Source organism: Streptococcus sp. HMSC10A01 (assembly GCF_001807785.1).
GTDB lineage: Bacteria > Bacillota > Bacilli > Lactobacillales > Streptococcaceae > Streptococcus > Streptococcus gordonii.
In genome coordinates this window covers 178,852-265,174 of the sequence record NZ_KV790967.1, presented here as the reverse complement: position 1 = coordinate 265,174, position 86,323 = coordinate 178,852, and the positions used below count along the sequence as shown (strand labels likewise).

Sequence of the window (86,323 nt, the reverse complement as noted above, 5' to 3'; positions counted from 1 at the left end):
ATCTCCTCTCCCTTCTTTTTAATCTAAACGAGGATTAAAATCCCTTAAGTGGTAAGACAAATCTTTGAGCATTGCCTTACGTCCTTTGAACCTTTCATCTGCCATCAGACGCTCATATTGTTTTGATTCTTCTGGGCTGAGACGGCTTCTATACTCTGACATGGCACTTCTAAAGGCTACCAGTTCATCTAGATAAAGCTCCTTCATTCTTAAACGATGGCCTATCTCGCTGACCTCTTCATAGGGTTGCCTGTCCAATTTGCGTTTTTGACTCTCTTGTCGGCGAATCAAATCATGAATTCTGTTCCGAAACTTGGTCTTGAAGTAACGGTACAGTCGTGGTTGATCTTCCAGTAGATTAGGATGGCTCTTTATCAATTCGTACAAAACCATCATCCCTTCCTGCCTCCAATCTGCATACTCCCATAAGTGCAGATAATAATCTTTATAACATCGCTTGACTATCCCTTCAACTTGTTTGTATACGTCCTCAAACTTCATTGACTAGTCCTTTCTTTTGATTTTAGAGGTTTTATCCTCATCTATTAATCTATCAAAGATCCTGGTGTTCTTGGACGTTGTTCGGTATTTGTCACTAATTTATTTTTATAATGAATTTAAAATTGCTTTTCACATACTCTTTGGTGAATTTTTTTGCAAAAAAACAAATCATCCTCAAGAATGATTTGTTATTAGATATTAGAGTTCTTTTTTATAGTTCTCTAATTCAGTTTTGTTAGCCCAAACAAAGTGGCCAGATTTAATTTCAACCATTTCAGGTTTTTCAACTGAATAGTCATGTTGATCTGGATCGTAGACTTTAAGGACTTTTTTACGCTCCAAGATTGGATCTGGAATTGGAACGGCCGATAATAACGATTTGGTATAAGGATGAATTGGATTGTTAAAGAGCTCTTCTGTTTCAGCAACTTCAACAATAACACCTTTATAGATTACTGCGATACGATCCGAAATGAAGCGTACCACTGACAAATCGTGAGCGATGAATAGGTAGGTCAACCCCAACTCTTTTTGGAATTTCTTTAGAAGGTTTAGGACTTGAGCACGAACGGATACATCCAAAGCAGAAATTGGTTCATCAGCAATAACGAAATCTGGTTGCATGACTAAAGCCCGCGCTATCCCAATACGTTGGCGTTGCCCTCCTGAAAATTCATGCGGATAACGTGTCAAATGTTCGGAAAGCAATCCAACTTCATGAATAATATTCTTAACCTTTTGTATTCTTTCTTCTTCATTTTCAAACAAATGATAGTTGTACAAGCCCTCAGAAATGATATAGTCAACTGTTGCACGCTCATTTAAGCTTGCCGCAGGATCCTGGAAAATCATTTGAATCTTACGAATAATCTCCGCAGATTCTTTTCTAGACTTCTTCCCATTAATCTGCTTTCCATCAAAGAAGATTTCACCTTTACTCGTTTCGTTCAAACCAATGATTGCACGACCAATTGTAGTTTTCCCTGAACCAGATTCACCTACGAGCGAGAAAGTTTCACCTCTATTAATAAAGAAATTTGCATTTTTAACAGCGACAAATTTCTTCTTCCCTTCACCAAAGGAAATCTCCAAATCTTTAACTTCTACTAATTTTTCAGACATTTCCTTCCTCCTAGCCTTCTAAATGAGCAAAGCCCATATTCAAGCGAATTTTATCATGTAAATTTTCAATAATTTCAGGCTTGTGAACCTTTGGTGCATCTTCATGAAGCAACCAAGTTTTAGCCCAGTGAGTTTCTGTGACTTGGAATTGTGGTGCTTTTTCTTCGAAATCAATTTGCATAGCGTAATCCGAACGAAGAGCAAAGGCATCACCTTTCAACTCGGTATAAAGAGACGGAGGAGTTCCTGGGATAGAGAAGAGTTCACCATGATCATTGGCCAACTGTGGCAAGCTAGATAACAAGCTCCATGTATAAGGATGGCGTGGATCGTAAAAAATTTCTTCAACCGTCCCGTATTCAACAATCTCACCAGCATACATAACCGCTACTTTATCGGCAATACTAGCAACAACACCCAAGTCATGAGTGATAAATATAGTTGTAAAGCGGTATTCGTTCTGCAATGATTTCAAAAGTTCGATAATTTGTGCTTGAATTGTCACATCCAAAGCTGTTGTTGGCTCATCACAAATTAGAATATCTGGACGACAGGCAAGAGCAATCGCGATAACAATACGTTGGCGCATTCCTCCAGAATATTGGAAAGGATACTCTTCAAACCGACGTTCTGCATCAGGTATTCCAACTTTTTTCATATAGTCGATTGCCATTTCTTTGGCTTCTTTTGCATCTTTGCCTTGGTGTTTGATAATAACTTCAGTAATTTGGCTTCCTATTGTATTGATTGGATCCAAACTAGTCATAGGATCTTGGAAAATCGTAGCGATCTTAGCACCACGAATTTTTTCCCAATCTTTATTTGATTTTAAAGTTGTCAAATCTTGACCACGGTAGTTAATAACACCTTGCGCAACGCGCCCATTATCTTCCAACATCCCAGTGAATGTTTTAGTCAACACAGACTTACCTGATCCTGATTCTCCTACCAAAGCTAATACTTCTCCTTCAACCAAATCAAGGGATACACCTCGAATGGCTGTCAGGACTTTATCACGAACGTCAAATTCCACGACAATATCGCGAGCAGTCAATATTACATTTTTATTTTGTATCATATTTACTCCTATCTATGTGTACGTGGATCACTAGCATCCGCCAAATTTTGTCCGACGATGAAAAGGGACAAGGATACCAAAATCAAGGTTGTCAACGGAATCCAGAAAAGGTAAGCATTGGTTGTAACGTTTTGTGAATAGTCAGAAATCAAACGCCCTAAACTTGGCACAGTTACTGGAAGCCCCAAACCAAAGAAAGAAAGGAAGGCTTCATAAGAGATAAAGCTTGGCAGCATTTGAGAGCTAGTTGTCATGATAACAGATACCAGTTGTGGCATAATGTTTCGAGCAACAATTTTAAAAGTAGACGTTCCCAAAGTACGGCTGGCAAGGTTGTACTCTAAATCACGATACCGCATGATTTGTACACGAATTAAGTAAGCAATCGAAATCCATGAAGTAATTGTCATGGCAAAGATTAGATTCCAGAATCCAGCTCCGATCGAATAAGTCAAGACAATAACAATCAATAATTGCGGAATATTTGAGATGACATTATAAACTTCCATCATAACGCGGTCAACAGATTTAGAAATCCCCCAAATACCACCAACAACAATCCCAATGATCAAGTTAATGGCTGTCGCAATAACGGAAATCAAGATAGAATTACGAGCACCAAACCATACTCCATCAAAGAGAGATTTACCATTGCTATCTGTACCAAACCAATATTTTCCATTTGGCGCAATATAACGAGCACTAAAATCATTAACTTTACTTACATCGTTATAATCAAAGTCAGACAACATTGGGTAAATAAAACTCATTAAAATAATGGTTAGCAAAATCGCCAACATAACAATGGTAGATTTCTTTTTCAGAAATTGACGAATAACAGATCTCCAGTATGAATAGGCTGGAGCATCAATTGCTTCAGAGGCAAAATCATCGCGTTTGACAAATTGGAATTTATTTTTATCAATAGAAGCCATTATTTACCTCCTTTTGTTGTTAATTTAATACGTGGGTCAAGCATTGTCATCAAAATATCACCTAAGAGTAAGGCAAAGACTGATAAACCAGTGAAAATGAAGACCAATCCGACTACCATAGAGTTATTTGAAGCTTTAACTGAGTCGATCAACATTTTACCCATACCAGGGAAGGCGAAGACAGTCTCTGTCAAGGTTGCCCCTTGAATAACTCCAATAACAGCCCCTGGAATTCCTGATACCAATGGAACCATGGCATTTTTGAAAATGTGTTTATTTGAAATTTCTTTTTCAGATAATCCTTTAGCACGAGCAAAACGTACAAAGTCTTGGGATTGCAAGTCAATCATATAGCGACGAATCCATATAGCTGTGCTTGGCGCACCCAAAAGTCCCAGAATTACTGCCGGAAGAACATATGAACGCCAGTCTCCTGCGCCAAGAACTGGGAAAGAATCTGGAAGACCAACCGAAGAACCACCTAAGCGAATAATATAAACCAAGGCAATTGTTGGCAGGGCCAAAAGGAAGGTCAAGAGACCTGTTAATGAACTATCAATCCAAGTGTTTTTGAAGCGAGCCATGTAAGACCCTAATGGGACAGCAATCAGATAAGAGATTGCAATACCAATCAAACCAATAATCGCTGAGCTAACAAGCATGGATGGATATTGATAGTTGCTCTCTGTAGCTGTATATGGATCATCTTTTCCATAGTTTGCAATATCTCGCGAATCAGCTTTACTTGGTGACTTGTAAGTTCGTGAATAGATATTAACTGATGAAATTTTCTTTCCTGTAGGGAATTGAACTTCAGCTGACTTTGTTTGTCCTTGGCCTTGTGAAATAACCTGTAACACAGGAATATTTGCATAAGTTGGGTAAGAATTTCCTAAGTTCAAGGTCACAAAATTTTGATGAACAAACGGAAATTGAGCATTAAAGTATAGTAAATATTTATGCTTAGTCCCTGATCCAACTACAGACCAACCAATAGCAGGGTCGTTTTCAATACGAATATAACGTTTAAGTTTTGGATTCGTTTCATCTTTGACAAAACCAGTATGGTCAAATTGAATCAAATTCCCGTAGAAGCCAAGAACACGTTCAAGAACTGGCACCTCACGAACAGCATAAAACTGCTTGCTTTCTTCAAATTGGTGAAGCTTCCAGCCATTACCTAATTTTTTGATATAAGCTTCGTAGATTTTTTTGTTTGCATCAGTTCCTTCAACAGTTACAGAGCTATCTTCCTTGCTAGCTTTCTCCTGTAACTCTTTCGTATCATAATAATCCACATAGCCCATACGTTCATAGATTGTGTTTTCGTAATTGGCTTTTTTATCTTTTGTGGTTGCTATCTTGTTATAGTTAGGATCCTGTTTAAAAATCAATTTTCTTGGCACCATAGTATAAATAATGGTATAGGTCAAAGCCGTTACTAAGAAAATCGACACCAGGGAGCGTAAGATACGCATAAATATATATTTCTTCATTTATCGTTTCCTTTAAAATCCCAAAAGAACTTTCTCTCCTTTTAGAGAAAGTTCTAATGTTTGGTTATTTCACGTGTTTTTCTAACTCTTCTTGTGCTTTTTTATTAGATTCTGCACGTTCTTTATTCCATTTTTCTTGAGCTTTCTGATATTCTTTGGCTGTGACAGCTTTATCTTGTAATTTCAGATATTTGTAACTTGCCATGTCACGACCTTTAGCACCAGACCAAGCAAAAGGAGCTGTAAATGGTACAATCTTAGTTAAAACTGGACGTCCAGTCCTACTTGTTGTTGGTATCAACAAGGCGCTATCTGTTAGCCATGCTTGAGCGGCTGCATATTTTTCATAGCGTTTATTTACATCTGTCTTTTCAGCGCTAGCTTCATCAACTAGCTTAGCATACTCCTTCAAACCAACTTGGTCTGCAGCTGCATTTTCTTTACCATCAAACCCTAAGAATGTCTTGGTATTTTCACCGCCAGGCTTGATAATTTCAAGATAAGTTGATGGATCTTGATAGTCAGGAGACCAACCAACATTATCAGAAATATCCCAGTCTTCTTCAGCAGCTGAAGCAGCATAATATGTGATGTTCAAAACATCATCAGTCTTCATTTGATGAATGTCAACAACCACATTGTCTGTCCCAAGCGAGCTCTCAATTGATTGTTTCAAAGATTGAACACGCTGAACTTTAGCACTAGCAGTTTGGTCTACTGGCATATCCAAATGAATAGGGAATTCTACACCTTCTTCTTGGAGAGCTTTTTTAGCTTTCGCAAATTCAGCTTTAGCTTTTTCTTTATTGTAAAGACCATCTTGAGCATCGTCGAAGTTTACATCTTTCCACTCATCTCCATAGCTAGCCACTTTTTCTTTCACAAGTTCGCCGAAGCTCTTACCATCTGCCTGAACAAAAGTAGGTGGAATGTAGAGATTGCGGAGCATTTTCGTAGCCCCTTCTTTACCGTTAACTTGTGAAGCATAAGCCGTTCTGTCGAATGCAAAACTCAAAGCTTGACGGAAATCTTTATTCATCAAAGCTTTCTTTGTTGATGATTTTTGTGCATCACTTGACTTAGCTGTGTGATTGTACGCTTGACGATCAATGTTCACCCCAACTAAATAGCTTGAAGAATCTTGAGGAGTATAAACGATATTATCTTTGGATTCTTTTTCTACTTTAGAGAAGGTAGCACTTGTAGGAGCCAGTCTAGCCGCACTTAGAGCACCTTTAGCAAATTGCTCAGCTGGTTTACCTTGATCTTGCCCGTCAAAGTATGTTAATTTAACATCGCTCACATGGACATTATCTTTATCCCAATAATTTGGATTTTTAGCAAATTCAATAGATGATTTAGATGTGATAGATTTTAGTAGGAATGGCCCGTTGTATAGAAGACTAGTTGGGTCAGCAGCTTGAGCAAACTTGTCGCCTTTAGACTTCAAGAACTCTTCATTGACTGGATAAAGGATACCCATTGTTGTTTTAGAGTTCCAGAAACTTTCTGGCTCATTTAAAGTATATTGAACTGTGTGGTCATCAACTGCTTTAACACCAACTGATGAGAAATCCTTTGTTTTACCATTAACGTAGTCATCCAAGCCCTTGATAGAACTTTGAACAAGATAAAGAGTTTCAGACTTGTTGTCAGCAGCGTACTTTAGACCTGCCACAAAGTCTTGTGCCTTGACATCAGCATATTCTTCACCATCAGAAGTATACCATTTAGCATCCTTACGAAGTTTATAAGTATAAGTCAAGCCATCCTTAGACACTGTCCAATCTTCAGCCATCGATGGAACCAAGTTTCCATAGTTGTCATTTTCCAAAAGACCATCAATCAAGTTAGCTGTAAGGTCAGTTGTTGCTGCTTTACTAGAGATCAAATAATTCAAGTTTTCTGGATCAACTTCGTAGATATAGTTAAAAGCTTGATCTGCGCCAGAGCTTGATGTGTTTGATGTGTTTGATGTAGAATTTGAGCACGCTGCAAGAACGCCAGTAGCCAAGAGAGCAACTCCCGCAAGTGCAAGGATTTTACCTTTCTTCATCGTATATTCTCCATTTCAATTTCAAATTTAGTTTTGTCTAAGATTATATCACATAATAATTTAAATGTAAACCAGAATTGTCAGAATATTTTGTGATATTGACCTACATAGCCCACAAATACAATGGTTCCTATAGGATATTCAACTTGTGAAATATTGGCGATTTCAAAAAAACGGGTCTTATTATCCTCTTTTCGTTCTAAAAAAACAACTATCCTTCTTCTCACTTAATTACTAAAACACCCCTATCTCTCATTGAGATAGGGGGAATTATGGATTATTTTATATGCTTCTCAAGTTCTTCTTGAGCTTTTTTGTTAGATTCTTCTTTTTCTTTAATCCATTTCTTCTCAGCTTCTTGATACTCTTTCTTCGTCACTGGTTTATCTTGAAGCTTGATGTATTTGTAGAGGAAGGCACCATCTGATTTGTTACCTGTCCAACCAAAAGCAGCAGTGAATGGCACAACCCTAGTTACACCAGCTCCTCCACCATTTGAAGTGCTTGGAATCAAGATCGAACTATCTGTCAACCAAGCTTGAGCAGCTGCATATTTTTCATAGCGTTTTGTTGTATCTGTCTTTTCAGCAGCAGCTTCATCCAACAATTTTCCAAATTCATCCATGCCGATTTGTTTAGCAGCAGCATTTCCACTACCAGCTTCAAATCCAAGGAAAGACTTCGTGTTATCACCTGTTTCTGGGTGTAGAATCTCTAAGTAGGATGACGGATCTTGGAAGTCAGGAGTCCAGCCAAGTTGGTCTGTGATATCCCAATCCAAAGCAGCTGCATTTGGAGCGTAGTAAGTGATGTTCTGAACATCTTCTTGGGATAACATTTGAATATCAACCACAACATTGTCTGTTCCTAAACTCTTTTCAATAGACTGTTTCAAAGATTGAGCCCGTTTTACAATAAGAGTATTGGTCTGGATTGTTGGTATGTCCAGATGAATTGGGAATTCCACGCCTTCTGCTTGAAGAGCTTCTTTTGCTTTGGCGAATTCTGCTTTTGCTTTCTCTGGATTGTAGAGACCGTTAGTCGCATCTGAGAAATCAACATCTTTCCACTCATCGCCGTATTTGACAACATCTTCTTTTACGACATCTCCAAAATTCTTGTCACCAACTTGAACAAATGTTGGTGGGACATAGAGGTTACGAACAGATTTAAGGGCTCCTTCTTCACCGTTCACTTGGTCAGAATAGGCCTTACGGTCATAAGCAAAGTTCAAAGCCTGACGGAAGTCTTTGTTTAAGATAGCTTTTTTGGTAGATGTTTTTTGTGTATCTGTCGTTTTAGAAGTATGATTATAACTTTGGCGATCAATGTTTGTGAAAACAGTGAAAGTAGATGAACCTTGAGGACTAAAGATAATATTGTCTTTATATTCTTTCTCTACAGACGCATAGTTTGAACTACGAGGATAAACACGTGCCTTACTATAAGAGCCGTCTTTAAAGCCACGAATTAAGGATTCTTGGTCTTGCCCATCATAGAAAGCTAATTTAACATTGTCAACATGGACATTATCCTTATCCCAATAGTTCTGATTTTTCGCAAACTCGATAGAGGACTTCGAAGTTATACCTTTCAACAAGAAAGGACCATTATAAAGGATACTTGTCGGGTCAGTAGCTTGACCAAATTTGTCTCCTTTAGATTTCAAGAACTCTTCATTAACAGGGAATAGGACACCCATTGTTAATTTAGAATTCCAGAAGCTTTCTGGGTGTTCCAAAGTGAACTGCAAGGTATGATCATCGACAGCTTTAATCCCTACTGTTGAGAAGTCCTTTGTTTCCCCTTTGATATAGGCATCCAATCCTTTGATGGAATTTTCCACCATATAAAGAGCTTCTGACTTTTTATCTACAGCATGTTTCAAACCTGTCACAAAATCCTTAGCAGTTACATCTGCATATTCTTCGCCATCGGATGTATACCATTTAACTCCCTTACGCAATTTGTAGGTGTAAGTCAGGCCGTCCTTAGATACACTCCAGTCTTCTGCAAGAGATGGAACAAGATTACCATATTGGTCATTTTCAAGCAAACCATCAATGACATTAGATGTGATTTCATGGGTAGAGGTCTTATTTGATAAGGTATAGTCCAAAGTTTCTGGGTCTGTTTGATAAACATAAGTAAAATTAGTATTTGTGTTTGATGATCCAGACTTAGAACTAGAGCAGGCAGCCAAGACACCAGCAGCAAGTAAAGTAACACCTGCCATGGCTAAAACATTGCGTTTCTTCATAACATTCTCCTATTTAGGTTAGATTTATCTTAGATTATAACACTTCTCAAATAGAAATGAAAACCTTTTTATCAAAAAAAATCTATATTGTTATAATTATTTTTTATAGCTGGTTATAGCATATTGGGACGTGCCTGTGAAATCATCCAAAAGAGACGATCAAACCAAGCAAAGACACTACTTAAGGCTTGATAATCTCAAGCTTACAAAAAACGAGAAAGCTATTTAGCCTCCTCGTTAGGGTAATTGTTATTTTACATGTTTTTCTAACTCTTTTTGAGCTTTTTCATTAGATGATTCTTTTTCTTTCATCCAAGTTTTAAATGCCTTCTCATAATCCTTAGAAGTCAAGACATCGTCTTGAAGTTGCATGTATTTATAATTTGTAGCTGTCCCTTTACTTCCAATCCAAGAGTAGGCTCTAGTAAATGGAACTGATTTTTGAACCAGCGGATTAGCACCGTTTGAGATACTTGGAAGGGTCAAACCACTATCTGTCAACCAGGCTTGAGAATTTGCATATTTTTCATAACGCACACTCGTATCAGACGTTTCCTTATTTGCATCATCATTCAGAGCTTTATAATCATTTAATCCTAGAGCTGACACAACGTCTTGATTTTGACCCGGTTCAATTCCAATCGCTTGTAGCAATCCACCATTTGTCGGATCAAAAACATCTAAATATGTAGAAGGATCTTGATAATCAGGAGTCCAACCACTGGTTGAAAGATCATAATCTTTTTGAGCAGCCGAGTTGGCGAAATAACCCGTATTATTAAAGTCATCTTCGGACATCTGCTGGAGATCAACTACTACATTGTCCTTTCCAAGCGCTGACTCAACAGACTGTTTAAAGGAACTAGCTTGTTGGATTCCGGCCTTATCAGACTGACTTACTGGCAAATCTAGATGAATCGGGAAATTTACACCTTGAGCCTGCAGCGCTTCTTTAGCTTTTGCAAACTCTGCTTTAGCTTTTTCAGAATTATATAGACCGTCTTGGGCATCCTCTAACTTGACATCAGACCACTCTTGACCGTAGCTCGCTAGTTTTTCTTTCACGACATCTCCAAAATTCCGATCCCTAATCTGCACAAATGTCGGAGGTACTGCAAGATTGCGCAAGATCATTGATGCGCCGTCTTCGCCATTCGTTTGAGCTGCGTAAGCTTTTCTATCAAAGGCAAAACCGATTGCCTGACGGAAGTCTTTGTTTAAAATAGCAGCCTTGGTATCTGATTTTTGCTTGTCGTCTTTCTTAGAAGTATGATTATAAGACTGACGATTTACATTAAAGACATAGAAAAATGAAGTTCCACCTTGTTGAGAATAAGTAATATTATCCGCATATTTCTTTTTAACAGAAGCATAGTTCGAACTATTTGGGAATACACGAGCCAGGGTATAGGCACCATCGCTAAAATTACGAACTAAGGATTCTTGATCAGATCCATCATAATAAGATAGTTTTACATCTTCAATCGGAACATTTTCTTTATCCCAATAATTTTCGTTTTTCTTATATTCAATAGAAGATTTTGCCGTTAAAGACTTCAAAATATAAGGACCATTGTACAAAATACTAGACGGTTTAGCTGAGCCAAAACTATTTCCTTGGGAAGCTAAGAAATCAGCATTTATCGGGAATAAGATACCACTAGTCGTCTTCGAATTCCAGTAACTTTCTGGCTTATTCAAAGTATACTGCACTGTATAATCATCCAGTGCTTTTACACCTACAGTAGAAAAGTCTTTAGTTTCCCCTTTGATATAGGCATCCAATCCTTTGATAGAATTTTGAACAAGGTAAAGAGCTTCAGATTTGCCATCGGCTGCGTGCTTCAATCCTGTCACAAAATCTTGAGCTTTTACCTCAGCATACTCTTCGCCATCTGAGGTATACCACTTAGCATCTTTTCGAAGCTTGTAAGTATAGGTCAAACCATCCTTAGATACGGTCCAATCTTCAGCAAGAGACGGAATCAAATTCCCATACTTATCATTTTCAAGCAAACCATCAATCAGATTTCCAGTCACATCTGAAGTGGTAGCACGATTAGCAACTACATAGTCCAAAGAATCTGGATCATTACTATATACATAAGAATACACCTTTGTATTAGATGCTGTTGAACTACAAGCAGCTAAAATCACAGAAGATAAAACTGCAAGTCCAACTCCAACAAATCTTTTTTTCTTATTCATGAAATACTCCTTTCAAAATAAGAGATATTCAAATCATCCATGAGAGGTTTTCTCTGAAATATCACTCTAGTTTTTTACCATTTTGTCCATTATACCCTATTTCCCTGAAAAAATAAATCGTTTTAAGTAAAAATTGACTATTTTTTCATTTTTCATGTCAGAAAACATTACATATGAGCAAAAAACTCTACATCACAAAGATGTAGAGCCTTAGGTCTATTTAACATGATCAGCCAATTCTTCTTGAGCTTTGGCATTTGTTTTTTCTTTTTCTTTCTTCCATTTTTTCTCAGCGGCTTTGTAGTCTTTCGCCGTTACAATGTCATTTTGAACTTCTCTGTACTTAAAGACGTAAGCATCACCTTTGATACCAACCAGAGAGTAAGGTTTTGTGAACGGAACTGCCTTCATAACAAGCGGACTACCACCGTTTGATTGAATCGGAATGACCAAAGAGCTATCTGTTAACCAAGCTTGAGCTGCTGCATATTTTGTATAGCGAGCAGTTGTATCTTGTTTTTCAGAGTCTGCCTCTTCATTTAATTTTTTAAATTCGTTCAAGCCCAGTTTGTCTGCTAAATCAGCATTTTGTCCTGGTTCCAAACCGATATTTTGGAGCATATCTCCTTTATCTGGATCAAAAATATTCAAATAAGTTGATGGATCTTGGAAGTCAGGACCCCAACCAGCAATGTTGATATCGTAGTCTTTTTGAGCCGCAGTCTCCGCAAAGTACGTTACATTATTTTTATTTTCTGTAGACATTTGCTGTACATCAATAACAACATTATCTTTACCAAGGGCTTCTTCAACTGATTGTTTAAATGAATTAGCCTGCTGAACCAAGAGGTTGTTTGTTTGTTCAACAGGAAGATCTAAGTGAATCGGGAATTCAACACCTTGTGCTTGGAGAGCTTCTTTTGCTTTGGCAAATTCTGCCTTAGCTTTCTCAACATTAAAGAGTCCATCCTGAGCATCGTCCAACTTAACACCCTTCCACTCATCACCATAGCTCACCAAATCTTTTTCAACTATGTCTCCGAAGTTCTTTTCACCAATCTGAACGAATGTTGGCGGTACTAAGCTATTTCTAAGTGAGCTAGTTGCTCCCTCTTGACCGTTTTGCTGAGCTCCATAAACTGTCCGATTGAAAGCGAAGTTGATAGCCTGACGGAAATCTTTATTTAAGAGAGCAGCTGTTGTAGATGTCTTTTGAGCATCTGTTGTCTTGGCTGTAAAATTGTAGGCTTTACGGTTGTAGTTAAAGGCGTAAAAGAATGATGTTGCATCTTGAGGAGAGTATACAATATTGTCTTTGTATTGTTTTTGCACTGAAGCATAACTTGAACTATTTGGATACAAACGAGCTTGTGTGTATGTACCATCTTTAAAGTTACGAACAAGCGCCTCTTGATCAGAACCATCAAAGTAAGTCAACTTGACGTCTGAAATCTTCACATTGTTCTTATCCCAATAGTTGTCATTTTTTGTATATTCAATAGATGATTTAGATGTGAAGGACTTCAGGAAATATGGACCGTTATAGAGAATTCCTGAAGGTTTTACAGTACCGAAATCTTTACCAGATGATTTTAAAAATTCTTCGTTAATTGGGAAAAGAATACCCATTGTGGTTTTAGAATTCCAATAACTTTCTGGCTGATTGAGTGTATATTGGACTGTATAATCGTCAATCGCCTTAACTCCAACTGTTGAGAAATCCTTACTTTCACCTTTTACATAAGCATCCAAACCTTTGATAGAGCTTTGAACAATCGGCAACGCATCTGAATTATTATCTGCTGCATGCTTCAAACCAGTAACAAAGTCCTGTGCTTTGACTTCTGCATATTCTTCACCCTCAGAAGTATACCATTTAGCACCCTTCCGGAGCTTATATGTATAAGTCAAACCATCTTTTGATACCGTCCAATCTTCTGCTAGAGATGGCACAAGATTTCCGTATCTATCATTTTCTAATAGTCCATCCACTAAGTTTGCAATAACATCAGACGTAGTTTGACGATTAGAATTTGTATAATCCAAGGTATCTGGGTCTGTTGAATAGACATAAGAATAAGTCTTTGAAGCCCCTGAGTTAGAATTTCCACATGCCGCTAAAGTAAAAACAGAAGCAAGCGTAAGCCCTAAAACAGCTAATTTTTTCACTGGTTTCATTGTCGCATCTCCTTTTAATGTTATTTGTATTATTATACTCTATTATTTTATAAAAACAAGTATTTTTTAAAAAATTTTTAAGCATTATATTGTTTTTTGTTCCGCGAACGCCTACACATTCACTTTTGTTCGTCTTTTTGTTTGAAATAAAAATAATGTAAAAAGATCATTAAAAAAACGTTCATATTCACAAAGTATATTTATTCATAATGCTCATTTCACAAAGAAGCCAAACCTCTACAACAGCTATTTTTATGGTACAATAGGATTATCCCTACTCAAAGGAAGAGATATGAAAAAAATTATAGTACTTTTATTTACTTGTTTATTATGCAGCTTCTGTCCTCTTGTTTCCGCAGATGACTTTGATGTTGCCGCCAAAAATGCTATCGCTTTTGATGTAAATACTGGAAAAATTCTCTATGAAAAAGAGGCTACTAGCCCTGTACCAATCGGAAGTCTAACCAAACTGCTATCAGCCTATCTGGTCTATGACGCCATAAAAGCCGAAAAAATTACCATGGACAGCCAGGTAGAGATTTCCGAATATGCTCTAAAGCTGACAACTAATTATGATATCAGCAACCTCCCTCTAGACAAGGGAAGTTACTCTGTAGAAGAATTATTAGAAGCTTCTCTTATCGCTAATGCTAACAGCGCCACCATCGCCCTAGCTGAAAAAATTTCTGGAAGCGAAAAAAAGTTTGTCGATCTTATGAAAGCCAAACTAAAAGAATGGGGAATTTCTGATGCAAAAATTGTCAATTCAACTGGTTTAAACAACTCTCATCTCGGAGATAATATCTATCCTAATTCCAAAAAAGATGAAGAAAATCAGCTAAGCGCCTATGATATGGCCCTTATATCTTATCATCTCATTAAAGATTATCCGCAAGTTTTAAATATTACCGAAAAAACTAGCTTCAACTTTGACGGATTAGAAGTCAATAGTTCGAATTATATGTTAAAAGACATGCCTTCTTATCGCAAGGGGGTGGATGGATTAAAGATCGGAATCTCCGACCAAGGCGGCCTCTCCTTCATCGCTTCTGCTAACGAAAGAGATATGAGACTCATTACAGTCGTTTTAAATGTCGAAAATGCTGAAGAAGATTTAAAAGCTATTTTCCTAGCCACTGCCAGCATCATGGACTATATCACTAACAACTTCGTAGTGACTACACTAGCCGAAAAAGGATCACCTTACGAAGACAGTCACATTTCAGTCATTAACGGAAGCGAAGATCAAATCAAAGTTGTTGCATCAAATGATTTGAATATTATCCAGAGAATCGGGAGTGACTCAGAACCAAAAGTCACTTTCAAAAAAAATAAACAGGAGTTCAAGGCTCCTCTTGCAGCTCATACACCAATCGGAACTTTAAGCTACAAAGACACTGATTTAATTGGAAAGGGCTACTTAAAAGAACAACCCAGCATTACAATGGAAACCGGAAAGGAAGTTGCGCAAGGCTTTTTCTTGAAAGTCTGGTGGAATAACTTTGTAGAATATGTTAATAAAAAATTATAGAAACATCAGGAAGGAAAACTTCCTGATGTTTTTTTGAAGCACACACTTCATCCACACTAAAAAAGACTGAGATATTTTTATCCCAGTCTGGCTTTTTCATATTCAAAAGATACTTTAACAAAAAACCTAAATAGTCTTCTAAACCTAAGTTTCGAAACAAGAGGAACAATCTTTGTTGTAAAAATAATTTACTCTTGTTCCACAGGTTTTATCCAACCGACCCTTCCATTTCGTAGCTAATCAAGCGGTTCAGCTCAACAGCGTATTCCATAGGCAGTTCTTTGGTGAATGGCTCAACAAAGCCCATGACAATCATTTCTGTTGCTTCGGATTCGGACAAGCCACGGCTCATGAGATAGTAGAGCTGCTCTTCTGAAATCTTAGAAACTTTAGCCTCATGCTCCAGAGCCACCTGAGAGTTATGAATTTCATTAAAGGGAATAGTATCTGACGCCGAAAGATCATCCATAATAATCGTATCACACTCGATATGACTGACAGATTTCTTGGAATTTTTAGCAAAGGTTACCTGACCGCGGTAATCCACTTTACCCCCACCCTTAGCAATTGACTTAGAGACAATAGAGGAGCTAGTATGCGGAGCATTGTGAATCATCTTAGCACCTGTATCTTGGTGCTGATTGGTATTGGCAAAGGCAATGGAAAGCATGGTTCCACGCGCCCCAGGTCCATCCAGATAGACAGACGGATACTTCATAGTCGTTTTCGCACCGAGATTCCCGTCAATCCACTCAACTGTCGCATCTTTCATGGCCCGGGCTCGCTTGGTCACGAGGTTGTAGACATTATCTGACCAGTTTTGGATAGTTGTGTAGCGCATATAGGCACCATCTAGGGCAAAAATTTCGACAATCGCCGCATGCAAGCTATTGCTAGAATAAGTCGGAGCAGTACACCCTTCAACATAATGAACACTAGCACCCTCATCGACGATGATCAAAGTTCGCTCAAACTGACCAGAATTCTCATTGTTAATTCGGAAGTAGGTTTGTAGCGGAATATCCACTTTGACACCTTTTGGAACATAGATGAAGGTACCACCAGACCAGACAGCAGAGTTGAGGGCCGCCAACTTATTATCTGTTGGAGGAACCAGCTTAGCAAAATACTGCTTGAAAAGCTCAGGGTATTCCTTAAGAGCTGAGTCGGTATCCGTAAAGACAATTCCTAGCTTTTGGAACTCTTCTTTCATATTGTGGTAGACCACTTCAGACTCATACTGGGCTGCCGCACCAGCCAGATAAGCTCGCTCCGCTTCTGGAATCCCAATCTTCTCAAAGGTTTCCTTAATCTTCTCAGGCACTTCATCCCAGCTTCTAGCCGGCTTATCAGACGCCTTTTGATAGTAAATCAAGTCATCAAAATTAATTTCTGACAAATCCGGACCCCAAGTCTGCATAGGCATCTTCTTGAAAGCCTCGTAGGATTTGAGGCGGAAATCCAGCATCCATTCTGGTTCATCCTTGGCTGCAGAAAGCTCGCGAATGACAGCTTCATTCAGCCCTTTTCCTGTCGAGAGGACAGGTTCAACATCGTCATGGAAACCAAACTTGTATTCACCGAGATCAATCGGTTTTGGTTCTACTCTTTCTTCTGACATAATTTCCTTTCGCATTCTTATTTTTTATCTTCTTCAATTGCTCGCTTGAGGGCATTCCAACCCAAAGTTGAACATTTAATTCGTTGAGGGAATTTGGCCACGCCTGCCAAAAAGGCTCCATCTCCCAGCTCATCTTGACGCGGATCTACTTGACCTTGGACCATTTCTGAAAAGATTTGAGCAAGTTCTAATGCCTGCTCTTTTGTCTTGCCCAGCACCGCATCCGTCATCATGCTGGCCGAAGCCGTTGAGATGGTACAGCCAGAATTCACAAAGGCAATATCTTCAATCTGATTTTCAGCATTAAACTTCACAGACAAGCTGATAACATCACCACAGGTTGGATTATTGAGGACTACCTGCTCTGCATCTTCCAGCTTACCATGATGATGGGGGTGAGCCGAGTGGTCCGTCACAACCGCCTTGTAAAGACTGTCTAACTTAGAAAGCGCCATTGAAAAACTCCTTTGTCTTTTCCAAAGCATCTACCAGCTTGTCACAATCTGCATAGGTATTGTAGATATAAAAGCTAGCCCGCACAGTCGCTGGCACCTGCAGATAGGTGAGTAGGGGCTGGGCACAATGGTGACCCGCCCGAACAGCCACTCCTTCGTAGTCCAAAGCTGTTGCGACATCATGCGGATGGAGACCATCCAGGTTAAAGGCAATCACGCCTGAGCGCTGGGCCAAATCTTGAGAACCATAAATGGTCAAACCTTCCACTGCCTGCAGCTTAGGAAATACGTAGGCAATCAGGTCCTGCTCATGCTGGGCAATGGCATCCATACCCAAGTCTTCCAAATAATCAATAGCCGCCGCAAGACTGATTGCTCCTGCCATATTTGGAGTGCCGGCCTCAAACTTCCAAGGAAGCTCCTTCCATGTTGCTTCTTGCTCATAGACGAAATCAATCATTTCGCCGCCGAACTCAACTGGCGACATCTGCTCTAGCAATTCTTCCTTGCCATAGAGAACGCCGATACCCGTCGGACCTGCCATCTTATGCCCTGAAAAGGCGAAAAAGTCCGCATCCAAATCCTGCACATCAATCTTCATGTGCGGAATGGATTGAGCCCCATCTACCACCAAAAGCGCTCCTTGCTGATGAACCAACTGGGCAATCTCCTTGATGGGATTGATAACCCCAAGGACGTTAGAAGCATGAGCCAGAGAGACAAACTTTGTCCGCTCATTGAGCTTGGCACGGAAATCTTCCATATCCAGAGCACCATTTTTGAGATAGACATAGACCAGCTTGGCTCCAGTCTTCCTACAAGCTTCCTGCCAGGGAATGACATTGGAATGGTGCTCCATAATCGAAATCAGCACTTCATCACCAGGTTGCAGCCTTTCAGCCGCAAACCGAGCCACCCAATTGAGACTCGTCGTGGTTCCTCGTGTAAAGAGGACTTCTCTGCTAGAAGCTGCATTGATAAAAGAACGAACTCTTTCTCTGGCTGCTTCATAAGCTGTCGTCGCCCGCTCGGCCAGCGTATGCACACCACGGTGGACGTTGGCATTGTCTCTAAGATAGTAGTTCTCGATAGCCGCTAGCACCCGCGTGGGTTTCTGGGTTGTCGCCGCATTGTCCAAATAAACCAAAGGCTCATCATTGACAATTTGGTCCAAAATGGGAAAATCTTGCTTGATTGCTTCTGCATTAAATCCAGACATAAAGACTCCTATCTACTACACGGGCCAAGGCCCAGCTTTTTATCTTTTTGCGAGAATAATATCGATATTTTCAATCATTTCATCACGGACTTCCTTAACAGGGATTTCTACAATCACTGAGCCTAAGAAACCACGTACGACCAAGCGCTCTGCTGTCGCCTTATCAAGACCCCGACTCATGAGGTAATACATATCTTCTGGATCCACCTGGCCGATAGAAGCTGCGTGACCAGCCGTCACATCGTTCTCGTCAATCAAGAGAATTGGATTAGCATCTGATCGTGCTTGGTCAGACAGCATGAGAACCCGGCTTTCCTGCTGGGCGTCTGCTCCCTTAGCGCCTTTGATAATATGGCCGATACCATTGAAGGTCAGAGTCCCTTTTTCCAGGATAACCCCGTGCTGCAGGATATTTCCGATAGAGTTGCAGCCATAGTTAGTTACGCGGGTATCAATCCCTTGAACCTGCTTACCACTTGAGAGAGCCACCACCTTCATATCCGCATGACTACCCTTGCCATAGAGGTCACTATCAAAGTCCGCTACGACATTGCCTTCGTTCATAACACCGATAGCCCAGTCAATCATAGCGTCGTTGTCCAGCTTACCACGACGACTGATATAAGCCGTTACATTTTCGCCCAAACGATCAATAGCCGAAAACTTAATCTGAGCACCAGCCTGAGCAATGACTTCTACTGTGATATTAGCTGTTGCAGGAACAGATCCTTCACCGTAAGTTTCCAAGCGTTCCAAGTAGTTAACCTTAGAATGTTTGCCTGCAATAATTAAAATATGCTTGTTAAAAGGAACATCGCTTTCGCTATCCTGATAAAAAATTCCTTCAATTGGCTGGTCAATCTCAACATTGTCAGGTACATAAAGAACCGCGCCACTATTGAAATAAGCCGTATGGTAAGCCGCCAATTTGTCCTCGTCATACTTAACCGCAGACATTAAATGCTTCTCTACCAGCTCTGGAATCTCTTCCAAGGCAGAGTGGAAATCTGTAAAAACAACCCCTTGCTCTGCCAAGTCAGCTGGCAATTGCTCAAGGACTGTTTGAGTCCCCATTTGGATAAACTTGAGATTATCTCCTAGAGCAGTGAAATCTGGAACATTTGTCAATGGATCGCTCTCTGAAATACGGCCATCGCCCAGATTCCAACGGTGAAATTTAACCCGCTCAATAATGGGCAAATCCAGTTGATCAATCTTGTCAAAAGCCTTCTGACGGAGACTAGCCAACCATTCCGGCTCAGCGTGCAACTGTGAAAATTCTTGAATTAATTCTTTAGTCATGTCATTCTCCTATCTTTTATCAAAGTCAAAAGAGTGTTTGACTAAACTTCTTCCTTGTAGTTGAAGCCCAATTCTTCAGCCAACTTAGCATAACCTTCTTTTTCCAAGCGTACTGCCAATTCAGGACCGCCAGAAAGAACAACCTTACCTTCCATCATAACATGAACTTTATCTGGAGTAATGTAGTTAAGCAGACGTTGGTAGTGGGTGATAATCATAGCACCAAAACCTTCACCGCGCATAGCGTTAACCCCTTTAGACACAACCTTAAGAGCATCAATATCAAGCCCTGAGTCAATCTCATCTAAAAGCGCAAAAGTTGGCTCTAACATAAGTAACTGTAGGATTTCATTGCGTTTCTTTTCTCCACCAGAGAATCCTTCATTGAGATAGCGCTCAGCCATTTCTTCTTTCATGTTGAGCAATTCCATCTTTTCGTCTAGCTTCATGATAAAATCACGGACAGAGATTTTTTCTTCGTCTTCTTTGCCAGCATTCATAGCTGCACGGAGAAACTCGGCATTAGTAATACCTGGAATTTCACTAGGGTACTGCATTGCAAGAAAGAGACCCATACGAGCACGCTCGTCTACTTCCAATTCTAGAATATTAACTCCGTCAAAGAGGATTTCTCCTTGGGTAACTTCGTAATTGGGATTCCCCATAATAGCAGCAGAAAGAGTGGATTTACCTGTACCATTTGGTCCCATGATAGCAGCCACTTCTCCTGTTTTCAAGGTAAGGTTAACCCCCTTGAGAATTTCTTTTCCTTCAATCTCAACATGAAGATCTTTGATTTCTAATACAGACATTGCGTCCATTCCTTTCTTTATCGTATTCCACTCATTAGTATAGCAAAAAAAAGCCCAAAAGGCTTTTATTTTGATTAGAATTGTTCTTATTTATGTTCTTTATTCTTCCAACGTCGACGCACTTCTTCTCTATAAGAAGAGTTTCCAATATACCGCATAATTTTTAAAAGCGGTGTACGGTTTGGTCCTAAAATTTCAATCAATTCAGCAAGCAACTCTACTCCAAAAAGCAAACCAATAACCAGAAGTACACCACCAACTCGACTTGAAATATTGAGCAATAGAGAGATTGTGGCAAAAATCAACGAAATCCCATAAATCACCAAAACCGTTCCTCTATGAGTCAAGCCCAAAGAAAGTAAACGGTGATGCAAGTGGTTGCGGTCAGGCTGATAGAATTTTTGACCAGATAAAGTCCGGCGGACAATCGCCAAGAAAGTATCCGCAATCGGCACACCTAAAATAATCATAGGCGTCACCACAGCAACAGCTGTTGCATTTTTCAAACCTTGTAAGGACAGAACCGAAATCATAAACCCAATAAAGAGGGCCCCAGTATCTCCACCGTATATAATCGCTGGATGGTAATTATAAGGGAAGAAGCCTGCAATCGAAGCTACTAAGACAAAAATTGTCAGGGTTAAGAATAAGTTATGGTCAGGCAGGAAGAAATAAGATACAACTCCCATTGTCAGCAAGGAGATTATTGATACACCGCTAACCAAACCATCTAACCCATCCATAAGATTCACCGCATTTGTAATAGATACAATCCAAATCAAGGTTAAAATAAAGGATAACCAAGGAGGGAAAAAGAGATGAGGACCACCGAAAGGAATTTTAAAGTCATTTAAGCGAAAATCCGTCAAGAGCCAAATCAAAGAAGCAGCAACAACAATTCCAAGTAGCTTAGGTAAAGGAGACAACTCTTTTACATCGTCAATCAGACCTGTTAAGGCTACCACTCCACCTCCTAGGACAACTGGCCAAATATAATCGAAATAAGTTTCTCCACGAAAAGTGACCTGCACAATAGTTGGCATCATGATTAAACTTGTGATAGAAAAAGCTATAACGACCGCTAGGCCACCTGCACTAGGCATAGGCTTTTTATTAATTCGTCGGGCATTGGGATAGTCAACTGCATCAATTTTAAAGGCCAAAATACGAACCAAAGGCGTCAACAAGATACCGATAAAAAAGGTGCCCAGCAAGACCATAATAAATTTCAAAGGAAATGTAACCATCAGCAGTTTACCTTTTGAAGATGTTGCACAGCATCTGTTACAATCAACAAGTGACCATGCTCTTGAAGAAGGGCTCTCGTCGTATCTGTGTCCTCAGCATGTTCACGCATTGCTGCCAGAAGCCAGGCAGGATAACGACTCGGACGACCTTCAATATCCACTAGAATAGTCAAATAATAGTGCTGATCCATTTTGTATAGCTCTGATGTATCAACTGGATAGTGGATAGTCTTGGTGAAAGCGATCAGATTTTTCAAGTCAGAAAAACGCAAGATATAATAAATATAGCGATCTTGTTCTTGCCCTTCCTCTGGCTCAGATGCATCTTCCTCTTCTGCTTTTTCCAGCATTTGAACAGCATCTATATCTTCACGGCTTTTTTCAAAGATATTTTTTTCAAGCGTCTTTAGAAATTCATCCGGAGTCATTTGAGACAGTTCGTCCATATCAGGCAAGTCAGCCAAATCTTCAAAATTCAAATTTTTATCTACTTTAGATTTTGTGACAAAAACATCTAATTTGTCTGGCTTTGGAGTCACCCGAAAACTCAACATTCCACTATCTAGAAAACTTTCTGGCATTTCGAGTTCATCTAAAATGGTATAGAAAAATTCCTCCGTCTTTTCCTGAGGAACCAGAAAATCTGCCATCTCCATGCCGTGCTCTTCTAGATCTTCTAATTTAATTGTGATCTTAATTGTTGATTCACTAATTTGCTTCACTTCCATTGTTCTACCTCGTACATACTAGTCCTTCCATTATACTAAATTCCCCTATGTTTTTCAAAGGTTAAAGTCAGTCTTCTTCTTGATTTCAAAAGAAAAGAGCTGGTATCCCAACTCTTTCAGTTTATTTTGCAAATAGGGCCTTAAAAACCCAATAAACAAGCAATAAAGTGCCTAGGCCAATCCGATATTTACCAAACACGGTAAAATCATGTTTTTTAACATAATCTGTCAAGAATCGAATGACATACATACTTACCCCAAAGGCCACAATCATAGCCACCAGCAAGAGAGTCAATTGACCCAAATCAAGACTATTTCCTTTTAGGATAAACTTCAGAACCTTAATACCACTAGCCCCAAACATAACTGGGATTCCTAAGAAAAAGGTAAATTCTGTCACAACAGAACGACTAGTTCCATTTAAAAGACCACCAACAATAGTTGCTCCTGACCGACTAGTCCCTGGAAAGAGGGACAAAACTTGGAAGAAACCTATGTAGAGAGCTGTTTTGTAAGGAAGCTTCTCTATATTCGTCACAGTTGGCTCTACTTCCTGATTACGTCGTTCTATAAGAATGAAGGCAATCCCATAAATAATCAGCATAATTGCTACAGAAACAAAATTATGGAAATTCTTTTCAAACCAGTTATCAAGTGGAATTCCTATTATAACTGCTGGCAAGGAAGCCACTACTACTTTAGCCCAGAGTTGCCATGTTTTCTGAACTTGGCGGGGGGTTTTATCCGGTTTAAAAGGATTGAGCTTATCAAAATAAATGAAGACAACAGCTAAGATAGCCCCCAGCTGGATAACCACGTTGAACATTTCCATAAAAGCAGCATTTTGCTTTTGGTAATGAATAAACTCTTGAACCAGAATCAGGTGTCCAGTACTAGAAATGGGCAACCATTCTGTAATCCCTTCGATAATTCCAAAAATAACGGACTTTATAATCTCAATGAAGAACATCTTTTCTCCTAAATTTACTTTTATACTTTAAAAATTATAAAAAACATCGATAAAAAATTCAATTAAAAACTGTGTCACTGGGGAATTTCTAGAAGGAGCCTCCGCCCCCTCCGCCTCCTCCACCAGAGAAGCCACCACCATCAAAACCGCCTGAATCACTTCCACTTGATATGGAGAAAGTACTTGCTGAACTGGCGGTTTGAACATAGGAATTTAGCAGGTCAACACCACCCGCAAAATGAAGACTTTGATCCGTCAAAACAAATCTTTCTAGCTCTTCATTTTCTAGATGAATATCTTGGACTTTCATCACCTTGCTGACTCGTTTTGCATAACCAAAAAGAGTAGCGTAGACCAACAGACGATTCCAAAGGATCACACCCTCAACTTCTGTTTTATCAAATTTAGCAATATCGCGAAGCATATTGGCAAAACTCCGCCACTCCACCACTTCATCAATGTAATCCTCATTCAGGAGATTATCGCTACGTTTGGTCACAAAAGCATTCAAAGGAATTCCAATAATCAAGACCAGCAAAAATCCCAAAGAATATTGCCAAAAGAACTCCCTAAATAGGAAACCAAATCCAATTAAAGAAAACATTAGTAGCAGAAAAACCAAGAGATAGAGCAAGCAACCACGATTCCTCATTTTTTCTTCTTCCTTGTTTAGACTACGAAAATGCGGATGCAAGCCCAGTCTTTGTTCTTCTTCTTTTATATCATTTGATAATTTGCGTAAATCTTTGATAAAACGATATCTTTTATCGCTCCCTTCCTTACGAACCTCAGCCTCGTCGTCCTTATCCTTAACTCCTTTGAGAATTTTTTTGTCAATCTGATAGGCAGAAAACATCGTGTCTGGTTCAACGGAGCTCTTATCACCGAATACCATCTCCACAAAAGTCAACTCAAAACCTGCCATCCCTTCATAATCCACAATCTCTAAGCGATGAGATTGTCCCTCTGTCACATATTTGAGATTTCCTCTATCTACCAGATCAAGTAAGGTCGCCTGAATTAAGTTAGAAAATAATAGGCGCCCCTTTTTGCCTTGCACAGGCCCTACCTTTTCGATATCTACATCATAGATATTTAGAGCTACTAGCATGGGTGGAAGATCTTGTGGAACTTCATAAAGTCGAGCCTGATCTGAAAAGCTTGTTTTTTGACGAGTCACCTTAAAATACCGAATCAAATAGTATATAGAAATCACAAAAATAACTAAGAAAACCACCGGAAGTATCTTGTAAACTAGATTCTGATAAAAGACCGTTTTTCGGACAATGTCCTGCTCCTGTTTTTCAAAACTATCCCGTCTATTTGTAATACCACCGTCATTGGTTAATGATTGACTAAAAAGCGACCGATCCCAGATACCATGAAGTTCAAAATGGTGTTTAGCTCCTAAAGAATCCAAAGTTACTTCAAAACCATTTTCAATTCTCTTTACTTCTGGATCTTTTTTGAAAAAACCAGTATGAGCAACCAAGCGAGCACTAGAATCCGGCTGAGAGGTGACCACAAATGAGACATGATCCATCCCAACCTCCCAGTCAGAAATTGGAATCCAATTTAACTCAGCTACATCCGGATACAGAAAAAGAAGGTTTTTTAATTGCCAAGTAATTTTGATTTTAACTCGGTCCCCACTATTTCCAGAATTATATATCTTGAGCTTTTTCCCGTCTTCAATCGGTACTTCCTCAATACTTTGCGGTTCCTTAGTTTTGCCATTCGTCTCAATTTCTACCACAGGGTTAGATTCTATTTCAAAATTCGAGGGCACCTTTCCCGCCTGCCCTAGGGTAATGTATTGACCGTTGTAGGGATCATCATAGACATAGGTCACTTCTTCGATAAAAGTTGCTGTATTGTCTTGATGGACTTCCAATCTCCCATTGTATTGTTCAATTCGACTGTCAATTTCAGCCGCCTTACCCCTAAAAGGTATCAGTAAAGTCACCAAAAACAAGATGGATATAATGAATAGTAATCTTTTTTTCACGTATATTCTCCATTCTATTCCTTCAACATCATCACTAGCACTTCCCTCGGAAGCTTCTTCAATATACAAAAAGTAGCCTGCTAATTCTATTTTCCCTCATGCAGATTCAGGAGTTGTTATTGAAATAAAGCTAGAAATTTAGCGTTCCTACTGTTCACATTAGCATTGATCCTCCGGCTTCATTTTCATCTCATTATATCATTTTTTTCGTAGAGAGACTTTATAAGATTGAAAAGAAGGGCATTTTCTTGTACAATAGAAAGAACTTACTTTTTAATATGATAGATAGGAGAACCCATGAAAAAGATATTTTTTAGCATCTTATCTTTGATTCTGCTGACCTTTGGCGCTAGCCAGATTGTTCAGGCGGATGAATATCTTCGAATCGGAATGGAGGCGGCTTATGCCCCCTTTAACTGGACCCAAGACGATGATTCAAACGGTGCTGTCAAAATAGATGGCACCAACCAATATGCCAATGGCTACGATGTTCAAGTTGCAAAAAAAATCGCTAAGGAACTTGGAAAAAAGCCCCTTATTGTTAAAACATCTTGGAATGGATTAATTCCCGCTTTGACCTCTGGAAAGATCGATATGATTATTGCAGGTATGAGCCCAACTGAAGAGAGAAAGAAAGAAATTGCCTTTTCTAACAGTTACTATACCAGCGAACCAGTTGTTCTTGTACAAAAAAATGGAGCATATGCCCAAGCCAAAACACTGGATGATTTTAAGGGAGCTAAAATCACCTCCCAACAAGGAGTTTACCTCTACAATCTGATTTCGCAACTCAAGGGAGCTAAACAAGAAACTGCAATGGGGGATTTCGCTCAAATGCGCCAAGCCCTCGAATCTGGAGTGATAGATGGCTACATCTCTGAACGTCCAGAAGCTTTGACAGCAGAAGCAGCCAATTCATCCTTTAAGATGATTCAATTCAAAAAAGGCTTCGAGGTTGGAAAAGAAGATGCTTCCATCGCAATTGGGATGCAAAAAGACGATCAGCGGATGGCAAAAGTCAATGAAGCGATCTCTAAAATTAGCTCACAAGACCAAGTGAAGTTAATGGATGAGATGATCAAGAAACAGCCCGTAGAAAAATCATCTGCCAAAGAAAAACAAGACTTTTTTAAAGAAGTCACAAAAATTTGGCAAGAAAATTGGCCTCAATTTCTTCGAGGTGCGGGCTTAACTTTACTCATTTCTATCACAGGAACCATCACAGGTTTATTGATTGGACTTCTAATTGGAGTTTTCCGTACGGCCCCAACATCAAAAAATAAAGCTCTTGCAATTTTACAAAAACTATTTGGCTGGTTCCTAAACGTCTACATCGAAATCTTCCGTGGTACACCGATGATTGTTCAATCCATGGTCATCTACTACGGTTCTGCCCAAGCATTTGGTATTTCAATCGACAGAACAATTGCTGCTATTTTTATCGTTTCCATTAACACCGGTGCGTATATGAGTGAGATCGTACGTGGAGGAATTTTCGCCGTTGATAAAGGACAATTTGAAGCTGCTACTGCTCTTGGCATGACCCACGGACAAACCATGAGAAAAATCGTGTTACCACAAGTCATTCGCAACATTCTCCCAGCTACAGGGAATGAATTTGTCATCAATATTAAAGATACTTCCGTACTGAATGTTATTTCTGTAGTAGAGCTCTACTTCTCTGGAAATACCATAGCGACTCAAACCTACAAGTATTTCCAAACCTTCACCATCATCGCCATTATATACTTTGTTCTGACATTTACAGTAACCCGAATCCTTCGTTACGTTGAGCATCGTTTTGATACTGATAGCTACACCACCGGAGCCAATCAAATGCAGACGGGAGAATTGAAACCATGACAGAAACAATTTTAGAAATCAAACACTTGAAAAAGTCCTACGGTGAAAATCAAGTCCTAAAAGATATTTCACTCACCGTTCGCAAGGGAGAAGTTATTTCCATTATCGGAAGCTCTGGAAGTGGGAAATCAACCTTCCTTCGCTCTATCAATTTACTTGAAATACCTAGCGCTGGAGAAATCATTTACAAAGGTCAAAATGTCCTTGAACCAAATTATGATTTAACGCACTATCGTGAAAAACTAGGAATGGTTTTCCAATCTTTCAATCTATTTGAAAATCTAAATGTCTTAGAAAATACAATCGTTGCCCAAACAACTGTCCTCAAACGCGAACGATCTGAAGCGGAGAAGATTGCCAAAGAAAACCTTGAAAAAGTAGGCATGGGCGAACAATACTGGAAAGCCAAGCCTAAACAATTGTCAGGTGGTCAAAAGCAGCGTGTCGCTATCGCTCGCGCCTTATCCATGAATCCAGATGCTATTCTCTTTGATGAACCGACCTCTGCCTTGGACCCTGAAATGGTTGGCGAAGGTTTAAAGATCATGAAAGAATTGGCTCATGAAGGCCTAACCATGATCGTCGTTACCCATGAAATGGAATTTGCTCGAGATGTCTCGCATCGAATCATCTTTATGGACAAGGGAGTTATTGCTGAAGAAGGTAAACCTGAAATTATCTTCACTCAGCCAAAGGAAGAACGTACCAGAGAATTCCTTCAACGCTATCTTAAATGATCTAAAAAAATACCTAATAAGTTCTAACTTAACGACCAACTAAAAAACACAGAATGGTAGATATTCATTCTGTGTTTTTATTCATTTTTAAATCAAACTATTTAACTTTCAAATAACTTGCATTTTGAATGTCTAGTTTAAAGACAAAGCCATTCATTTTTAGACTTATTGGATAATTCCTCCAAACTTTTATCTACAAACAAACACATGCCCCTAAAAACAACTATAGAAAAATGTTTGTTATTGTGTAAATAAACAAAGGAGTAGGCTATGCCTACTCCTTATTTATCTTCATACTTATCGTGGTTTTTATCATAAAAGTCAATCAAACTAAGAGCTGTTTCAAATGAGATATTTTTAACTTGAGCACGACCTTGAGCTAGAGCAATAATAGACATTTCGCGGGCTGTTGTCTCTTTACTGATACGGTAACCTGTTAATTTTTTTTCACGAACCCAACCTACGACTGCTTCTACTTTTTCAAAACTTGTTTTTGCCATTTCGTTCTCCTATCTAATTATTATCGATATTTAATTCTAAAGCTTTTTAGTTGATTTGTCAATAAGAACAAGATAGTAAACGGAAATTAAATATTTCAGAATATTCTGAGAACTTTTACTTAGCTTTTAAGGCAGATAAAATTTGAGTCCTAATACTCTCAACTCCATCAGGATTTGCTGGCAGGAAGATTGTATTATTTCCCTGTTTATCTGCAAAATTATTCAGTGTATCAAGGTATTGGTTGGTCAACAAAATAGACATAATCTGTTCTTCCGTCAACTCTACATTAGCACCCTTCAACTCTTTAATAGAATCTGCCAAACCATCAACAATAGCCTTCCGTTGCTCAGCTATACCAACCCCGTGTAGACGATCTTTTTCAGCTTCAGCCTCAGCAGCAGTAACGATTTTGATCTTGTCTGCTTCAGCCAATTCTTGAGCAGCGACACGCTTTCTTTGAGCAGCATTGATTTCATTCATGGACTGCTTAACTTCTGCATCTGGTTCAACTTTTGTAATCAATGTTTTAACGATGATGTATCCATAAGTAGACATTTCTTCAGCCACTTGTTTTTGAACTTCAAGTGCGATTTCATCTTTCTTTTCAAAGAGCTCATCGAGGGTCAATTTAGGAACAGAAGAACGCAAAGCGTCTTCAATATATGACTTAATTTGTGACTCAGGACGCATCAGCTTGTAATAGGCATCTGTAACGTTATTTTCATTTACTCGATACTGTGTCGCAACATTCATCGTAACAAATACATTATCTTGCGTTTTTGTTTCAACGACGATATCACTTTGTAACAAACGTAATTGAACACGCGCTGCAATTTTGTCAATTCCAAAAGGAATACGGAAGTTCATACCACTTGAACTTGTCTTTTGGTAGCGACCAAAGCGTTCAATAATGGCAACGGATTGTTGTCTAACAACATAAATGGAACTTATTAGCAATAAAATAGCTAAAAAGATGACAACTAATAGAATAACAATTCCCATAATGTGTTTCTCCTTTTTGATTCAAAGGTTTTTAAACTGTCTTGAAACGGCTTGAACTCTACCTTTTAAATCATGTTTTTATAGAATGTATTATAGCATAAGGCAAAAACGAGAGCAAAGAAAAATCAACAAAAAAGAAAAATATTTTCAAAGTGATTTGGAAATTCTCTTCCTTTTTATTGTTAAAAAGAAAAGACTTTTTTCTTCAACAAAAAATCCTGTCAGCTATTCTTTGAACTTACAGGATTAGAGGATTCAACCTATTTACTTTTAGATATATGTCTATGACAAGGTTCAATATCAAAAGGCTATTCATCTGACACCTTCTTTTTTAACCGAGATCTTATAACCAACCTTTCTCTTGCCCGATTCGGACTGCTTCTGTTCGATTTTCAGCATCTAGCTTGGTCAAAATAGCCGACATATAGTTACGAACCGTTCCATTTGACAGGTAGAGTTTTTCAGCAATTTCTTTATTGGACAGGCCAGTCGCCGCAGCTTGCAGGACTAGCCTCTCCTGCTGAGAGAGAGGATTCCTACTGGTCATTAGCACCTCCATCAATTCCGGCGAATATTCCTTTTGCCCATCTAGAACGGTATGGATGGTCTTCATCAAATCCGCAATGCTGCGCTCTTTGAGCACATAGGCATCTACATCCGCCTTAACAGCTCGCTCAAAGTAGCCCGGTCGCTTGAAGGTTGTGACGATGATGACCTTGATGTTGGGGCGATTTTCCTTGACCCATTCGAGAACATCCAGTCCAGTTTTGTTGGGCATTTCCACATCCAAAACTGCTACATCAAGATTTTCTGACTTGAGACAATCGATAGCTTTCTGCCCATCCTCTGCCTGATAGACTTCTTCAACATCTGGCTGCAACTGCAAGAGCTGAGCTAGAGCATCTCTCAGCATACTTTGATCTTCTGCTAACAAAAGTTTCATGCTTCCTTCCCTCCGTATGGTAATTCTATTCGAACTTGTGTCGGGTTCTTACTGCTAAGAATCTCGACCCTTCCTGACATAGTAACTAATCGCTCTCGAATGCTATGCAACTCCTGACCAGTTAGTTTTTGAAAACCATAACCATCATCTCGAATGTCCAAAACAAGTTTGTCGTCTTTCTTCACTAAAGAAAACCAGCTCTTTTTAGCTTGGGCATGCTTAATGATATTGGTCGCCGCCTCCAGTAAGATCATACTAATCGTTGACTGCTGACTCGGTGGAATACTAGCAACATTGAGTTGATTATCTATTTCTACCTGAATACCGCTCATCTCAAGCATAGCTCGAATGGTTACTAGTTCTTCATCCAGAGTTCGCTCCTTTAGATTATTTATAATCCGTCGAACATCAGCCATAGACTTCTTACTAATCTCTTGCACTTCCTGCAGTTCTTTTGCTGCCTTATCGTAAGCTTCCATCTGTAAAAACTGTTGAGCCAGCTCCGCTTTAACACTGAGCATGGCAAAGGTGTGTCCTAGACTATCATGTAAGTCTCGACCAATCCGATTGCGCTCATTTTCTGCCAGAAAAAGATTCAGTTGGGCATTTTGCTTGACCTTTTCTTCCTTGATTCGCTCCGTCATCTGAATCCGATGGAGACCAAAGGTCAAACCATCCGAAAAGAGAAAGGTTACAACAAAGAAAAGCAACTCCGCTGGACCAACATGACCCATCAAGTAATTAGTCATCACAATAATGGGCTGCAAGGCGATAAAGGTCAGAAAGCGCCAGGATTTAAAAGAAATATCATCCAGTTCGTAGATAAGCAGATTAGATAGATAAAAAATATACCAGGTAAAACCTGTATTTAGCCAGACAGAACCATAATATATGTAAGCAACTAAGAGCCACCAAGAAAAAAACTGGATAAGGCGATGGTTGCTCAACAAGACCGCATAGTAAGCAGCAACAAAAATAGCTGTCCAAAACAAGAGGAAAAGCGGGTATTCCCCGCTAATCACTCCCGCAACTGGAAAGATGATAAAGACCAGCGCAATATGAAACATATAGTGGACTTGTTTAAGTTTTTCCCACATGGTTTTATTTTACCTCAATTCGCTTTTTAAGTTGTAACACAAGAATGCTGACCAAAACCGTATAAATCAGAACAATCAAAGCTGCCTTGCCATTAAACTGATGGTGTTCTAGATAAGAAGACACGACCTGCATCAGTTGATAACTTGGTGTCAACTTACCAATTGGCTGGAGCCATTTTGGAAACATAGTCAGAGGGAACCATAGACCTCCTAGAACAGCCAGTGCCATATAGACGATATTGCCCACTACAGACATGAGCTGAGCACTTGGCAAGAGACTGACCAATACCCCCATGGCAATAAAGACCACACTTCCTACCAGAAGGATCAAGGCAATAAGAAGCCAGTCCACCATTGGTAGATTAACCCCGCGAACAAAATGCCCAATTGAGAAAACTACAATGATAGAAAGCATAAAAGTCAACAGCGTACTGCAAAGTTTTGATATATAGTATTTTACCATAGAAATTGGAGAGTGCTGAATCATTTTTTGCCAGTTATTATTTTTATCAGACTGTAAAGTGCTTGGAATGCTAAAGAAGGCACTAGACATGATACTAAAAAGAGTCATAGAGAAGAGGTAGCCTCGAAGCACAGGTTCAGGCGTATCACTTCCAGACATCATTCCTGAGAAAATCAGGTAAAAGACGCTGGGCAGACCAATAGACAAGAGATAATAAGCTGCCTGCCGCTTCATTAAAATCAACTCAACCTTCATAAGACTTGCCATATTTTTCATGATTACTCTCCTATTCTTGTGTCGTTTCAAAAATACTATCCAAGAGGGTACGGTTACGTACTTCAATCTCTTCGATTGTACAGCCGTGTTCCTGCAGGACTTGCCATACTTGACCAGCATCTCTAGTCGCAAAAGATAAAGCCTTTTGCTTGATTTCTAAATCAGTCACATTATCCAGTTTTTCCAGCACAGACTGATAAGTCAGTGGCAAGGTAAAGTGTTTTTCCTGCTCCTCACTGCGCATGGCATAAGGCGTTGTGTCCCGAATCAACTCACCCTTGTGCAGCACCAAAATCCGATCTGCCGTATGCTCGACTTCTTCGATATAGTGAGAGGAGTAGACGATGGTCACTCCCTGCTGCTTGAGCTGATTAACAATTTCCCAGAAATGCTGACGAGTGGAGGTGTCCATAGCAGAAGTCGGTTCGTCCAAGAACAGAATCTTAGGACGGCCAATCAGACTCAGAACAAAAGAGAAGAGACGTTTTTGTCCGCCAGACAGCTTACTAGCCAACTGATTCTTTTGCTTGTCTGTAAATTGCAACAAATCATCAATTTCTTGATTGGATAAACTATTTGGATAAATTGCTTGGAAGAACGTCAAAAGTTCCTTGACCTTCAAATCCTCCACCACTGTATTTTCTTGTGGTAAAATTGCTACCGACTGCTTGAGATGATTATCAGTTGGTTTGAGTCCCTGAATCCGTGCTTCACCTGCTGTCAGAAACTTATCGCCCAGCAAACAATCCATGAGGGTCGTTTTCCCTGCTCCGTTGGGACCAATCAAGGCCACACAGTCACCTTGAGAGATTTCAAACGTAATATCCTTTAAAATCTCCTTGCCGTGAATGCTTTTTGAAAGCTTCTTTACTTCAATCAGTTCCATTTTGCTCCTCCTTTGATAACCTCATCTGCATCTTTCCTTTATTTTTCCAAAGCCGGAATAAGAATAAAGACCAAACACTTTTTGAATTTTTACAGCAACCTTTTATCATGTTGTTAACTATATTATAAGGCAAAGAGATTTTTCCTACTAGTTGATTTTGTCACTAGCTGATATGACAAATGTCATGACATAAAAAAAGACCGGAAATTTTCCGATCTTCTTTTTTTATGTATAAATTAGCAAGAAAAGTTATTCTACACTAAAGAGGTATGGATAAACCGGTTGATTTCCTTGATGGATTTCAACTTCTAAATCTTCATATTTCTCCATCAAGTCTTGAGCCAGGTTATTGGCCAAGTCTTCATCTCCTTCTTCACCAATGTAGATTGTAACAATTTCGCTGTCCTCATCTAGCATCTTTTCAAAGGTTTGAGTCAAGGTCGCAAACATATCTGGATTAGATACGACAATTTTTCCATCAACCATTCCTAGATTGTCATTTTCATGAATCTCAAGTCCATCAATCGTTGTATCACGGACAGCAGTCGTCACACTACCACTAACAACATCTGACAGAGAAGCTGTCATACGATCATGATTTTCTTCAATTGATTTACTTTCGTCAAAAGCAAGTAAGCTTGTCAAACCTTGTGGAATTGTACGCGTTTCGATGACAGCTGCTGGTTGTTCCAAGACTTCTGCAGCTGACTGGGCAGCCATGAAAATATTCTTATTATTTGGCAAGATAATGATATTGCGAGCATTGACCTGCTCAACAGCCTTGATGAAATCTTCTGTTGACGGATTCATCGTTTGACCACCAGAGATAATGTAGTCAACACCTTGCGCCTTAAAGATTTCTGCTAGTCCATCACCCGCTACGACGGCAATGATGGCATATTCTTTTTCTTGAGCTGGTTTTGCTGCATTTTCTTCTTTTTCAACTTGAGCTTCATGCTGGTTCCGCATGTTGTCCACTTTCACCTTGACTAGGCTACCATACTTAAGTCCTTCTTGCATAACAAGGCCTGGATCTTCTGTATGGACATGGACTTTTACAATTTCATCATCATTAACGACCAACAAAGAGTCTCCAAGCTCGTTTAGGTAGTTGCGGAATTCATCATAGTCAAAGTCTTTTACATAAGTTGGGCCTTGCTTCAAAGCAACCATAATTTCTGTACAATAGCCAAACTTAATGTCTTCTGTCGCAACATGACCTGCAACAGACTTGTGGTGCTCCGCATTGATCATTTCGCTCATGGTAGCAGGGGTTGCCTGAAAGTCCTCAGAAGCAATGTACTCACCAGTCAAAGCAGACAAGAAACCTTCATAAATGAAAACCAAACCTTGACCACCTGAGTCCACAACACCAACTTCTTTTAAAACTGGTAACATGTCTGGAGTTTTAGCCAAAGCGGTCTTAGCACCTTCAAGCGCTGCCTTCATAACTTCAACAGCATCATCTGATTCTTCTGCTTTTTTCTTGGCTCCGATTGCTGCACCACGAGAAACCGTCAAAATAGTTCCTTCAACTGGCTTCATGACAGCCTTATATGCAACTTCTACACCTGCCTGAAAAGCATGCGCCAAATCATGTCCGTCTAATTCCTCTTTTTCTTTCACACTTTGTGAAAAACCACGGAAGAGCTGAGAAGTAATAACCCCAGAGTTACCACGAGCACCCATCAAGAGGCCTTTGGCAAAAATACTAGCTACTTCACCCACTGAAGAAGCAGATTTACTAGAAACTTCCTTTGCACCATTTTCAATAGTCATTCCCATATTGGTCCCTGTGTCACCATCTGGAACAGGAAAGACATTTAAAGAATTCACATATTCGGCTTGTTTATTCAGACGAGTTGATGCTGCCTGCACCATTTCTTGAAATAAACTAGTTGTAATATTTGTCACGATTATTCTCCTACGACCTTGATATTTTGAATATATACATTCACTGTTTGTGCTGTGATGCCTAGTTGATTTTCTAAGCTAAATTTCACGCGCTCTTGAATGTTTTTTGAAACTTCACTAATCTTTGTTCCATAACTAAGTACTGCAAAAACATCAACTGCAATGCTTCCTTCTTCTGTGGTTCTTACAACAACACCTTTTGCGTAATTCTCTTTACCTAAAAGAGCTTGGAAGTTGTCTTTAATTGCATTTTTGCTAGCCATACCTACTACGCCAAAAATCTCAGTCGCTGCTCCGCCAACAATTGTTGCAATGACGTCATCAGTCAGCTCGATTTGGCCATCTTTTGTATTGATTTTTACAGTCATGACATGTACCTCGATAGTTTTTATAGTTTATTTTACCATATTTTAGACAGGCTGTAAAAGAGAAGGGCGGGAATAACTTAGAAAATCAACAATTAACATAGCAAAATACATCCAAACTTTTCTCTTTTACAATTCCAAAGAAAAAGAGCCTGATAGGCTCCTTTACCTTATTAATTAAACGCGTTCAACTTTACCTGATTTAAGGGCACGAGCTGAAGCCCAAACTTTTTTAGGTTTACCGTCGATCAAAACAGTAACTTTTTGAAGATTTGGTTTAACAGCGCGTTTTGTTTGGTTCATCGCGTGAGAGCGGTTGTTTCCTGATACAGTCTTACGACCAGTAAAGTAACATACTTTAGCCATTATCGTGTTTCCTCCTATTAGATCTAATATTACGGATGTGCTAGCACCACATACCTTCCTATATTACCAAAAAACTTGACGTTTGACAAGTACATTTCTCCAAACTTTCGAAATTAATCCGTTTTCTTAAATATATATAATCTTTAAAGAACCAAAAGCAACGTCTCCTCTGACATATAAAGTCTTTTCTTTCTCGTTGACATTGCGAGGATTAGTAACAGAACCAAAGGCGTTATCCACCTCAATTTCTACTCGCCACTTACTTGGAACATACAGAGTCACGTTACCAAAAGATAAGTCTACCTCGAAGGTTGCAGACTCTCCCAAAATAGTCGCATTATCAAAGTATACGGAAGCACTGCCAAAAGAACAATCTATTTTTTCATATGTGAAATTCTCTGAATGAATATAGCGTGTCCCAGTTCCAAATGCTATTTCACCTTCTTTAGTAGACAATGCTTTTTCCTTCCAAAAACGACTAGACGGCCAAATCGTCTTAGGTTTTAGAATCAAGCTTAAACCAATACAAGCTAAAATACTAGCAGCAAACAAGGTCCCACTCGAAATTTGCAAGAAGTGATAGTGACTATTTGCGATGACTAAAGCAATGTAACCAAATATAAAACCAGCAGCCATATTTCGCTTCACAAAATTCTCAATTGAAAAATAAGCAAAGCCGGCAATCACTGCAAGAGTCCAAATATTAATATTCAAATAAGGAAATCCAAACTGCCCTTGGAATAAAACCAATGCTGCTAGTCCAAGGAAGAGAATTCCAATCAATGTTTTTTTCATGAAAATTACCTCGTTTCGTTTAACTTTTCTTTTAAAATTTGATAATAGTGTCGGGAAACGTGCACTTGTTTATGTGTGTCATAAAATTGGATAGTACTGGTTCCCGAAAATGATTTATCCAAAGCGTAAATAGCCTTGGTATTGGCAATAGTAGACTTTGAAATGCGACAGAAATATACCGGAAGTCTATCTTCTAATTCGTATAGCTTCAATTTGACTTCATAAGCATCATCCCTGCTATGAGCATAAATTTTGGTAGCATCCGTTTCAAAAAATAAAATATTCTTTAAATTGACAAAATATTCACTTGTATCCTTATAGAAAGCTATCGGCTGACGGTTGGCTTGTTCAAGAGCTGCTTGAATCCGAGCCACCTCTTCACCATATTGAGCCGTTCGGATAACGACTTCAGTTTCTGCCATATCTGTATCAAGCTCAATCCTAATCTTCATAGCCACTCCTTTCCTTGCTTCTGACTTCATTATAACAATTTTCAAAAAAGAAACAAGGCATCTTCAGTAAGTGGTTATTTTTGATAACTAAGTGGTTGCTTACCCTTCTCAAAAGATGTTAAGCAAATTTGATTTCTCATCCTAGACTCTCCAATAGATTCGTTTAGTATAAAAGCACGACTTACACATATTGAATATCTGTCTTATTTTATGATCAAAAGAATTTGAAAACTTTTTTCCTTCTGATATAATAGTGCTTCAGGAGGTACTATATGTCTAAACAAAAAATTAATCGCTTTGTCGGATCTATTGGAGCTTTTATTGGGATTCTTGTCTTTATTGCATATATTCCACAAATTATCGCTAACTTGCAAGGAGAAAAAGCTCAACCATTCCAACCACTATTCGCAGCAGTTTCTTGTTTAATTTGGGTAATCTATGGTTGGACCAAAGAACCTAAAAAAGACTGGATCCTTATCATTCCCAATGCGGCGGGAGTGATATTAGGCGGTCTAACTTTTCTTACTTCTTTATAAAAATTATATAAACAAAACCAGCAACCCATGAAAAAGTTGCTGGTTTTCTTTCTGCCGATTGCAGGGATCGAACCTGTGACCTACGCGTTACGAGTGCGTTGCTCTACCAACTGAGCTAAATCGGCGTCTTTTCCCCTTTATTTTAGCATCTTGAGTTTTTTTGTCAAGTTAGAATTTCATAATTTCTTAACCCAAATCAAACAAGGGTTGCTTTTATCCCAAAGTTCAGGAAAAATTTCTAACTTTTTAAAGCCCTGAGCCTGATAAAAAGCGTTAGTTCTGTCATAGGTAGGATAATAACCTGGTGCTACCGTTTTTACTTGCAGATAGGATGCTTTTTGACGAGCAGATTTTTCTAAAACTTCTAGAAGTTGACTACCAATTCCCGCTCTATGATAGAATTTCTTAACAGCTAAGCAGTCAATCTCTGCACAATCTTCACTAGAATAAGATAAGCTTACAAAGCCAGCCAATTTACTCTCCTGATAAGCAACCCAAACTTGTAAATCCCTAGCTCCTTCAATGTAAGCTTGTGTACTTTCAGGTATTCCAAACCATTCTGGTAGATCCTTTAAAACTTCACTGACTGCTATCATCTTTTGTTTTTCTTCCTTCACTTCTTCAATCGCTACCATCTTTAAATCCTTTCATGTTTTAAGCTTTAGGACTAAACATATTTTCCATCTTACGAGCCCGCACTTTCGTAGGCATCCAATCCCCTATCCCAGAGTTTGAGCGAAATGAAAAAGAAAACAAGGGAAATCAGAATCAAACCACCAATGTTAAAGAGCCCATTTTTGTCCTGCAAGAAATAGCTAGCAGGATAGTAGGCTGTAAAAGCAAAAGGAACGATAAAACTAATCAACCAACGAAGAAGCGAATTATAAATCGAAATCGGGTACTTAGCAAAATCATTGAACATATAGAAAATGTAAATCATGGCGCCTGACTGCTTGGTCCAAAAAGCGATACTGGCTGTCGCGATTTTCAAAGAAGTATAAATCAAGGTTGCAAAAGGAATGCAGACTAGAAAAATCAGGAATTTCGGTAGAGTCCAAGCAATGCTAGAGACCGTTGTCGCTAGTAAAATTCCACCAACCAAAAGTTCGCCCAAGGCATCAATCTGAAAGGTCTCAACGAGGATGTGGAAGAGAGGATTGATAGGACGAGTCAGATACTTATCAAACTCTCCCTTTCTCACCAATCGTTGCCCCAGTGCCCAGAGATTGTCAAAAAAGAGATGGTCCAGTCCCTTGGGAATCAAGGAAAATCCATAGATAAAAGCGATTTCTTGGAAAGTCCAACCTTCTAGCGAGGGGATGTGTTGAAAGATGACATTGAGAAACAAGAGGTTCAAACCTTGGGTCAGAAAAACTCCTAGCACACCAACCACAAAATCGACCTTGTATTCCATGATTTGCTTGATATATTGTCTGATAAAAATCAGATGCATGCGTTGATATTTTTTCATACTAACCTCCTTGAATGGTGATGAAAGACTGGACTCGTTTCCAAATCAACTGAGACAGACCCACCATCACTAAGAGCCAGAAAAACTGGAGCAAAAGCGCTTGAAGAATCTGACTAGCATCGTATTTCCCAACAATGATCATGACCGGAGTATAGATCAAAGATGAAAAAGGCAAGAAGGACAGAATATCTGAAACAACCTTAGGAAAGAATGCCAAGGGAATCAAACTTCCAGACATAAAGGCCACTATGGAAGTCTTGAGTAAATTGGAACCCCATAGATTTTTAAACACAAAGGCTGAAAAACCAAAGCAGATATTAAAGAAAAAGTTAATCAGGTAGGCCAACATTAAGCTAAAGAGATAAAGGACAGTTAATCCCAGCACTTCTACAATCCCTTGACCCGATAAGACTTTCATCAAGACAATCACACTCAAGAAAGGAAGTCCGACACTGACAAAAATCAACCACTTGGAACCAAGCTCGGTAAAGAGGTAGGAGGCCGCAAAATGCACTGGTCGCAACAAACGCATGATAATGGAGCCATCCTTGACCTCCTCCCCAATCATAAAGGAAGAATCCGACTTGGTCAAAAGATTGGTCACAAAACTCATGATGATGTAGAGGGTGATATCCGCCATGCTGAAACCCTGAATCAAGGACTCTTGCGAGGAATCAAAGACTGCCTTCCAGAGATAAAAGGCCACAAAAGCGCCCATAACATCGCCAATCCGATAAAGAAGAAAGTTGACTCGATAGGAGATCAACTCCTGAATCCCTGCATTGATAAAGGGTTTATAACGTCTCCACAATTTGACCATCTTAGAGCTCCTTTCGGTAGAAGCGACGGATGATATCCTCAATATCCGTATCCTCCATCTTCAAATCACGGACTTCAAAATCAGACAGGGTTTGCTTGATAATATCAGCCGATTGGTAGCGGGAACTATCAAACTCAATATTGAGGCTATTTCCTTGTCTATCAATGGTCATATCTGGCAGGCCTTCATAGTGAGAAACTAGATGACTTTGACCTGGTAACAGTTCAAAGGAAAGAGTCTTCATCTTGCCAAAGGTTTCCTTGAGCTGGCTGACCGTTCCATCAAAAATCTCCTGCCCCTTATCAATCATAAAAATCCGATCACAGAGTTGCTCAATATCACTCAGGTCATGAGTGGTCAAGAGAATGGTTGTTTCTTCCTCCTGATTGATCTGGGTGATGGCGCGACGAATGTTGTCCTTAACTGCCACATCCAAACCAATGGTCGGCTCATCTAAAAAGAGAACCTTAGGATTGTGGAGCAAGGAAGCTGCAATATCCGCCCGCATCCGTTGCCCCAGTGAAAGAGTGCGTACTGGATCCTTGATAAAGTCCTTCAAATCTAAGACTTCATTCAAAAAGTCCATCCGCTTATGAAAGAGCGTGTCTGGCACATCGTAAATCTCCTTCAAGACCGTGTAAGTCTCTTGCAGAGCCAAATCCCACCACAGCTGGGTTCGTTGCCCAAAGACAACCCCAATATCCTTGACATAGTCTTGACGATTGTCCTGCGGAATCTTGCCGTTAATCCGACAAAAACCAGATGTCGGTTTTAAAATCCCTGTCAGCATCTTAATAGTTGTCGACTTCCCAGCACCATTGGCCCCGATAAAGCCTAAAATCTGCCCTTTGGGAACCTCAAAGGTCAAATCTTTGACCGCTTCAAAGATCTGCTTTTGAGGATGAATAAAGGAGCGCAAAGCTCCTTTCAACCCCGGTTCTTTTACCGTCTTCACAAAATTTTTCTGAAGATGTTCCACTTCTATCATTGTCATATCTATCTCCCCTATCGTAAGGTATAGAAAATCGTATTTTCAAACACAAGTATTCTAAATCCTTACTTTCTGCACCTTCTACATTTTATTATTACAGAAAGCTCTATACCAACCTATTATAGTCCAAGAAAAAATAGAATGCAAGCGTTTGCCTATAGAGCATGAAATTGAAAATTTCTCTCTTAAAATAATACTTTTAATACAAACTTCTGGTTTAATAGTTTCCTTAAAACACCAAAAAACCTACCCTTACGGGCAGGTTTCTGTTTTGTAATGTTCAGCTAGATTAAGCTTTACCTTCTGAACCAAATACGTCAATACGTTCTTCAACAGCTGCTGTAATAGCTTCGAAACCTGGTTTCAAGAATTTACGTGGGTCGAAGAGTTTCTTCTTGTCGTATTCTGCTTCGTTTGCATCGTACTCACGTACAAATTGACGAGTTGCGTTTGCAAATGCGATTTGGCATTCAGTATTTACGTTAACTTTTGCAACACCAAGTTTGATAGCTGCTTGGATTTGATCGTCAGGAATACCTGAACCACCGTGCAATACGATTGGGAAACCTGGAAGAGCTTCTGTCAATTTCTTCAAGTGGTCAAGGTCAAGACCTTCCCAGTTTGCTGGGTATGGTCCGTGGATGTTACCAATACCTGCAGCCAAGAAGTCGATTCCAGTAGCAACCATTGCTTTAGCATCTTCGATTGGAGCCAATTCACCTTTACCGATGATTCCATCTTCTTCACCACCGATAGTACCAACTTCAGCTTCTACTGAGATACCTTTAGCGTGTGCTTTTTCAACAACTTCTTTAGCTAATTTAAGGTTTTCTTCTACTGGAAGGTGTGAACCGTCAAACATGATAGAAGTGTAACCTACTTCGATACACTCAAGTGCATCTTCGTAGTGACCATGGTCCAAGTGAATCGCAACTGGTACAGTGATACCCATTGACTCAACAAGGTTTTCGATAAGGGCTTTACATACTTTGTAACCACCCATGTATTTAGCAGCACCCATTGAAGTTTGGATCAAAACTGGAGCTTTTTTAGCTTCTGCTGCACGCAAAATAGCTTGAGTCCATTCAAGGTTGTTTGTGTTAAATCCACCAACTGCATAACCATTGTCACGAGCTGCTTGGACAAATTTTTCTGCTGAAACGATTGCCATTATAATCGGCCTCCTCTTATTTTTTGTGGTTAAACCACTTACATTGTTTATTTTATCACTTTTTCACTAAAATTGCTAGTTTTTCCTGAAATTTTAAAGAATTGCAGGGAAACCCTTAGCCTTTTTAAGCGTCTCTATTGCAAAAAGAAAAAGCTGGCAAAAGCCAGCTTACTTGATGCGGAGAGAGGGACTTGAACCCTCACGACCTAAAGCGGTCACAGGATCCTTAGTCCTGCGCGTCTGCCAATTCCGCCATCCCCGCGATTGAGTACTTTACTAGTATAACAGGACAGCTAAGGCTTGTCAAGAAAATTTTTGACTTTATTTCAAAAAATCAACCTTCTACTCAATCAACAAGGCTAGGAAATCTAAGCGAAAATGAAGCTAATGCAGGAACACAGAAAACTTAGGGCTGCTGAGTCGCAACAAAGACAGCCACAGTTTGGTCGGGATCGTATTTTTCAAAGTCAAAAGTGTAGCCTCGATGAAGCTCGCCTGTTTCTTCTGCCTGCCAAATCCTCTGCCAAGCATGAAGAATCGCTTGCGGATCCTCCTTATCAGCCTCAAATACTTGATAGGTCTGCTCGGATGTATCAAAATCATAGACGTCCCCATCTGTCAAACGACAGATAGAGAGACTGTAGTCTCCTTTGTAATCACTGGCATAGTCATGATAGACGGCATAGACTGGTTCCCCTTGGGCAAAAGCTTCTTTCACAGCTCCCTCTTGTTCCTGCCAGAGAGTTTGGATTTTTTCTATACAATGCTCATCTTGAAAATTATTAGTACGAATACTAGCTAAAATGTTTAGAAACATCTTCTTCCCTCCTTTTGCTTTCATTATAACATTTCTCTAGAAAAGTCGCTTAGGTCAGACAAAGCTAGTCTATCTCTCCGAGCTCTTTTCTACCGCTGCAGTGATAAAAGCCGTATAAAGGCCTTCAGGTCGGTTCGGACGGCTAGAAAGCTCTGGGTGGTATTGACAGGCCACAAAGAATTTGTTTTCTGGGATTTCCACTATTTCAACCAAGCGATTGTCTGGTGAAACTCCAGAAAATACAAATCCGGCCGCCTCAAACTGCTCGCGAAAATCATTGTTAAACTCATAACGATGACGGTGACGGCGCTGCACGACTTCTTGATGATCGTAAGCTGCTGCTGCCTTAGATCCATGTTTAAGCTTAGAAGGATAGAGCCCCAACCTCAGCGTTCCACCCAAGTCTTCGACATCAATCTGATCACGCATGAGGTCAATGATTGGATACGGTGTGTCTGGATTGAGCTCCGCTGAGTTGGCATCTGCCAGCTCAAGGACGTGACGGGCGAATTCAACACAGGTCAGCTGCATACCCAAGCAAATCCCCAACATAGGCACATCTTGCTCACGCGCATAGCGGATTGCCTGAATCTTACCCTCAGTTCCTCTTTGACCAAAGCCACCCGGAACGATAATTCCATCCGCACTTCCAAGAAGCTCTGCTACATTTTCAGCAGTTACCCGATTCGCATCAATCCAGTCAATCTTTACCTCCGCATCATTGGCATAGCCGGCATGCTTGAGCGCTTCGACAACTGAAATATAGGCATCTGGTAACTCAACATACTTACCGACCAGAGCAATATGGACCTGCTTTTTCAAGTTCATCACTTTTTCTACCATAGCTGACCACTCCGTCATATCCGCTGCCGGCACATCCAGCTTCAGATGGTCGCAAACGATTTGGTCCATTTTTTGGGCCTGCAAATTGAGAGGAATTTGGTAGAGATGCTCTACATCCAGCGACTCAATGACCGCCTCAGGCGCTACATCACAGAATTGAGCTAGTTTATTTTTGATGTTTTGTCCAACTGGTTGCTCTGTCCGAATAACCAGCATATTGGGCTGAATTCCCAGACCTCGCAATTCCTTGACTGAATGCTGAGTCGGCTTGGTCTTCATTTCGCCGGCTGCCTTGAGATATGGGAGAAGGGTTGTATGGATATACATGACATTGTCTGCTCCGACATCTGCCTTCATCTGACGCAAAGCCTCTAAGAAAGGAAGAGACTCAATGTCTCCAACTGTACCTCCGACCTCTGTGATAATCACATCCGAGTCCGTCGTCCTTGCTGCCCGCTTGATCTTGTCCTTGAGAGCATCTGTAATATGCGGAATGACTTGGACCGTCGCTCCCAGATACTCGCCCTTACGCTCCTTGCGAAGGACTTCGCTATAGATTTTACCAGTGGTGACATTGGAGTATTTATTGAGATTGATGTCAATAAAACGCTCATAATGCCCCAGATCCAGATCCGTCTCGGCTCCATCATCTGTGACAAACACTTCCCCATGCTGGTAAGGGCTCATGGTGCCGGGATCAATATTGATATAAGGGTCAAATTTCTGAATCGTAACCTTGAGACCGCGATTCTTTAAAAGCCGACCCAGACTGGCTGCTACAATCCCTTTCCCGATAGAAGAAACCACACCGCCGGTGACAAAAATATATTTAGTTGACATACATGCTCCTTTTCATAAAACAATTCGTTCCAGCAGCATCGCAGTTGCTGGAATCTTACCTATAGGAGGATTTTCCATAATCTATCTGAAAAAGAAAAATAGCTCCCTGAAAACAGGAAGCTCTGACCTCTAAAAGAGGTGCCCGAACAGTATGATATCGCAAACCTAAAAAATTGTCAAATATTTTCAGTCGGTTTTCATCCATTTTCACCAATACTACTGACATTCATTTTAAGCGCTACATCGGATATAGATTCTGCTAAATAGGGCTTGATCATTCTGATTTTTTTAATATTTTTGTAGCATTGATTCACGAGATCGCGAGTGGCAGCCACAGCTACTTCTTGTTCCTGCCAGAGAGCAATGATTGACTTGAAAATTATTAGTCCTCGTACTGCTTAGACTTTTCAAAAACATGAGCGCTCCCTATCTTAGCTTGATTTATGGATGGCTAACAATCATTTCTAGATCGTGACCTTCTAACTTCCAGCTAGCCACATCGCTCGGTAGGATAAAATGGTCTCCCTTATGAATTGGATAGACTTGACCATCTACTGTTAATTGGCCTTGTCCATTTAATACGCTGTTGAGCGTATAGTCAGCTGTTTTAGTGAAATCAGCCTGACCAGTCAGTTCCCACTTGTAGACAGCAAAGAAATCATTGGCAACCAGTAAAGTTGAAGACAGATTATCCACTTGTAAATTGACTGGGCGGCTATTTGCGGGTTCTCCAATATTTAAAACATCAATAGATTTTTCCAGGTGCAATTCACGGAGATTTCCTGCATCAGCCTTGCGGTCAAAGTCGTACACACGGTAAGTTGTATCACTAGACTGTTGAGTTTCTAAAATCAAGATACCTGAACCAATAGCATGCATGGTTCCACTTGGTACATAAAAGAAGTCACCTGCTTTGACTTTTATCTTCGTCAAGAGCTGATCCCAGTTCTTGGATTCGATTTGTTCGCGAAGTTCTTCTTTACTCTTGGCATTGTGGCCATAGATAATCTCTGCACCTTCATCTGCAGCAATAATATACCAACATTCAGTTTTCCCTAGCTCACCCTCGTGCTTCAGGCCATATGCATCATCTGGATGGACTTGAACACTAAGCCAGTCATTAGCATCCAAAATCTTGGTCAAGAGAGGAAAGACCGGCTCAGAACGGTCCCCGAAAAGTTCCCTGTGTTCAGCATAAAGAGTGTCTAATTTTTGACCAGCAAAACGGCCATTTTTCACAGTGGATACACCATTTGGATGGGCTGAAATCGCCCAATATTCACCGACCTTATCACTAGGAATCTCATAGCCAAACTCATCTCTCAGCTTAGTTCCACCCCAAATTTTTTCGTGCATGACTGATTGTAGAAATAATGGTTCTGACATGTCTTACCCCCAAAAAGTACTTTTTCTCTATTATATCAAAAAATGGATAAGCTAAAATAATCTCCCTTCACCTTTCTATATCAAAAATTACAGTAAATTTAGTAATTACTCTTATTTCTAGGACAAATTCAAAAAGCACTGCAATTGCAGTGCTTTCTTCTTTATTCTTGATCTTCTTCAACAAACTGACTGTTGTAAAGATCGGCGTAGAAGCCTCCCAGCTCCATCAGTTGATCGTGATTTCCTTGTTCGATGATATTTCCATCACGCATAACTAAGATCAGATCAGCATTGCGAATAGTGGATAGGCGGTGAGCAATGACAAAGGAAGTCCTGCCTTCCATCAGCTTGTCCATCGCTTTTTGAATCAATTCCTCTGTCCGTGTATCGACTGAGGAAGTCGCCTCATCTAAGATAAGGAGTGGTGCATCTTTGAGCAGAGCCCTTGCAATAGTCAGTAGCTGCTTTTGACCAACAGAAAGGCTGACTGTGTCATCCAGAACTGTATCATAGCCGTCCGATAAGGTCATGATAAAGTGGTGGACACCAACCGCTTTTGCAGCTTCAACAACTGCTTGGTCCGTGATATCTTTCTGATTATAGATCAAGTTTTCTTTAATAGTCCCTTCAAAAAGCCATGTATCTTGTAGAACCATAGAGAAAGCATCGTGAACTTCTGAGCGTTGCATATCCTTGATATCCACACCGTCAATCATGATTTGCCCACGTTCAATATCATAGAACTTCATGAGTAGGTTGACAATTGTTGTCTTACCAGCACCAGTAGGGCCAACAATTGCAATTTTTTGTCCAGCCTTTGCTTCTGCTGAAAAATCATGAATAATAGTCTTATCAGGGTTGTACCCAAAGAAGACATCTTTAAACTGGACATGTCCTTTTACATTTGTTAATTGTTGAAGTTTGTGAGAATCATCTTCCATATCTGCTTCTGCTAGAAACTCAAAGACACGTCCCATAGCTGCACTAGCAGATTGGAGTGTTGTAGTTCCCTGGGCGATTTGGGAAAGAGGTTGAGAAAAAATTCGTACATAGACCATGAAAGCTACAATCGTACCCATGCTAATGGAGCCATTAATAGCCATTGTAGCGCCTACAATCACGACCATCACATATCCAAAATTGCCAACGAAGTTCATCAGAGGAAACATAATTCCTGAAATAAATTGGGACTTCCACATACTAGTATACAGATTTTGATTGAGGGCATTGAAGGCCAGGCGCGTCTTTTCTGCACCATTGTAACTAGTGATAACATTGTGCCCGGAGTACATTTCTTCCACATAACCATTAATAGCTGCTAGATTACTTTGCTGTTCTTGGAAATATATCTGAGATTTCGCCATCAGAACTGCTGAGAAAACAAAACCCAATAAGACCGAACCAATCGTCACAAATGAAAGTACAACATTAGTATAAAACATCATAAAGAGTACAGCAATTAAAAGTAAGACCGAAGAAATCAGAGTCCCCAAGCTCTGTGTCAACGATTGTCCGACTGTATCTACATCATTTGTCACTCGTGATAGGGTATCACCTTGAGAATGACTATCAAAGTAACTTAAGGGCAAGCGATTAATTTTTTCTGCAATCGCAGTTCTCAAGCGTTTTGAAAAGTGCTGAATCATATCCGAAATAGCATAACCCTGCGCATAATTGATAAGAGAACCTACAATATAAAGGAAAGCTAGGAACAAACCTATATTTGAGATAGCTCCCAAGTCCATCTCGCCTACTAGACCATCTGTAATTAAGTTTGTGATTTCACGCAACTTATAAGGACCAAAGACTGTAATAATACTAGAGATGACCGCACCGGTTACTGCAATGACAAAAGGAAGCTGGAAACCTTTAATATAGGGCTTCATCTGGGTAAATAAAGATATTTTTTTATTTTCCATTTTCTAGTTCCTCCTTTGATAATTGAGAATAAGCAATTTCTTGGTACACTTCATTCGTAGCCAACAACTCTTTATGGGTACCTTGTCCAACGACTTTACCATTGTCTAGAACTAGGATTTGATCGGCATCCATAATAGTGGAAATTCGTTGGGCGACAATCAGTTTTGTCATATGTTGGGTCTGTTCTGCCAATTCTTTTCGTAATATACGATCTGTCTTATAGTCCAAAGCAGAGAAAGAATCATCAAATATCAAAATTTCCGGCTTACGGGCCAATGCACGCGCAATAGCCAGACGTTGGCGTTGACCACCAGAATAGTTGGTGCCTCCTTGAGACACTTCAGACTCAAGCCCTGCCTCTTTTTCTTCTACAAATGATTTGGCTTGTGCTAGTTCAAGTGCTGCCCACATTTTCTCTTCATCTAGTGGAGTTTCCACGCTTTCTCCAAAGTCCAAATTTGAAGCAATTGTCCCTGAGAAAAGTACAGCTTTCTGCGGAATATACCCTACCTTATTACGTAGAGCTTTAAGCTCGTAGTCACGAACATCTACACCATCGACTAGAATCCTACCTTCTGTCACATCATAGAAACGAGGTATCAAATTGACAAGGGTTTATTTACCTGAGCCAGTAGATCCGATAAAGGCAACTGTTTCACCAGCTTTAGCAGTGAAACTAACATGCTCAATTACTGCTTCAGAATTTTTGGCATAACGGAAAGAAACATCTTCAAATGTCACTTGTCCTTTACTTTGGCCCTCAGTCTGTGCTTGATCTTTTTCTTTGATACTGCTATCCAGTGCTAACACTTTGTTAATCCGACCAGCCGAAACAAGGGTACGTGGTAAAACAATAAACAAAGCCCCCATCAGCAAGAAGCCAATTACAACCTGCATACCATAAGACATGAAAACAACCATATCACTGAATAGACCAAGCTTATCAGCAGATGCTGCACTATGAATCAAATAAGCTCCAATCCAATAAATAGCCAGCGTTAAACCACTTGAAATTCCGCTCATAATCGGATTGAACAAAGACATGAAGCGGTTAATAAAAATATTAAGGCTAGTTACCTCGTCGTTTGCTGCACCAAATTTTGCATCCTGGTAATCTTCTGCATTATAGGCCCGAACAACCCGAATCCCTGTCAAACTCTCACGTGTCACACTATTTAACTTATCATTCAAGGTTTGTACAATAGATTGCTTTGGAAAAGCCAAAGTCACTAAGACAATCGTCATTAATATAATGGCTGCAACCGCAACCAAAACAGCGATCAACCAAGCATCTGATTTGCCAACGACCTTTGTCATAGCCCAAATCGCCATGATGCTTCCTCGAATAACAACTTGTAATCCCATAGCGATAAACACCTGAATTTGGGTAATATCGTTGGTTGTTCTGGTCAGAAGACTTGGGATAGAGAATTTTTTAATCTCTGAATTAGAATAATCCAAGACACGATTAAAAATATCCTCGCGCAAGCGGGTAGTATAGCTAGAAGCCATCCGAGAGGACACAAAACCAGCTATTACCAAGGAGAATAAGCTGGCAAAGGATAGGCCTAGCATTTTCAAACCTGGCACCCATAGATCTCCTGTCGTTGTCCCCGGTGTCTGTAGTAAGGTTGTAATTTCCGACATATAAGTTGGCACTTCCAACTCTAGATAAACGGTCAGACAGATAAAAACAACTGTCATCAAAATCAGTCCGATTTCTTTTGACGTCAAGCGTTTAAATAATTTAAACATTGGCATCCTCGCTTTCTAATTTCTCAATATTTTGGTGGAATTTCGCCATAACCAGAGTGAAGGTTGCCAATTCTTCTTCTGAAACACCCTGGAGGAGACAGCGATCGATTTCATTAAAAAAATCATGTAACTCTTTTAATTGTTGTTTAGACTGGGCTGTTAAATGAATCATCTTGGCCCTTTTATCTGTCTCGCTTACCTCAAGAAAGATGGATCCATTTTTTTCCATCCGTTTGATTAGATTGCTGGCCACCGACTTAGAAATATCTAACTCATGCTCAATATCCCTAATAAAGGTCGAAAGCCCTCTTTTCGCTCGGTGAGATACGATATGAAGAACTTGACCTTGTGGACCTCCCATAAATTCCATCCCACAAACCTTAGCGCGTTTCTCTATGATCCGTTGAGTTTTTCTGCCAAAGCGTTTGAATTCTAATAAAGGCTTTTCCAATACATGCTCCTTTCCATTTAGTTCTCTTGAGAACAAATAAGTTTCCGTGAGAACTATTCTACCACTTCAAAAGCGAAAGTCAAGAAAAAAGTTTCCGTGAGAACTATATTTTTTTAAAAAAGAAACTGGGAACCAAAGTCCCAGTTCTATCTATTCAAAAAATCTCGCCCTTCACCTATTCTACCCCTCATCAACTCTTCTTTTAATGTTCTAAAAACGTCTATTAAATAGAAAAATGAGGTTCCCTCGTCTCATCTTTACTTTCTTCTTTTCTATGGAAATAGCCACTTAATATGAGGAGCCAATTCGGAAATCTGTTGATGGAGTTCGTTGAAACTAACATCTTTCACATGGTCCAAATTTTAAGAAATGGCACTTGCGTCTTGATCCTTAGGATAAAAATATAGAATTCGAATGTCTGGATCTGCAGACGTCCTATGAGACCGGTAAAGATCATATTCAATCATCTCAATCTCCTGCCATAAGAAGAACTTCTCGCTTTTATCAGATAGGCCTCTCAGTCTCATTCCCGATTGATCCATCTCTAGAATTGGAGGCCTATGATTGGAAATATAGCCTAAAACAAACATCAAAATAGCAATGATCCCCACTCCCCAATAGACCATCTTTAACATAACATCACTTTCTTCAGAAGTCCGACCATTTCTCTCATCCTCTTTGCTGATTGGATTACGATAAATTATTTGATTCGCATTATTCTGACTTTCTGATGCAGTAGTCTGCTTATCTAAAGAGGCAAAAGCCATAGTAAAAAAGATACCGAAGAGCAAGAGAAAGCCTATGAAATAAAAAGTTGAGCCATCGCGCTTATATACTTTCATTCTATCTCCCTATATAAGAATCCCTTCCAAATGATCCAGCTCGTGCTGACAGATTTGAGCCGGAAAGTCTTTCAGAGTTATGGTTTGTGGTTGCCAATTTCGATCTAGGTAATCGACAGTAATTTCTTGATAACGGGTTGTAGATCTGCTACCAAGAAGAGACAGGCAAGCTTCCTCTGTCTGATAAGGACCTGACTTAGCGCGCAAGACTGGGTTAAACATAATGATTGGAACCATCCCATACATGAAAATGATCACGCGCTTCTTAACCCCAATCATATTGGCCGCAAGACCGACACAGTGTTCTTGATTGGCTAGCAGAGTATCCTGCAGATCTTGAGCAAGGTAGAGATCGGATTTTACAGCTACTTCTGATTTTTGCTGTAAAAAGAGAATATCTTTGACAATAGCTTGTTGCATGTTACACCTCATATAATAAAGGCCTGATCAAGTCAGACCTTTACTCCTTTATTTTGCATGTCGTTCGCTGATTTCTTTAGCCAGTACAAAGTTACCCAACGTTGCAGAGCCATTACCAGCTACAGCTGGTGTCACAATATAATCACGAACATCTGGAACAGGAAGATAGCCATTGAGTAGCACTGTGAATTTCTCGCGAACACGGTCCAACATGTGCTGTTGCGCCATTACTCCACCACCAAATACAATCACATCTGGCCGGAAAGTTACAGTAGCTTGAATCGCAGCTTGAGCAATGTAGTAAGCTTGAATATCCCAGACAGAACTGTTCAGCTCAATATTTTCACCACGGACTCCGGTACGAGCTTCCAAGCTTGGACCAGCTGCCAAACCTTCCAAACAGCCATTGTGGAAAGGACAGACACCATTAAATTCTTTTTCTACGTCCATCGGATGCTTAGCTACATAGTAGTGACCCATTTCTGGATGACCAGCACCACCGATAAATTCTCCACGCTGAATCGCTCCAGCTCCAATTCCTGTCCCAATTGTATAATAGACCAGGTTTTCAATACGGCCACCAGCGTTGTTGCGAGCTACCACTTCTCCAAAAGCGGAGCTATTAACATCCGTAGTAAAGTAAATGGGTACATTAAGAGCACGACGAAGGACACCAACAATATCCACATTCGCCCAATGAGGTTTTGGAGTTGTCGTAATAAAACCGTAAGTTTTTGAATTTTGATCAATATCAATTGGTCCGAAAGAGCCAACAGCTAAACCAGCTAAATTATCAAAACGAGAGAAAAATTCAATCGTTTTATCTAAGGTTTCAATCGGTGTTGTAGTAGGAAACTGTGTTTTTTCAACTATTTCAAACTTCTCATCACCAACTGCACAGACAAACTTAGTTCCGCCAGCTTCCAAACTTCCGTATAATTTTGTCATAAAATTCCTCTTCTTTTATGCTATCAGATTTAAGTTAATCAGACTTCCCTGACACTTTTAATCTGATTCGCAAGTTTTTCTTTTTTGCATTCAATTTATTATAGCATATCTCTCGGAAACTATTTCACCAAACTAAACTTTTTTCATGCTTTTTTCAAGACATTTAACCAATAGCCTGCTCCTATAAAAATATCCCCCAAGTTTTCTCGGGGGATTTGTCAATTCGCTTCTTGCTCATAAATCATTGGAAGCTGACTGTATTATTTTTTATGATCATTTTTGATTCTGGTGAGATATCTGTTTGTTCTAGTGTTATAATCGTTTCACCTTTTTCATCCAAAATATGCCAAGCACCATCTTTATGTCCTAGCAAAGCAACACCATTCTCTCCGCTATCTTCATCTTTGTATGTTGTAGAAAATGCCTGATCCACACCCTCTAGCAAGCGCTCCTCTTTCGTACTAAGGGTTACCAAATAGTAAGCTCCTGCTCGAACACCTAGCGCGTACTGATTATCAATCTGAGTGTACTTTTCATAAGCTGATTTGGAAGCTAAGGCGCTACTGAGAGTTTTACTCAATTGTTTCTTCACCTCTTCACTTCTTTCCTCATCCAGAGATTGCATTGTTTTCTGTACAGCTTTGACCTTAGCAACTTCCTGCCTTTTGGCCTCTCTAGCCTGATAAATTAAGAAGGTTCTCACCAAAAATGGAGACCCCAAAACCAAGCCGACAATCATAGCAATGACATTACCTTTTTTCTTCATCCGATCCCCCATGTATCTAGTAAGTAGTATATAAGAAATGTTTCCTTATAACTTATAGCATAACAGAATATTTTTGAGAAAACAATAGGCTGGGACAAAAGTCCTAGCCTCTCAATTGTCTTTGGATTGTCGAGCAAGACGCAGTGGTTGAGTGGGCTCTACTACGCTTATTTCATCAGCTTTTACAGCCCTACTCAACTGTGCGGAGGTGGGACGACGAAATCGAATTCTAACGAATTACCGATTTCTGTCCCACTCTCTATCTTATTCGACGGTTACTGACTTAGCCAAGTTACGTGGCTTATCGACATCCAGACCACGATGCAGGGTTGCATAATAAGCAACAAGCTGGGTTGGAACAACCATAGAAATTGGTGATAGATAAGGGTGTACTTGACTGAGTACAATATCATCATTATCTTTGGCTACATTTTCTTCAGCAATGGTCAATACATTGGCACCACGAGCTGCTACTTCTTGGATATTTCCACGCGTGTGGTTGGCAAGGACAGGATCTGATAAGAGGGCCAGAACTGGTGTTCCTTCTTCAATCAAGGCAATCGTACCATGTTTTAATTCACCAGCTGCAAATCCTTCACACTGAATATAAGAAATTTCTTTAAGCTTGAGGCTGGCTTCCATGGCTACATAGTAATCTTGACCACGACCAATATAGAAGGCATTGCGAGTTGTTCCCAAGAGATTGTCAACCTTGCTCTCAATTAGCTCTTTCTCAGAAAGGGTTGATTCGATAGACTGGGCTACCAAGGATAGTTCATGAACCAGGTCAAAGGCGGCAGCTTTTTCAGAAGCATTGGCGTCTCCTACTGCTTTGGCTAAGAATGCCAAGGCAGCAATTTGTGCAGTATAGGCCTTGGTTGAAGCAACCGCGATTTCAGGACCTGCATGAAGAAGCATGGTATGGTTAGCTTCACGAGACAAGGTTGATCCTGGCACATTTGTAACTGTTAGGCTTGGAATACCCATCTCGTTGGCCTTGACCAAGACCTGACGGCTATCAGCTGTTTCGCCTGACTGACTAATAAAGATAAAGAGTGGTTTTTTACTGAGAAGTGGCATACCGTAGCCCCATTCAGATGAAATTCCTAGCTCAACTGGCGTATCTGTTAATTCCTCAAGCATCTTCTTAGAGGCAAATCCAGCATGGTAAGAAGTACCTGCTGCAAGAATGTAAATACGGTCAGCTTCTTGTACAGCCTTGACGATAGCTGGATCTACGACTACTTGGCCGTTTTCATCTGTATAGGCTTGGATGAGTTTACGCATGACAGTTGGCTGCTCATCGATTTCCTTGAGCATGTAGTAAGGATAGGTTCCTTTACCAATATCAGACAAGTCTAACTCAGCAGTATAACTTTCGCGTTTCTGAAGGTTACCGTCATAGTCCTGAACCTCTACACTGTCTTTACGAACAATAACCAACTCTTGGTCATGGATTTCCATAAATTGATTGGTTTCTCGAATCATGGCCATGGCATCTGAGCAGACCATATTATAGCCTTCTCCCAGACCGACTAGAAGTGGAGATTTATTTTTTGCAACGTAAATGACCTCAGAATCTTCTGAATCAACCAAGGCAAAGGCGTAAGATCCACGGATAATATGAAGGGCTTTTTTAAAGGCCTCTAGTACTGATAAACCGTCTTCTTCAACAAATTTCCCAATCAAATGCACTGCAATTTCAGTATCTGTTTGTCCTTTGAAGTGGTGACCATCAAGGTATTCTTCCTTGATTTCAAGGTAGTTTTCAATCACACCATTGTGAACCAGCACAAAACGTCCTGTCTCAGAGCGATGAGGGTGGGCATTGCTCTCGCTTGGTTTCCCATGAGTAGCCCAGCGAGTATGACCAATACCCGTCGAACCTGCTACATCGATTCCAATTTTAGAACGCAGGTCTGCGATACGACCGACAGATTTGACTAGGCTAGAATTTTTTCCTGTTGTTACAAAAATTCCAGCTGAGTCATAACCACGGTATTCCAATTTTTCCAAACCCTGCATCAAGATATCAGTTGCGTTGCGATTTCCGACAACTCCGACAATTCCACACATACTTACTAATCGAGTGATGTTCCAAGGACATCACTACTCTCCTTTAAAATTGGTATAGTCTGATACATTAGGTATCAAACAAGCAAGAACAGTATATAGTTTTCTTTTTCCCTTGTCAAGCTTTAAAATTGGTATAGCTAAAAAATATAAGATATACTCTCCATCTTAGCCAAGCAAAAACTCTGTTACCAAAGATAACAGAGTCCTCACTCACTCAAAACCATTGTTTTGACTTAATTCTTTAAACCAATAACCTGATTTCTTAATAATTCGTTCTTGAGTTTCCAAATTCAATTCAATCAGACCATAACGGTTTTTATAGCTATTGAGCCAAGACCAGCAATCGATAAATGTCCACATGAGGTAGCCAGTACAGTTGGCTCCGTCTTGAATGGCACGGTGGAGCTGGCGCAGATGGCCTTTGACAAAATCGATACGATAATCATCTTGGATAAAGCCATCTTCACGGAATCTTTCTTCACCTTCGACTCCCATTCCATTTTCCGTCAGCATCCATTCGATATTGCCATAATTTTCTTTGATATTTTGAGCGATATCATAAATCCCTTGCTCGTATATTTCCCAGCCACGGTGGGGATTGATTTTACGACCGGGCATGACATATGGCTCATAGAAATGCTCTGGCAGGAGTGGACTGTCTGGATGCTTGGCAAAACGCGGTGCCATAACCCGCAAAGGCTGGTAGTAATTGACTCCAAGGAAGTCCACGGTGTGCTCGCGAATGAGTTCCAACTCCTCCGCTGTACAATCTGGCAGCAAATCATGCTCAGACAAAATCTTCACTAACTCCTCTGGATAAGTCCCTAAAACAGATGGATCTAAGAAAGATTGGGCTTGGAAGAGGTCCGCAATACGCGCAGCCTTGATATCAGCAGGATGTTGGCTTCGGGGATAAGCCGGTGTCAAGTTTAGGACAATCCCAATCTTAGAGTCAGACAAGATTTCATGACAAGCCTTAACCGCAAGACTACTAGCTAGTTGTGTATGGTAAGCAACCTTAACCGCTGCTTTTGCATCTACCTTGTGGGGATAATGGGCATCATAGAAATAGCCAAACTCCACCGGAACGATGGGCTCATTGAAGGTAATCCATTGATCTACCAAGTCCCCATAGGTCTCAAAACAGAAACGAGCATAATCTTCGTAAGCCTTGATGGTTGCCTTATTTTCCCAACCATCCCCATCTTCTTGAAGGGCAAAAGGCAGGTCAAAGTGGTAGAGATTGACTAAAAGGCGGATTCCCTTAGCCTTAATGGCTTCAAAGACCTGTCTGTAGAAAGCCACTCCTTGAGGATTAACTTCGCCTCGGCCTTGTGGGAAAATCCGTGACCACTGGATAGAAGTTCGGAAGGCTGTATGACCTGTCTCGACTAGAAGATCAATATCTTGCTCCCAATGTTGATAAAAAGTAGATGTTTGTTCTGGTCCGATTTCATTGTAGTAGCGATTGGGCTCCACTTGGTACCAGTAATCCCAGAGATTGTCCCCCTTGCCGTCACCAGACACGTGTCCTTCAGTTTGCGGACCAGATGTGGAAGAACCCCAAACAAAGTCTTTTGGAAATGTAAGCATATGGTTACCTCGCTTTATAAAGTCATCTTCATTATACTCTTTCTGATGGTATAAAAATAGGACCTATTTATTCCAATTTTTCTGCTTTTTAAAGAGAAAAATTCTAAATAGATCCCTAGCTTTATCTGATTCATTAGTCTACTTGCTGGCGGTAGGCCTTTGGCGACTTGCCACAGAGTTTTCTAAATACCTTGTAGAAATATCCAACATTGCTGTAGCCCACTGCATAACAGACATCTTCAATACTGTCATTGGTTGACAAAAGCAACTGTTGGGCCGCCTTAATTCTCTGCTTATTCAGGAGTTCAGCAAAGGTCGAATTGGTCTCACGCTTAATCAACTGTCCTAGATAGACAGGATTGATAAAGAGGTCTTTACTGATATCCTTTAAAGACAGATCCTTTTGATAATCACGACCAATGACTTCTAGAACACTGGCGACATTTTCATTCATACGGTACTGAGCAAATAGATGAGTTAGCTTTTGCTTGATATAGTCTAGCAGGTCCTCAAAGGACATCATGCCTTCAATCTCCTTGATAATGCTAGTCATATCATCCGGTTTCAAATGCTCGAACAAATGATAAACATCCATCATAAACTGGATAAAGAGCTGTTTGGTAATCGATATTCTTGGTGTGTGACTCAAGACGACACCTTTTAGCAAGTCTAATTCGTCCAAAATCTGATTGATATTCCCCTGAATAATCACACGATACATGGGTTCATAGTATTGGAAAAGGGGATCTGCCTGTTGCAGGCCAACCGTCCCATAAAAAACAACTTTCTCAAGATTGGATTTGAATTGTTGCAAATTATCTTTGTAAGGAGGCACCAGCTCTATCTGGTAGAGGCTCTCTTCTTTCGTATGTGATAGGCAAAGATATAAGGTCTGACCAGATACGGAATACGAAGTAGAAGCGATACCTTGAGGTACTCGGCTAGCTCCTAGCCAAATTGTTCCTTCCTTTTCTAACAGTCTAATCAAATCCTCCTCTGATAGATCATCTTGGAAAATTGCTTCCATTTGATGGTGAGAAGATTGGTCAAATTGCTGGGAAATTTTCTCTAAAATAGCTGCAAGCTCAACCTTATTGACAGGTTTGACCAAATAATCAGCCACCTGCAAATTTAGGGCCTTTTTGACATATTCAAACTCCTGATAGCCTGACAAGATGATAAAGGCGAGTTTAGGTAGGCTTTCTTTCATCTGGGCAATCATTTCTAGACCATTCATACCTGGCATATTGACATCGGTGATGACCAAATCAACAGGATGGTTTTTAACATAGTCTAGCGCTTCTTCAGCATCATTGGCTGTTGCCACAACCTCCATATTCCATTTTTCAAAAGGGATGAGAACTTTCAGCCCCTCAGTAATCATGTATTCATCATCGACTAGTAATACTTTATGCATGGTGTTTTCTTATTCATCCTTGATTTCTATAATATAGCGAACTCCCTTATTTTCTCCCGACTCTACAGCAATGCTATAGCGGTCTCCAAAGAAAAGCAAGAAACGTTCGTGGATATTGATAATCCCAATCGAGGTTCTTTTCTCCTTATTTTCCGAATTTTCCAATTGGCGTTTGGCTAAAATTTGCTGAATTTCTGCAAGCTTGTCAGCCTTTATTCCACAGCCATTGTCTTGAACAATAATCTGAACTGCATCAGATTTTTTCAAGACTTTGACACTGATTACATTGTCCTTTCTGCGATAGTCTACGCCGTGGGCAAAATAGTTCTCCACCAAAGGCTGAATGGTAAACTTAGGAATAATCATGCCTTTAAGCTCCTCAGCAATGGTAAAGCCATAAGCAACCGAGTTTGGATGGCGCACCATACAGAGATAGCTGTATTTACGACAGAATTCCAATTCGCTTTCCAGGGTTACCTGCGTCTCATCAGAAATATTGTTTCTCAGCAAGCTGCTAAATTCATAAATAATATCCGCAAGTTCTTCTTGGCTCTTCATAACCGCATACATACGGATAAACTCCAGAGTGTTATACATAAAATGCGGATTAATTTGGGCCTGCAAAGCCCGCATATTGGCATCTTTTTGACTCAGCTGTAGCTGGTAGATGTCATGAATATTGCGGTCGAGATTATCCAACATGGTGTTGGTATTATCAGCAATCAAGAGTAATTCCTGCTCCTTGGTTGCAGTCTCAATCCGTAAGTGACTGTCTCCTTGTCCTATTGATTGGATCGTATCCACCAAATCAATAACCTGGCGCTGATAGTTGCGGAATACTCGTTGCAGAATCAGATAAAGACTGCCTGTTAGAATTGCACTAATACCCACTATGGCAATGGAATTTACTAAACTTCTCTCTAAAACATAATGTTCTGGGACAGCCACTTGAACACCATAGCCATGAGGTGTCTCCTTGACCAGCCAATTCTTACTTTCCCCTTCCCCAAAAGTCAGCATATTTTTTTGAAAGGGTGAGGTAATTTTAACCAGTACAGGGGTTGTATTTCGGATGTTATCAATCGTTTGTTCAAAAACTTGGGAATCAATCGTTAGATAAACGACCCCGATATGGTTGCTGGTGACACTGTCATAAATAGGGATTGGAAAAGCATTCTTAGCTGGCTTATATTTACTAGCTTCAACTTGCATTCCACCTTGTTTTTGACGAGTTGAAACAAAGACTGTCTTGTAATCCTGCAATGCAATATCAAAACCAGCTACAAAATCATTCTGCAGATAAATATCGGCAATATTCTCGTGTAGCGAAACTTCAACGATCCCAAGAAGGCCATTATTTAAACGCCAATAAATGTATTCAGATGGCGACATGGTGAAATAATTATAAACACCTTCCAACTTGGCCTGGTTGCCTACAAGGCTTTTAGTGATTTGAACACCACGCTGATAGTAGGATTCAACTTCGTCAACAAGTCTTGTTGAAATACGCTGAGAAGTTTCTGTTACTTCTTGAACCTTGGACTGCCAGCTGGCATAAGAGATTAACAAAGCTACAAAGCCCACAATGACAAACATGGTCATTGCATAGACTCTTAGCAAGGAATTTAGCCAAAATTTTTTCATGGTTTGTCCACTAATCTAGAAGCAATCAACTGATAGACTGGTTCTAATAAATCACTGATAAAGAAATGCCAAGCGCCCAGAAAGACAAAGAAAACCAAGGCAGGCATGTAATAAAAGATTGCCATAATCATGGCCGTTCCAAATGCAATCTTAAACATTGCTCCAATATTCAAAAACATGCCAATAAAGGAAAGCTTGATCGAATTAACATAAGATAACTCAAAATAAACTTGCAATTTCAAATAAACCGCGTAAGCTAGTGGCAATAGAAGAGCTAAAAGCAGGTTTAAAATACTGATAATCACAGTTAAAATAGACTGAGGAAGCTGGACAAGAAGATAGAGACCATACAAGAAAATTGCCTCAATTGAAAGTAGGGTATAAAAAACCTGATTAGAACGAAGAAAGTTCTCTTTAAATAAAGACCAAGCTTCTTGCCACTTATAAGCTTTATAATCATATCGGTACTGGGCAAAAAGAGTCATTAAAACCGTACTAGCAGGTGCTAGGCCAAACAAGACGCCTCCACAAAGAGTCAGGACTAAAAAAATCCCCGATGCCAGCATAGCCATATAAATTTTTTGAAAAATAAATTCAATAAATTTTCCCATATCCTACCTCTTCTATTTCATCTTCAATCTAAAGTTCATATAAACAAATTATACCATATTTTAGATCCTTACTCTTTTCAAAATTGAACAATCAAACAAGAAAAAACAAGGAGGTCGGGATCTAAATCCCAACCTCAATGTTTACCTCGGCTTATTTTTTAGCAGCCAAAAATTCATCGTATTGTTTTTGCATTTCTTTCAGTACTCTGTCGTAAGCACCTTCAGATTTAAGTTTTTCCATCAATTCTGGAATTGCTTTTTCTGGGTCTACTGTACCAGTGTTAATAGCTGTATCAAATTGTTGCATTGTATTTGTAACAGCTGTGATATCAGATTTAACTGGTTCTGTGTTGAAGATAAATCCAAGAGCTGGTGATTCTTTTGCTTCAGCCAATTCTTTCTTAGAATCTTCGATTTGTTGATCAGTTACATTTTCGTTGATGTAAAGGATCCAGTTGTTACCAGTGTTCCATCCAGACATGTGAGTGTTTCCGTTATAGCCATCCAAGACTTTTACACGGTTTTCTGAACCTTTAACTTTTTCCCAGTTTTCTCCCTCTGGTCCATAAACAAGTCCATTAAGAAGTTCTGGGTTAGTGTTCAATTCGTTCAACACTTGCATTGCTTTTTCTTTGTTCTTAGAGTTGTTTGAGATGACAAAGTTAGCAACTTGAGTTGTTTGGTTTTTCTTGATGAATTTAGTAATTGGTTTGATTTCGATCTTACGGTTTGCTACACGTGAAAGTAAGCTATTACCATAGTCAGCAGGACCTACTGTTTCTTCACGAACAAGCCATGTATCGCTGTTGTGTTCGTAAGTGGTATCACTTGTTGCTACGTCTTTAGGAATGTATCCAGCATTGTAGAATTTGTGAAGAGTCTTCAAGTGTTCTACGAAGCGAGGAACTTCATAACGGTTGACGATCTTAGTAGTGTCGCCTTCCATATCGATAACAAATGGAAGACCGTTTGCTACTGGGTAGTCAAAGTTTTCTGATGGAATGAAGTTTTTACCAATTGCAAATGGTACAACGTTTGGATCTTTTTCTTTGATTGCTTTCAAAACAGGTTCAAGTGTTTCATATGAATTCACGTTTGAAATGTCAATTCCATATTTTTCCAAAAGAGGACCGTTGAAAGCAAAGTTTTGTGATGATGCAACGTTAGCCGCTACTGGAACAGCATAGATCTTACCATTTACAGTGTTACCTTTGATGTAAGCAGGGTCGAGAGCTTTATAAAGTTCTTTTCCTTCTTTCTTATAAAGGTCTGTCAAGTCAGCATATGCACCTTTTTGAGCAGTTACAACATAGTTATCAGCAAAAGCGATATCATAGTTTTCACCAGATGAAGTAATTACAGACATCTTCTTACTGTAGTCACCCCAACCAAGGTATTGCATTTCTAATTTAGCATTAACTTTCTTTTCCAAGATCTTGTTAGCATTTTCCAACAATTTGTCCAAGTTGTCTGGTTTATCACCGATTTGGTACATCTTAATGGTTGTTGGACCATTTTCTGAACTAGATGATTTACTGCTACCGCAGGCCGCCAAAGCTGTAATCAAGAGTGCGCTGGCTGAGAAGAGTGCGACTTTTTGCCACTTTTTCATAAGAAAAACTCCTTTATTTTTATTTTTTGATAAACAATTTAATGAACTGATAAGCTCAGTTACGAAGCTGACTTCAAGGAAGTCCAAACATGACAGGCAGGTTTAGGATTTTTATTCCTTGACCCCACCAATCGTTAAACCTTTTACGAAATAACGTTGGAAGAATGGGTAGAGCATTGCAATTGGCAAGGTTGCCACAACCACCATGGCCATACGACCAGTTTCTTTAGGCAGTCCACTGGCTGCCCCAACAACTTGTGATGACAGACCTGCTGATTTTGCGATATAGTCCATATTTGATTGGATTTGCATCAGCAAGTATTGCAAAGGATAGAAATCTGGATTTTTGATATAAAGCAAGGCATTGAACCAGTCATTCCAATAAGCTAGAGCTGTGAAGAGACTGATTGTTGCAATACCTGGTAGAGCAAGTGGTAAACAAATTTGGAAGAAAATCCGTGTTTCACTTGCACCATCAATCTTAGCGGATTCAAGAATTGCTTCTGGAATCGTCCGTTTAAAGAAGGTCCGCATCAAGATGATGTTAAATGGAGAGAGCAACATTGGTATAATCAAGGCTGCAATTGTATCTCCGATTCGTAGCAACTGAGTTACCACGATGTAACCTGGAATCATACCTGCATTAAAGAGCATGGTAATCAAAGCAAATACTGTAAAGAAGCGTTTGTATTTAAATGTCCTTCTAGAAATTGCATATGCGTATGTCGTTGTCATGAAGACATTGACGCTGGTACCGACAGCTGTCACAAACAGAGTGATAAAAAGGGAGTTTAAAATTTTGTCCTTAAACTGTACTAGGAAAAGATAACCGTCAAAGCCAAATTTAGATGGCCAGAAGCTGAAACCATTCGTCGCTATTACAGACTCATTTGTAATAGAAATCATAATAACGAAGATAAATGGTAGGATACAAGATAGGGCAATAATCCCGATTAAAATACTGAAAAATAAGTTAGCTGGCTTACTGAAAGCATGGATACCAACGTTATCGATTTTTTCTTTTTTGATTTTTTCCGATTTTTTCATTGGTTCCTCCTTTCTAGAATAGCGCAGAATCTTTATCTATGCGACGAACAATCAAGTTAGATACTAAAACGAGTATTAAACCAACAACGGATTGGTACAATCCTGCGGCTGCGGCCATTGTGATGTCCCCAGTTCCTGAAAGTCCGTTGTAGACATATACGTCCAAAACGTTGGTAACGCTATAGAGAGATCCTCCTCCTCCGTTACGGGTCACTGTATAGAAGAGACCGAAATCCGCGCGGAAGATATTTCCGACTGCCAGAATGGTCAAGACCGTAATTAGAGGTGTTAGCTGAGGCAAGGTAATGTTGCGAATGCGTTGCCACTTAGTCGCACCATCCACTGTTGCTGCTTCATAGTAGGTCGGGTCAATCCCCATAATGGTTGCATAGTAGATAACACTACTATATCCAAGCCCCTTCCAAATACCCAAGAAGAGCAAAAGGGCCGGCCAAACTCCTAAAGTTGTATAGAAGTTAATCGCTTCCTTTCCAAAACCTTGAAGCAAGTGATTAATCAGCCCTTTATCAATGTTTAAGAAAGCATCTACAAAGTAACTGATAATAACCCAAGACAAGAAATAAGGAAAGAGCATCGAAGTTTGGTACACTTTCACTAACTTCTTAGATCGCATTTCACTAAAGATAATCGCAATCGCCACTGCAGCAATCAAACCTAAAATGATAAATCCAAAGTTGTAGAGCAGGGTATTACGTGTAATGATAAATGCGTCCCTCGAGCTAAATAAGAATTTGAAGTTATCCCATCCCACCCATTTACTATTTAAGATACTGGCAATGAAACCATCAGGGTGAATATGGAAATCCTGAAAGGCAACTACGTTTCCGAAAACCGGAATGTAGAAGAATAAAATCAACCAAATGACTCCTGGCAGAACCATGAGCAAGAAAACGAAATTTTCTTTTAATGTTTTTATCAACTTATTCATGCAAATCTCCCTTTCTATTTAGTTGATACCGTTTTCACATTTCTATTATATGCTTTTTTAAAAATAATTTTAAACTCCAAATTATAGAAAAAACTATACAAATTATTTATCCAATTTATAGATAAAAATGAGATGAAAAAGCCGACCCTCAAAAAGGTCGGCTTTTTGCTAAGTCGTATAAATCGTTGAGGCCGTTGCAATCAAGTGCCATTGGTTGGCCGTTGTCGCTGTCAAACCTTGGTCCTTATAGAAATCATTAAAAGGCAAGATTTCTTGTTCTAATTCTTCGACATGCTCGATTTGACCGCTAATGTATTGCTCTAGGCGTTCTTGTGCTCGCGTGATCCGCTTGAGTAAACCTCCAAAGCGAATGTCGATTGTGTCCAAACCAAAAATTTTGTTTTCTTGCTGCCATTGACGACTGAATTGCTCTGAAAAGTCTTCAACCATTTGGTAAAGCTGAGGCAAATCTTTTTCAGCCAAGCCTGCCAAACCTTCCTTATCCCCTTCACGGTAGGCTTTCTGAATGCCAGATGTTACGGAAATCTTCAAGGCTAAGAGTGCATTTAACTGGCTCTGGGTCTCAAAAAGATAGGCATAATCGCCCGCTCTTTGCCTGACTTCTTTTAACTGTTGAGCAGATGCTTCAAAATGCTGCTTGTCTTCTTCCGATCGGATATGGCGTTCCAGCAGGGGACAGAGGATGTCTTGGTAAAGGACATAGCGATTTGGATTAATACCACTGAGGTTTTCTGGTAAACCTGGTAAGAGATTGGCTAAATCCACTTTCATAAAGTCGTCAATATCAAGACCTGTGCTCACCCTAAAATGTGCTGCTAACTGATCTAAATCATTCCGATAGGCTAGCTCTGCCCAAATCTGCAGAGCAGGTAGAATAGAGAATTGAGAAGTTTCTCCACCATTATCTCCCCAGCCTGTCACAATCACTTCCTTGACTTGATTTTTCCGGCAAGCTTTATTGGCTTCGATGGCTACCAAGCGACTGAAATGGTTGTGTGGTGTAAAGCCGATCCACTTCCAAGCGCCACCAGCAAAGGCAATGTCTTGGCTGATCTTATGATGATTTTGGAAGTTACGATTGTATTTTTCCTCGCTATCCTGATAATAATCCCAATAAACCAAGGTCACTCTCTCTTTTAGACGATCCAGATAAACTCGGGTTTCTTCTGGAATTTCCACATCACGGTCGTACTGACCATCCGCTGACATAAGCTTGAAGAACATATCGCTCCACATCTGACAGTGGAAACCATACTTATCTGCAATATCTAAGACTCGCTCAAGGTGTTGGCACATAAGAAGACTGCGATTTTGGAAACCATGCTTGATCAAATAGCGTCCGAGACCGACCAAGTGGGCTTCGTCCATGCCGATATTAATCTTGCGTGTACGCAGATGGGCCATCGTCTGGAACATGCCCTCAATTAGATCATAAACTTTTTCTTCACCAATCAGCAGGATATCCTCAACATCTCGCAGTTCTTGCACTTCCTTGACACCCCATTTGACAAAAGCTGACAAGTGAGCCAAGGTCTGAATACAAGGAACAAAGCTCATATCAAAATCTGCTGCATAGTTTTCAATCTCTTGCAATTCTGCAACGGTGTAGCGTCCTCTGAAATAGCCAAAATAAGGCTGATTTTCTATCTCGTAGGTGTCTTCCATATAGAGTTCAAAGGTGGAATACCCCATCAAAGCCAAGACCTCAATCATCTGCTTAGCTGAGCTTAGGTTTAAGACGGCATTGCGGGAACAGTCAGCCATATAGGCCAAATCCTCATAGGCCGCTTCTTCCTCAATCTGCACTTCGTCTCGACCTGATCTAAGCGCAGCAGATAAAAGCGCCAAAGCTCGATAGAGCTGATGAGGTTGCTTAAAACTAACTTGATAACGCCCCTGACGTCCTTCAACCTTGATCGATCTAGCTGAATCAGTGACAAGACTGACTTCAATCTCCCCCAAGTTCAAATACTTTTCTAAACGGGAAAGAGCTTTCTCTTGTTTACTAGATAATCCTAAGAATGTGGCCATTGGCCTTCCTCCTGTAACCAGTTTACTAAAGCACCATACAAATTAGCCTCTCCTTGGTAGGTACAAGCCAGAATCTCTGGTACAACCGAATATTCTTCATAGCGATCAACATAATAAGCAATCGCTGAGCGGACACCTTGAATAAAGTCAGGATTTTGGCTGATAGAGCCACCCAAACTAATCACATCCGGATCAAATAAATATTGGATATTGAGCAGCCCCTTGGCAAGGTTTCGGTTCATCTGCTCAATTGCAGCTTGGCAAATTTTATCTCCTGCAGCCGCAGCTTCATAGATCTTCTTACCATTCCAGTCTTGCGAGCCGGTACTAGCTTGAACAGAGCGAACAAGACTACCTGTCGAAGCAAGAAGTGACCAATTCCCTAGCGTCTCAGCTGGTTCAGACAAGAGCATATAACCAAACTCTCCACCCAGATGGTGCTTGCCACGGTGCAATCTGCCATTGAGAATCATGGCGCCACCAATACCAGTGCCAACGACCACGCAGGCTGCATTTTCTAGCTCAGGGTGAGCCAAAAGCTCGCTTAAACCAACACAGTTGGCATCATTTTCTAAATGAATCGGTAAACCGTAAGAAGCCAGCTTATCATACCATGAGAAGCCATGAATATAAGGAACTGCACTAATACCACCAATGATGCCTGTTTCTCGATCAACTGCCCCAGGCACACTCATAGCAATGCCTTGGTAAGCTCGCTTAGAAAGACAAGAATCCAGCCAAGCCAGCAAGGCATCTAAATTGTCTGGCGTAGCAATGTCTTGCTTTTCCAGTATTTCTCCTTCTTTAGACATAGCCGCAAACTTGATACCTGTGCCGCCTATATCGACTGTTGCAATGACCATGTTTTTCTCCTTTACTTATTTTATTAATTCTAAGGCTGGGGCAAGACACCCCAGTCACAGTTTAATCTTATTTCAATAGTTCTGTACGAATTTCCTGAGGTCCTAAAACTCCTGACTTTTCAGGCACTACTTCTTCTAAAAGGTTAACTAGCGTTTGGGAATCAGTCGTCACTTCTTGCTCTTCTTGGGTCATATTGTAGTAACGAAGTACAATTCCTGACTCGTTTTCAGCCACTTTCAAGGCCGTTGGACAGATTTCAGGCATGTTGAGAGCTGGGTGCTCTAGGGCTTGTCCATTTGCCACAACACTTCCATCTTGTTTGGAAATTTGCAGAGCTGTAAACGGCGTTTGGAAGGCTTTAGCCCGACGATAAGCGCTAAAGCGCTCTTGCGGCTGGTGGCATTCCACAGTGTACTCGACTTGGAAGTCGCGTAGACATTGAGCTTCTGGTGTTGGGAAATAGCCCCAGTCGCCCAGTTCACCTGTTGCACGTAGAATAGTTACGGCAATCGTATCATCGCCTAAAATCTCATATTCATTTAGACCTTTATTAGCTACTGTTACTGCTTTTTGGCCATCATAAAGACTGACGAAAGCTTGCTGGTGCTGTGGATTTTCTGGATTTTCCCATGAAGCAGCTGGTTGGTTATTACGACGAACTACTTCATAAATGCTGTCTGAATCGTTGGTTTTACTGCTGTTGTGGGTTCTGAAAAGAACACGGATGCGGTGATCTTTAGCAGTATTAGTAAAGCGAGTCTTAAAGCGCAGTTGCGGACTGTCCACAAAGACTGTCAACTCAGTTGTTAAGATCATGGTTTTCAATTCTGACGAACGACCTGCTGAGCGAGTCATAAATTCTACGATACCTTTTTGCTCTTGCTCAAGCACATCATCAGCGCTTACTGGCAAGATCAATTCATGGCTCAATTCCACCTTAGCGTAGCGGGCATTGTTTTCCAGCACCTTGACATCAGCCAGTTTTGCATAGATTGGCTCTGTATTTTTTGGCTGGAAGTAGATATACTCATTTCCAATATCACCCCGATCTTCAAATCGGAGGAAGTCTTCATAGGCTTCATGGGTCGTCTTATCATAGACGGTTAAGTTTTCATCAAAACTAACAGTCACAAACGGAGTATCAATCACGCCATTGCGGTAGAGGCCTTCATGCTCTTCTTTTGCACCAGGAAGCAATTGGAAGGTTTTCCAAGACAAAGCAGCCAGGTGAACCGGTAAAGTTACGCGCAACTGACGAGCAATATAAGCCTGACGGAAACGATCTTTCGGAAGGTCATATTGGAAATTAGCTCCCAAATCTTCGATTTTTGCTTCGACAGGACGACCATCCAAATCTTTAACAATCAAGTCTGGAATTGTCAGCTCCGCCATCCTCCGGTAAGCTTCAGTCGGATGCGCTTCCTTGAAATCACAAGTCGCAAATGTCACGTCTACAGAAACAGTGTCGACCTTATCATGGAGTCCCGTATTGACAACAGTGAAGAGCAGGTCACTCTCTGCTTGACGGCTATCTAATTTTTGTTTCCATTCTTCCAGCAGGTTGCCTTTGACAAATTCTCCCACTTGATTAACTTTGGCAAAGCGGATCTCCATTTCACGGTGAACTTCGTCTACACTACAGCCACAGATGCTGTCGTGCGGAGCATTTTGCAAAAGGGTTTTCCAAGCATACGTCAGTTGGTCTTTGTGATTGTGACCACCTGTAATAACAGTTAGTGGCTCAACCACCTGCTCTAGCAAGTTGCTGTTTTCTTGGAAAGCTTGTTTTAGATAGATACGGGCTGAAGAAGTATTAGCCAGAGTGTACCAGCCGTCAGTTTCTTGACTGGTCAATTCGCCTTGAACTGTAGACAATTCTTCAGGAAGAGCTGCCTCCACAGCCTGCATATAGTCATCAAAAGAACTATGTACAAAGTTGATATCTGGATAAAGCTCATTGGCTACTCGGATAGCTTGACTGAGATTGCGCTGAACTGGCTGGTGATCACAGCCGTTCATCATCAGCCATTGGTTTGTAGAGGCGTAGCTCTTCACATCTGCTAATTTTTGCTCCCAAAAAATCTTCGCTTCCTCAGGGTCGACTGGAATTTCATTTCCATTGCTATACCAGTTGGCAAAAAGGATACCTAAAACCTTACTGCCATCGGCACCTTGCCAGTACATTTCAGAGTACTGAGAAGTGAATTGCTCATCCTCTAAGACTTGGTTGTCAAATCCGATTGGCTTCACTCCTCGACCGAAAGCAGCTACTTGAATACCAGATTGCTGCAAAAGCTGAGGCGCTTGCCCCATATTCCCAAAAGTATCTGGGAAATAACCAATCTGAGTAGACTTGCCCCACATCTTGCACTCCTGCTGACCAATCAAGGTATTGCGGACATTTGCTTCGCTGGAAATCAGATAGTCATCCTGCAAGATATAGAAAGGACCGATTTTCAGTTTGCCTTCGTCAATGTAGCGCTGCAGCTTGTCCCGGTTTTCAGGACGGATTTCTAGATAATCATCCAGGACAATGGTCTGTCCGTCTAGATGGAAACTTTTAAAGTCAGGATCGTTTTCAAAAAGATCAAAAAGGTTGTCAAATAACTCTACCAGCTGCATCCGGTGGGACTCAAAAGGGAGATACCATTCTCGATCCCAGTGGCTGTGAGAAATAATATGTACAGTAATATTTTCCATTTTATACCTCTATTTTTAAATCGTAATAGTCTAATACTAATTCGCAGAACATCATATTAGCCCAGCTGAACCATTCACGAGAATACTTAGTCGGATCATCTACATGGAAGCTTTCGTGCATGACACCTGTCCCTCCGTCACAATCTACCAAGAGGTCTAATATCCGGCGTTTTTCATCTTTATCATGCGTGGTCAAACCTTGAATTGCCAAGGCAATCGGCCAGATATAACGATAAAAGGTGTGTGAACTTCCGATTCCTGCAGCTCGCTCTCCTTCATAATAGTAAGGATTTTCAGGGCTAAGAATCGTGCGGCGTGTCGCTTGGTAGACTTCGTCATCTATCGAGCAAAAGCCCAGGTATGGCGCCGCCAATAGACTCGGTACATTGGGATCATCCATAATGCTGGCATTCCCCAAACCATCTACCTCAAAAGCGTAAATCTTTTCACCTTTGGCATTTTTGGTATAGGCGTAGTTTTCAATTCCGTCTTTGATTTCTCTTTGTAGACGCTGTGCATGCGGAATAATCACCTCAGCGCCATCCAGATTCAATTTTTCAAAGATTTCTGCCACATAGCCCAAGACGACCGTTGCAAACATATTCGAAGGTACTAAATAGCTGTAAATACAAGCGTCATCACTTGGACGAAAGGCTGACCAAGTCATACCTGTCACAGCAAATTCAGGTCCTTGCCCACTATTAACTAGTGTGTCTTCCTTGCGGTCCGTATCACGAACAAAACGATAGGAAGAGCGACTGTGATCTTGTTCTACCATCCAAACCCGAAGAATTTCTCTGACACCCGCCACAAAAGTAGCATCTAGATGACTCGTCTCACCAGTCTCTTTCCATAAGAGATAAGCCAGTTGCAGAGGATAGCAGAGTGAATCCACTTCATACTTGCGCTCCCAAATCCAACCAGACAAGTCTGTATGGTCTGTCTCATGATGCCCCTTCCAGTTATCCGCGATATTAAAAGCGTTGGCATAGGGATCTTTTAAAATCAGTGTCATCTGACGTTTGACCAGACCAGCAATTGTTTTGCGTGTTTTCGGATCTTCCTTAGCTACAAAGAGATAGGGTTTGAGCTGAGCTGTCGAATCTCGTAGCCACATAGCTGGAATATCTCCCGTCAAAACAAAGGTTGAACCATCTTCTAATATTTCTACTGTATTATCTAAAGTGTCTGTATAACAACGCTCAAAAACGGATACCCAAGCTGGATGTTCGTGGGCTAACTGGGCAACAGACTCCAGCCATTTCCCGACGATTTCTTTTGAATAAACCATTATTTTCTCCTTTTTCATAGTCCTTTACATCCTCTAGTATAGGCTAAACCGTTTTCAAAATATATACACAAACTAAAGGCCTTTCGATATTATATTTTTGCCTTATCCATTGGAATGTTTTTCATGTTATAATCTAGAAAAAACAGGCCTCATTGCAAGGAGATTTTATATGAAACCAATACTAGAAACAATTGACACCCGTTATGGAACGGACAATTCCCATAGCATTTCACATGGCAATACCCTACCCTATACAGGGGCACCATTTGGTATGAACTACTTTGTACCTCAAAGTAGCCATACAGACGGATCTTGGTTTTTTAATCCAGACTCACCTATTTTCCAAGGCATCCGTCTAACCCACCAACCCAGTCCTTGGATTGGTGACTACTCGTGGCTTCTCATAACTCCTGTCTCAGAAAAGATACAGTATTCAGATATTTACCACCGCCAGTCTTCTTATCGACCAGACGAGAGTATCTTCCAACCTTATTATTTAAAAATCAACTCCAACCGCTACCAGATCAGCACTGAGCTGACTCCTAGTCGCTACGGAGCTCGTTTCCGGCTGACCAACCAGAGAGAGCAGCCTATCAGTCTCATTCTCCATAGTGAAGCAAAGATGGTTTTCCAGCAAGTAGATGCCTACACTCTCTTAGGCAGTCTCAAGGAAGAAACCAAGCCAGCCAAGCAGCCCTTAGTCATGCATGTCTGCTTGCGCTTTGACCAGCCTATCAAAAAACAGAGTTTCTTAGACCAAGACCTTGTCCTAGACTTCGAGCAAGGCCAACTGCAATTTTCCTTAGCCACATCTTTTATATCAGAAGAACAAGCCCTGATCAATCTACCCCAGTCTTCCTTTGACAAAATCAAAGAAGAAACAAAGAAGGACTGGGAAGCCTTTCTCCATCGTTTTGATATTGTAGACCAAGGCAAAATAGACCGTCGGATGTTTGACCAAGCTCTCTACCGGCTCTTTCTCTTTCCTCAAACCTTTTATGAGCTTGATGCAGAAGGTCAAGAAATCCATTGGGATTTTACCCACCAGACTGTTCAGCCAGGGAAACTCTTTACCAATATCGGTTTTTGGGATGGATTTCGTACTAGCTTTCCTCTATTAGCCCTTATGGCTCCAGATACCTATCATGACTTTCTAGAAGGCTTTCTGAATTTCTACAAAGAAACAGGATTTTTACCAAAGTGGCTTGCTCCTGATGAACGGGGCATGATGCCAGGGACCTTGATAGATGGTGTCATTGCAGATGCTACTGCTAAAAATCTCATACCTGATTTAGAAAAAGACCTTTTCCAAGCCATGTTAGAGACGGCAGAGAAGGAAGACCCTTCTAAACGATACGGCAGGCAAGGGGCTTCGGACTATCAAACTCTAGGATACCTGCCATTTGACTACCATGAAAGCGTCAGCCATACCCTAGATTATAGCTATAGTGATTTTTGCATTGCTAGCCTTGCCAATAAACTCCAACAAGAACCAGTTGCTCAGCGATACTTACAGCAGTCTCTTAATTACCAGCATCTATTCGATCCAGAAACGGGTTGCATGAGAGCCAAAGATCGGAATGGCAAATTCAGGCCAGACTTTTCTCCATATACTTGGGGTAGAGATTATGCAGAATGCTCAGCTATTCAAAATACACTCAGCATCTTCCATGATATTGAAGGATTGAAAGATCTAATGGGAGGGCAAACAGCTTTCACTGATTATCTAACCAAGCTCTGTCAGGACCAGCCTTTCTTTGACGTAACAGGTTATGGCTATGAAATCCACGAAATGAGTGAAATGGCGACAGCGCACTTTGGTCAACTAGCCATTTCGAATCAGCCTAGCTTTCACATCCCCTATCTCTTCCGCTACAGCGACAAGCCGGAGTATACAAGTCTACTTATTAAAAGCCTGAGAGAGCAAGGTTTTCGACCTGGCTGGCAAGCTTTTCCTGGTGACGAAGACAATGGTAGCCTCTCTGCTTGGTACATCTGGAGCGCCATCGGGCTCTATCCAACCTGTCCTGGAAAACCATTTTACGACCTAGGTATTCCTCTCTTCAATCATCTACGTTTGTATCTACCACAAAGTCAAACATGGCTAGACATTTATGCTCATGACAACTATCCTCACTTCCAGTTTGTGACTAAAACCGAGTTAGATGGGCAGGCATTGCAACACATTTCCCATGAAGAACTGCTAGTTGCCAAGCGCCTAGACTTCCACTTGTCTTGGCTACCAAATTCTTCAAAAGAATAATAAACAAAAAAACGCAGAACAATAGTTCCGCGTTTTTATTCTGAACTTGGCTTGACCACGATTTTGACCCGATTTTGCCGACCGTCCTCTCGGTTAGCACAGAGATAAAAATCTAAGTCTTCTTGACCTGTAAAGGCTAAAGTCGATAGGGTGATTTCTTTCGTCTGCTCGCCAGAGTCAAATGTGATTTCCCAAACCTGATCTAGATAAGCCGTCCCATGCGTTCCAGTACCGGGCTCTGTGACTATCTGAATTTTCTCTCTATCCTCCACTTTGTCCAAACGTCTGAGACTGATTGAAGGATTTTGCCCTCCGACAAGAGGAGAGCTTATTTTTGAAAATTCTAAACCAGCAATTGTATTTTTCTTTTCCAGCACAGCCGGTGTCTTATAGACTGCAAACTTGTTCAAAAGAGGAAGAACTTGAAAATCTGTCAAGGTCAATCTTAAATAGCGAGCTTCAACCATTTGTCCTAAGAGTAGGCGCTTGTAACCAATGGTCTGACCACGAGCAAAGACAGTCCAGCCATTCTCTTGCTTCACTTCTAAGGTAAAGCCTGCGATTCGTTGACCTTTGGCAATGGGTTCTCGAATTTCAACGAGATTAAAGCTACGAGTCTGGCCCAAGTCAATTTCTAAGACATAGGCTGACTCGTCTGAAGCTGGCACCCAGAAAGTATCTTCCCGTCCATCCGTCAAATGACTAGATGGAAAGCCTTCTTTTTCATTACTACAGCTCACCTTGGCCTGGTAGGCTAGATTATCCGTATATAAATCTGAAATGACCCGGTGAAATTCCTGCAAGCGCTGGATATCTTCATCAGCCAATAGCCCTTCCTTAGTTGGCGGGACGTTGAGTAAGAGGGGTGTCCCACGCCCAACGGAATCCATATAGATATCCAGCAGATCAGCCAAAGATTTGGGTTGCTGACTAGCATGATAAAACCAGCCCGAGCGCAAGGATACATCAGCTTCTCCTAAGGAATACTGTGTCCCTTGCGGATCCCCATGGCAGAGATAGGCCGATGGAGTATTCTCACTTAGTTTTTCTGGTCGAATTTTCTGCCACAAGGGATCTCCGGCCCGACCTCTTTCATTTCCTATCCAACGCAATTCAGTCGCTTCTGTCGAAAAGATCAGAGCGTCTTTTTGGTAATGACGAATGGTCTCAAACCAAGATCCAAAATCATAGGTAAGCTTTTGTGCACCCTCACCACGCGCCCCATCCATCCAGATTTCTACAAATTTCCCTTTATTGCCATAAAGCGGATTACTCAGAATTTCTTCCAGTTGCTTCTGATAATATTCATTATAGGCTTCTTGAGTCTCGATATGATAGAGCGAACTGTGAGCATCCCAAGGAGACAAGTAAAGGCCCAGATCCATATCATACATACTAGCTGAGCGAGAAATTTCTGCTAATAGATCACCCTTGCCATCCCTCCAGGGACTAGCTGCCACCGTATAGTCTGTGTAGCGACTCGGATAAAGGACAAAACCGTCATGGTGCTTGACTACGACAACAACTCTTTTAAATCCAGACTCTTTCAAAATCCTAATCCACTGATCCGTATCTAGTTTAGACGGATTAAAAAGGCGAGGATCTTCCTGACCATTGCCCCATTCCTGCTCATAAAAAGTATTAATGCCAAAATGAATAAAAGCCGCCAACTCATCTCGATGATAAGCCAGCTGGGCTGCTGAAGGTAAGGGAGCAAAGTCCGCAATTTCGTCCATTTTTTTCATAAATATATCTATCCGCCTTATTCTTTTCTAGTAAATCTCTTTGCTAGCTCCACTATAACAAAAAAAGAAGGCGCTAACAACACCTTCCTTATAACTTCCTAAAAAGCCACTCTTTCTTCTATAATTTGTTGAAGAGGGGACCTCATTTTAATTTTTCTCTCAAATTAAATCGCAAAAATCTGTCCGACCAGATAAGTGACCGCCATGGTTAGAAGACCAATCACGAGGTTTCGAAGCATAGCATTTTTGATCGGTGCTTTGCCTAACCTAGCACTGGTATAGCCCGTTCCCAAAAGCGCCAAAGCCACAATCACAACCGTTGACCAGATACGGATATGGGCAGGGAGCAGGATAATGGTAATCATAGGAAAAAGCGCACCAACCGCAAAGGCTAAAAAGCTTGATACAGCCGCATGCCAAGGATTGGTGAACTCCTCAATCTCGATTCCATATTTTTCCTGAACCAAAGCCTCCAGCGGATCTTGGAGAAAGGCCCGGTTGGTCATAAGCTGAGCAGAAGTCTCACACTCACCATTTTGGACATAGGCAGCATAGAGAGACTGCCTTGCAATATCTGGATTCTTCTCTAAAAGCTCACGCTCTCTGGCAACAGCAGCCTCCTCTGTATCCTTTTGAGTAGAAACAGACACGTACTCCCCGCCTGCCATAGAAAAGGCACCTGCAAAGACAGCTGCCAAACCAGACAGAAAGATTATCCAGACATTGTCCGTCGCACTGGCCACCCCGATTACTACTCCTGCGATGGAAATAATACCATCATTTGCTCCTAAAACCCCAGCTCGCAAGATATTCAGCCGACCACTAAAGTTCTTATCAATTTTATGCTCTTCCATTTATATTATTCTCCCTTGCCTTTTATTTATAATCATTATAAATAAAGCTTCAAACTAATACAAGGAAAAATAGGAAAATGAGAAAAGTTCTACTATTTAATAGAAGAAAGAGATTATTAAAATATTTCTCAAAGCTAAATCTTGAACTTCATTAATACAATGCAAGCATTATCTCCACAAGCCACCTAAGATCTGTTTTTCTAATAAGTCTAAGTCTTCCTCTTTCATTTCTCCATTGTCGCTAACGATATAAAGCTGAGCGAAGTAAGCCAACAATGGACCAACACAAATACGAACCATTTGAGGAATCGTTAACTCTGGATTTACACGTGGATCTGCTAGCAATTCCTTATGAAGTACTCGAAGTTTATCTTGAATAGCATTCCAGATAAAAATCTGTTCATTTTTTAGTTTTTTATTTGAAAAACTCTCCTGCAGAATGATTTTCATCAAAGCACGATTTTTTTTGAGATAGCTCATACGATCGTGGACGAGATAACGAACCCTCTCTTCTGTCGTTTCAAAAGCTAAGAGTTCCTCAAAAAAACTACCGAAAATGCCTGGGACTACAGGATGTAAAATAGCCGTCAGTAAATCATCCTTCGTCTTAAAATACTTAAACAAAGTTGCCTGGCTTAGTCCAGCACGCTCAGCTATGTGAAGAGTTGATGTCCCATGGTAACTCCTGGTTGATATGAGATCCACTGCTGCCTGCATGATTTTTTTCTTTCCTTGAGGGTAATTCGCTTCTTCTAAGTAATCTTCAAACGATTCAAAAACAGTCTTATCCATCTAATCTTCACACCTTTTTAGCATTATTTATGTTGATTTCTAAACTTTACGATAACGACGCAATCCAACAATATTAAGAATTGTTAAAATGATCAAGAAAACCATTAAAACACTAAGATTTGACAAAATATCACCAAGATTGTGCCCGTAAAGAATAATCTGGCTTATTGCATCACCAGAATAGGTTAATGGCAAAAATTTCCCCACAGTTGGAGCCCATTCTCCCATGGATGACAATGGAATAATTCCTGAGAAAAAAAGTTGGGGCATAATCACGAGAGGAATAAATTGCATCATTTGGAATTCTGATTTTGCTAGAGTAGACAAGAGAATTCCAAATGCCAGTGCTACAAGAGCCAGTACCACATTAACTATTATAACATTTAAAATACTTCCTACAACTTCTACATCTAGTAGCCAAATTGCTGCTAAGACGACAACTGCCGTTTGAAAAATCGCAATAATACCGTAAGACAACATATAGCCATAGACGATTTCAGATCGTTTCACTGGTGTTGCTAACAAACGTTCTAGTGTTCCACTGGTGCGTTCTTTCAAAAGCGCCATACCAGAAATCAAAAAGACAAAGAAGAAGACCACAAAGCCAATTAAAATTGGAATCATACGTGCAAAGAATCCAGTATTTTTATCTCCATATTGGTAAGATTCTTTGATTTCAGGCGCCTTTGCATCTAATTTCAATTGTGGAAGAGCTTGTTTGACACGAGATAATAACTGATCGGTGCCTTCATTGACGATACTTGTTCGTAACACTTGTCGTATCATAGATGTCTTGGAGGCATCTGTGTTTGCGTAGTCGACCTGATACTCACCGTCTTTATAAGAAATCACAGCATCTACTTTTTCATTTACTAGCGCTTCTTTGGCTTGATCTAAGCCTTGATAAATCTCGACGTCCACATGATCGAGCTCATCCATTTTCGTTACCAAACCAGTTGGTAGATCTTGTGTTGCCAACTTGACATTCACGGTTGTACTAGCTGAAAACATGAGGTTCATCAACCACATGATAAAAACAGGTGCTATAAACATCAGGGCTAGAGTTCGTTTGTCACGAAGTAATTCTTTGATGACTTTTTTTGCAATCGCTATTGTTCTCATTTTACTCACCTTCTGCTTTTAAAAATACTTCTTCAATACTTGAAACTTGATAACTTTCTTTTAAGTGTTGCGGTGTATCAAAAGCAATGATTTTTCCGCCTAATAATAAACCGACCTTATCCGTCAACTCTGCTTCATCCATAACATGGGTAGTAACTAATATCCCAACCCCATTATCTCTAAGCGCGAATAATTCTTTCCAGATTTTCTTTCGAAGAGAAGGGTCGATTCCAACTGTCGGTTCGTCCAAAATCAAGAGCTGAGGATTCCCCAGAAGTGCGATGGCCAGAGATAAACGCCGTTTCATTCCTCCAGAATAACCGGATACCGTTTTATTCAAATGCTCTGTCAAATCCACAACTTGAGCCACGTGGGCAATTTCAACTGTCAAATCTCTTTTGGATAGCCCTTTTAGCTGACCGAAAAATTCCAAATTTTCTTGGCCTGACAAAGCCTCATATAAGGCATCTGACTGGGCCATATAACCAATATCTCCTAAAATATGACGATTGGGCATAGTATGATCCAGAACTAAAGCTTCGCCTCCATCAGCTTTTTCCATTCCCAACATGGTCTTAATCATGGTTGATTTACCAGCACCAGACGGACCAATTAAGCCTATAATTTCTCCCGGCTGCAATTCAAAGCTGGCATGATTCAAAACCATTTGACGACCAAAAGACTTATCCAAATCTTGTAAATGTAGCAATTTTTTCATATGCCTCCTCCTAGGTGAGTACGTACTCACTTTTTAAATCACAAGAGCTATTATAGTGAGTGTTTACTCACTTGTCAAGAAAAAAGTTGAAATTCTTTAAAAAAATAAAAGCACCAGATGATATTATCTGATGCTTATAAAAAATATCTCTGATTTTAGGAGTGTTTCTGAATCTCTTCTCGATACTCCGAAATGGTCTTTCCTGTCCACTTTTTAAATTATTGTGAAAAAACTAAAAATCCCATCTAGTTCCAGATGGGATTTTCTAGATTGATTAATTTCCAAATACCTTGAAGCGGTTTTCTGTTTGGATTTCTTTGTCAGTAGCTGATGCCTTGATTTCTCCAAATGGTGCTTGAGCACGGAGTTTCCAGTTAGCTGGGATATCATATTTTTCAGCCAATTGTGCATCTACTAAGGGGTTATAGTGTTGCACGTTGAGACCAATATTTTGCTCAGCTAGAGCCAACCATGTCGCATAAAGGGCAATTCCGTGGCCTTGCTCTGACCAAATTGGGAAATTTTCAGCGTAAAGCGGGAATTGCTCTTGAAGACCTTTGACAACATCTTGATCTTCATAGAAAAGAATGGTTCCTTTTGCTTGAGCAAAACCTGCCAAGCGTTCCTTTGTTCCTTCAAAAGCTTCAGCTGGAGTCACTTTTTCAAGTTCTGAGTAGGCGATCTCATTCCAGAAAGCATCTGACTCTTCATCCAACAGAATCACAACCCGTGATGTTTGTGAGTTGAAAGCTGTTGGTGTTTGGAGAATTGCTCCTTGGATGGTATCAATCAATTCTTGGTTTGTAAGTTCTACATCTTTGCCCAAAGCATAGATGGAGCGGCGTTTTGCTTGTAAATCTGAAAAGTTTGTCATTATTTTTTCCTCTTTCTGTTTAAAAACTTGTTTGAATCCGTTAAAGATATTCATAGAAGCCTTTCTTTGTTGTAATAATATTTGTTACAATATCTATTATACAGTTTTTTAAAACATTGTCAATAATTAGTGATAATTTTTTTGATATTTTTTATTTTTCTAAATCTATCTATGCCACAAGACCTTCTTTATCTACAAATCTTACTCAGTAAAGGCCAACAAGCTGATAAACTTATTCTATCGTTTGCACGCAGATAATAATAGACTTCATAGAACTTCTTTTCGCATACAAACTCAACTCTTATTGGTCCGTAAATTCATTTTCATGGGGAACAGACAGAAAGGTTCAACAGCTATTTAAGAATGACTCTAACAAAAAGCCTAGTAGACAACAATTCTACTAGACTCTTTTCTAATCGATTACAATCATTGCTTTAATGGTCTTACGTTCATCCATGTCTTTATAGGCTTGATCAATATCTTCAAGTTTATAACTTGAAGTGAAGACACGTCCCGGATTAATGTCCCCATCCAGGACAGCTTTCAGCAAGAACTGTTTATCATAGGTGGTAACAGAGGCTGCTCCCCCAGCCACTGTAATATTTTGTGCGAAGGTCGATCCAAGAGCACGGTTGTTATAGTGAGGAACCCCAACAAAGCCCATCCGACCACCATTGTGAAGGACTCCCAGTGCCTGGTCAACAGCTGCTTCTGTCCCGACACATTCCAGAGCTGCATCCGCTCCTCTTCCAAGGATTTCACGGACTTTAGCAATTCCTTCTTGACCACGTTCAGCAACCACTGCAGTCGCTCCTGACTCTAGCGCCATCTTTTGTCGGTCTTCGTGACGGCTCATGAGAACTATTTGAGAAGCCCCACGCATTTTAGCAGCAATCACTGCACATTGTCCAACCGCTCCATCACCGATGACAACTACCTTATCACCAGGCTTGACGTCAGCAACACGCGCTGCATGGTAACCTGTCGGCATAACATCCGCCAATGTCAAGAGAGACTTGAGCATGCCTTCTGTGTAATCAGAAGGTTGACCTGGAACTTTGATAAGGGCCCAATTGGCAAAGTGGAAACGGATGTACTCCGCTTGCACCCCGTCTGACCAGTTATTACCAACATGACGATCACAGGTACCGTCATATCCTGCTCGACAAGCATCACATTCCCCGCACCCATGAGTAAAGGGAGCAATAACAAAGTCACCTGGCTTAACCGTTGTAATGGCCTCACCGATTTCTTCGACAATCCCGATAGCTTCATGCCCACTATTTTGATGGCCCTTTTCGATGTCTGGATTGCGGTAGCTCCATAAGTCAGAGCCACAGACACAGGTCCGAACGATACGAATGATAGCATCATCCGGTGCCTCTATTTGCGGACGCTCCACTTCTACTAGACCCACTTCCCCAGCTTTTGTATAGACTGTTTTCTTCATAGAACATACCTGCTTTCTATTCTTACTTGCTTTTAGTATACACCTTTGTTATCTATTTTGTAAGTAGAATATGGGCTTGAAGCTTCTAATGAAAATTTCCTCTTTTGCGCCATTTGCTTGCTCTTAATTAAGTAATCAATTTGATTGGCTTAATAAATGTTTTAAAAATCATCTTCATCATCGTCATAAACACGTTCACCGTGGATAGCGATGTATTCTTCATGAAGGCGTTCTTCCTCTTCCCATAGAGGATCTCTTACCGGTATCATTGTCTTTAATTCTTCCAAACTAATTTCAACCGCTTCATCATAAGTCAGTGAAAGAACATCCTTGTGCAACTTCTTAAAAGTCTCTACATCCAACCATGTCTCTTTGTCATCCTCGCTGATATACCCATCAATTGCACCCGCAACCTCAACTGCCATAATGTATAAGGCACGTTTGTCCACTGTTAAAACATCTATATGGGATGTTGCGATACGTAGATAATCTCCACGTTCTCTCCACTCTGTAATGAAAGTTTTTTCAAATTCCAACTGAATATTTTCATCAGAAAACGAATTCCAAGGATCGCTCTTGTCGTATGGTATATGATTCCATCGCTTATCATTAAATCGCCACTTATCAAATTGTACACCAAAAAAGAAATCATCTTGTAGCATCTCATCATCACCGACGTTTGAGTATGTAATAGGATGACCATGCCACTCCTTAAACCACATTTTCCAGAGCAGCTCTCTTGTTGTAAAGGTTATTTTTTGCTTAAAATCACTTTTGATATAAATTCTCACTCGTCTTCCTCATCGTCATCCAACTCCACTTCTCCATGGATTCGGATATACTCTTCGCGCTTCCTATCCAATTCTTCCCAGAGAGGCTCGTCGCTGGCTTTCAAAACCTTTATCTCTTCTAAACTAATATCGACTGCTTCGTCGTAGGTCAAATTCAGTAGGTCTATATGTTTCGTTTTGAATTCTTCAATACTCAGCCATGTTTCTTTGTCGTCTTCGCTGATTTGACCGTCAATGACAGATGCTACCTCAATCGCCATGATATAGAGCGCTCGCTTGTCAACCGTTAGAATATCCTTATGAGTCGTGATTATTCGAAGACAGTCTCCTTTTTCTCGCCCATCACTTTCATAAGAATTTTCAAAATTTAAATTTAAATTTTCACGCTTAAAAGTCGCCCAAGAGTCTTTTCCTATTCTAAAATCAGCCATTCCCCAACGCTCATCATTTGAAGAAAATTTATCTAGAGTTAAACTCAAATAAAAATTATCATCAAGTGCATAAGAAAAACCAACATTCACTCCCTTACGTTCCTTGAACCACATTTTCCAAGGAAATTCCATACAGGTTTGGTATATACTAGTTTCGTAGTTACCTTTAAGATATAGTCTCACTCGTCTTCCTCTTCGTCATAAATTCGTTCACCATGGATTTGGATGTATTCTTCACGAAGGCGCTCTTCTTCTTCCCATAAAGGATCTCTTACTGGCACCATTGTCTTTAATTCTTCCAAACTAATTTCAACCGCTTCATCATAAGTCAGTGAAAGAACATCCTTATGTAGCTCCTTAAAAGTCTCTACATCTAACCATGTCTCTTTGTCATCCTCGCTGATATTCCCACCTATTGCACTCGCAACCTCGACCGCCATAATGTATAAAGCACGTTTATCTACTGTTAAAACATCTATATGAGATGTTGCGATACGTAGATAATCTCCACGTTCTCTCCACTCTGTAATGAAAGTTTTTTCAAATTCAAGTGTTATACTCTCATATTCCAAAGACAACCAAGGATTACTAGGAATTATAAAAGGAGCCTTATCCCATCTTTCGTCAACTGAAGACCACTTGTGTAACCGAACACCAAAGTAAAAATCATCCTGTAACATAGCATCATCACCAACATTGGAGAAACTTATTTTCTTGCCATTCCGTTCCTTAAACCACATCTTCCAAACAAGCTCTCTAGTTGTGAAGTCTATTTTTTTCGTAAAATCACTTTTTATATATAGTTTCATATTCCCTCCTAATTTCAGTAATTATTTTGATAAGTTTTCCAAATTCTATTGAAGATTTCTTCTTTAACAGTTTTATTAAGGTTTTTTAAGTTATCATTAGTGTTAATCCAATCCCATATTGAGTTTTTATTGTAAATATTCTTAATGTCAATATGCTCATTCACTCTATACCCCGACTTCCCACTTCCAGATTGAACCTGGAAAACTCCATCACCATTCGAACCACTCGTTGACTCCCAATCTACACGAAGCTTCACTTTCCGATTTCCCACTCTGCCTTCAATTAGTTTACCACCTCTGCCGGAAATGGTCTTACTCGTCGGTTTATTGGCCTGCCAGCTGTCGTAGTTACTAGCTGTATTTAGGCTGATTTTGCCATTGGCTATATTCGTTTTAACAATAGCTGTACCTATATTTCTGGCACCATCTATTACTAAACTTCCGCCAAAAGCATAGCTCAAATCAGCCACTGCTATACCAGCAATTGCAGAAGTTCCAGCAGATTCTAGTCCAAAGAATAAACCTACAGCCTCAGCAACTGTTCCTCCAAAGTAAACACCAATACCAGCTAAAATTTCTACAAGCCCCTGAGCCACTGCTCCTAAATTAGCTTCAGCATTTTCCGCTTCTAGTTTATGTAATTCCTCATTGATCTGGTTAGTATACTGTTCATCGTAACGACCATTCTTATTTACAACGTAGAAAGAACTATCATAATCACTAAAATCAATTACATCAATTATATTGCCTTCATTGTCAATTTTTAGAGTATGGTTATAATCATCAACAATCTTATCCCATTCTGAACGAGGTTTACCCTTTAATTTTTCCTTGAGTTGGCTACGATAATAAGCATCACCTTCATCCGATAGCATCATATTGCGAGAAGCTTCTTGAATCAGTCGTTCTTTAGGTTCCAGATATTTCTCTTTGAAATAGTCTGAATCTTTGCCTTTTTGATTTCTTCTACCCAACTCATATTCATGCCTTCAGTTGAATAATTACCATCGCTATCCAGCAATACCTGACTAAGCTGCGTCGCTCCTTGGATAGCTAAGCCCAAAACCCTGCAGACTATCTGTGAAATAGCGGCTAATCAGCTCTAAACTTAGAGGAAAAGGGCAAAAGATTTATCTCTCCCTTTCACTTTTTACGATAATAAACACATATATATCTGTTTATCGGGATTTTTTTATCTTTACAGACTGAACTAGGGGAATTTAAAACCTAACTGAATAGATTGTCTTTGTTAGTAGTTTGTATTTAGCGAAGCTCTGTCCGTACTTCCATCAGAATTTGCCCCAGCATATTTTTTCCTGTACCATCGCCACCATCAGCCCAGTAGCTATCATTTTTCGTATGTTCAATGATGATACTATCTCCAGTCTCTAATAAATCTTCCATAATTACTGTGTTTTGACGGAATTTCTCACGAACAGCATAACGCATAATATCATCCTTTACATCTTCCCAGTCCTTTCGTAACGGATTCTGGCGATTGCGTCCCTCCAAAGCAGCATCCATAGGTGACTCCAGCAGGCGAATTTTTTCCTGAATTTCTGGAACCAAGAATTTCTGAGCCTGGAAATAATGTTCCGATGTAGGCCAGATTTTATTTCCATCCGAAAAAGGATAAGGAGCAAAATTGGACATATAACCGTAAGCATCGTTTACCTTATAGAATTTAATTGCCTTCATTCTCTTCCTCCAATCCGAAATCAGCTAGTGATTTACTTTTCTCCTCCAGAAGTTTTTCCACATAATCAGGTTCTATCTCTAAAAACAGTTTCAAAGTATCATGAATTCGCCAATAATTATCTTCTGGCTTATCCATAATAACAGATAGAAAGTGCTTTAGGTAAGGGATATATTCAGAAAAGCCATTATCTTCAACTAGATAGTAAAAATATGAAAGATCATAATAACCTTTTTCCGCCTGCTCTATAATTTTGCAGACATAAGGGAATATGTCTTGCCTTGCTTTATCACCATTGCCAATATCTGATTGATTAGCCCAATAGCTAGTAAGAGCATCTAATATAATTCGATTTGTATCATCATAACTATATAGCCGATGAGGAATGTAGCCTTCCAATTTCCCTTCAACAAACATCTGAGTCAACACATCAAAACCTTCTTTCAGCCCCCAAATAGTTAAAAGCCTAGAAGCTTTATAGCGCAAAAAATCATCATCGCTAGATAATAAAGAGATAAGTTTGTTAATCGTTTCTTCTGGCACATCTTCTAAGTCAACTTCTTCAAGCAGGTCTGCGTAGTCTACACCATTAGGGACTTTGTAAAATAGATTATCAAGTTCTTCTCTAGTCATTTTTTCTCCTTATTCAAAAGTAAAATATTCGGGTGGAATATTTCCTTTTATCAATACTTCCCCATCACGTTTAGTATTGAATAAATCTTTTTTAGCATCATTTAGCCTTCTCGTATTTATATCATTTGGATTTTTATTATATCTCACTTGTGCTTGGTCAACTCGTTTTTGCAAATGGTCAACTATTTCTTGGTGTGTTATAACTTCTACGTTTTTAAGTTTTCCTGTCTCAATATCATGCTGAATTTGCTTGGAATCAATCCTTATCCTATATGATCCATAATTTTTGGGAGTTGTACTGAATTCTGGATCTGTTGTTGAAATATAAGGTGTACGATCAGAATTACCGCCTCGTATTTGAGAATGGATAGGAAGATCTCCATCAGGATTTACTGACACTAGATAACCATCCTTATTGATATAAGCTTTAGGGTTTCCTTTATAATTTCGAGTATCAGAGAAATTGTTATCGTTTCGAGTTACAAAATCCGGAACGGTTTTTTCAGTAAAAGCTCTAGTATTCACTTCAGCATCCGGTACCACCGGCTGACTCCCCACACTCGAATTTCTCACCGCATCCTTAATCTGATAATACTCATTAATCTGGGCATCGGCCCTTTGTGTTTGTATATCCTTATTATAAGCCCGAGTACTCCAAGCTGCTACCCCTACCATTAGGAAGTCATAACCCGCTTTTATACTCGGTGCGTACTTGGTATAGTTTGTGGCATAATTCAGGAGTTCCTCATCAGCCTCTTTGCCTGTGACTGAATCAAGGCCCATTTCAGCGATATACTCAAACCGTTTTTGTTCAAAGTTAGGGCCGTGTTTCTCAACAAATCTACGAGACGAAAAGGGCAAGGAAAGCATCCTACCCTAAATTCTTTATACTATATCAATCTTCTAAAATCACAGGAAAAATATC

74 protein-coding genes, 2 tRNA genes and 1 pseudogene are annotated in these 86,323 nt (G+C 40.1%); 5 read left to right on the top strand and 72 right to left on the bottom strand.

Features of this window, described 5'->3' with window-relative positions:
• Positions 1-18: 18 nt before the first annotated feature.
• The 9 genes from HMPREF3108_RS04630 to HMPREF3108_RS04590 form a co-directional block, all read right to left on the bottom strand.
• Positions 19-501 carry a sigma-70 RNA polymerase sigma factor region 4 domain-containing protein gene (locus HMPREF3108_RS04630; protein ID WP_070493472.1) on the bottom strand — a complete coding sequence of 161 codons (483 nt, stop codon included), beginning with the start codon at positions 499-501 and terminating at the stop codon, positions 19-21.
• A 198-nt stretch (positions 502-699) separates the two neighbouring features.
• Entirely contained in the window at positions 700-1,623 is a 924-nt protein-coding gene (locus HMPREF3108_RS04625; protein WP_060553922.1) for an ATP-binding cassette domain-containing protein, read from the bottom strand.
• A 10-nt stretch (positions 1,624-1,633) separates the two neighbouring features.
• A complete protein-coding gene (locus HMPREF3108_RS04620) occupies positions 1,634-2,701 on the bottom strand; it encodes an ABC transporter ATP-binding protein (protein WP_008809622.1) in 1,068 nt (355 codons plus the stop codon).
• An 8-nt stretch (positions 2,702-2,709) separates the two neighbouring features.
• Entirely contained in the window at positions 2,710-3,636 is a 927-nt protein-coding gene (oppC, locus tag HMPREF3108_RS04615) for an oligopeptide ABC transporter permease OppC (protein WP_045634045.1), read from the bottom strand.
• Positions 3,636-5,132 (bottom strand): ABC transporter permease, encoded by a 1,497-nt coding sequence (locus HMPREF3108_RS04610; RefSeq protein WP_045634046.1) that lies wholly within the window; start codon positions 5,130-5,132, stop codon positions 3,636-3,638. The genes oppC and HMPREF3108_RS04610 overlap by 1 nt, the downstream gene beginning before the upstream one ends.
• A gap of 64 nt (positions 5,133-5,196) precedes the next feature.
• The gene (locus HMPREF3108_RS04605) at positions 5,197-7,188 is read right to left on the bottom strand and encodes a peptide ABC transporter substrate-binding protein (RefSeq protein ID WP_070493469.1); all 1,992 of its coding nucleotides are present in this window, start codon (positions 7,186-7,188) and stop codon (positions 5,197-5,199) included.
• Between the two features lie 277 nt (positions 7,189-7,465).
• Positions 7,466-9,448, bottom strand: coding sequence for a peptide ABC transporter substrate-binding protein (locus tag HMPREF3108_RS04600; RefSeq protein ID WP_060553920.1), 1,983 nt, complete (start codon positions 9,446-9,448; stop codon positions 7,466-7,468).
• A 249-nt stretch (positions 9,449-9,697) separates the two neighbouring features.
• The gene (locus HMPREF3108_RS04595) at positions 9,698-11,656 is read right to left on the bottom strand and encodes a peptide ABC transporter substrate-binding protein (RefSeq protein WP_060553919.1); all 1,959 of its coding nucleotides are present in this window, start codon (positions 11,654-11,656) and stop codon (positions 9,698-9,700) included.
• Positions 11,657-11,872: 216 nt separating this feature from the next.
• Positions 11,873-13,834 carry a peptide ABC transporter substrate-binding protein gene (locus HMPREF3108_RS04590; protein WP_070493466.1) on the bottom strand — a complete coding sequence of 654 codons (1,962 nt, stop codon included), beginning with the start codon at positions 13,832-13,834 and terminating at the stop codon, positions 11,873-11,875.
• A gap of 292 nt (positions 13,835-14,126) precedes the next feature.
• Here HMPREF3108_RS04590 and pbp3 point away from each other — a divergent pair, with 292 nt between their 5' ends.
• Positions 14,127-15,365 carry a D-alanyl-D-alanine carboxypeptidase PBP3 gene (gene pbp3 / locus HMPREF3108_RS04585; protein WP_070493463.1) on the top strand — a complete coding sequence of 413 codons (1,239 nt, stop codon included), beginning with the start codon at positions 14,127-14,129 and terminating at the stop codon, positions 15,363-15,365.
• Positions 15,366-15,573: 208 nt separating this feature from the next.
• Here pbp3 and sufB read toward each other — a convergent pair whose 3' ends face one another.
• The 9 genes from sufB to HMPREF3108_RS04535 all read right to left on the bottom strand — a co-directional run bounded on the left by sufB (position 15,574) and on the right by HMPREF3108_RS04535 (position 25,727).
• Positions 15,574-16,986, bottom strand: a complete 1,413-nt coding sequence (gene sufB, locus HMPREF3108_RS04575; RefSeq protein WP_008809630.1) for a Fe-S cluster assembly protein SufB — start codon at positions 16,984-16,986, stop codon at positions 15,574-15,576.
• Positions 16,987-17,003: 17 nt separating this feature from the next.
• Entirely contained in the window at positions 17,004-17,441 is a 438-nt protein-coding gene (sufU, locus tag HMPREF3108_RS04570; protein ID WP_048777839.1) for a Fe-S cluster assembly sulfur transfer protein SufU, read from the bottom strand.
• Positions 17,428-18,660, bottom strand: coding sequence for a cysteine desulfurase (locus tag HMPREF3108_RS04565; RefSeq protein ID WP_048777836.1), 1,233 nt, complete (start codon positions 18,658-18,660; stop codon positions 17,428-17,430). The genes sufU and HMPREF3108_RS04565 overlap by 14 nt, the downstream gene beginning before the upstream one ends.
• Before the next feature lie 39 nt (positions 18,661-18,699).
• The gene (gene sufD / locus HMPREF3108_RS04560; protein WP_048777834.1) at positions 18,700-19,962 is read right to left on the bottom strand and encodes a Fe-S cluster assembly protein SufD; all 1,263 of its coding nucleotides are present in this window, start codon (positions 19,960-19,962) and stop codon (positions 18,700-18,702) included.
• A gap of 41 nt (positions 19,963-20,003) precedes the next feature.
• Positions 20,004-20,774: a Fe-S cluster assembly ATPase SufC gene (sufC, locus tag HMPREF3108_RS04555; RefSeq protein ID WP_008809634.1), complete on the bottom strand. Its 771-nt coding sequence runs from the start codon at positions 20,772-20,774 to the stop codon at positions 20,004-20,006.
• A gap of 86 nt (positions 20,775-20,860) precedes the next feature.
• Positions 20,861-22,027 (bottom strand): glycosyltransferase family 4 protein, encoded by a 1,167-nt coding sequence (locus tag HMPREF3108_RS04550; protein ID WP_008809635.1) that lies wholly within the window; start codon positions 22,025-22,027, stop codon positions 20,861-20,863.
• Positions 22,021-22,749 carry an adaptor protein MecA gene (mecA, locus tag HMPREF3108_RS04545; protein ID WP_008809636.1) on the bottom strand — a complete coding sequence of 243 codons (729 nt, stop codon included), beginning with the start codon at positions 22,747-22,749 and terminating at the stop codon, positions 22,021-22,023. The genes HMPREF3108_RS04550 and mecA overlap by 7 nt, the downstream gene beginning before the upstream one ends.
• A gap of 121 nt (positions 22,750-22,870) precedes the next feature.
• A complete protein-coding gene (locus tag HMPREF3108_RS04540; RefSeq protein ID WP_008809637.1) occupies positions 22,871-23,719 on the bottom strand; it encodes an undecaprenyl-diphosphate phosphatase in 849 nt (282 codons plus the stop codon).
• Positions 23,720-23,807: 88 nt separating this feature from the next.
• Positions 23,808-25,727: a DUF2207 domain-containing protein gene (locus HMPREF3108_RS04535; protein ID WP_048777831.1), complete on the bottom strand. Its 1,920-nt coding sequence runs from the start codon at positions 25,725-25,727 to the stop codon at positions 23,808-23,810.
• 297 nt (positions 25,728-26,024) lie between these two features.
• On the opposite strand from HMPREF3108_RS04535, the gene HMPREF3108_RS04530 reads away from it, so the two are divergent.
• Together HMPREF3108_RS04530 and HMPREF3108_RS04525 are read left to right on the top strand one after the other, a co-directional pair.
• Entirely contained in the window at positions 26,025-27,590 is a 1,566-nt protein-coding gene (locus HMPREF3108_RS04530) for an ABC transporter substrate-binding protein/permease (RefSeq protein ID WP_048777829.1), read from the top strand.
• Positions 27,587-28,327, top strand: a complete 741-nt coding sequence (locus HMPREF3108_RS04525) for an amino acid ABC transporter ATP-binding protein (RefSeq protein WP_070493457.1) — start codon at positions 27,587-27,589, stop codon at positions 28,325-28,327. Before HMPREF3108_RS04530 ends, HMPREF3108_RS04525 begins: the two co-directional genes overlap by 4 nt.
• Positions 28,328-28,608: 281 nt before the next feature.
• Here HMPREF3108_RS04525 and HMPREF3108_RS04520 read toward each other — a convergent pair whose 3' ends face one another.
• From HMPREF3108_RS04520 to HMPREF3108_RS04470, 11 genes are all read right to left on the bottom strand, one after another.
• Complete coding sequence (locus tag HMPREF3108_RS04520) at positions 28,609-28,827, bottom strand: capsule biosynthesis transcriptional regulator (RefSeq protein WP_008809641.1); 219 nt, start codon at positions 28,825-28,827, stop codon at positions 28,609-28,611.
• A 115-nt stretch (positions 28,828-28,942) separates the two neighbouring features.
• A complete protein-coding gene (locus HMPREF3108_RS04515) occupies positions 28,943-29,830 on the bottom strand; it encodes an SPFH domain-containing protein (protein ID WP_008809642.1) in 888 nt (295 codons plus the stop codon).
• A 343-nt stretch (positions 29,831-30,173) separates the two neighbouring features.
• Complete coding sequence (locus tag HMPREF3108_RS04510) at positions 30,174-30,773, bottom strand: response regulator transcription factor (RefSeq protein ID WP_070493454.1); 600 nt, start codon at positions 30,771-30,773, stop codon at positions 30,174-30,176.
• A complete protein-coding gene (locus tag HMPREF3108_RS04505; RefSeq protein ID WP_045773601.1) occupies positions 30,770-31,870 on the bottom strand; it encodes a sensor histidine kinase in 1,101 nt (366 codons plus the stop codon). Before HMPREF3108_RS04505 ends, HMPREF3108_RS04510 begins: the two co-directional genes overlap by 4 nt.
• Positions 31,871-31,874: 4 nt before the next feature.
• Entirely contained in the window at positions 31,875-32,609 is a 735-nt protein-coding gene (locus HMPREF3108_RS04500; protein WP_045773600.1) for an ABC transporter permease, read from the bottom strand.
• Between the two features lie 10 nt (positions 32,610-32,619).
• Positions 32,620-33,495 (bottom strand): ABC transporter ATP-binding protein, encoded by an 876-nt coding sequence (locus HMPREF3108_RS04495; protein ID WP_070493451.1) that lies wholly within the window; start codon positions 33,493-33,495, stop codon positions 32,620-32,622.
• Positions 33,496-33,744: 249 nt separating this feature from the next.
• Entirely contained in the window at positions 33,745-35,409 is a 1,665-nt protein-coding gene (locus HMPREF3108_RS04490; protein ID WP_070493449.1) for a DAK2 domain-containing protein, read from the bottom strand.
• A gap of 2 nt (positions 35,410-35,411) precedes the next feature.
• Positions 35,412-35,777, bottom strand: a complete 366-nt coding sequence (locus HMPREF3108_RS04485; RefSeq protein WP_012130778.1) for an Asp23/Gls24 family envelope stress response protein — start codon at positions 35,775-35,777, stop codon at positions 35,412-35,414.
• Positions 35,778-35,951: 174 nt separating this feature from the next.
• A complete protein-coding gene (gene rpmB, locus HMPREF3108_RS04480; protein ID WP_001140948.1) occupies positions 35,952-36,140 on the bottom strand; it encodes a 50S ribosomal protein L28 in 189 nt (62 codons plus the stop codon).
• Between the two features lie 126 nt (positions 36,141-36,266).
• A complete protein-coding gene (locus tag HMPREF3108_RS04475; protein ID WP_048777812.1) occupies positions 36,267-36,935 on the bottom strand; it encodes a membrane protein in 669 nt (222 codons plus the stop codon).
• Between the two features lie 5 nt (positions 36,936-36,940).
• The gene (locus HMPREF3108_RS04470; RefSeq protein WP_083277169.1) at positions 36,941-37,417 is read right to left on the bottom strand and encodes a LytTR family DNA-binding domain-containing protein; all 477 of its coding nucleotides are present in this window, start codon (positions 37,415-37,417) and stop codon (positions 36,941-36,943) included.
• A 242-nt stretch (positions 37,418-37,659) separates the two neighbouring features.
• Between HMPREF3108_RS04470 and HMPREF3108_RS04465 the strand changes: the two genes are divergently transcribed.
• The gene (locus HMPREF3108_RS04465) at positions 37,660-37,923 is read left to right on the top strand and encodes a SemiSWEET family transporter (RefSeq protein WP_002902394.1); all 264 of its coding nucleotides are present in this window, start codon (positions 37,660-37,662) and stop codon (positions 37,921-37,923) included.
• A gap of 52 nt (positions 37,924-37,975) precedes the next feature.
• Here the strand turns inward: HMPREF3108_RS04465 and HMPREF3108_RS04460 are convergent.
• From HMPREF3108_RS04460 to HMPREF3108_RS04320, 29 genes and pseudogenes are all read right to left on the bottom strand, one after another.
• A tRNA-Thr gene (locus HMPREF3108_RS04460) sits at positions 37,976-38,048 on the bottom strand.
• A gap of 51 nt (positions 38,049-38,099) precedes the next feature.
• A complete protein-coding gene (locus HMPREF3108_RS04455; RefSeq protein WP_002902392.1) occupies positions 38,100-38,558 on the bottom strand; it encodes a GNAT family N-acetyltransferase in 459 nt (152 codons plus the stop codon).
• A 50-nt stretch (positions 38,559-38,608) separates the two neighbouring features.
• Positions 38,609-39,394: an ABC transporter permease gene (locus HMPREF3108_RS04450; protein WP_045504209.1), complete on the bottom strand. Its 786-nt coding sequence runs from the start codon at positions 39,392-39,394 to the stop codon at positions 38,609-38,611.
• Position 39,395: 1 nt separating this feature from the next.
• Complete coding sequence (locus HMPREF3108_RS04445; protein ID WP_048777808.1) at positions 39,396-40,214, bottom strand: ABC transporter permease; 819 nt, start codon at positions 40,212-40,214, stop codon at positions 39,396-39,398.
• A gap of 1 nt (position 40,215) precedes the next feature.
• Positions 40,216-41,208, bottom strand: coding sequence for an ABC transporter ATP-binding protein (locus HMPREF3108_RS04440; RefSeq protein ID WP_048777806.1), 993 nt, complete (start codon positions 41,206-41,208; stop codon positions 40,216-40,218).
• A 286-nt stretch (positions 41,209-41,494) separates the two neighbouring features.
• Positions 41,495-42,376, bottom strand: coding sequence for a class II fructose-bisphosphate aldolase (locus HMPREF3108_RS04435; protein WP_008809690.1), 882 nt, complete (start codon positions 42,374-42,376; stop codon positions 41,495-41,497).
• A gap of 176 nt (positions 42,377-42,552) precedes the next feature.
• Positions 42,553-42,638 (bottom strand) — tRNA-Leu (locus HMPREF3108_RS04430).
• A gap of 144 nt (positions 42,639-42,782) precedes the next feature.
• The gene (locus HMPREF3108_RS04425; protein ID WP_012130784.1) at positions 42,783-43,193 is read right to left on the bottom strand and encodes a GyrI-like domain-containing protein; all 411 of its coding nucleotides are present in this window, start codon (positions 43,191-43,193) and stop codon (positions 42,783-42,785) included.
• 69 nt (positions 43,194-43,262) lie between these two features.
• Positions 43,263-44,876 (bottom strand): CTP synthase, encoded by a 1,614-nt coding sequence (locus tag HMPREF3108_RS04420; RefSeq protein ID WP_060970818.1) that lies wholly within the window; start codon positions 44,874-44,876, stop codon positions 43,263-43,265.
• A 441-nt stretch (positions 44,877-45,317) separates the two neighbouring features.
• Entirely contained in the window at positions 45,318-46,262 is a 945-nt protein-coding gene (gene manA / locus HMPREF3108_RS04415; RefSeq protein WP_070493443.1) for a mannose-6-phosphate isomerase, class I, read from the bottom strand.
• A gap of 161 nt (positions 46,263-46,423) precedes the next feature.
• The gene (locus HMPREF3108_RS04410) at positions 46,424-48,181 is read right to left on the bottom strand and encodes an ABC transporter ATP-binding protein (RefSeq protein WP_070493440.1); all 1,758 of its coding nucleotides are present in this window, start codon (positions 48,179-48,181) and stop codon (positions 46,424-46,426) included.
• Positions 48,171-49,937, bottom strand: a pseudogene (locus tag HMPREF3108_RS04405) (ABC transporter ATP-binding protein). Before HMPREF3108_RS04405 ends, HMPREF3108_RS04410 begins: the two are co-directional and overlap by 11 nt.
• Positions 49,930-50,388, bottom strand: coding sequence for a MarR family winged helix-turn-helix transcriptional regulator (locus HMPREF3108_RS04400; protein WP_012130789.1), 459 nt, complete (start codon positions 50,386-50,388; stop codon positions 49,930-49,932). Before HMPREF3108_RS04400 ends, HMPREF3108_RS04405 begins: the two are co-directional and overlap by 8 nt.
• Before the next feature lie 362 nt (positions 50,389-50,750).
• Positions 50,751-51,230, bottom strand: coding sequence for a hypothetical protein (locus HMPREF3108_RS04395; RefSeq protein ID WP_256262218.1), 480 nt, complete (start codon positions 51,228-51,230; stop codon positions 50,751-50,753).
• 9 nt (positions 51,231-51,239) lie between these two features.
• Entirely contained in the window at positions 51,240-51,650 is a 411-nt protein-coding gene (locus tag HMPREF3108_RS04390; RefSeq protein ID WP_061593378.1) for a peptide deformylase, read from the bottom strand.
• Positions 51,651-51,698: 48 nt separating this feature from the next.
• Positions 51,699-52,598: a fructokinase ScrK gene (gene scrK, locus HMPREF3108_RS04385; RefSeq protein WP_070493436.1), complete on the bottom strand. Its 900-nt coding sequence runs from the start codon at positions 52,596-52,598 to the stop codon at positions 51,699-51,701.
• 241 nt (positions 52,599-52,839) lie between these two features.
• A complete protein-coding gene (locus tag HMPREF3108_RS04380; protein WP_070493486.1) occupies positions 52,840-53,364 on the bottom strand; it encodes a hypothetical protein in 525 nt (174 codons plus the stop codon).
• 264 nt (positions 53,365-53,628) lie between these two features.
• Positions 53,629-55,440 (bottom strand): glutamine--fructose-6-phosphate transaminase (isomerizing), encoded by a 1,812-nt coding sequence (gene glmS / locus HMPREF3108_RS04375; protein ID WP_070493433.1) that lies wholly within the window; start codon positions 55,438-55,440, stop codon positions 53,629-53,631.
• 210 nt (positions 55,441-55,650) lie between these two features.
• Positions 55,651-57,033, bottom strand: coding sequence for a glycoside hydrolase family 1 protein (locus HMPREF3108_RS04370; RefSeq protein WP_045634070.1), 1,383 nt, complete (start codon positions 57,031-57,033; stop codon positions 55,651-55,653).
• A gap of 133 nt (positions 57,034-57,166) precedes the next feature.
• Entirely contained in the window at positions 57,167-58,450 is a 1,284-nt protein-coding gene (locus tag HMPREF3108_RS04365) for a response regulator transcription factor (protein WP_012130797.1), read from the bottom strand.
• A gap of 9 nt (positions 58,451-58,459) precedes the next feature.
• Positions 58,460-60,094, bottom strand: coding sequence for a sensor histidine kinase (locus HMPREF3108_RS04360; RefSeq protein ID WP_070493430.1), 1,635 nt, complete (start codon positions 60,092-60,094; stop codon positions 58,460-58,462).
• Positions 60,091-60,705, bottom strand: coding sequence for a YesL family protein (locus tag HMPREF3108_RS04355; RefSeq protein ID WP_048774673.1), 615 nt, complete (start codon positions 60,703-60,705; stop codon positions 60,091-60,093). Before HMPREF3108_RS04355 ends, HMPREF3108_RS04360 begins: the two co-directional genes overlap by 4 nt.
• Before the next feature lie 151 nt (positions 60,706-60,856).
• A complete protein-coding gene (locus tag HMPREF3108_RS04350) occupies positions 60,857-62,317 on the bottom strand; it encodes an ABC transporter substrate-binding protein (protein ID WP_012130800.1) in 1,461 nt (486 codons plus the stop codon).
• 111 nt (positions 62,318-62,428) lie between these two features.
• The gene (locus HMPREF3108_RS04345) at positions 62,429-63,364 is read right to left on the bottom strand and encodes a carbohydrate ABC transporter permease (protein WP_048774672.1); all 936 of its coding nucleotides are present in this window, start codon (positions 63,362-63,364) and stop codon (positions 62,429-62,431) included.
• 13 nt (positions 63,365-63,377) lie between these two features.
• Entirely contained in the window at positions 63,378-64,313 is a 936-nt protein-coding gene (locus HMPREF3108_RS04340) for an ABC transporter permease (protein WP_045634073.1), read from the bottom strand.
• 168 nt (positions 64,314-64,481) lie between these two features.
• Positions 64,482-66,365, bottom strand: coding sequence for a beta-N-acetylhexosaminidase (locus tag HMPREF3108_RS04335; RefSeq protein ID WP_070493427.1), 1,884 nt, complete (start codon positions 66,363-66,365; stop codon positions 64,482-64,484).
• Positions 66,350-67,228, bottom strand: a complete 879-nt coding sequence (locus HMPREF3108_RS04330) for an ROK family protein (RefSeq protein WP_070493424.1) — start codon at positions 67,226-67,228, stop codon at positions 66,350-66,352. The genes HMPREF3108_RS04335 and HMPREF3108_RS04330 overlap by 16 nt, the downstream gene beginning before the upstream one ends.
• Before the next feature lie 67 nt (positions 67,229-67,295).
• On the bottom strand, positions 67,296-69,929 hold the full coding sequence (locus HMPREF3108_RS04325) for an alpha-mannosidase (protein ID WP_070493421.1): 2,634 nt from the start codon (positions 69,927-69,929) through the stop codon (positions 67,296-67,298).
• Between the two features lies 1 nt (position 69,930).
• On the bottom strand, positions 69,931-71,220 hold the full coding sequence (locus HMPREF3108_RS04320) for a glycoside hydrolase family 125 protein (RefSeq protein ID WP_070493418.1): 1,290 nt from the start codon (positions 71,218-71,220) through the stop codon (positions 69,931-69,933).
• A 169-nt stretch (positions 71,221-71,389) separates the two neighbouring features.
• Between HMPREF3108_RS04320 and HMPREF3108_RS04315 the strand changes: the two genes are divergently transcribed.
• The gene (locus tag HMPREF3108_RS04315; RefSeq protein WP_070493415.1) at positions 71,390-73,483 is read left to right on the top strand and encodes a GH92 family glycosyl hydrolase; all 2,094 of its coding nucleotides are present in this window, start codon (positions 71,390-71,392) and stop codon (positions 73,481-73,483) included.
• 35 nt (positions 73,484-73,518) lie between these two features.
• Here the strand turns inward: HMPREF3108_RS04315 and HMPREF3108_RS04310 are convergent, their stop codons facing one another.
• From HMPREF3108_RS04310 to HMPREF3108_RS10905, 14 genes are all read right to left on the bottom strand, one after another.
• Positions 73,519-75,219, bottom strand: a complete 1,701-nt coding sequence (locus HMPREF3108_RS04310; protein ID WP_176744515.1) for an alpha-L-fucosidase — start codon at positions 75,217-75,219, stop codon at positions 73,519-73,521.
• A 173-nt stretch (positions 75,220-75,392) separates the two neighbouring features.
• Positions 75,393-76,082: a VIT1/CCC1 transporter family protein gene (locus tag HMPREF3108_RS04305; protein WP_045634080.1), complete on the bottom strand. Its 690-nt coding sequence runs from the start codon at positions 76,080-76,082 to the stop codon at positions 75,393-75,395.
• 168 nt (positions 76,083-76,250) lie between these two features.
• Positions 76,251-76,874 carry a TetR/AcrR family transcriptional regulator gene (locus tag HMPREF3108_RS04300; protein WP_045634081.1) on the bottom strand — a complete coding sequence of 208 codons (624 nt, stop codon included), beginning with the start codon at positions 76,872-76,874 and terminating at the stop codon, positions 76,251-76,253.
• Between the two features lie 39 nt (positions 76,875-76,913).
• Positions 76,914-77,996, bottom strand: a complete 1,083-nt coding sequence (locus HMPREF3108_RS04295; protein ID WP_045504263.1) for an ABC transporter permease — start codon at positions 77,994-77,996, stop codon at positions 76,914-76,916.
• A gap of 1 nt (position 77,997) precedes the next feature.
• Positions 77,998-78,714, bottom strand: coding sequence for an ABC transporter ATP-binding protein (locus tag HMPREF3108_RS04290; protein WP_045504265.1), 717 nt, complete (start codon positions 78,712-78,714; stop codon positions 77,998-78,000).
• Positions 78,715-78,988: 274 nt separating this feature from the next.
• A complete protein-coding gene (locus tag HMPREF3108_RS04285) occupies positions 78,989-79,588 on the bottom strand; it encodes a nitroreductase family protein (RefSeq protein WP_045634178.1) in 600 nt (199 codons plus the stop codon).
• Positions 79,589-80,000: 412 nt separating this feature from the next.
• Positions 80,001-81,038 carry a zinc-binding dehydrogenase gene (locus tag HMPREF3108_RS04280; RefSeq protein ID WP_045634082.1) on the bottom strand — a complete coding sequence of 346 codons (1,038 nt, stop codon included), beginning with the start codon at positions 81,036-81,038 and terminating at the stop codon, positions 80,001-80,003.
• Positions 81,039-81,199: 161 nt separating this feature from the next.
• Entirely contained in the window at positions 81,200-81,829 is a 630-nt protein-coding gene (locus HMPREF3108_RS04275) for a hypothetical protein (protein WP_045504269.1), read from the bottom strand.
• Positions 81,826-82,443 carry a hypothetical protein gene (locus HMPREF3108_RS04270; RefSeq protein WP_045504271.1) on the bottom strand — a complete coding sequence of 206 codons (618 nt, stop codon included), beginning with the start codon at positions 82,441-82,443 and terminating at the stop codon, positions 81,826-81,828. The genes HMPREF3108_RS04275 and HMPREF3108_RS04270 overlap by 4 nt, the downstream gene beginning before the upstream one ends.
• Entirely contained in the window at positions 82,440-83,069 is a 630-nt protein-coding gene (locus HMPREF3108_RS04265) for a hypothetical protein (protein WP_045504273.1), read from the bottom strand. The genes HMPREF3108_RS04270 and HMPREF3108_RS04265 overlap by 4 nt, the downstream gene beginning before the upstream one ends.
• 14 nt (positions 83,070-83,083) lie before the next feature.
• Positions 83,084-84,043, bottom strand: coding sequence for a hypothetical protein (locus HMPREF3108_RS04260; RefSeq protein ID WP_048809674.1), 960 nt, complete (start codon positions 84,041-84,043; stop codon positions 83,084-83,086).
• 289 nt (positions 84,044-84,332) lie between these two features.
• A complete protein-coding gene (locus HMPREF3108_RS04255) occupies positions 84,333-84,767 on the bottom strand; it encodes an NADAR family protein (protein WP_045504275.1) in 435 nt (144 codons plus the stop codon).
• Positions 84,754-85,398, bottom strand: coding sequence for a hypothetical protein (locus tag HMPREF3108_RS04250; protein ID WP_045504277.1), 645 nt, complete (start codon positions 85,396-85,398; stop codon positions 84,754-84,756). The genes HMPREF3108_RS04255 and HMPREF3108_RS04250 overlap by 14 nt, the downstream gene beginning before the upstream one ends.
• Before the next feature lie 9 nt (positions 85,399-85,407).
• Positions 85,408-86,268 (bottom strand): hypothetical protein, encoded by an 861-nt coding sequence (locus HMPREF3108_RS10905; RefSeq protein WP_256262217.1) that lies wholly within the window; start codon positions 86,266-86,268, stop codon positions 85,408-85,410.
• Between the last annotated feature and the right edge of the window lie 55 nt (positions 86,269-86,323).

Coding starts and splice junctions, on each gene's coding strand:
- HMPREF3108_RS04630 (WP_070493472.1), bottom strand. CDS start 501: ATGAAGTTTGAGGACGTATACAAACAAGTTGAAGGGATAGTCAAGCGA.
- HMPREF3108_RS04625 (WP_060553922.1), bottom strand. CDS start 1,623: ATGTCTGAAAAATTAGTAGAAGTTAAAGATTTGGAGATTTCCTTTGGT.
- HMPREF3108_RS04620 (WP_008809622.1), bottom strand. CDS start 2,701: ATGATACAAAATAAAAATGTAATATTGACTGCTCGCGATATTGTCGTG.
- oppC (WP_045634045.1), bottom strand. CDS start 3,636: ATGGCTTCTATTGATAAAAATAAATTCCAATTTGTCAAACGCGATGAT.
- HMPREF3108_RS04610 (WP_045634046.1), bottom strand. CDS start 5,132: ATGAAGAAATATATATTTATGCGTATCTTACGCTCCCTGGTGTCGATT.
- HMPREF3108_RS04605 (WP_070493469.1), bottom strand. CDS start 7,188: ATGAAGAAAGGTAAAATCCTTGCACTTGCGGGAGTTGCTCTCTTGGCT.
- HMPREF3108_RS04600 (WP_060553920.1), bottom strand. CDS start 9,448: ATGAAGAAACGCAATGTTTTAGCCATGGCAGGTGTTACTTTACTTGCT.
- HMPREF3108_RS04595 (WP_060553919.1), bottom strand. CDS start 11,656: ATGAATAAGAAAAAAAGATTTGTTGGAGTTGGACTTGCAGTTTTATCT.
- HMPREF3108_RS04590 (WP_070493466.1), bottom strand. CDS start 13,834: ATGAAACCAGTGAAAAAATTAGCTGTTTTAGGGCTTACGCTTGCTTCT.
- pbp3 (WP_070493463.1), top strand. CDS start 14,127: ATGAAAAAAATTATAGTACTTTTATTTACTTGTTTATTATGCAGCTTC.
- sufB (WP_008809630.1), bottom strand. CDS start 16,986: ATGTCAGAAGAAAGAGTAGAACCAAAACCGATTGATCTCGGTGAATAC.
- sufU (WP_048777839.1), bottom strand. CDS start 17,441: ATGGCGCTTTCTAAGTTAGACAGTCTTTACAAGGCGGTTGTGACGGAC.
- HMPREF3108_RS04565 (WP_048777836.1), bottom strand. CDS start 18,660: ATGTCTGGATTTAATGCAGAAGCAATCAAGCAAGATTTTCCCATTTTG.
- sufD (WP_048777834.1), bottom strand. CDS start 19,962: ATGACTAAAGAATTAATTCAAGAATTTTCACAGTTGCACGCTGAGCCG.
- sufC (WP_008809634.1), bottom strand. CDS start 20,774: ATGTCTGTATTAGAAATCAAAGATCTTCATGTTGAGATTGAAGGAAAA.
- mecA (WP_008809636.1), bottom strand. CDS start 22,749: ATGGAAGTGAAGCAAATTAGTGAATCAACAATTAAGATCACAATTAAA.
- HMPREF3108_RS04540 (WP_008809637.1), bottom strand. CDS start 23,719: ATGTTCTTCATTGAGATTATAAAGTCCGTTATTTTTGGAATTATCGAA.
- HMPREF3108_RS04530 (WP_048777829.1), top strand. CDS start 26,025: ATGAAAAAGATATTTTTTAGCATCTTATCTTTGATTCTGCTGACCTTT.
- HMPREF3108_RS04525 (WP_070493457.1), top strand. CDS start 27,587: ATGACAGAAACAATTTTAGAAATCAAACACTTGAAAAAGTCCTACGGT.
- HMPREF3108_RS04520 (WP_008809641.1), bottom strand. CDS start 28,827: ATGGCAAAAACAAGTTTTGAAAAAGTAGAAGCAGTCGTAGGTTGGGTT.
- HMPREF3108_RS04515 (WP_008809642.1), bottom strand. CDS start 29,830: ATGGGAATTGTTATTCTATTAGTTGTCATCTTTTTAGCTATTTTATTG.
- HMPREF3108_RS04510 (WP_070493454.1), bottom strand. CDS start 30,773: ATGAAACTTTTGTTAGCAGAAGATCAAAGTATGCTGAGAGATGCTCTA.
- HMPREF3108_RS04505 (WP_045773601.1), bottom strand. CDS start 31,870: ATGTGGGAAAAACTTAAACAAGTCCACTATATGTTTCATATTGCGCTG.
- HMPREF3108_RS04500 (WP_045773600.1), bottom strand. CDS start 32,609: ATGAAAAATATGGCAAGTCTTATGAAGGTTGAGTTGATTTTAATGAAG.
- HMPREF3108_RS04495 (WP_070493451.1), bottom strand. CDS start 33,495: ATGGAACTGATTGAAGTAAAGAAGCTTTCAAAAAGCATTCACGGCAAG.
- HMPREF3108_RS04485 (WP_012130778.1), bottom strand. CDS start 35,777: ATGACTGTAAAAATCAATACAAAAGATGGCCAAATCGAGCTGACTGAT.
- rpmB (WP_001140948.1), bottom strand. CDS start 36,140: ATGGCTAAAGTATGTTACTTTACTGGTCGTAAGACTGTATCAGGAAAC.
- HMPREF3108_RS04475 (WP_048777812.1), bottom strand. CDS start 36,935: ATGAAAAAAACATTGATTGGAATTCTCTTCCTTGGACTAGCAGCATTG.
- HMPREF3108_RS04470 (WP_083277169.1), bottom strand. CDS start 37,417: ATGAAGTCAGAAGCAAGGAAAGGAGTGGCTATGAAGATTAGGATTGAG.
- HMPREF3108_RS04465 (WP_002902394.1), top strand. CDS start 37,660: ATGTCTAAACAAAAAATTAATCGCTTTGTCGGATCTATTGGAGCTTTT.
- HMPREF3108_RS04455 (WP_002902392.1), bottom strand. CDS start 38,558: ATGGTAGCGATTGAAGAAGTGAAGGAAGAAAAACAAAAGATGATAGCA.
- HMPREF3108_RS04450 (WP_045504209.1), bottom strand. CDS start 39,394: ATGAAAAAATATCAACGCATGCATCTGATTTTTATCAGACAATATATC.
- HMPREF3108_RS04445 (WP_048777808.1), bottom strand. CDS start 40,214: ATGGTCAAATTGTGGAGACGTTATAAACCCTTTATCAATGCAGGGATT.
- HMPREF3108_RS04440 (WP_048777806.1), bottom strand. CDS start 41,208: ATGACAATGATAGAAGTGGAACATCTTCAGAAAAATTTTGTGAAGACG.
- HMPREF3108_RS04435 (WP_008809690.1), bottom strand. CDS start 42,376: ATGGCAATCGTTTCAGCAGAAAAATTTGTCCAAGCAGCTCGTGACAAT.
- HMPREF3108_RS04425 (WP_012130784.1), bottom strand. CDS start 43,193: ATGTTTCTAAACATTTTAGCTAGTATTCGTACTAATAATTTTCAAGAT.
- HMPREF3108_RS04420 (WP_060970818.1), bottom strand. CDS start 44,876: ATGTCAACTAAATATATTTTTGTCACCGGCGGTGTGGTTTCTTCTATC.
- manA (WP_070493443.1), bottom strand. CDS start 46,262: ATGTCAGAACCATTATTTCTACAATCAGTCATGCACGAAAAAATTTGG.
- HMPREF3108_RS04410 (WP_070493440.1), bottom strand. CDS start 48,181: ATGGAAAATAAAAAAATATCTTTATTTACCCAGATGAAGCCCTATATT.
- HMPREF3108_RS04395 (WP_256262218.1), bottom strand. CDS start 51,230: ATGAAAGTATATAAGCGCGATGGCTCAACTTTTTATTTCATAGGCTTT.
- HMPREF3108_RS04390 (WP_061593378.1), bottom strand. CDS start 51,650: ATGCAACAAGCTATTGTCAAAGATATTCTCTTTTTACAGCAAAAATCA.
- scrK (WP_070493436.1), bottom strand. CDS start 52,598: ATGACAAAATTATACGGAAGTTTGGAAGCTGGCGGAACTAAGTTTGTC.
- HMPREF3108_RS04380 (WP_070493486.1), bottom strand. CDS start 53,364: ATGAAGAAAAAAGGTAATGTCATTGCTATGATTGTCGGCTTGGTTTTG.
- glmS (WP_070493433.1), bottom strand. CDS start 55,440: ATGTGTGGAATTGTCGGAGTTGTCGGAAATCGCAACGCAACTGATATC.
- HMPREF3108_RS04370 (WP_045634070.1), bottom strand. CDS start 57,033: ATGCTTACATTTCCAAAAGACTTTGTTTGGGGTTCTTCCACATCTGGT.
- HMPREF3108_RS04365 (WP_012130797.1), bottom strand. CDS start 58,450: ATGCATAAAGTATTACTAGTCGATGATGAATACATGATTACTGAGGGG.
- HMPREF3108_RS04360 (WP_070493430.1), bottom strand. CDS start 60,094: ATGAAAAAATTTTGGCTAAATTCCTTGCTAAGAGTCTATGCAATGACC.
- HMPREF3108_RS04355 (WP_048774673.1), bottom strand. CDS start 60,705: ATGGGAAAATTTATTGAATTTATTTTTCAAAAAATTTATATGGCTATG.
- HMPREF3108_RS04350 (WP_012130800.1), bottom strand. CDS start 62,317: ATGAAAAAGTGGCAAAAAGTCGCACTCTTCTCAGCCAGCGCACTCTTG.
- HMPREF3108_RS04345 (WP_048774672.1), bottom strand. CDS start 63,364: ATGAAAAAATCGGAAAAAATCAAAAAAGAAAAAATCGATAACGTTGGT.
- HMPREF3108_RS04340 (WP_045634073.1), bottom strand. CDS start 64,313: ATGAATAAGTTGATAAAAACATTAAAAGAAAATTTCGTTTTCTTGCTC.
- HMPREF3108_RS04335 (WP_070493427.1), bottom strand. CDS start 66,365: ATGGCCACATTCTTAGGATTATCTAGTAAACAAGAGAAAGCTCTTTCC.
- HMPREF3108_RS04330 (WP_070493424.1), bottom strand. CDS start 67,228: ATGGTCATTGCAACAGTCGATATAGGCGGCACAGGTATCAAGTTTGCG.
- HMPREF3108_RS04325 (WP_070493421.1), bottom strand. CDS start 69,929: ATGGAAAATATTACTGTACATATTATTTCTCACAGCCACTGGGATCGA.
- HMPREF3108_RS04320 (WP_070493418.1), bottom strand. CDS start 71,220: ATGGTTTATTCAAAAGAAATCGTCGGGAAATGGCTGGAGTCTGTTGCC.
- HMPREF3108_RS04315 (WP_070493415.1), top strand. CDS start 71,390: ATGAAACCAATACTAGAAACAATTGACACCCGTTATGGAACGGACAAT.
- HMPREF3108_RS04310 (WP_176744515.1), bottom strand. CDS start 75,219: ATGGACGAAATTGCGGACTTTGCTCCCTTACCTTCAGCAGCCCAGCTG.
- HMPREF3108_RS04305 (WP_045634080.1), bottom strand. CDS start 76,082: ATGGAAGAGCATAAAATTGATAAGAACTTTAGTGGTCGGCTGAATATC.
- HMPREF3108_RS04300 (WP_045634081.1), bottom strand. CDS start 76,874: ATGGATAAGACTGTTTTTGAATCGTTTGAAGATTACTTAGAAGAAGCG.
- HMPREF3108_RS04295 (WP_045504263.1), bottom strand. CDS start 77,996: ATGAGAACAATAGCGATTGCAAAAAAAGTCATCAAAGAATTACTTCGT.
- HMPREF3108_RS04290 (WP_045504265.1), bottom strand. CDS start 78,714: ATGAAAAAATTGCTACATTTACAAGATTTGGATAAGTCTTTTGGTCGT.
- HMPREF3108_RS04285 (WP_045634178.1), bottom strand. CDS start 79,588: ATGACAAACTTTTCAGATTTACAAGCAAAACGCCGCTCCATCTATGCT.
- HMPREF3108_RS04280 (WP_045634082.1), bottom strand. CDS start 81,038: ATGAAGAAAACAGTCTATACAAAAGCTGGGGAAGTGGGTCTAGTAGAA.
- HMPREF3108_RS04265 (WP_045504273.1), bottom strand. CDS start 83,069: ATGAAACTATATATAAAAAGTGATTTTACGAAAAAAATAGACTTCACA.
- HMPREF3108_RS04255 (WP_045504275.1), bottom strand. CDS start 84,767: ATGAAGGCAATTAAATTCTATAAGGTAAACGATGCTTACGGTTATATG.
- HMPREF3108_RS04250 (WP_045504277.1), bottom strand. CDS start 85,398: ATGACTAGAGAAGAACTTGATAATCTATTTTACAAAGTCCCTAATGGT.
- HMPREF3108_RS10905 (WP_256262217.1), bottom strand. CDS start 86,268: ATGCTTTCCTTGCCCTTTTCGTCTCGTAGATTTGTTGAGAAACACGGC.